We start from the raw sequence: 113,932 nt of genomic DNA, 5'->3' as shown, positions 1-113,932 counted from the left end.
CTGGCTATCGGCAGCGTGATCGTCATTGCCACCTGCATGTGGCTGCGCTATGCGGTACAGAACTACTGGATAATGGGCAAAATGCCAGCGGCGGTCCGCCAGGAGTTTCTGACGCTCAGCCAGAACCCGCAGGCTAATCCGGCCCGCTTCCACTCGATTGTGGACACCTGGTGGGGCCTGAGCTATTCCACGCCGTCTATCGCCTCAGCCGACTGGGCCACGGTGGCCCTGCTGGTGCTGGTGATGATCCCGTTTATCGTGGTGATGGGGCTCAAACACGCCCGGCCGCTGGCGCTGCAGTTCAGCCGCCTTCGCGATGCGGCAAAGGATGTCGCCGACGGGCAGTTTGGCCGCCAGGCGGAACTTATCAAGGATGCGCCGGCGGAAATGGTCAGCTTTGCGACCGACTTTAACTCCATGACGGGGCAACTCGCCCGCTATGAAAAAGAGCTCCGCGCCTCGCACGTTGCGATGGCGCACGAGCTGCGCTCGCCCCTGACGGCCGCCATTGGGCGTCTGCAGGGCATGTTAGACGGCGTGTTTGACGCCAGCCCGGCGCAGCTCGGCATGGTGATGAAACAGCTCCAGCACCTCAACCGCCTCACCGATGAGCTTCACCTTCTCTCGCTCGCCGACGCGGGTAACCTCGTGCTGGAGGACCAGCCGTTTTGTCTGGATGAGCTGATTCAGGAGCGGGCTGCCTGGATCATGCCCCAGGCTGACGCGCATCATTTCCGGATAACGCTTCGCAACCCGCGCACCAGCCCCTTCAGAGGCGATGCGTTCCGTCTTGGACAGGTCGTTACCATCCTCATGGAAAATGCGCTACGTTACGGACGCGAGGGCGGCCACCTTGAGGTGGCGCTGCACTACGCCAGCGGGCACTACACCCTCGAATTTACCGATGACGGGCCGGGCGTGTCGCCCCAGTTCTTACCGGAAATGTTTAAACGCTTTAGCCGCGAGGAGCAGTCCCGCGCGCGGCATTCCGGCGGCAGCGGCCTCGGTTTGTCCATCGCCCGGGCGATTTGCGAGGCGCATGGGGGTGAAATTAGCGCGTCATTGCCGGAAACCGGCGGCCTCGCCGTGCGCATTTTGTTGCCCTGGCACCCGTCCGGTAATGAAAATATCCACTCTTGATAAAGCCTTGACAGAACGTCGAATCTTTCTCGACGTAGCGCGCATTTAATAACGCCATTCCCTTTATGGAGCGGCGTTATGTCAGACGAATTTTTTCTCTCCCTCCGCCACTGCCTGCATCATTTGTACGGCGTGGCGCGCACCCTTTCCTGGCTGCATTTTCTTCCCCTGGCCCTGCTTGCGCTGGCGATTTTTCCGCTGACCGGCTGCGGTGATAAACACGAAAATAAGCCCGATCCTGCGCGAGCGGTACGCTACGTCGTCGTTGGCACCGCCCAAACCCTTCCCGCGCTGGAAAGAACCGGTGAGATCCATGCCCGCGATGAAACGACCCTGAGCTTTCGGACCGGGGGCCGGATACTGACGCGCAGCGTTGATATTGGCGACCGGGTCACTGCCGGACAGCTGCTGGCCACGCTTGACAACACGACCGGGCAAAACCAGCTAGACGGCGCGGCGGCCGACTATGAAGGTGCCAAAGCCTCGGCGCAGGTCGCCGCGCTTAACGTCAGTCGAATGCAAAAGCTCATGCCAACGGGCGCGATAGCCCGCACGCAGCTCGACAGCGCCCGTGCGGACTGGCTTGTCGCCCGCGCGCGCTTAAAAAGCAGCGAGGCCGCATGGCGAAATGCCCGCGAAAGCCTCGGCTGGACGCGCCTGATCGCGCCGCAGGCGGGCGTCATCACCGCCGTGAACGCTTCTGCCGGACAGGTTGTCAGCGACGGTCAGTCCGTGCTGACGCTGGCAACGGGTGAAGCCCGCGACGTGGCGTTTGATATTGCCACTCCGGATGCGATCCCGCCTCTGGATAAGGCGGTTTTGCAGGTTTCACTCCTCAGCGACCCGTCGGTACAGGCGTCTGCCGCGCTGCGGGACATCACCCCGCAGGCCGATCCTCAGACCCGCACCTGGCGCGTCAGAGCCACCCTGCAAAACCCGCCGGCGGCCATGGCGCTGGGCGCCAGCGTTACCGTCACGTTGCCATCGTCTGCCCCGCGCGGCTACACCCTTCCCGCCTCGGCGCTGACCCGCATCGGCGACAAACCGGCCGTTTTTGTGATTACACCGCAGTCGCGGGCGCAGCTGCGCGCGGTGGTGCCCGCGAGCTATACGGCCTCCTCCGTCATTATTGCCTCCGGCCTTGAGCCGGGCGACAGGGTGATTACGGCGGGCGTGAGCACATTACGATCCGGCGAGCCGGTGGTTGCCGGAGAGGTTCAGCCATGAACACAGGACCGGAAGCTAAATTTAACCTCTCCGCCTGGGCGCTGAAGAACCAGCAGATGGTCAGCTTTTTCATGCTGCTGGTGATTGCGATGGGCGTGTTCTGCTATGAGAAGCTGCCGCGTAACGAAGATCCGGCTTTCACCATTAAAACGGCCGTCGTCTCCGCGCAGTGGCCGGGAGCCTCCGTGGCTGATACCACCCGTCTGCTGACCGATACGCTTGAAAAAAAGCTGCAGGAAACGCCCTGGCTGGACTATCTCGAAAGTGAAACCCGGGCCGGACGTACCGTTATCCACGTCAACCTCCGTGACGATACGCCCCCGCAACGCGTGCCGGATATCTGGTATCAGGTTCGCAAAAAAATGCAGGACATCGCGCCGTCCCTGCCCGAAGGGGTGCAGGGCCCTGCCGTGGACGACGAGTTTGACGACACGTTCGGCACAATTTACGCCTTTATTCCCGAAGGTTTCACCCTGCGGGAAGTGCGGGATCGCGCAGAGACAATCCGGCGCGAGCTGATGTCCCTGCCGGATATAGGCAAAATCACCCTGCTGGGTGAACAGCAGGAGCAGTGGGTTCTCGCCTTTTCTCCCGCGCGCCTGGCCGGGATGGGGCTCGATATTCAGGAGGTTGCGGACGCCCTCCGGTCGCAAAACGCCGTTGTCCCGGCAGGAACGATGCGTACCGAAAAAGAGAACATGGCGATCAAGGTCAGCGGGGCGCTCACGACCGAAGAGAGCTTACGCGCCGTCACGCTGCACGTGAACAATCGCTATATTCCGCTGACCGACATTGCCACCGTCACCCGGGAAATCGCCGAGCCACCGGCCCCGGCCTATCGGGTGAACGGCAAGCCGGCTATCGGGCTGGCGGTGTCGATGGCGCCAACGGGCAACATGCTGCGTTTCGGCGCTGCGCTGAATGCCAGAATGGCGGCCCTCAGCGCCGGGCTGCCGCACGGTATCGAGATGGTGAAAGTTGCCGATCAGTCAGCGGTGGTCAGTGACGCGGTAAGCGGATTTATCCGGGTGCTTATCGAAGCCGTTGTTATCGTGCTGGCGGTTTCATTTGTCTCGCTGGGGTTACGGGCCGGACTGGTGGTGGCGACGGCCATTCCGCTGGTGCTCGCCATGACGTTTGCCGGCATGATGCTCGCAGGTATTGGCCTTCAGCGTATCTCGCTCGGGGCGCTGATCATTGCCCTGGGCCTGCTGGTGGATGACGCCATGATCGCCGTCGAAACGATGGTCTCCCGGCTGGAAGCGGGGGATTCCCGTCGGCACGCGGCCACCCATGCATTCAAAACGACGGCCTTCCCGATGCTCACCGGTACTCTGGTGATGATTGCCGGCTTTATTCCCGTTGGCTTTGCGGCCTCCAGCGCCGGTGAATACTGTTTTTCCCTGTTTGCGGTGGTGCTCATTGCCCTGCTCTGCTCCTGGGCCGTCGCGATCCTGTTTTCGCCGCTGACGGGCACGTGGCTGCTGCCGGAAAAAGTCAGACATCACGCGGCGGGACCCGGCAGGATCGCGCGCGGGTACGGACGCCTTTTACGCCTGGCGCTGCGTCACCGAGTCGCTACCGTGCTGCTCGCCCTTTCCGCGCTGGGGCTGTCAGCGTACGGCACGACGTTTATGCAGGGCGAGTTTTTCCCCGCCTCGGATCGGCCAGAGCTGCTGGTCAGCCTGACGCTTCCGGCCAACGCGTCGCAGCCGGAAACGCTAAGAGAGGTGGAAAAGCTGGAAAAGGCGCTGGCAGGCAACGGCAACATCGATCGCTATTCGACGTACGTCGGGTCGGGAGCCATCCGTTTTTACCTGCCGATGGACGTGCTGCTGGAAAATGAAAATATCGCCCAGATGGTCGTGGTGGCTAAAGATCTTGAAGCGCGGGATCGTCTGCATGCTCAGCTGAACAGGATCCTGGCGACGCAGTTTAGCGACATCATCACGCGCGTGTCGCCCCTTGAGCTGGGGCCGCCCGTCGGCTGGCCCATCAAATACCGGGTGAGCGGGCCTGACTATCTGCAGGTTCGGGCGTTGGCGAACCGTCTCACGGACGCGATTGGCCGGTCTCCGTTCTCACGCGACGTTAACCAGACGGCCGGAGAGCCGGAGAGGGTCATCACCCTTAAGGTGAATCAGACGGCGGCCAGAGCGGCGGGAGTATCGTCAGAAAGCCTCGCCCGCACGCTGAACACCGTCTGGTCCGGCAGCGTTGTTACCTCCATCAGGGATAACGACCGCCTTGTCGACGTGGTGCTGCGGGCCACCGACGATGCGCGTCACAGCACCGCCACCCTCTCCTCGCTCACGATTCAGGGGAATGAGGGTAAAAAAATTCCGCTCAGCGCCGTCGCGACGCCGGTCTGGGGCGTGGACGATCCGGTCGTCTGGCGTCGGCAGCGCGTGCCCTTTATCACAGTGCAAACGGATCTTGCCCCGGGGCTGAAGGCTGAAGCGGTATCCGCGGCGCTGCGTCCGGCGGTCGACAAGCTGCGCGCGAGCCTGCCCGCAGGTTACAGCATTGAAGAAGGCGGCGCGGTTGCCGAATCGGACAAGGGGAACAGCTCCGTCTTTACCGTTCTTCCGGTAACGCTGGTCATCATGCTGTTGCTGCTGATGCTTCAGCTGCGGCGTTATTCCCGGATGCTGCTGGCCCTCCTGATGGCCCCGTTTGGCTTGCCGGGGATCGTGCTGGCTATGCTGCCCGGCGGCACGCCGATGGGGTTTGTCGCGCTGCTGGGCGTCATCGCTCTGGCGGGGATGATCGTGCGCAACGCAGTGATACTGATTAGCGAGGTTGACAGCAATCTTGCTCAGGGGATGGCAAACGATGCCGCCATTATGGCGGCCGCGGAGCACCGGGCCAGACCCATCTGCCTGACCGCCTGCGCCGCCATCCTGGGCATGATCCCGATCTCTCATCAGGTCTTCTGGGGGCCAATGGCCTATGCGATTATCGGCGGGCTGCTGGTCGCGACGCTGGTGACGCTGACCGTGTTACCCGCGTCGTTTAGCCTGCTGTTACAGTGGGGAGCTCAGCGCAACGCCGCAGAAGACGGACTGCGCTGAGGCCCCCTCGTTCCCCGACAGATTACGCGGCGGTCAGCGCAAAACGATCCTTCAGGACATGGCGGATTTCCTCCTCCGCCAGCTGCCGCGTTTCAGTGCCGTTCGCCGTGATGGTTTTCAGCATATCGCCCAGTAAAATCTGGCGTCCTTCCGGGCTGTGCTGCACCACCACGCGCTTCTGCACAAAGATGGCATCCGGGTGCGTGGAGTTAAGGTAGTTGGCCGGAACGAAGTCAATCCATTCCTGAGGGGTGAGATCAAAGCCGTACTGCCGGGCCCACTCTCCCTCAACCTTCGCCTCAAGCAGATACTCACCCTCCGCGCTGCGGCTCAGTCGGAACGTATCGAAATCCTGCGTGATATCCACATCAAGCGTATCCAGCGCCATCGGCGCACGAATGCCGTAGCTGCCGAAACCGAGGTCGCAAAGCCACTGTCGGCTATCTACCTCAGCGACGATCGCCATGTGGGTTTTCGGCCGCCGCGCGGGGTAGAACATCGGGCGCGCCGCCACGAAGCGGTAAGGGATCCCTAACGCCGCCAGCGCCATGGCAAAAAGCCCGTTTACCTCATAGCAGTAGCCGCCGCGCCCCTGCGTTAACACCTTATCGGCGATATCGTCTGGCGCCAGCGAGACAACTTTGCCCGCCTGCACGTCCAGATTCTCAAAGGGGACTGAAAAGAGCTGATGGCGCATCAGCGCATGCAGGGTGGCCGTATCGGCAGCCGCCGGTCCGGTGTAGTTTATGCGGTTGAAATAGGTGGAAATGTTGAAGTTATCGCTGTGCATAATGCCTCCTTGTCCTGAACATGCCGGACACTATAGATGGCGCGCATCATTGGCTGTATAGTCAGTTTTATCGAAAATTAGCCTGAACAGTTACCCATGTCTGCCCCGTCCCAGTCCTCTCCTCACTATCGCCGTATTGCGGATATGCTGCGTCTTACCATTACGTCCGGCGCGCTGCGCGCCGGTGACAGGATGATCTCCGCGCGCAAACTGGCCGAACGCGAGCGCGTTAGCCTTCCGACGGCGCTGGAGGCCCTTCGCTGCCTTGAGGCTGAAGGGCTGATCGTTGCGCGCCCGCGTTCAGGCTATTACATCCGCCAGACCAGCCAGCCTGCGCGCGCGGAGCCCGTGCGCTCCACGCCGGGCCCGGTCCCCGTCACCCTGTCCGCCGTGGCCCGGTCGCTGTTCAGCAGTGCAGAAGCCCGGCTGATCCCGCTGGGCGCCGCCCTGCCCGATCCCGCGTGGCTGCCGGGAGATGCCCTGCAGCGGGCGTTGCACTCTGCGGGCCGTCGTCTGGACGCGCATGGACAGAGCTACAGCCTGCCTCCGGGAAGGCGGGATTTGCGAAGCAAGATTGCCGCGCGCTCTGCCCAGTGGGGAGCCCGGTTCGGCGCGGACGATCTCATTATTACCGCAGGCGCGACGCAGGCGCTGCGCCTGGCCCTTCGGGCCGTGTGCCAGCCGGGTGATGTCGTGGCGATTGAGCAGCCAGCCTACTTTGGCACGCTCCTGCTGCTGGAGGATTTAGGCCTGAAGGCTTTAGCGATCCCCACCGACCCTGTGGAAGGCCTGCTGCTGGAACCGCTCGCGGACGCCATTCGCCGCCACCGTCCTGTTGCCGTTCTGGCCTCGCCCACGGTACAAAATCCTTTGGGTGCCAGCATGCCCGTCCCGCGCAAGCAGGAACTGGTTGCCCTGCTTGAAGAGGCTGAAATTCCTTTAATTGAGGACGATGTTTACGGTGACCTGGTCGGCGAGGGGCAACGCCCTCCGGCCTGCAAGGCGTTCGACCAGAGCGGGAATGTGATTTACTGCAGCTCCCTGTCTAAAACGCTTGCACCCGGATGGCGAATCGGCTGGATCGCCGCCGGACGCTACTCCCCGCAGGTCTTACAGGCCCGCATGGCCGGAGAATGGGCTGGCGCCCCGCTGCTGGAAGCGGCGACGAGCGACGTTCTGGCGAGCGGCGTCTACGATCGCCATCTGCGGCGGCTGAAGCGTCGGATCGCAGAGGGCGTTCGCGCCGTCGTGGCGCAGGTCAAGGCGAGCTTTCCGCCCGGTACGCGCGTTAACGTGCCCGCTGCCGGTTTCCTGCTGTGGGTTGAACTGCCTCAGCGGGTCAACGCGCTGGAGGTGCACCGTCGCGCGCTGGCGCTGGGCATTGGCGTCAGCCCTGGCCCCCTGTTTTCACCTGCCGCAGAGTTAACGCACTTTCTGCGGCTGAACTGCGCAAACGAACCCACGCCCCGCCTGCTGAACGCCGTGGAACAGATTGGCGCGCTGTGTCACGAGCTGGCCGCTTTCACACCAGACTCTCCAGCCACTCGGTAAAGACCCGCACCTTGCGGGAGAGGTGGCGGTGTGGATAGAGCAGTGACAGCTTGCGGTCCGGCGAGCGATAGTCCGGCAGGACTTCAACCATAAGACCGCGGTCAATGTAAGGCTGGAGAAAGAGATTCATCCCCTGCATTAACCCCAGCCCGGCAAGGCCTGCCGCGATGTAGGCCTCGGAGTTATCCACGACAAGCTTACCGGGCAGGGTAATCTCCGCGATGCCTTCTGGCGTGGTAAACGTCCACGGATGAATTTGTCTGCTGCGGTTATTAATCCAGTTGATGGCCTGATGCTTGCGTAAATCATCCGGCGTTTCTGGCATACCGTGTTTTGCCAGCCAGGCCGGGCTGGCACAGGTCGTGATTTTGATGTTCCCGATTTTACGCGCGATGTAGTCACCGTCCTCCAGCTCTCCCACGCGCAGCACGCAGTCCAGGCCATCCCGCAGCATATCCCGACGGCGGTCAGAGCTGCTCAGAATGATGTCGATCTCAGGATGCTGACGATAAAAATCAGGCAGATTGGGTATCACCCGCAGCGTGGCAAAAGAGACCGGCATATCCACACGCAGCTGGCCGCGTATTGCCCGGTCCGTACCAAACGACTCCAGCAATTCGTCCGCCTGCGCCAGCAGGGGTTTACTCCGGCGATAAAACGCTTCCCCATCCGGGGTCAGGCTAATCTGACGCGTTGTGCGCTGCAGTAGGCGCGTGCCGCTGTGCTGCTCCAGAAGCTGTAACGCTTTGGTGACTGCCGGACGATGGATCTGCAGATTCTCCGCCGCCTGGCTAAGACTGCCTGACTCGACAATTTCAATAAAAATTCGAAGAGCTTCAAAGAGGTTTATTTGCATAAGGGACGTTTTTGTCGCGAGCAGAATAATATTATTGTTATTAATTTTATAACAGTGATGAATCTTTTTGGCTATTTTTCCTAACAATCCTCCGCCCTACACTCTTCCCCATTCAAACGTGAGGGAGAGTCTGCTATGAAAAATAACCGTATTTGTCAGATCCTGGGCATCGAAAAACCTGTTATTCAGGGGCCGTTATCCTGGCTCACCGATGCCCGCTTGGTCGCAGCGGTCAGCAATGCCGGAGGGCTCGGCGTGCTGGGGCCCAATGCCGGTTTAACCGCCGACACCGCGGTCTCCACGCCGGAAGAAACCGCCGAAAAAATGCGCGAAGAAATTCGTAAAACCAAACGGCTGACCGAGAAACCCTTTGGCGTGAACCTGATCCCCACGGCCGTTAATGACGTCTGGACTGGGCCTATTCTTCAGGTGGTGAAAGACGAAGGCGTCAGGGCCGTGGTGTATACGGGCTACGGGGAAGGCAGCATTATTCCCTCCCTGTTCAGCGAGTTAAAAGAGGCGGGTATCGCCATTATCTACCGCGACATCAACCCAACGCCTGAGAACACCCGCCTCGCAGAAGAAATGGGGGCTGACATTATCGTCGCCACCGGTTTTGATGAGGGCGGGACGTTACCCGCAACGGTGCTTGGCACCTTTTCCATCGTGCCGCTGATTGCCGATGCCGTGAAGCACATTCCGGTGATGGCCGCGGGCGGCATTACCGACAATCGCACCGCCAGAGCGGCCCATGCATTGGGTGCGGAAGGCGTTTTTGCCGGGTCGGTCTTTATCAGCACGGAAGAAAGCCGCGTGCCGCAGGGGGTCAAAGAGAAAATCGTTGCCGCCAACGGTCTCGATTTGCTGCTTTTCCGCACCGTGCCCCATTATTACCGCGCTCTTCCCGGCAAGCTGGCGGAAAAACTGGCGGCGATGGATAAAGCTGGCGCAAGCAACGACGCGCTGGGCAAGGCGATGGGAGGATTACGGGGCCTGCGCCTGGGCATGCTGGAAGATAATACCGATGAAGGCTACATCGCGCTCGGCACGGGGATTGGGAACATCCGCAGCGTGAAAAGCGTGGCCGAAGTTGTGAATGCGTTAACGGTTGAGTAAGCACCCGGCGTCCTGGCCTGCCCCAGGACGCCCAGGGTTCATCAGGGAATAATCCGCGCGGCTCTCAGCTGCGCGAACAGGCTGAAAAACATCTCATCGGTCGCCTGCATTTGCGTAAAGCCCGCCCTGCGCAGCTTGCTCCCGTCACCAAACATGTCGTAATTCCAGCCAAAGACAAAATCGGCAAAATGGCCGTCGCTCAGCTGCAAAATATCCGCTTCTACCAGCCCTTCCCCGGCAAGCTCGCGCCATACGCCGCGATAGTCGTTAAACAGCTGATGAAATGACAGCCTCACCGGCGGCGCAGGGTCCAGTTCAAACCAGCGTGCGATGCGCGGCCACAGCTCGCTCCAGCGCCAGATATCGCCATTGTTCACGTTGAACGCCTGATTCTGTGCCGCAGGTGACGCGGCGGCCCACAGCGTTGCCTCGGCCAGCAGCCCGGCGTCGGTATGGTCAACGATGCTGTGCCAGGCCTGTTCCGAACCGGGAAAACGCAGCGGTAAACCCTGCGCCCTGCACAGGGAGGCGTACAGGGCGATGCTCAGCGCAAGGTTCATGGCATTGCCCGGTACCGGGCTCCCCACCACGCCCGGCCTGATGGCATTCCAGTGCCAGCGTTTCCCCCGCTGAAACTGGCTGAGCCACGCAAGCTGCGCGGCGTTAAATTCGGCACCCGGCACGCCGGGATCGCTTTCCCGCGCCGGGGTTTTAAACGGCCCCAGATGCGCACCATAGACTTTGTACCCCTGCATCAGGCTTACCGTCTGCAAAGGCGCCGTTTTTTCGAGGGTGCTGACCAGATTACGCAGCATGGTGACGTTCGGCTCAACCATGTCCGTCCAGTTCGCCGCATTCGCCCAGGCGCTGTAAAAGATGTGGGTGACACCGTTCAGGGCGTGCAGCGCCCGCGCGGTGTCCTGCGCATCCAGTAAATCGACGTTCACCATGGGAATGCCGTCCGGGTGGGTTACCTCGCGGCGACTGAGGCCAATCACCTCCCACTGATGGTGCAGGAGCGTATTGACCAGCTGTCTGCCGACAATGCCGCTGGCGCCCGCGACCAGGGCGACGTTGTGTTGCTGCATCTTATTCATGGTGTTTCTCCGGAAAGGGTGACAGACGCAGTGTGATCTATTATTTTTTCTGGAGATATCCCCTGAAACCGATGGCACTTATAAGCAGAATCATTAAATGAATAATAAGCTCACCGCCATTTCTACCTTTCTACGCGTCGCTGAAGCGGGCTCGTTTTCGGCGGCCGCCCGTCAGACCGGCATTAAGCAGTCCGCCGTCAGTCAATAGATCGCGGCGCTTGAGGATGAGCTTGGCGTGGTGCTGCTGCACCGTACGACGCGTACGATGAAGCTGACCGAACAGGGTGAACGTTACCGGCGTGATATGCAGCTTGTGCTGGACGCCATGGGTGAAGCGGAAAGGCGTTTACATCCTGCCGACCATCGCGTTCAGGGACGCGTCCATGTCCAGCTACCGAGCGGCCTGGGGCAGATCGTTTTGCCGCATCTGCTGGCGCTGCAGCGCCTGCATCCCGAACTGCAGCTGATGATTTCCCTGGATGACCGCCTTGCCGATCTGGTGACGGAGGGCGTGGATGTCGCGATACGGCTGGGCAGTGAGCCTCCGCAAGCGCACGCGGCTCGCGTGCTGGCGCGTATTGAAGCCGCGCTGTTCGCCGCTCCCGGTTTTCAGGCGGTACACGCCGTCAGCGAGCTGGCGACGCTGCCACACGTACGGTTCAGCGGTATTCCGCTGGATGCCCCTCTGCGCCTGATTTCTGACGAGGAAACGGTCGAGGTCAACGTGAATACCGTTTTCCGTGCCAACACCAGCGACGCGCTGCTGCAGGCGCTGGAGTCAGGCATCGGAATCGGCGGCCTGCAGCGACCGCTCGTGGCCGGGGCGCTGCAGGCGGGCACGCTGGTACCGGTGCTGCCCGACTGGCGGTTACCCGATCGCTTCCTCTATGCCGTCTATCCCGACGCCCGCTTTATTCCGCAGCGCGTCAGAAAGGTCGTCAGCGTGATCGAACAGTTACTGCCTGAAATACTCAAGAAAAACTGATTGTTCCCCCATAAATCACGTGCATTTTTTAACCGCCAGGAATAGAGTGTTTTTACCGTATCCTCCTCTTTCTGGAGCACTTATGCCGGATTACTGTTTTTTCCAAAAAGGCCCGAACCTCATTGCGATCGAAAGCGCAAACACCGATGCGGCCGCTCAGCTCATCGCTCAGGGGTTTGAAAAACAGTTTGAGGAGATCGGCGCCGCGGATGAAAAAGAGGCGCTTACCCGCCTTGCCGATATCCGTAAAAATAACGAGATCGATCGCCATAACTTCCTGGCCGGAGCGGGCGAAATGCCGCTGATCGGCGTGCTGACGGCTGCGGCAACCTGGTTGACGCAAAAGAAATAACGCAACGATCGTCTACCTCGCCACCGGCAAATCGGCGTACCGCGTCGTATAGGCCGGTGACAGCATCTCACGCTTCATCGCCCAGGATTTCTCAATCCCCTGCCCGGCAAACCATATCTTCCCTTTGCCGGAATGATTCAGGCTGTCCATCATCTCCATCAGCGCCGCGCTGTTGGCGCGCAGGCGATTATCGTCAAACAAATTCAGCTGGGCGACGCCGCTGCTGAAAAAGTCCGCCAGCATGACCCCGGCTTTCATATAGCGATAGCCGTCGAGCCATATACGCCCCAGCGCCTCCGTGGCGGCGCGGATGATATCCCGTGAGTCATTGGTGGGCGTCATCAGGGTGACGGAAGCCTGATTGCCGTAATAAATTTCGTTATCCGCGTGCGGGCTGGTGCGCACAAATACGCTGATAAAACGACAGTATTGATGCTCGCCGCGCAGTTTTTCCGCAGCGCGTTCCGCGTAGGCGCAAATGGCCTGGTGCATCTCCTCGTACTGCGTAATACGGTGTCCAAACGAACGGCTACAGATGATTTGCTGCTTGGTGGGGGTGAACTCCTCCAGATCAAGACAGGGCTCACCGCGCAGCTCGCGGGCCGTCCGCTCCAGTACCACGTTGAAATGTTTGCGGATGACCCAGGATGACGCTTCCGCCAGCTCCAGCGCCGTGGTGATGCCCATAGCGTTGAGCTTTTTCGTGATGCGCCGCCCTACGCCCCACACCTCCTCTACCGGAACCTTTGCCAGCAGCTTACGCTGCCGCTCGCGGCCTGAGAGATCGACCACGCCGCCCGTGCTGGCCCAGCGTTTCGCCGCATAGTTGGCCAGCTTCGCCAGCGTTTTGGTCGGGGCAATACCGACGCCAACGTTTAGGCCCGTATTTTTTAAGACCTCTGTGCGCATCTGGTGACCGAACGCTTCCAGCGACAGGCAGTGGCTGACCCCTGAAACGTTCACGAACGCCTCATCGATGGAGTAAATCTCTATTGCCGGGGCGAGATCGGTCAGCGTCTGCATGACCCGACTGCTGAGATCGGCATACAGCGCATAGTTCGAGCTAAAGACGTAAACTTTTGACGGGTATAGCTTTTCTTTGAATTTAAAATACGGCTCACCCATTTTTATGCCGAACTGCTTTGCCTCCCGCGACAGCGAAATAATGCAGCCGTCGTTATTGGAAACCACCACGATGGGTTTCCCCTGCAGATCGGGGCGGAAGACCCGCTCGCAGGAGGCGTAAAAGCTATTCACATCAACCAGCGCGAACATGTTTATGCGTTTTGAGCGTGTGGGTGACGACGCCGAAGATCTGCAGCTCCTCTTCGGACTGAAAGGTAATCGGCTGATAGCGGGCATTATGCGGCAGAAGTCTCAGAACCGGACGGGTCTGTAGCTCTTTCACCGTAAACTCACCGGCGACCGACGCCACGACGATATCCCCGTGTTCGGCATTTAACGAACGATCGACCACCAGCAGATCGCCATCGCCGATCCCCGCCCCAATCATGGAGTCTCCGCTCACCTTGATAAAATAGGTCGCACTGGGGTGTCTGACTGCCAGCCGGTTAAGATCGAGACGATCCTCCACATAATCCTGCGCCGGGCTGGGGAAACCACAGGCAACGCGTTCTAAAAACAAAGGTAATTCAATGTCTTGTTTTGGGTGATAAGAAAAGAGAGTGTCCATAATGCCTTTCTCGCCAGATACTGTATATAAATACAGTATTACGGATTATGGACAAGGATCAAGGTCATTTCCAAAGGCGAACCCAAACGCGTTGAAGTTTGAGCGGTTTTAATTTAGCAACGTTGCCCGCCGTTAACAGGCCTGACAGCACAAGTCATATAAAAGTCATCTGGTTTATGACTTATAAAAAATAACATCACTATGAAATAACTACACATTGACTTTTAAGTCAGATAAAAGCATATTTTACCGAACGAATTAACAAGACTTACTGGAGAATATTTTCCATGCCCGCCCGTGACTATCCAGACAAGCGTGTTGCACGCGGTCTGGCAAAGGAGGCCGATCTCAGGATGTTGAGCGCCCGCATCGATCCCGATCTGATGGAGTACATCAGAACCACCGCCTTTGAGACGCGTAAGAGCAAGCAGGAGATTGTGGCGGAAGCGTTAGCGCTTCACAGGCAGAAAAGTCAGACAGGAGCCTAAGCGCGCAAAGCCGGAAGCACCCTCCAGGCTTTGCGCGTGTCACTTTTAATCCCTCAGCGAATTCAGCGTTTCCAGTGCTTCAGGCGGCAAACGCAGCTCCCCCGCCGCGAGGTTTTGCCGCAGATGCGCCACGGAAGAGGTACCAGGGATCAGCAGAATATTCGGGGAACGCTGCAGCAGCCATGCCAGCGCAACCTGCATTGGCGTTGCGCCCAGTGAATCCGCGACGGCCTTCAGCCCGGAAGATTGCAGTGGCGTAAAGCCTCCCAATGGGAAGAACGGCACATACGCGATCCCCTGCTGCGCCAGCAGATCCACCAGCGCGTCGTCACCCCGGTTCACAATGTTGTACATGTTCTGCACGCACACCACCGGAACCATTTTCTGGGCTTCCGCAACCTGGGTGGCCGTGACGTTGCTCAGGCCAATATGACGCACCAGACCCTGCTGCTGTAATTCGGCCAGGGTGGAGAGCGGTTCAGCAATCGACCCTTCCGCCGGCCCGTGTGCGCTAAACATGATCCGCAGATTCACCACGTCCAGCACGTCCAGCTGCAGATTACGCAGGTTGTCATGCACCGCCTGAGTCAGTTCCTGCGCGGAAAAGGCCGGCAGCCAGGCACCTTTGTCGTTGCGACGGGCGCCAATCTTGGTGACGAGCGTCAGATCGTCCCGATAAGGGTGAAGCGCCTCGCGGATCAGCTGGTTAGTGACATGGGGACCATAAAAATCACTGGTATCAATGTGGTTCACCCCCGCCGCCACCGCTTCGCGCAGCACGTCCAGCGCGGCCTGCTTATCCTTCGGTGGACCAAAGACGCCCGGCCCGGCGAGCTGCATCGCACCGTAGCCCAGTCGTTTTACCGTCCGCGTCCCGAGCGCGTACGTCCCGCTTTTATCAATGCTGCTCATGTTAACCTTCCTCATAAAAATGATCCGGATTTACAACAGGTTCCTCACCGGAGCCCTTAGTTAAGCGCGAGTTAAATTAAAGTTTAAATTCTATACGACGATAGTATTGGTGTACCTCTGCATCCTTTCTAACGGACGACCGCTATGCTGAAAAATTTGCACGTGATTACCGGTATTATCTTTGCCCTCACCATATTCTGTCTGCTGCAAGTTGTCACGGGAGGGTTGTTCTACTCTGCCGTCAGCAACGATCGCCATAACTTCCAGAATTCCGGCGTGCTCAATGCCCAGCAGGAAAGCCTGAGCGACAGCGTGAACACGCTGGTGAAAACGCGCGTCACCGTCACCCGCGTGGCGATCCGCTACCTGAAAAACCAGCGCGACCCGGCTTCCCTTGCGGCGATCAATAAGCTGCTTGGCACCGCAGCCGACTCGCTGGCAAAAGCCGAAGCCTATAACAAAGAGTGGCAGAAGCTGCCGCAGGTTAACGGCCAGGAGGCGGCATTAACCGACGAGATGCAGAAGTCCTGGAACCAGATGCACGAAGTGATGCGCTTATCGATTGAGTATCTGCGTGCCGACAACTATCAGGCCTATGGCGATCTGGACGCCCAGCAGGCGCAGGACGAGATGGAAGCGGTCTATAACCGCTGGCGCGCCGAAAACAACACCCTGCTGCAGGCCGCAACCGAAGAGAACCAGAGCAGCTTCACGCAGATGCAGTGGACGCTGGCGGCTATTCTGCTGGCCGTTATCGCGGTTCTGGTGGTCATCTGGCAGGGTTTACAGCACCTGCTGTTAAAACCCCTCCACTCCATTATGAACCATATTCGCGCCATTGCAGGGGGCGACCTGACGCAGGAGATCGCTATCTCTGGTCGCAATGAGATGGGCCAGCTGGCCGCGGGCCTGCATGAGATGCAGCAGTCGCTGGTGACCACCGTCAGCGCCGTACGGGGAAGTACGGACTCCATCTACACCGGCGCAGGCGAAATTGCCGCAGGGAGCAACGATCTTTCCGCCCGCACCGAGCAGCAGGCCGCCTCGCTCGAAGAGACCGCCGCCAGCATGGAAGAGCTGACCGCGACGGTTAAGCAGAACTCCGATAACGCCCGTCAGGCCACGCTGCTGGCGAAAAACGCCTCTGAAACGGCCGCGCGCGGCGGTCACGTCGTGGACAACGTGGTTCGCACCATGAACGAAATCGCCGACAGTTCGCAGCAAATTGCGCATATTACCGGCGTGATCGACAGCATCGCGTTCCAGACCAACATTCTGGCGCTTAACGCAGCGGTGGAAGCTGCACGCGCCGGGGAACAGGGCCGTGGTTTTGCGGTTGTTGCAGGTGAAGTCCGTACGCTGGCGAGCCGCAGCGCGCAGGCGGCGAAAGAGATCAAAGGGCTTATCGAGAACTCCGTCAGCCAGGTGAATACCGGTTCTGAGCAGGTCAGCGAGGCTGGCACCACCATGAAGGAAATTGTCGCCGCAGTCACCCGCGTGACCGATATCATGGGTGAGATTTCATCAGCCTCTGACGAGCAGAGCCGCGGTATTGAGCAGGTGAGCCTGGCCGTTTCGCAGATGGACAGCGTGACGCAGCAAAACGCCGCGCTGGTACAGGAGTCCGCCACGGCGGCTGCGGCGCTGGAAGATCAGTCCGAGCAGCTGCGCCAGGCGGTAGCGGCGTTTCGTCTGAACGGCAAAGAAAAAGCGGTCGCCCCGCGCCCCGCCAGTCTGAAAACGCCACAGCTGCTGCGCCCGGCGACGACAACCGCCTCCACCGACAGCAACTGGGAAACGTTCTGAGTCACCGGCGGGCGAGGAGATCGCCCGCTAGCGGCTGCGCTTGGCGTGCCGCTCCCAGTTTTCCCGTTTTGCCTCATCTGATTTTCGCAGTGAAACATAACATGCCCCGCTGCCGCCGTGATGCGGCAGCGCCACGCAGAAGGCCTGCACTTCCTCGAACTCGGTTAACCAGCGCGCCAGATAGCTGCGCACCACGTTGGGATGCGAGTTCTGCTCGCGCCCTTTCCCGTGAATGATAATCAGATTGCGTAACCCGTCGCGTCTGGCCTGGCGAATAAAAGAATAGAGCATCTGACGGCAACGTTCGGCGGGCTGGCGCAGGAGGTTTAAGCTGGCCTGGCGGGCATATTTCCCCGAGCGCAGCTTATCAATAACGCCCTGCTGTACCCCTTCGCGCTGGAACGCCAGCGGTTCTTCCAGGGGAAGCATGTCAAGAAAATCCAGCGTCAGGAAGTTATCCAGCTGTTCGCTATCCACCTCCTCGCGCGTCCGCGTATTGCGGCTGGGCTGCCAGTGAATATCCGCGCAGCGCTTCAGGGGCTGGACATCTTCCATGGCGTCAAGAAAAAATGATTTGTCGTCAGGGTTCATGGACATCCTCCGGCTACATCTGAGGACTGTACTATACCTGCGCCAGAGACCGGCCTCAATCACCGTTACGGGGCAATGCGCGGCAATAATATTAACCTGATGAATATATATAGTAATTATTAAATAGATTTAAATCATACTTAACTAAAATTTCAGCAAAGGTAAAATACGTGATTTATGTTAAAATTTCGTGAAATCAATCACTCGCCCGCCTTTCATTTTTCAGAAAAGGTGTTATACCTAAATATACCTGCCTCATGGAAATAATACCCAGGATTGGCGAAAGGACGCACTGCTGTGTGTACTATAGGGTCTGTCTGATGTCGGGCAGATCCTGTTTTTTTTAATCTGCATTTCACGCGACGATTATTTTTCTCGCTTCCCTTCTGAACTGCGTAATTAATGACTCAGCAAGGGGAGTCTGACGTGAATCACGGCGCTGAATTAAATAATATGTTGCTTTAGGAAGCGATTCGACAACCGGCAGCATGACCAGACGGTGCGCCAGCAGCGGGTCACAGCCCAGCTCCTGCGGCAATATGCTTAAAAAATCACTTTGCGCGACCAGGCTAATACAGGAAGAAAATGTTTCGCAAACCACACCAATTCGCGGTATTTGCGAACGATGACTAAATACCTCCTCTAATTGCTTATAATAACTTCCCCGCGGCGTCGGCATTGTCCAGTTATAATTCAGGAGTTCATTAATTGACGTTGCCCCCATTGCCGGATGCCCCTCCCGACAAAATACCGCAAACGGTTTTTCGAAGAGCTTTTCAAACGTAAATTCCTGGTCGTAAGGCCCCTGATAATAGGTGTTGATGGTGAAGTCCAGCTCGCCCTGGCGTAATTCATTGATCATCGACACCAGCTGCCCTTCCATAATCCGCACCTTGACCTGCGGATGCTGCGCATGAAAGCGGGTGATAACGGCGGGCATCAGCGTGCGTGAAACGCTGGCCCCCATTCCGATGTTGATCTGCCCGGCCAGTTCCCCCTGCCGCTGACGGATGTCATCCTGCGCCGCGCGCAGCTCTTCCAGAATCAACCTGGCGCGCTGGTAAAAACCCTCACCGCATTCGGTCAACGCGACGCCTTTACTCCTGCGCACGAAAAGCTGCGCCGCCATGCCCTCCTCCAGCTCTTTGATGGATTTGGTCAGCGCCGGCTGGGAAAGATTCAGCGTCCTGCTGGCACCGCGAATGCTGCCCTGACGCGCAACCTCAACAAACGCCCGGATTTGATGAAATTTAATCTGGAATGTCATAGCCCGACCGATAACCGTTGTTTATCAGAGTAAAGAAACTGTCATCTACTTTAATGGAAAGGGATGTGCGAGGGTAATTCCTGAACGGTTAAAACTGTGGAAAATCGGTTAGTGATAAGTAAAAACTATCACAGCGTGAAGCAGTTCACATATTTTAATGATGACAGGAACAGATATGGACACACTGGCGCAGTACATCCAGACATTATCCCCGCAGCTGAGCGCATGGCGTCGCGATTTTCACCATTTTGCGGAATCCGGCTGGGTAGAGTTTCGAACGGCCGCGAAAGTCGCGGAAATCCTCGACTCGCTGGGTTACGAACTGGCGATGGGCCGCGACGTCGTCGATGCCGAAAGCCGGATGGGGCTGCCCGATGCCGCTACCCTGGCGCAGGAGTTTGCCCGCGCGCGGGCGCAGGGCGCGCCTGAGAAATGGCTGGCGCCGTTCGAAGGCGGGTTTACCGGCATTGTGGCGACCCTCAATACCGGGCGTCCTGGACCGACCCTGGCGTTTCGCGTCGACATGGATGCCCTTGACTTAAGCGAAGCGCTGGATGAAAGCCATCGCCCGTTCCGCGACGGGTTTGCCTCCTGCAACGCGGGCATGATGCACGCCTGCGCGCACGACGGCCACACCGCTATTGGTCTGGGGCTGGCGCAGGTGCTTAAGCAGAATGACGCGCAGCTCAACGGCACCATCAAGCTGATCTTCCAACCAGCCGAAGAAGGCACCCGCGGGGCGCGCGCCATGGTTGCCGCCGGGGCGCTGGATGACGTGGACTATTTCACGGCCATCCATATCGGTACCGGCGTGCCAGCCGGAACGGTGATTTGCGGCAGCGATAACTTTATGGCGACCACCAAGTTCGACGTGAACTTTACCGGCGTTGCCGCACACGCAGGCGGTAAGCCGGAGGACGGACGTAACGCCCTGCTCGCCGCCGCGCAGGCCGCCCTCGCCCTGCACAGCATCGCCCCGCACAGCGACGGCGCCTCCCGGGTGAACGTCGGGGTGATGCAGGCGGGCAGCGGACGCAACGTGGTGCCCGCCAATGCCCTGATAAAGGTTGAAACGCGCGGCGAAACCGAAGCCATTAATCAGTACGTCTTTGAACGCGCGCAGGCGGTCATTACCGGCGCAGCGGCGCTCTACGGCGTGCGCGCCGAGATGCGCCTGATGGGCGCCGCGACGTCCAGCGCGCCGACACCGGCGTGGGTGGATTACCTGCGCGAACAGGCGAGCCAGGTTTCCGGGGTTATTCACGCCATCGATAAGGTGAAAGCGCCAGCGGGTTCCGAAGACGCCACGCTGATGATGGCCCGCGTGCAGGAGAACGGCGGCATGGCGTCCTATATGGTGTTCGGCACGGATTTGAGCGCCGGACATCACAACGAAAAATTCGACTTCGATGAGCAGGTCATGGCGATTGCCATTGAAACGCTGGCGCGAACTGCACTCAATTTCCCGTGGACGCGAGGTGTGTAATGCAGGAGAACTACGCTTTTATTGCCGATGCGATCGACACGCGATGTCGGACGTTAACCGATATTGCCGACGCGATCTGGGATCGTCCTGAAACCCGCTTTGAAGAGTTCTGGTCCGCCGAACGGCTGGCCAGCGAGCTGGAGGCCGAGGGCTTCACGCTGACGCGCGAGGCCGGCGGTATTCCAAATGCCTTTATCGCCAGCTTCGGCAGCGGGAAACCGGTCATCGCCCTGCTGGGCGAATACGACGCGCTGGCCGGGCTAAGCCAGCAGGCGCACTGCGCGACGGCGCAATCCGCCACGCCGGGAGCCAACGGCCACGGCTGCGGGCATAACCTCTTAGGCACCGCAGCGCTTGCGGGCGCGTTGGCGGTGAAAAGCTGGCTGGAGCAGCACGGCGGCAGCGGAACGGTGCGTTTTTATGGCTGTCCCGGCGAGGAAGGTGGCTCCGGGAAAACCTTTATGGTGCGCGAAGGCCTGTTTGATGACGTTGATGCCGCCGTCACCTGGCACCCGGAAGCCTTCGCCGGGATGTTTAACGTCAGCACGCTGGCGAATATTCAGGCAGCCTGGCGTTTTCACGGCGTGGCGGCACACGCGGCCAACTCCCCCCATCTGGGACGCAGCGCGCTCGACGCCGTGACGCTGATGACCACCGGCACCAACTTCCTTAACGAACACATCATTGAGAAAGCGCGCGTCCATTACGCCATCACCGACACCGGCGGGATTTCGCCCAACGTGGTGCAGGCGCAGGCGGAGGTGCTGTACCTGATCCGCGCCCCGGAGATGGCCGATGCGCAGCAGATCTACGAACGCATCGAGAAAATCGCCCAGGGCGCAGCGATGATGACCGAAACCACCGTCGAGTGCCGCTTTGATAAAGCCTGCTCCAGCTACCTGCCGAACCGCACGCTTGAAGCGGCGATGTATCGCGCGTTGCAGCACTACGGCACGCCAGAATGGACCGCCGAAGAACGCGACTTTGCCCGCGAGATCCGCGCCACCCTGACGCCCAACGATCTGCAAAACAGCCTGAAAAATATTGCCGCAACGGGTGGTGACGCGGGTAAAGCCTTTGCCCGTCGTCATCAGGAGACGCTGCTGGTGGATGAAGTCGCGCCTTACGCCACCACCGACAACGTGCTGGCGGGTTCAACCGACGTGGGCGACGTCAGCTGGAAAATGCCGGTCGCCCAGTGCTTCAGCCCTTGCTTTACCGTCGGCACGCCGCTGCACACCTGGCAGCTGGTAGCGCAGGGGCGTACCTCCATTGCCCACAAAGGCATGCTGCTGGCCGGAAAAGTGATGGGGGCAACCGCGCTCAATCTGCTGCAGGACGCGGCGCTGCTGAAAAAATGCCGTGAAGAGTTCGAACAACAAATACAAGAAAAACCGTACGTGTGTCCGATCCCACAGGGCGTGACACCGTCACCTTTAAAATAAAAAAACACGACACAACAACACAACACTCCCGAGGAACGCCCATGAGTATGTCATCCATACCTTCGCATTCCCCATCCGGTAAGCTCTATGGCTGGGTTGAAAGGATCGGCAATAAAGTACCGCACCCTTTCCTGCTGTTTATCTATCTGATTGTGATTTTAATGGTCGCCACCGCCGTGCTCTCCGCCTTTGACGTGAGCGTGCGCAGCCCGGCCGACGGCAGCCTGGTGGCGGTAAAAAACCTGCTCAGCGTTGACGGGCTGCACTGGTTTTTACCCAACGTCATCAAAAACTTCAGCGGCTTCGCCCCGCTGGGCGCCATTCTGGCGCTGGTGCTGGGCGCCGGGCTGGCGGAACGCGTGGGCTTGCTGCCCGCATTAATGGTGAAGATGGCTTCTCACGTCAGCGCGCGTTACGCCAGCTATATGGTGCTGTTTATCGCCTTCTTCAGCCATATCTCCTCAGACGCCGCGCTGGTGATCATGCCGCCGATGGGCGCGCTGATTTTCCTCGCCGTCGGGCGTCATCCCGTGGCGGGCCTGCTGTCGGCGATTGCGGGCGTGGGCTGCGGATTTACCGCTAACCTGCTGATCGTCACCACCGACGTGCTGCTCTCTGGCATCAGCACGGAGGCGGCGAAGACCATTGATACGGCAATGCACGTCAGCGTGATCGACAACTGGTACTTTATGGCGAGCTCAGTGATTGTCCTGACGATTGTCGGCGGGCTGATTACCGATAAAATCATCGAGCCGCGGCTGGGTAAATGGGAAGGCCGTAGCGATGAAAAGCTGGAAACCCTGAGCAAAGAGCAGCGCTTCGGCCTGCGCGTGGCGGGCGTTGTCTCGCTGGCCTTTATCGCGCTGGTGGCGCTGATGGTGGTGCCAGAAAACGGCATCTTGCGCGATCCGGTTAAACATACCGTCCTGCCGTCGCCGTTTATTCAGGGCATCGTGCCGCTGATTATCCTCTTCTTCTTTGTCGTTTCGCTCGCCTACGGTATCGCGACCGGTAAGATCCGCCGTCAGGGCGATCTGCCGCAGCTGATGATCGAGCCGATGAAAGAGATGGCGGGATTTATCGTGATGGTGTTCCCGCTGGCGCAGTTTGTGGCGATGTTTAACTGGAGCAACATGGGCAAGTTTATGGCCGTGGGCCTGACCGACGCGCTGGAGGCGGCCGGGCTAAGCGGCGTACCGGCGTTTGTCGGCCTGGCGCTGCTGTCATCCCTGCTGTGCATGTTTATCGCCAGCGGCTCCGCCATCTGGTCGATTCTGGCCCCGATCTTCGTGCCGATGTTTATGATGCTGGGGTTCCACCCGGCTTTCGCGCAGATCCTGTTCCGCATCGCGGACTCCTCGGTGATACCGCTGGCGCCGGTTTCGCCGTTTGTTCCGCTGTTTTTAGGCTTCCTGCAGCGCTATAAACCCGAGGCCAAACTGGGTACCTACTATTCGCTGGTTTTACCCTACCCGCTTATCTTTTTAGGGGTATGGCTGGTGATGCTGGTGGCATGGTATCTTGTCGGCCTGCCGATTGGGCCGGGGATTTACCCGAGGCTGAACTAAAGGAATGAGGATGCTGAGATTACTCGAAGATAAGATTGCGACGCCGCTCGGGCCGCTGTGGGTGATCGCGGACGAGCAGTTCTGCCTGCGCGCCGTCGAATGGGAAGAGCACAGCGACCGGATGGAAGAACTGCTCAATGTTCACTACCGCTCGCAGGGGTATGAACGTATCCGCGCCACCAACCCGGGCGGGCTGAGCGACAAGCTTGCCGCCTACTTCGAAGGCGATCTCAGCATCATTGATACTCTGCCAACCGCCACGGCAGGCACGCCTTTTCAGCGCGAAGTGTGGCAGGCGCTGCGGTCCATTCCCTGCGGGCAGGTCATGCATTACGGCCAGCTCGCGGAACAGCTAGGCCGCGCAGGCGCCGCACGCGCGGTGGGTGCCGCCAACGGCTCTAACCCGGTCAGCATCGTGGTGCCGTGCCATCGCGTCATTGGCCGCAACGGCACCATGACAGGCTATGCCGGCGGCGTGCAGCGAAAAGAGTGGTTGCTGCGTCACGAAGGGTATCTCCTGCTCTAGCTGCCAGGCTTTTTGTGCTTAATTTTCTTCCGGTTAGGCTAAAAATCCATAATCAAGCTGTGGAATTTCAAGAAGATGGCGACACGTTGCCGTCTCTTGTCCTTATTGAGGGTTTGTCAGGCTTACGTACTTACCAAAAAGATGTTAAAATTGACCAATATCAATTAAGGCTTGAGCAAACCTATGATCCCGGAAAAGCGAATTATACGACGCATTCAGTCTGGCGGTTGTGCTATCCATTGCCAGGATTGCAGCATCAGCCAGCTCTGTATCCCGTTTACCCTGAATGAGCATGAACTCGATCAGCTTGATAATATCATCGAGCGCAAAAAGCCTATTCAGAAAGGGCAGACGCTGTTTAAAGCGGGAGACGAACTGAAATCGCTCTATGCTATCCGTTCTGGCACCATCAAGAGCTACACCATCACCGAACAGGGTGATGAGCAGATCACCGGCTTCCATCTGGCGGGCGACCTGGTGGGCTTTGATGCCATCGGCACGGGCCATCACCCGAGCTTTGCTCAGGCACTCGAAACCTCAATGGTTTGCGAAATCCCGTTTGAAACCCTGGACGATCTGTCCGGTAAGATGCCTAACCTGCGTCAGCAGATGATGCGTCTGATGAGCGGTGAGATCAAAGGCGATCAGGACATGATTCTGCTGCTTTCTAAAAAGAACGCTGAAGAGCGCCTGGCCGCGTTTATCTACAACCTCTCCCGCCGCTTCGCCGAGCGTGGCTTCTCGCCGCGTGAATTCCGTCTGACGATGACGCGTGGCGATATCGGCAACTACCTGGGTCTGACCGTGGAAACCATCAGCCGTCTGCTGGGCCGTTTCCAGAAAAGCGGGATGCTGGCCGTTAAAGGTAAATACATCACTATCGAAAACGGTGAAGCGCTTGCCGTTCTTGCCGGGCACGCCCGCAACGTGGCGTAACTCTCCGCATGTTGATGACCAGACCATAAATTCTAGTGATTTATTGGTCTGGTGTAATCACTTCCGTTTCAAGATATTTTCACCGTAGCACGTCCCCACACAGCGCCCGAAAGGTTCTCGTTGAGGTTATGAATTGAGAGAAAGTTTGTTTTTCGTTTCAGTCGTGATTGCCTCTGTGACCTTTATCTTCATCTGGATCATGCTTGTCGGCCCGATGAAGGGGGAAGAAAAAACCTACGTCCAGGATTCCACGACCTTTGCGATAGCGGTGATGGTGCTGCTGTTTATTGCGTTTATCGCGGTGACGACGACGGTACTTTTCCTCTGATAAATTTTCATGAATTATTGATCTGGCAAAACCTCCCCTCTGTTTCATTCAGGATATATAGGTTACTCTTTTAATTACAGACTGTGGTGACAGTAGTAAGGAGACCTGTATGGCCAAGTATCAAAACATGCTGGTAGCTATCGATCCGAATCAGGACGATCAGCCGGCATTACGACGTGCTGTGTATTTACATCAACGGATTGGTGGCAAAATCAAAGCGTTTTTGCCGATCTATGACTTCTCGTATGAGATGACCACCCTTCTGTCGCCTGACGAGCGCACCGCTATGCGTCAGGGCGTCATCAGCCAGCGTACCGCGTGGATCCGTGAACAGGCGAAGTATTACCTGGAAGCGGGCGTGCCCATTGATATTAAAGTGGTTTGGCATAACCGACCTTTCGAAGCCATCATCCAGGAAATTGTCGCCGGCGGGCACGACCTGCTGCTGAAGATGGCTCACCAGCACGACAAGCTGGAATCCGTGATTTTCACCCCGACCGACTGGCACTTGCTGCGCAAATGCCCTTGCCCGGTCTGGATGGTGAAAGACCAGCCGTGGCCTGAAGGCGGGAAAGCCGTTGTGGCGGTAAACCTCGCGAGCGAAGAGGATTACCACAATTCGCTGAACGAGAAGCTGGTGAAGGAGACCATCCAGCTTGCTGACCAGGTGAATCATACCGAAGTGCATCTGGTAGGCGCCTATCCGGTCACCCCGATTAACATTGCCATTGAGCTGCCTGAATTTGACCCGAGCGTGTACAACGACGCGATCCGCGGTCAGCACCTGCTGGCCATGAAAGCGCTGCGCCAGAAATTCAGCATCGATGAGAAAATGACTCACGTGGAAAAAGGCCTGCCTGAAGAGGTGATCCCGGACCTGGCGGAACACCTGCAGGCGGGGATTGTGGTGCTGGGCACCATTGGCCGAACCGGTATTTCTGCCGCCTTCCTCGGCAATACCGCCGAACAGGTGATCGACCATCTGCGCTGCGACCTGCTGGTCATTAAGCCGGATGAGTATCAGACGCCGGTTGAGCTGGACGATCCTGAAGACGATTAACGCCTGACGCCCGGCGGCGCAGGCTTGCCGGGCCTACAAAACCGTAGGCCGGGTAAGCGTCAGCGCCACCGGCAATAAAAAAACCGCCGAATTCGGCGGTTTTTTCGTTTCAGCGCAACTTACAGCGCTTTCAGAATCGCATCCACGCTGGCTTTGGCATCGCCAAACAGCATGTGGGTGTTCTCTTTGAAGAACAGCGGGTTCTGAACCCCGGCATAGCCGGTATTCATGGAGCGTTTGAAGACGATCACGTTCTGCGCCTTCCACACTTCGAGAACAGGCATACCTGCGATTGGACTACCCGGGTCGTCCTGTGCAGCAGGGTTAACGGTATCGTTGGCGCCAATGACCAGCACGGTGTCGGTGTCGGCGAAATCATCGTTGATCTCATCCATTTCCAGCACGATGTCGTAAGGCACTTTCGCTTCCGCCAGCAGCACGTTCATGTGGCCTGGCAGACGCCCTGCCACCGGGTGAATACCAAAGCGAACCTTGATGCCCCGCGCTCGCAGCTTCTCGGTGATTTCCGCAACCGGATACTGCGCCTGCGCCACCGCCATGCCGTAGCCCGGAGTGATGATCACGGAGTGCGAGTTTTTCAGCATGTCTGCGGTATCTTCCGCAGAAATTTCACGGTGCTCACCCACTTCTTCATCCGCACTGGAAGAAGACCCATCGGTCCCGAAACCACCGGCGATAACGCTGATGAACGAGCGGTTCATCGCCTTACACATGATGTAAGACAGGATCGCACCGGAAGAGCCCACCAGCGCACCGGTGACGATCAGCAGGTCGTTGCTCAGCATAAAGCCTGCCGCCGCTGCCGCCCAACCGGAGTAGGAGTTCAGCATCGAGACAACCACCGGCATATCCGCACCGCCGATGGACGCCACAAGGTGCCAGCCGAACGCCAGCGCGATGATGGTCATTACCAGCAACGCCAGTACCTGCAGGCCGACACTTTCGGTACGCACGAAGACCACCAGCAGTACAAACGACACCACCAGCGCCGCGAGGTTCAGCTTGTGACGGTTTGGCAGCATCAGCGGTTTAGAGGAGATCTTCCCGCGCAGCTTGCCGAACGCCACAATAGAGCCGGTGAAGGTCACCGCACCGATGAAGATACCGAGGAACACTTCCGTCAGGTGGATGTTCACCAGAATCGGTTCCAGACCCGGCTCGTGATACAGGTAGCTGTTGAAGCCCACCAGCACCGCCGCCAGACCGACGAAGCTGTGCAGAATGGCAACCAGCTCCGGCATCTCGGTCATTTCAACGCGTTTTGCCAGGCGAATACCAATCGCGCCGCCGATGATCATCGCCACCAGGATCCACGCCACGTTGCCGGTATCCGGCCCGAAGATGGTGGCAATCAGCGCAATCGCCATCCCGGCGATACCAAAGTTATTCCCCTGCTGAGACGTTTCGTGTTTGGAAAGCCCCGCCAGACTGAAAATAAACAGGATTGCAGCAACAATATATGCAGCTGTCACTAATCCTCCAGACATATGCTACCCCTTAGCCTTTACGAAACATTTTCAGCATGCGCTGAGTCACGGTGAAACCACCGAAAATATTGATACTGGCGATCAGCACCGCGATAAAGCTCAGGAAGCTGATCCAGCCGCCGTGACCAATCTGCAGTAACGCCCCCACCACGATGATCCCGGAGATGGCGTTGGTTACCGACATCAGCGGCGTATGCAGCGCATGGGAGACGTTCCACACCACGTAGTAGCCCACGACGCAGGAGAGCGCGAAGACGGTAAAGTGGCCGAGGAACTCTTTTGGCGCAACGTCAGCCAGCCAGCCGAACAGAATAATCACCAGCGCCATGATCGCGTATTTGCGCCATGGAGAAGCGGGTTTGGCAGGTTCTTTTGGCTCAGGTGCCGCTTTCGTTGCCGCCTGAGGCTGAGCAGAAACCTGAATAGGCGGCGCAGGCCAGGTAATTTCACCTTCACGGACCACCGTGACGCCGCGCACAACAACATCGTCGAAATCAACGGTGACGTTGCCGTCTTTCTCTTTGCAAAGCAGCTTCAGCAGGTTGACGAGGTTGGTGCCGTAGAGCTGAGAAGACTGCGTTGGCAGGCGGCCCGGCAGATCGGTATAGCCGATCACCTTCACGCCGTTAGCGGTCGTGGTTACCTGATTTGGAACGGTATATTCACAGTTACCGCCGTTTTGGGCGGCCAGGTCGACAATCACGCTGCCCGGCTTCATGGAGTCAACCATCTCACGGGTGATCAGCTTCGGCGCCGGTTTACCCGGGATAAGCGCGGTGGTGACAATAATGTCGACATCTTTCGCCTGGGCGGCGAAGAGTTCCATTTCGGCTTTGATAAAGGCTTCGGACATTACCTTCGCGTAACCATCGCCGCTGCCTGCTTCTTCCTTAAAGTCCAGCTCAAGGAATTCGGCGCCCATACTCTGGACCTGTTCTTTTACTTCAGGACGGGTGTCAAAGGCGCGTACGATAGCGCCCAGGCTGTTTGCCGCACCGATTGCGGCAAGGCCCGCCACGCCCGCGCCAATCACCATCACTTTCGCCGGAGGCACTTTACCCGCGGCGGTGATTTGACCGGTAAAGAAGCGACCAAACTCGTGGGCCGCTTCAACAATAGCGCGGTAGCCGGCAATGTTTGCCATGGAGCTCAAGGCATCCAGCGACTGCGCGCGCGAAATGCGCGGCACGGAGTCCATTGCCATCACGGTCACGCCGCGGGCCGCCAGCTTCTCCATCAGCTCCGGGTTTTGCGCAGGCCAGATGAAGCTCACCAGGGTCGTTCCCGGATTCAGCAGCGCAATCTCATTCTCTTCCGGTGCGTTGACCTTCAGAATCACCGGCGACTGCCAGACGTCAGCACCGTCGACCACTTCCGCGCCGGCCTGGATAAAGGCCTCGTCATCGAAACTCGCCAGTTTGCCCGCGCCGCTTTCAACCGCGACCGTAAAACCCAGTTTAAGCAGTTGCTCCACCGTTTTCGGTGTTGCCGCTACGCGGGTTTCATTGGCTAACCGTTCTTTTGGTACCCCAATACGCATAGTTTTCCCTTCCATCGGTTTTTGATGATGGTTTATCGATAAATGCCCGCGGTTTGTATCAATTTTCGCCATCGCGCGAGCGACGAGAGATGATTAACCCCGGAAAATAAAACAGTAACAAACTGTCTATAACCTACTGAAAATAGCGCCCGTGATCTACCGCCAGAAAACACTATTTCTTACTTTATCTGTGAAAAATAAGCGATCGACGTCACTGACAGTGATATTTACCTTAAATTCACTGCCAGAACCGATAAATCGCGCAAGCGAAGCGGTAAAAACATGATATAGCGCCATAACAGAACAACTTGTTAACATTAAATTAACTTGTAAAAGTCATATGCTTTATCAGTTTTACTTGTCAAACGCGTGTTTTTTCAACATATCACTAAATGTTATCGAATTCGGTGATTCAGTAAGCACAGGCAGTGAAAAATGGCGCAGACAGCGACGGGTTTTAAATGCAATAATCGGGACCGTCTCAAATTAACAACAATACCAGTACATGGTTTGCGCAAGGCGAAGGATCATTTTTATGAAGCTTAAGAACACACTCCTGGCGTCCGCACTTCTTTCCGCGACCGCCCTGTCTGCGAATGCCGCAACAGAGTTAACGCCGGAGCAAGCGGCAGCGTTAAAACCTTTTGACCATACGGTCATTGTGGGTCGTTATAATTCTATTGGCGACGCCGTCGCCGCTGCATCAAAAGCCGCTGACAAAAACGGGGCGGCCTCGTTTTATGTCGTTGACCAGTCCGATTACGGCAACAGCGGTAACCTGCGCGTGACCATCGCGCTGTTCAAAGACAATGCGCCAAAAGCTGACGCACCGAAAAACCGCGTGATCAACGGTGTTGTTGAACTGCCGAAAGATCAGGCGATTGAGCTGGAACCATACGACACCGTCACCGTTCAGGGCTTCTATCGCAGCCAGCCTGAAGTGAACGATGCCATCACCAAAGCCGCGAAAGAGAAAGGGGCCTACTCTTTCTTCATCGTGCGTCAGGTCGATGCTAACCAGGGTGGCAACCAGCGTATTACCGCGTTCATCTATAAAAAAGATGCGAAAAAACGTGTTCTGCAGAGCCCGGATGCCATCCCGGCGAATTCAGAAGCAGGTCGCGCGGCGATAGCGAAAGGCGGCGAAGCAGCGAAGAAAGTTGAAATTCCAGGCGTAGCAACGACGGCTGCCCCAAGCGCTGAAGTGGGCCGTTTCTTCGAAACGCAGTCCACGAAAGGTGGTCGTTACTCCGTTACGCTGCCTGACGGTACCAAAATTGAAGAGCTGAACAACGCCACTGCAGCGCAGATGGTGCCGTTCGACAGCATCAAGTTTACCGGCAACTACGGCAACATGACGGAAGTCTCTTACCAGGTCGCGAAGCGTGCGGCGAAGAAAGGGGCGAAGTACTACCACATCACCCGCCAGTGGCAGGAACGTGGTAACAACGTGACCATCAGCGCCGATCTGTACAAGTAACAAAATCGTTGACGAAAGGCGGCGCAATGCCGCCTTTTTTTGTTACTTTTTTTGAATTTCTGCCTCACGTCATTGCATGCATTCGTTACACTCCGTAAAATCCCGCGCCTTAGTGTGATCCACCATTTTTATGCGCCTGAGCGAAATAATTATTCTGGATTTTGACCTTTCATAACAGGAAGCCAATGGAAAAGAAACTTGGCCTGAGTGCTCTGACTGCACTCGTTTTAAGCTCAATGCTGGGTGCAGGCGTATTCAGTTTGCCGCAAAATATGGCAGCCGTTGCCAGTCCATCCGCGCTCATCATTGGCTGGGGCATTACGGGTGTCGGCATATTGCTGCTGGCCTTCGCCATGCTGCTGCTCACCCGCATTCGCCCGGATCTTGACGGCGGCATTTTCACCTATGCGCGTGAGGGTTTTGGCGAGCTGATTGGCTTCTGTTCCGCGTGGGGATACTGGCTGTGTGCCGTTATCGCCAACGTCTCCTACCTGGTGATCGTCTTCTCGGCACTCAGTTTCTTTACCGATACGCCTGAGCTGCGCCTCTTTGGCGACGGGAATACCTGGCAGTCTATTGTGGGCGCCTCGGTGTTGCTGTGGTTCGTCCACTGGCTGGTGTTACGTGGCGTACAAACGGCCGCCAGCATCAACCTGGTGGCGACGCTGGCGAAACTGGTTCCGCTCGGCCTGTTTATCGTTCTGGCCTTTATTGCGTTCCGTATGGACATCTTTAAGCTCGATTTCACCGGTATCGCGCTGGGCGTGCCCGTCTGGGAGCAGGTGAAAAACACGATGCTGATTACCCTGTGGGTGTTCATCGGCGTTGAAGGTGCGGTCGTGGTTTCTGCCCGGGCCAGGAATAAACGCGATGTGGGCCGCGCCACGCTGCTGGCAGTTCTGGCCGCGCTGGGGGTCTATCTGCTGGTGACGCTGCTGTCGCTGGGCGTGGTGGCGCGTCCTGAGCTGGCTGAAATGCGTAACCCGTCAATGGCGGGCCTGATGGTGAAAATGCTCGGCCCCTGGGGCGACGTGGTGATTGCCGCGGGGCTGATCGTCTCCGTCTGCGGCGCTTACCTGAGCTGGACCATCATGGCGGCTGAAGTGCCGTTCCTGGCCGCGACGCACAAGGCGTTTCCACGTCTGTTCGCCCGTCAAAACAAAAACAGCGCGCCGTCGGCATCGCTCTGGCTGACCAACATCAGCGTTCAGGTCTGTCTGGTGCTGATCTGGCTCACAGGTTCAGACTATAACACCCTGCTGACCATCGCCTCGGAGATGATTCTGGTACCCTATTTCCTAGTAGGTGCGTATCTGTTAAAAATTGCCACACGCCCGGCGCATTATGTCGTGGGTGTCGGAGCCTGTATTTACGGCCTGTGGTTGTTGTATGCTTCCGGGCCGATGCATCTGCTGCTGTCGGTAGTGCTGTACGCACCGGGTCTGCTGGTGTTTATCTACGCCCGCCGCACGCATCAGCTGGAGAACGCGCTGAAGCGCCGTGAGATGGCATTAATTGGACTGTTATTGGTTGCTGCCCTACCGGCAACCTGGATGTTAATGGGATAGCATCGCCTTTCCCATTGTTGAACTGTAAAGGAGAATACGATGGGAAATGCACCGCTTCGCCCAATACTGATTACCGGTGGAGGCCGCCGTATCGGCCTCGCTCTCGCCCATCACTTTCTCAACCTTCGCCATCCGGTCATTGTCAGCTACCGTACGGAATACCCGTCGATTGAAGGGTTACGCAAAGCCGGGGCGGTCTGCATTCAGGCTGATTTTTCGACCGATGAAGGTATTCTGGCTTTCGCGGAAAAGGTAAAAGCCGCCACGACGGGACTGCGCGCCGTGATCCATAACGCCAGCGCATGGCGTGCCGAAAAAACCGGTACGTCACTCAGCGAAACGCTCTCCGCCATGCTGCAGATCCACGTCAATGCCCCTTATCTGCTTAACCACGCTCTGCAGGATCTGCTGCGCGGCCATGGGCACGCGGCCGGCGATATTATTCACTTCACCGATTATGTAGTTGAGCGCGGCAGCGACAAGCACATCGCCTACGCGGCCAGTAAAGCCGCACTGGATAATATGACGCGCTCGTTTGCCCGCAAGCTCGCGCCCGAGGTGAAGGTAAACGCCATCGCCCCGGCGATGATTTTGTTTAACGAAAACGATGATGCGGAGTATCGCCAGCAGGCGCTGAATAAGTCGCTCATGAAAATCGCGCCGGGCGAGAAAGAGGTCATCGACCTCGTGGATTACCTGCTCACCAGCTGCTACGTCACGGGCAGAACCTTTGCCGTGGACGGCGGGCGCCCGCTGCGCTAGTGAAAGCGGCTCCAGAAGAAAATTAACACCCAGGCGCTGAGTCCCCAGCAGACCACCGCCCCGCTCAGCGCCAGGGGAAGACGCAGAAAACCGGTGAAATACCACAGCGAAAGCAGGTAGAGAAAATACGGAATGATAGACCACATGCCAAACACGATGGTCGTGCGTAACGCTTCCGTACCCCGCTCAGAAGCCACAATATAGTGAGCAATTAGCGCAAAGGTCGGGAACAGCGGGATTAGCCCGGCAATGTAGTAGTTTTTCGTTTTTGCCAGAATGCCAATCAGTAACACCACCAGCGCGCCCAGTGCGGCTTTGATCACCAGCCCCATACTTTTCCCTATAACAATCAAATAACAATATGAGCCAGAATAACGGAACCGGCGTTAATTTTGAAAGATTAATGGAAGGTTAAGGTTCCGCGGTGTATGTTGGCTTTTTTCACGAAAACAGACGCTGTATGAATAAGATTGTTTATGTTGAAGACGAACCCGAGGTCGGACAACTGATCGCCGCCTATCTGGGTAAACATGATATGGACGTCATTGTTGAACCTCGCGGCGATCGTGCCGAAGAGGTGGTCGTCCGTGAAAACCCGGATCTGGTACTGCTGGATATTATGTTGCCAGGCAAAGACGGCATGACGCTCTGCCGTGACCTGCGCGCCCGGTGGGAGGGCCCTATCGTCCTGCTCACCTCACTGGACAGCGATATGAACCACATTTTGTCGCTGGAGATGGGCGCCAATGACTACATTCTGAAAACCACACCGCCTGCCGTCCTGCTTGCCCGCCTGCGCCTTCATTTGCGCCAGCACGCCAGCATCGAACGCGAAGCGCCCGCGCCGTCTCTGACGCCGCACAAAGCGATGCGCTTTGGTACGCTGTCTATTGACCCCATTAACCGCCAGGTGCTGCTCTCCGGCGAGCTTATCGCCCTCTCCACCGCAGACTTTGACCTGCTGTGGGAGCTGGCAACGCACGCCGGGCAAATCATGGACCGCGACGCGCTGCTGAAAAACCTGCGTGGCGTGAGCTATGACGGAATGGACCGCAGCGTTGACGTGGCGATTTCGCGTCTGCGCAAAAAGCTGCAGGATAACGCTACCGAGCCCTACCGCATTAAAACCGTGCGTAACAAGGGTTATCTGTTTGCCCCACATGCGTGGGAAACCTGATTCCGTTATCTGGCTAGCATAACGTGCGCGAAATGAAGGCATTACACCGCGATGTCCTCCCTTTCGCGCGTTTATTTTTACGTTTGCGCAACAATTAACTTGCTAAGCACGCGAACTATCCCATAATTAAATCTTCAGCCATCCTTTCTACAGCCAGCACTGCCCCGGCGACATGCAGACTCTTTTTCACCGTGAAGCTCTCACGATACCTCTCCCATAAAATCTTGAAATGAGGATTTAAGCCCATGAAATATGTATAGCTACAGTCAGGTAGAGGCCATCAAAACCAATCTTGAATGGATTGTTAATCAGGCTGCGCTTAGCCATTCCTCCCCCTCACGCGCCGATCAAAAAGCGCTCTTTGATCTCCTTGAGCTCATCCAGACTTACGAAATACTTCTGGATTTGATTAACGAATTCGGTACCGATGTGATTGATATGCACATTGCGGAAGGACTGGCCGTAACGGAAAGACTCATCGCCAAGGTAAAAAACAGCGCAATTGCCATGTAACGCGCTCCACAGACATGAAAATATCGACGGGTTTTCATGTATATTCTGCACAAAGCGTTTCTTCGGTGAGATCCAATGAAAAAGCTGTTTGTGCAGTTTTATCTTTTGCTGTTTGTCTGTTTCCTGGTCATGACCATGCTGGTCGGGCTGGTCTATAAATTCACCGCCGAACGTGCGGGCAGGCAGTCGCTGGACGATCTGATGAAAAGCTCGCTCTATCTGATGCGCAGCGAGCTGAGAGAGATCCCGCCGCACGACTGGGCGAAAACCCTCAAAGAGCTGGATCTGAACCTGTCATTCGATTTACGCATCGAGCCGTTAAAAGATTTTGAGCTGGATCCGCCCGCCATGCAGCGTCTGCGCGACGGGGACATCGTCGCGCTGGACGAGAAATACACCTTTATCCAGCGTATTCCGCGCAGCCATTACGTGCTGGCCGTCGGGCCGGTGCCCTATCTCTATTATCTGCACCAGATGCGTCTGCTGGACATGGCGCTGATGGCCTTTATCGCCATTTCGCTCGCGTTTCCGGTCTTTATCTGGATGCGCCCGCACTGGCAGGACATGCTGAAGCTGGAATCTGCCGCGCAGCGTTTTGGCGAAGGGCATTTTACCGAACGCATTCACTTCGACAGCGGTTCCAGCTTTGAACGTCTGGGCGTGGCCTTTAACCAGATGGCCGATAACATCAATGCACTGATCGCCAGTAAAAAGCAGCTGATCGACGGGATTGCGCACGAGCTGCGCACGCCGCTGGTTCGCCTGCGCTATCGTCTGGAGATGAGCGAGAATCTGACGGAAGCGGAGTCTCAGGCGCTTAACCGCGATATCGGCCAGCTTGAGGCGCTGATTGAGGAGCTGCTGACCTACGCACGACTTGATCGTCCGCAAAACGAACTGAACCTCAGCACGCCGGACCTGCCTGCCTGGCTGCAAACCCACATCGATGACGTTCAGAGCGTGAACCCGCAGCGCACGCTGTTAACGCGCGTCACGCCGGGTGATTACGGCGCGCTCGATATGCGCCTGATGGAGCGCGTGCTGGACAATCTGATGAACAACGCCATGCGCTACAGCGAAAGCACGCTACAGATTGGGCTGGATTTGCAGGGCAATCAGGCCAGTCTGACGGTGGAGGATGACGGTCCGGGGATTGCCCCGGAAGCGCGAGAAACCGTGTTTGAACCGTTTGTCCGCCTCGACCCCAGCCGCGATCGCGCCACTGGCGGATGCGGCCTGGGGCTGGCGATTGTCTACTCTATCGCGCAGGCGATGGGCGGCACGGTGCATTGCGAAGAGAGCGAGCTCGGCGGCGCGCGCTTCTGCTTTAGCTGGCCGGTATACCATAACATCGCCCTTCCCGTCCCTGCCTGACTTCAACCGCACGCTGGCCTGACCCGGCGTGCTGTGCTATATGATAAGTATGTTGTAACTAACGAGAGTGCTTATGGCGACCTACGATCTCCTCGAACGGCTGAACAGCACGTTTCGGGAGATAGAACACGAGCTCCTGACCCTGACCGAACGTTTGCAGAGCTGCCGTCTGCTGGCCGCGCGCGTCTTTACCCTGCCCGAGGTGGCTAAAGGTGCCGAGCACGACCCGCTGGACACCATCGCTGTTGAACAGCACATCGGCAGCGCCGCCCTTGAGCTGGCGCTGAAGCACTATCGTCGCCTGTTTATCCAGCAGCAGTCAGAAAACCGCAGCAGTAAGGCCGCCGTGCGTCTGCCCGGCGTGATCTGCCTGCAAACCGATGCGACGACTCGCGAAGCGCTGGAAAGCCAGATTACCCATATCAACACCCTGAAAGCGGCCTTTGAAAAGATCGTTACCGAAGAGTCCGGCCTCGCCCCTGCCGCCCGGTTTGAATGGGTGCACAGACAGCTTCCGGGGCTGATTACCCTTAACGCCTATCGCACGCTGACGGTACTGCATCACCCCGCCACGCTGCGCTTCGGCTGGGCGAATAAGCACATCATTAAAAACTTCACCCGGGATGAAATTCTGGCGCAGCTGGAAAAAAGCCTGAAGACGCCGCGCACCGTCGCACCGTGGTCTCGTGAGCAGTGGATTGAGCGCCTGGAGCAGGAGTACCACAGCATCGCCTCGCTTCCGGCGGACACGCGCCTCAAGATAAAGCGCCCGGTGAAGGTACAGCCTATCGCCCGCGTCTGGTATTCCGGCCAGCAAAAACAGGTTCAGTATGCCTGCCCTACGCCGCTGATTGCGCTTTATGATGCCGATCGGGGGGCCATCGTGCCGGATATTGGTGAGCTTTTGAATTACGATGCGGACAATGTCCAGCACCGTTACCGACCTCAGGCGCAGCCGCTGCAGCTGATTATTCCGCGGCTGCACCTGTACGTGGCGGGATGACTATTTCAGGCTGCCGACCATCGCTTCCGGGCGAACCCAGGCGTCGAACTCTGCCTCCGTGAGATAGCCCAGCGCCAGGGCGGAGGCTTTCAGCGTCAGCCCCTCTTTGTGCGCTTTTTTAGCGATCTCGGCGGCCTTGTCGTAGCCGATATGGGTATTCAGCGCCGTCACCAGCATCAGGGATTCATTGAGCAACTGGCTGATACGTTCGCGATTCGGCTCAATCCCTACCGCACAGTGCTCGTTAAAGCTCTCCATCCCGTCCGCCAGCAGACGAATCGATTGCAGTACGTTATGGATCACCATCGGGCGATAGACGTTCAGCTCGAAGTTGCCGGACGCACCGCCCAGGTTGACGGCCACGTCGTTGCCCAACACCTGGCAGCAGAGCATGGTCATGGCTTCGCACTGGGTCGGATTCACTTTACCCGGCATGATGGAGCTGCCCGGCTCGTTTTCCGGAATGCTGATTTCACCGATGCCGCAGCGCGGACCCGAGGCCAGCCAGCGCACGTCGTTAGCGATTTTCATCAGCGAGGCCGCCAGCCCTTTCAGCGCGCCGTGGGTGTGGACCAGCGCATCGCAGGTCGCCAGCGCTTCGAACTTGTTGGGCGCCGTGACGAACGGCTGCCCGGTGATGTTTGCCAGCTCCTCCGCCACGCGCACCGCGTATTCTGGATGGGTGTTTAACCCGGTCCCGACCGCCGTCCCGCCGAGCGCCAACTCCGCCAGGTGCGGCAGGCTGTACTCAATATGCTTCAGGTTATGTTCCAGCATCGCCACCCAGCCGGAAATCTCCTGGCCGAGCGTCAGCGGCGTGGCGTCCTGCAGGTGCGTACGGCCAATTTTGACGATGTCGCGGAAGGCCTGCGCTTTCTCGTTGAGCGTGGCTTTCAGGACGTTAAGCTGCGGGATAAGCTGCTCGCGGATAGCGATGACCGCCGCCACGTGCATCGCGGTCGGGAAGACGTCGTTGGAACTCTGGCTTTTGTTGACGTCATCGTTCGGATGGACCTTACGCTCCATGCCGCGCACGCCGCCCAGCAGTTCGCTGGCCCGGTTTGCCAGCACTTCATTCATGTTCATGTTGCTCTGGGTGCCGGAACCGGTCTGCCAGATGGCGAGGGGGAATTCATCGGGATGCTTGCCCGCCAGCACTTCGTCGGCGGCGTTGATGATGGCGGTCGCTTTGTCTGCCGTCAGCAGGCCTAAATCCTGGTTCACTTTCGCGGCAGCGCGTTTGGTGAGCGCCAGCGCCTGAATCAGCGAGACGGGCATTTTTTCGGTCGAAATACGGAAGTGCTCCAGCGAACGCTGGGTTTGCGCGCCCCATAGCTTGTCGGCCGGGACGTCGATGGCGCCCATCGAATCTTTCTCATGGCGTACCGTGGTCATTACTTTCTCCTTGATAACAAAAGAGGGATTGCTCACATGCTTAAGGGGTAAGTATTGATGACTTCTGAGAAACGATATGGCGCTTTGTGCGCTCTTTTTGGTGTCGGGTTGCGCTGACGCTTACCCGACCTACCAGACTCGTAGGCCGGGTAAGGCGCAGCCGCCACCCGTCAATTTACAGAATTACTTCACGCACGCCGAACACTGGGACGACTGGATCTGCTTAAAGAAGTCGTTGCCTTTGTCATCCACGAGGATAAACGCCGGGAAATCTTCCACTTCAATTTTCCAGATCGCTTCCATACCCAGTTCCGGGTATTCCACGCACTCCAGGCTCTTGATGCTGCCCTGCGCCAGAACCGCAGCCGGGCCGCCGATGCTGCCGAGGTAGAAGCCGCCGTGCTTGTGGCAGGCGTCCGTCACCTGCTGGCTGCGGTTGCCTTTCGCCAGCATGATCATGCTGCCGCCGTTGGCCTGCAGCTGGTCAACGTACGAGTCCATACGCCCTGCCGTGGTTGGGCCTAACGAGCCGGAGGCATAGCCTTCAGGCGTTTTCGCCGGGCCAGCGTAGTAGATCGGGTGATCTTTAATGTACTGCGGCAGCCCTTCGCCGTTGTCCAGACGCTCTTTCAGCTTCGCGTGCGCGATGTCGCGACCCACGATGATCGTGCCGTTCAGCGAGAGACGGGTCGAGACCGGATACTGCGAAAGCTGCGCCAGAATCTCTTTCATCGGACGGTTCAGGTCGACGCGAACCGCTTCACCCTCACCCGCTTTGCGCAGCTCTTCCGGAATGTATTTGCCCGGGTTGTTTTCCAGTTTTTCGATCCACACGCCTTCGCGGTTGATCTTCGCCTTGATGTTGCGATCCGCAGAGCAGGACACGCCCATCCCGACCGGACAGGATGCACCGTGACGCGGCAGACGGATCACGCGCACGTCGTGGGCAAAGTATTTGCCGCCAAACTGCGCCCCGAGGCCCAGATTGCGCGCTTCTTCCAGCAGTTCCTGCTCAAGCTGCACGTCGCGGAACGCCTGGCCGTGCTCGTTACCTTCGGTAGGCAGGCCGTCATAATATTTGGTTGAGGCCAGCTTGACGGTTTTCAGCGTGCTTTCAGCCGACGTACCGCCAATCACAAACGCGATATGGTACGGCGGGCACGCCGCGGTGCCGAGGGTGCGCATCTTCTCAACCAGGTAGTTCTTCAGCTTGCCCGGGGTGAGCAGCGCCTTGGTTTCCTGGTAAAGGTAGGTTTTGTTGGCTGAACCGCCGCCTTTGGCGATACAGAGGAATTTGTACTCGTCACCGTCGACGCTGTAGAGATCGATCTGTGCCGGCAGGTTGGTGCCGGTGTTGACCTCTTTGTACATATCCAGCGCCGCGTTTTGCGAGTAGCGCAGGTTATCTTCGGTATAGGTGTTGTAGACGCCGTGCGCCAGGGCCGCTTCGTCACCGCCGCCGGTCCAGACGCGCTGGCCTTTTTTACCGACGATGATCGCCGTGCCGGTGTCCTGACAGGTAGGCAGAACACCTTTCGCGGCGATGTCTGAGTTACGCAGGAACTGCAGGGCAACGTATTTATCGTTTTCGCTGGCCTGCGGGTCGCTCAGGATATCGGCAACCTGCTGCTGGTGCGCGGGGCGGAGCATAAACGAGGCGTCGTGGAAAGCGTGCTGCGCCAGCAGCGTCAGCGCCTGCGGATCCACCTTGAGGATCTCTTGTCCTTCAAACTCAGAGACGGAGACGTGATCGCGGGTTAACAGGTAATACTCGGTCCGATCCTTACTGAGGGGGAAAGGATCCTGATAATGGAAGGGTTTATTCGACATTGGTCTCTCACTTACTGCTTCGGTCTGTTTATTCAGGGCAGATGTTCCGCTGCCCGGCTTAAAAGCGAGTCAGCTTATCCTACACAATTTTTTAACAAAAACTGAGACTAGTACGACTTTTTACATCCACAGGTTACTTCCATGAGGTTTATTGCTTTAATACCTGGAGTTAATTCCACAATTGAATCAGGGCTTGATAATGCAAAAACTCATTAACTCAGTGCAAAACTACGCCTGGGGAAGTAAAACTGCGTTAACGGATCTCTACGGTATCGCGAACCCGAACAACCTGCCGATGGCAGAACTGTGGATGGGGGCGCACCCGAAGAGCAGCTCAAAAATTGAAGACGCCAGCGGCCAGGTTCGCAGCCTGCGTGACGTGATTGACGCCGATAAAGCCGCGCTGCTGGGCGACAAGGTGGCTCAGCGCTTCGGCGAACTGCCGTTCCTGTTCAAGGTGCTGTGCGCCGACCAGCCGCTCTCCATCCAGGTTCACCCGAACAAGAAAGCCTCTGAAATCGGCTTTGCCAAAGAGAACGCGGCGGGAATTCCTTTAGACGCCGCCGAGCGTAACTACAAAGATCCTAACCACAAGCCGGAGCTGGTCTTTGCGCTGACCCCGTTCCTGGCGATGAACGCGTTCCGCGAGTTTTCAGAGATAGTTTCCCTGCTGCAACCGGTCGCGGGTGCCCACAAGGCTATCGCCCACTTCCTTGAAAACCCGAACGCGGACGCGCTGAGCCAGCTATTTGCCAGCCTGCTGAATATGCAGGGTGAAGAGAAATCTCACGCGCTGGCGGTGCTGAAAGCGGCTCTGGGCAGCCAGCAGGGTGAACCCTGGGAGACTATCCGCCTGATCTCCGAATTCTACCCGGACGACAGCGGTCTGTTCTCCCCTCTGCTGCTGAACGTGGTGAAGCTCAACCCGGGCGAAGCGATGTTCCTGTTCGCTGAAACCCCGCACGCCTACCTTCAGGGCGTTGCGCTGGAGGTAATGGCTAACTCCGATAACGTGCTGCGCGCAGGCCTGACGCCGAAATACATCGATATTCCTGAACTGGTTGCCAACGTGAAGTTTGTGGCGAAACCTGCCGCGGAGCTGCTGACTCAGCCGGTGAAAAACGGCGCAGAGCTGGACTTCCCAATTCCGGTTGAGGATTTTGCTTTTTCCCTGCACGACCTGAGCCAGGCCGAAACCGCCATCGCGCAGGAAAGCGCGGCGATTCTGTTCTGCGCCGAGGGCGAAGCGACGCTGCGCAAAGGCGAACAGCGTCTGGTGCTTAAGCCCGGTGAGTCAGCATTCGTTGCAGCCAATGAATCTCCGGTCAGCGTAAGCGGCGCCGGTCGCCTGGCGCGCGTTTTCAATAAGCTATACCCTAAATAATTCGAGTTGCATGAAGGCGGCGACGCAGCGAATCCCCAGGAGCGTACATAAGTACGTGACTGGGGTGAGCGAGGAAAGCCAACGCACAGGCAACTTGAAGTATGACGGGTATTAGGGACTTACTGATTTTTTTAACAACTCTTGCTAAGCTAGTTGCAGGCTTAATATCTCCAGGCGGTTTTTACCGCCTGGTTTCATTTTAGGGATAGTCGCAATGAAAAAATCGGTCGTAGCGGTTGGAGTGATTGTAGCGTTAGGCGTGGTCTGGACGGGGGCCTCCTGGTTTACCGGGAAACAGCTGGAAGGCCGTCTGGCTGAGATGGTGGCGCAGGCTAACGGAGAGATTAAGCGCAGCGCGCCGGAGGCGGGCCTGGAGCTGAGCTACCAGAATTATCATCGCGGCGTGTTTACCAGCCGTATGCAGCTGGTGGTAAAGCCAGTGGCCGGTGCTGAAAACGGCTGGCTGAAACCGGGTCAGAGCGTGGTGCTGGACGAGGTGGTGAGCCACGGTCCGCTGCCGCTGGCGCAGCTGAAGTCCTTTAACCTGATCCCGTCGATGGCGTCCGTTCATACCGTGCTGGTGAATAACGACGTCACCAAACCGCTGTTTGACCTGGCAAAGAATGAATCGCCATTCGACATTAATACCCGCATCAGCTATGCCGGTGACACGAGCTCCGATATTGCTCTGAAAGCGCTGAACTACGAGAAAGAGAATGAGAAAGTCGCCTTCAGCGGCGGTCACTTCAAACTTGACGCTGACCGCGACGGAAACGTGTTCTCCCTGACGGGTGAAGCGGAAAGCGGCCTGGTCAATGCCGTGAACGAATATAACCAAAAGGTTCAGCTCACCTTCAGCAACCTGAAAGCCGACGGCAACAGCCGAATGACCGATTTCCAGGAGCGTATCGGCGATCAAAAACTGTCTCTCGACAAGGTTGCCATTGCGGTTGAAGGAAAAGAGATGGCCGTGCTGGAAGGTATGGACGTCAACGGCAAATCCGACGTTTCCAAAGACGGTAAAAGCATCAACACGCAGCTGGATTACACGCTGAAGAGCCTGAAAGTGCAGAATCAGGATCTGGGCACCGGCAAGCTGTCGCTGAAGATCGGCAATATCGACGGCCAGGCGTGGCACGAGTTTAGCCAGAAATACAGCAAAGAGAGCCAGGCGCTGCTGACCGATGCCGCACTCCAGCAGAACCCTGAAGTGTACCAGCAGCAGGCGATGGCGGTGCTGTTCAACAACCTGCCTGTCCTGCTGAAAGGCGAGCCGGTGATCACCGTTGCGCCACTGAGCTGGAAAAACAGCAAAGGCGAAACCAGCTTTAACCTGTCTCTGTTCCTGAAAGATCCGGCAACCGCAACGGGCGAGCCGCAGACGCTGGCCCAGGAAGTGGATCGCAGCGTGAAGTCGCTCGACAGCAAGCTGACCATCCCGATGGATATGGCGACCGAGTTTATGACCCAGATTGCGAAGCTGGAAGGCTACGGCGATGAAGACGCTGGCAAGCTGGCGAACCAGCAGGTGAAAGGTCTGGCGGCCATGGGCCAGATGTTCCGCATCACCAAAGTGGAAAACAACACGATTTCCACCAGCCTGCAGTATGCCAACGGCCAGGTAACGCTCAACGGCGACAAGATGCCGCTGGAAGACTTCGTCGGCATGTTTGGTATGCCGACGCTGGGGATGCCGGAACCGGCTGAACCCGCAGCGCCAGCCGAACCGGCGGCACCGCAGCAGTAAACGTCAAAACCCCTCGCATGAGGGGTTTTTTATTGCCGGGTGGCGCTGACGCTTACCCGGCCTACGATCCCGAGCCGTTGTTGGCCCGTGCAAGCGCAGCGCCGCCGGGCGATGTGCAGCGGAGATTATTTCACCGTCACCAGCCGCGCCGCCACAATCTGGTGTCCGGCCTGAACGTCCGTGTTGTCGATGCGCTGCATGATCCTGTCCGCCAGCGTGTAGCCCATCTCCCGCGCAGGGGTGGTAGCCCAGACGATCGGCAGATCGTCGAGCGCGTTTTCACCGACGTCGGCGAACGCCCCCAGCGCCACCTGATGGCCGAAGAAAGTTTCCACCCCGCCCTCGCCGCTCTGACGCCCGGCGCGGATCAGGCCAAACCAGGCGCCCATGGCAATCACATCGTTGTAGCAAATCACGGCGCTGATCGTCGGACTGCTGCGCAGCAGCGCGCCTATCGCTTCCGCCGCTTTCTTCTGGCTGGATTCACACTCCACGACCCATTCGCTGTGGAACGGCAGGCCGTATTTAATCAGCGTCGCGCAGTAGCCGCCGACCCGCTCGGCGCGGGTCAGGGACGAGCTTTTCCCACCCAGCCAGGCAATGCGCTGGTGTCCGCGACGAATAAGATGTTCGGTCAGCATTTGCGCGGCCTGCATGTTATCCGGTCGCAGCGTATCGGCCTCGTCCAGATAGCTGGCACGCGAAGCAAACACCAGCGGCACGCCTTTTTCGGCGGCGCGCTCGCACAGCTCGCTGCCCACGCCCGACGCCCCGGCGACGATCACCCCGTCCACCCCCTGATTCAGCAGCATATCGAGCCGGGAGAGAAGCTGATCGGGCTCGCGACCGCCGTGCAGAAGAAAGACCATCTGCCCCTGCGCTTCAAGCGCTTCGGTTAACCCGGCGGTCAGCTCCGCATAGAAAGGTGACGTCAGGTCGCGGACAATCAGGCCAATCACCCCGCTTTGCCCGCCGCGCAGGGCCGACGCCTGACGGTTACGCACAAAACCCAGCTGCTCAACCGCCTCGTTAACCCGCTGACCGGTCGCAGGAGAGATGCGCCCTTTTCCGCTTAGCACCAGAGAAACGGTGCTGACGGAAACGCCCGCCGCCAGCGCGACATCGTTGATGGTGATTTTTTTCGCTACAGCCATGTGTTGGCGTGACTCCCTGAAATGAGATCAGTAAAACGTTTTATCAATACGTTATCTTTATACTACCAGTCAAAGCCTGAGAATGTGATTTAGCGCGCACTAAACTTTGATAAAACGTTTTATCTTCTCGCAGCATTGAAGCAGGCAAACTGATTTTAACAATAAAGGAGTCGTTTTATGACGGCGAAAGCAGCACAAAAAATATCGCTGTGGGAATTTTTCCAGCAACTGGGTAAAACCTTTATGCTGCCCGTGGCACTCCTCTCGTTCTGCGGGATCATGCTCGGGATCGGCAGCTCGCTGAGCAGTAAAGACGTCATCACGCTGATCCCGTTCCTCGGTACCCCGGTGCTGCAGGCGATCTTCATCTGGATGAGTAAAGTCGGCTCCTTTGCGTTTAGCTTCCTGCCCGTGATGTTCTGTATTGCTATCCCGCTGGGTCTGGCGCGCGAGAACAAAGGCGTCGCGGCGTTTGCCGGCTTTGTGGGCTACGCCGTGATGAACCTGGCGGTTAACTTCTGGCTGACCGCGAAAGGCATTCTGCCGACCACCGACGCCGCCGTGCTGAAAGCCAACAACATTCAGAGCGTGATCGGTATCCAGTCTATTGATACCGGGATACTCGGGGCAGTGATCGCAGGGGTCATTATCTGGATGCTGCACGAGCGCTTCCACAATATCCGGCTGCCGGATGCCCTGGCCTTCTTCGGCGGTACCCGCTTTGTGCCGATTGTTACCCTGGTCGTGATGGGTCTGTTCGGTTTAATCATTCCGCTGATCTGGCCGGTCTTTGCGATGGGCATTAACGGTATTGGCCGCATCATCAACGGCGCGGGAGATTTCGGTCCGATGATCTTCGGCACCGGCGAGCGTCTGCTGCTGCCGTTTGGCCTGCAGCATATCCTGGTGGCCCTGATTCGCTTCACCGAAGCGGGCGGCACCATGGAGGTGTGCGGTCACGACGTGAGCGGCGCGCTGACCATCTTCCAGGCGCAGCTGAGCTGCCCGACCACACACGGCTTCTCCGAAAGCGCCACCCGCTTCCTGTCTCAGGGTAAAATGCCTGCCTTCCTCGGCGGCCTGCCGGGTGCCGCGCTGGCGATGTACCACTGCGCGCGCCCGGAAAACCGTCATAAAATTAAAGGTCTGCTGATTTCCGGCGTGATCGCCTGCGTCGTGGGCGGTACCACCGAGCCAATCGAATTCCTGTTCCTGTTCGTCGCACCGGTGCTGTACCTCATCCACGCGGTGCTGACCGGTCTGGGCTTTACCGTGATGGCGGTGCTGGGCGTGACCATCGGCAACACTAATGTAAAATACACCTCATTAATATTGGGGGCGTGAAACCCGCATACATATCGCCTCAATGGAGCATTCAAGAGGTGATGATCAATGTCTGCATATGTTAGAATCCCCAGAAACGCACTCAATCACATGAAACTCAATGTTATGAATCGTCTACGCTTATACTCTTACATCCGCTATTCCAGCGAACGGCAAGGGAAAGGTAACTCGATTGAGCGCCAAAAGAGTTACATTGCTGATATGGCGAAACAAATCGCTGCTGAATATGACCTAGATATTTTCGAGGAATACCAAGATTTAGGTGTATCCGCATACAAAGGTAAAAATGTTCAGGAAGGCGCGTTATCCGATTTCATAGACCAAGTTGAATCCGGAGTGATCCCCAAAGGGTCTTTCCTCTTGATTGAATCCCTTGACCGTTTCTCACGTCAGAATGCTATGCAAGCTGTAAACCTATTCACCAGCTTATTACTGAATGGCATCACTGTCATCACCGGGATTGATAAACAGGTTTACAGGCAGACTGAAGTAAACACCGAGACATTGCAGCAACTGATGTTTAGCGTGATGTTGTTCAGCCGTGCTAACGAAGAAAGTTCAACCAAATCACACCGCACGATTGCAAGTGCTCTGTCCAAGATCAGACGTCACCAGGAACGGAAACTTGGTGATCCTGTAGTCGCAATAAAAGAGTTAGGGTCGGATAAATGGTGGACAGATTCGAGTACTGGGTATGTCAATCCGCATCCAGTCTTGTTCCCCATAGCAAAAAAAATTATTCAGTTAAAACAATACGGTTGGTCAAATCGGATGATCCTTCAGCACCTGAAAAACAACTACGATGGACCGGTTATAGGCAACAAAAAATCAAAAGGCATATGGAATATGCAACATTGTTCCAGAATCCTTGAACCTGCCATTTATGGAAGAAAAGTGATTACTGTAAACAATGCAGAATACATTCTGGATGATTATTACCCTGCGATCATCAGCAAAGATGAATATGAAGCGTTAAAGCTCCAAGTTGGAAATAAAGGATTTGCCCCGAATCGCGAAAGTAACCCAGAAATACCATTACTTTCCGGTATTGGTATTTTGCACTGTGCGCATTGCTCATGTTACATGGTTAAGGCAAAATCAACCCTTAAGAACCATCCACATGCTTACCGTTATCAATGTGCATCCAGAGATTTACACCAAGATTGTAATAAGTGGGGATTCAGGGCAAGCACCCTTGAAAGGACGATTTTACAACTGATAGCCGATAGAATTTTCTTGCAGAAAAAATATCAACCATCTGGTTTAGAAGGAAAAATCGCGGACATACAAGCGCAAATTGAGAACTATGTATTGGCTATTGGTTCAGCTAAAAATCCGGCAATCATAAATAACCTCACTTCACAAATTGATCAACTGGAACAAGAAAAACAAAGTCTGATAGTGGAAAAAAGACTATACGATGAATCAATCGTGCAAATGAACACTGAGGGGTGGGACAAGTTCAGGGAGTTTGACATTAATGACGCACTTAACCCTTTACGTACAAAAATAAGGGCAAACATTAAGACCGTTATTATGCGCGTGGATTGCTTCAGAATAGATAAGAAACACAACTTGTTTACCATCACATACCGAGATCAGCATAAACAGCGTATCGTTATCGAAAACAACTCAGGCTGGAAGAAAGGTAAGATTTATGTTGAAGCGCAGACTATCAACGATATTCAAATTCTTGAATCTGAAGGTTTGGTACTGCATGACCATATTGACATAATGATCAACAGAGACAAGTTCATGACCGAAGCGAAAAAACGACTAGATCATCCCCGAACACTGATCGATGAACTGACGGAATAAAGGTAAGTGTTAGTGCCATTGTAAAATTGCCCCACAGAAATGTTAGCGTCATCCATCGCTATATAGCCATGAATCGCTCTGTATCTTGTCAGAGCGATTAAAGCAGACTTCAGACATCGTTCAATACAAAACCCCCGTAAAACTTGATACAGCGCGTTTTAGAGCAAGGGTTCAAATTACATCGTATTCATTATGTCTACGAACTGTACTTATTGCACCGCTCCTTATCGAAACACCTCTATGGTTGCAGGAAAGCCCGTACAGTCGAAGGGAATCCCTTCCAATCGCAGTATTCAAGACTAACCGCTGCCCCCCGCCCGACGTTAACACCAAGCATATGAACCATTTTAAAACCCTTTAAAAACAATACCCTTCGCATCTTCCCCCTCTTCTCCCCATGCCAATCGATCGTTTTTACAGATCAATTACACGATATTGATAGATTTCATAGATCAATGTAAGATCATGATTCTTCGGTTAGTGTTTCTCGTAAACAAGACTCATGGAATGAATGCTCTGTCCACGATGGAGTGCGAACGATAGAAGGTATCCAGAATGACCATCCTTATAAAAACCTTGAAAATCATGGCGTCAGGTGTAGTTTTCGTTTCAGGTTTAACCACCGCCTCCAGTACCGTCTATTTCTTGCCAGAGGCAAAATCAGCAGGTGTCGCAAGCAGCGACAAAAACGCCCTGATGTTTCTCGGGATGGACAGGGATGTAAATCTGAAGGGGATATGCTTCGCGATGACAAAGCAATCATCATCAATCGTTCCGCTGGTAGATATCACTGCTACAACTGATAACGGCAGATTCACGATGCACGGGTTACGCCCTAATGTCAGTGATACTAAAGAAGTCGCTTGTTCCTTCGGGTCCGAAGCTGGTGATTTCTTGACTGCCATTTCGAAGTCAACAGCCGTTAACATGAAGCTGGACTTCAATGGCGAGATCCGCAATTACAGTTTCGACACTACAGAGTTCGGAAAAATGTTGACTGCCAATGGGAAAGGCGTGTGGGAAAAAGCAGCTAAAGACTACGCTCAGGGAGTACGGGCACCCGTTTTGTATGATACCAATCACGAAGCCCCTAAAAACAATGCAGAAAAATCAAAGGACGATACACATAGTTTTAAAGCAAGCGATGATAAACTTAATTCAGTCTGGAAAAATCTTAGCTCTGATACACGTAAACGCTTGCTCCCTGCGCAAAGAGAATGGATAAGGAAAAAATCCCAATGCAATAATGAAGAGGCATGTCTTACCCATATGACGGAAAATCGAATTCGTGAACTGGAATCTGAAAATGGAAAATAATCCATCAACATTACCCTTAAACACCAGCTCACTTCATTCTGTGGCTAAAGAGGATACAAAGGACAGTATTCGACCATTGTACTTCGCAGATAATGCAATCATCGAATAATGGAAAGAAAAACGCACCCACGTCATAAATGATGTACAACAAAACCAAAGTCAATTCGATTTACCCACTTTGCATTATGATAATAGTATCAACGTCCCAGAAGACATCTTTGATGCTTCTGGGTGCATCAAACATAAATGTTAAACCTACTAAAGGGAAGTAGATCATGAAATTATCGGAAACAGCACGTTGGTCAATATTCGGAGTGATAGCCGCAGTAGTATTAATATCCGCGTGGCTATCAAGAGATCCGAATAAGGTAATCAAGCAAGCAGCGGAACAAGCCGCAATACAAGCCGCAGAAGACCAACACGAAAAAATGCTACAGGATCGTCGTGAAATTGGATTCGTTGAAAAGGTCGACCACACAAACGCATTTGGTGATGTCACCACGCGTTCTGTAAGCGTGTTGGGACGCACGAAAGGGACAATGCTCACAATCAGACGTGAAGGAACAGGAAAGCTGTTAGACGTGTGTTTCAGTGCGATTACTAACGATAAAAAGCGTGAACTTTTCGCCCCATACTTTTCTACCACCGTTTATGCGAAATTCGATGGTGGAGAAACAAAGGAGTTTAGCGCAAGCAGAGGAATCACCGAAGATTTTCTGTGTATATCCTCTCCTCAGAAGTTTCTTTTTGAAATGAGCCACGCCAATCTAATGCAAGTCCAGTTAATCTTTCTGGATCACTATTCCAAAGTTCCAGAAGTCCATGAATGGAACCTGAAACAATATAATGCGATATTCAAAGAACAAACAACTAAATAACATTAAAGCTGTAATGCGCTTGAATTTTTTGGGTTTTAATTAACACATCGACGGGAGCAAAGCTTCATGCACATTACAAATGATTCTTGATGCGAGTGTTAAAACTTCATATGTAAGTCATGACAACGAATAGGCGTATACCTTTAGCGGATGATGATAACATGCAAAATAATCAAACCAGTTTAGTTTTCAGAAATGAGTGGGAAGCTTCCACATCTGACCTTATGTTTAAGGGGAAACTTACAGTCGGACGATTTCACTTGACAGATTACTTCATCGTTCAATATATGAAGCTGTTACATGGAATCGAAATACCCGATTCGTGGGTCAGTAGCTGTTTCACTAACATATCATGTACCGATACCCGTAAGGTTATGTATATGGAAGGTTGCGACATATTATCTAAAGACACAATGAATGAGATCCGTAAAGCAGTGAAATCCCCCCCTGAGGAGGTTAAAATATATCGCAATGGAGAGCGTATTGTTAAGATAGAATTTAGGGAGAAACAAAATAACCTCACACATTAAACGCCAGTTTGAAAAGCCAACTGCAATTATTGCAGATATTATAGAAGTGATGGTGGGGATATCGAAGTAAGGGAAAGGCTGGAAGAAACCAGCCTTTGGTGGTCATCGCATTTTCTTGAAGATAAGAATGATAAGTACTGTAGAAATGATGTAACCAAACAGAGAAACATTTACCAACCAAGAATAGTACTGATCGAAATCAGAAACCACAGCATTACAACGTTCAACTGTGATCGTTTTATCGTTGAGAATATCGGTGTATTTTTTTGTTATCCCGTAATCTAAGACGCTGATAAGTACTGTGGCGATGTATATGAAGGAGATCGAGAGTATGCTCCCCCATCGGATTATACATTTTGATCTACTCGTTAATATCATATGAGCCGCCCAAGAAACCGCCAACAGTACCGCCCGAATAACCAGACGCTGAACCTAATGTAGAAGCGCCTTGAGCCAGCTTTTTCTCCATAGCGTTTTCTTCCCCTGCGGTATAGTTGTCAACGTTCGGATACTGTTCTCGAAACTGGTTCGTAACTTCAAAAACCTGCATTGCATTCAGAGAACTGCTTTTTTCCACTAAGTACTTTTGCAGGGATAGAGGGACGGCAAAATCCTGTTCTCCTTCAATAGGGAGCTGTGTTGTTGTTGATGTGTAGACAGTATCGAAGACTTTAGAGCCAGCTTCACCAATAGCCTGAACTGTATGTGTTGTGCAGTTGCTGCCAGTAAGGTCATAAACGTCAATTACTCTTCCACGACGCTTTGTTCTTTCACCCATTTTATCTGTTACTACAGGCTCTGCCCCTGAGAGCCATAGATTTTCAAAGAATGAACGAGTTGCAACTATAGAAGCATCATCAATCCTGAACACCCGTGCATTAACTTTATACAATTCTTCACGGTAGTAGCCGCGAGCATCTTCCCCAGTAAAGTATATTAATATCCCATCACCAGTTAAGTTCGCTGGCCCTCTTCGACCAAAACGCCCGTATGTGTAAACGTATATCGAATTGTCTTGATGAACTGATACGAAAGCGTGTCCTGCATCCGTGATTTCAGTCCAGATGTAAACACCATTCAATAGCGGATTATCTTCTGGCTTGCAGGTGTCAGCAAAGCTATTTTGCTTCTTTGCAACCTGGGCGTGTTGTTGTGGCTCTTGTACAGGCTCAGATACTGCTTTCGTTTCCACGGATGCAGATGTCGCTTTTACTGGTTCCTGGTAAGGGCCGTGTTTCATAAAAGTATGGGTGGCAATGAAAAATGACTTACACGGACAGGTAGAGCGGCTGTAGATCGTACTGGCGGCTAACTGCCCATGAATATATTCTCCGGGGTATCCACCAGCCACGCTGTATATGCCAGGATGTTTACCACAGGATACCTGGCAACCTACTGTTGCTTGTCTGTTTAGATTAGGGCCAATCTGCTTCCCTTTCGGATGTCCGGTCAGTACCGATCCCCCGCATGTTGTTTTATCGCCTTTCACAACCCAAAAGCCTATAGACATTTTCTGAACTCCTTTTTAGAGCGACGCTGGAGCGAGAAAATCGGCTGGCATTGCGGGGCTATTATCTAACTGGCACAGAAGAGCATAGTCTTGTGGGGTACTAACAATCACATCACCGTTATCAAGCTGGCTACCTACGAGTGCATAAGAAACGCCACTCCCGTTAGTATTGACGGATCCAGATCCGTTGATGATCCTTGCGCGCGTTCCGTCAGGATAGACCACATAATCACCAACCATTGCCCGATTAACTTCACTCCCATCCTCCAGTGTAAACGAATCGTTGGCGCTGGCTTTCTCAATCTTCCCGCCGTTTTGGGTAAGTGATCCTTCAGTGGCAAAACGCCAAATAGCCACTAAAGAGCGATCTTTCATTTCCTCAACATGAGATTTGAAAATCTGGCGTTGTTCGTCGTCTGCATTTGCCAGTTGCTCTGCGCTGAATGGGTTCTTGAATGTTGTGATCACAGATGGGGTAAGTTCGTTGGTGTATTGCTTCATAAGTCCCTCTACTTGTTATGAAAAAATTGCAGCGGTCATTTTACAAGCAATATCCACACGCGCAACACCAATTTGACTTAAGGCGCAAATAACCCAATATGCTCAAATTACATATAAAGTCCATATCTGGCATCAACAATCGAACGTTTTACGACACCAGTAAATCATATGCAAAATAGGGGTCAAAAAATTAGCATATTGATTTTATGATACCATTATGGCATTATGATACCGTTTTTGATACCAATCGAGGGAATGTTATGAGTCGTGTTTTTGCCTACTGTCGTGTTTCGACCAGCGAACAAACAACAGATAATCAGATTCTGGCAATTCGTCAGGCCGGGTATGAGGTCACTGATAATCGTGTAATCTCTGAAATCGTTTCTGGTGGAGTTCAGGCTATGCAGCGCCAGGCCTTCGCTGATATGGTTAATCATAAGCTCGAAGCTGGTGATCAACTGGTTGTGCTGAAACTGGACCGTCTGGGACGCGACAACATCGATGTACAGCAAACCATCTCAATGCTGGTTGAAAAAGGGATTGACGTAGTATCGCTCGATCTTCCCGTCCGTAATCTTGCAAACGCTGAAGGGAAGCTAATGTTGCAAATGTTTTCCGCTTTCGCTGAGTTTGAAAAATCACGCATTACCGAGAGAACTAAAGAAGGACTTGAACGAGCAAGGAAGGAAGGTAAAAAGTTAGGTCGTCCGGTTGCAACAGATACTCGTAAGCGAGTTCAGGAAGCGAGGAGCAGAGGTCTTAGCCAGTCAAAAGCGGCTGCTGAATTAGGGTTGAGTCTTCCAACCATCAAACGGAACTGGAACCTACAGCAAGCCTGATGCAGCCACTCCCAGCGACCTCGCCAACATAGGAGGTCGCTATGTGTTATACTGAAAAATAATGTGACACAACCCACAAATCAGAAACGCATTCATGAAAAACCAAAATCAATCAGTGATAATGGAAGGATTATCAAACAAATATTGAAAGCTGTTCTAAAACAGCCTGTATGAAGCTGTAAGCGGTTTAAATCACGCAGGTAATGCGAACGTACTGCCACAGCCTTAGAAAGGCTTAGAATGCGTTACAGGAAGGATTTGTATTTTCTGTTCAAACTGACCTACACGAAAGATTTTGCCACCTGCGTTATTTACTCTCTTTCATTCTGAGCTTAGACGTTGAAAAGATCCTGTGCCCTTCCCCAGATGAAAACTTACCGCTGTTTTTCGCAAGGTACGATATACGCTCAACAAAATCCACAAGACTATCGTGATCACCCCTTACAATAGAGTATCGACTATTCTCGGCTAAATGCACGCGACTGATATTGTCTGTCAATTCATCCCAAAGCTCACTAATCAACCCAATCATGCCTGTGTTACCAAAGCCAGCAGTTTGAACCTGGAAGTAAGGTAATGCAATCCAGCAGTGGTAATGAACCTGGTTAGCCACTTTCTTTTCTCGAACCCAGCCATAAGCAAACTTTTTGATCGGCTGTTCATTCCACGCCTTCTTTTTGAAACGACCTCTCAGTCGCTCGAAAAGATTACTCACTAAGACATTACTTTCCGCAACGGACATTCCTTCCGGCACCGATAAGTCGAATCGGAAAGCAAAAATCTTACTGTAGTGGGATTGCATAGCCTGTAACTGCTTAATGAATGCATCGATTATTTCTTTTCTGATCGGATGGTAGCCATCTTTCAAAGGGTCATAATTCAAACGATACACAAGCCCGTCAAGGACGTACTCAGATGTATGGATGAGACTATAACGTCCACCATCACGATGATTGGTTATTTTTTGAGCAAAAAGGCAGGGGAGATCAGAAGACATAAAACTAACGCCATACAATAGATACTAATATTTACCAGTAAGCACAGACAAAGACACGCGCGAAGCTAAGCCGCACCGTTACCAGAGCGAACAAGGGATATGTTCACCCGCGCAAACTCCGAAAAGTTTCCGCAGCAATTCTTTAAAATAATACACCACAAAAACACGCATGGCAATGTTTTTCTTTATGGTGAAGGCTGTAGCCGTCGCTGTAATTTTCAGCATTACAGTAGGCTGACTGCTCCACGGGCACATCGAAAATTTCAATTATACCTATTACACTTTAGTTAACACCGACGGCAACGTGATCGACTTCGTGGTGTTCGGGATCCTGCACGGCCTGTCCACCAAGTGGTACCTGGTGCCAGTTGTGGCGGCTATCTGGTTTGCGGTTTACTACGGCATCTTCCGCTTCGCCATCACCCGCTTTAACCTGAAAACGCCCGGCCGCGATACCGATACGGCGAGCAGCGTTGAACAGGCGGTTGCCGGGACCGTGGGCAAATCCGGCTATAACACACCGGCCATTCTGGCGGCGCTGGGCGGCGCGGATAACATCACCTCGCTGGATAACTGCATCACCCGCCTGCGTCTGTCGGTGGCGGATATGTCAAAAGTGGATACCAACGCCCTGAAAGCCAACCGGGCCATCGGCGTGGTACAGTTAAATCAGCACAATTTGCAGGTGGTTATCGGCCCGCAGGTCCAGTCGGTGAAGGATGAGCTGGCTACCCTGATGCGAACAGTTGAAGCCTGATGCCTCAGCCCCCTCTCATGAGGGGGTTTTACTTTAAGGACTCACGTCATGTTTGATTTTTCTACCGTCGTGGATCGACACGGCACCTGGTGTACGCAGTGGGACTACGTCGCCGACCGCTTTGGCGCGGCCGATCTGCTGCCCTTCACCATCTCGGATATGGATTTCGCCACCGCGCCCTGCATTACCGACGCGCTGCATCAGCGCATCAATCACGGCGTGCTGGGCTACAGCCGCTGGAAGAACGATGAGTTTCTCGCCGCCGTCGCGCACTGGTTCCAGCAGCGCTTTAACAGCACGATTGATACGGAAACCGTCGTTTATGGTCCTTCCGTTATCTACATGGTGTCAGAGCTGATTCGTCTCTGGTCACACCCCGGCGACGGCGTGGTGGTGCACACCCCGGCATACGACGCGTTTTATAAAGCTATTGAAGGGAATGCGCGTCATGTGGTGCCCGTGGAGATGGAAAAGCACGCCGCAGGCTGGCAGGGAAATATGGTGGCGCTGGAAGCGGCCCTGGCGAAACCTGAAAACAAAATTTTACTGCTTTGCAGCCCGCAAAACCCAACCGGCAAGGTCTGGACGCGGGACGAGCTGACGCACATGGCTAAACTGTGCGCACGCTATGACGTGGCGGTTATCAGCGATGAAATTCATATGGATATGGTGTGGGGAGAGCATTGTCACACGCCGTGGAGCGCGGTGGCGCGCGGCAAATGGGCGCTTCTCACCTCCGGCTCGAAAAGCTTTAATATTCCAGCGCTGACGGGCGCTTACGGCCTGATTGGCGATGAACAGAGCCGTAACGGTTATCTCTACGCACTAAAAGGCCGGGACGGACTCGCTTCCCCTTCCGTGCTGGCGCTGACGGCGCATATCGCCGCCTATCAGCAGGGTGCGCCGTGGCTGGATGCCCTGCGGGGCTATCTGGAAGAGAATCTGTTGTATATCGCGCAGGAAGTAAACCGCGCCTTTCCGAAACTGAACTGGCAGCCGCCCGAAGCGACCTACCTGGCCTGGATTGACCTGCGCCCCCTGAACATTGACGATCGGGCGCTGCAAAAAGTGCTGATCGAGCAGCAAAAAGTCGCCATCATGCCGGGATATACCTACGGCAAAGAGGGAAACGGCTTTGTTCGCCTGAACGCCGGCTGTCCGCGCAGCAAGCTTGAACAAGGGGTGCAACGCCTCATTGCCGGGATTAACACGCTCCTGTAATCAATTTGCGCAACGGAATATTCCCTTGCGCAAATAGCTTTTTACCCCGTTTTGTTTTTATAATATGGCGCACTTTAACCAGAAAAGAGTGCGACCATGATTGATACACGCCTGCCTTTAACTGATATTCATCGTCACCTTGACGGTAACATTCGTGCCCAAACCATCCTCGATCTTGGCCGCCAGTTCAATTTAACGCTTCCTGCTCAGACGCTTGAGTCGCTGATCCCTCACGTACAGGTAACCTCCAATGAACCGGACCTGGTCAGCTTCCTGAGCAAACTCGACTGGGGCGTGAAGATGCTGGCCTCGCTGGATGCCTGCCGCCGCGTGGCGTTTGAGAACATTGAAGATGCGGCCCGTAATGGCCTGCATTACGTCGAGCTGCGCTTCTCGCCGGGCTATATGTCGATGACCCACAGCCTGCCCGTTGCAGGCGTGGTGGAAGCCGTGATTGAAGGCGTGCGCGAAGGGTGTAAAACCTTCGACGTTCAGGCCCGTCTGATTGGCATTATGAGCCGTACGTTCGGCGAAGCCGCCTGCCTGCAGGAGCTTGAAGCGCTGCTGGCCCATCGCGATGCCATCACCGCCGTCGATCTGGCCGGTGACGAGTTGGGCTTCCCGGGCAGTCTGTTCCTCTCCCACTTCAACCGCGCGCGCGATGCCGGCTGGCACATTACCGTGCATGCGGGTGAAGCGGCTGGCCCGGAAAGCATCTGGCAGGCCATCCGCGAGCTGGGCGCCGAGCGTATCGGTCACGGCGTGAAGGCGGTAGAAGATCGCGCCCTGATGGATTTCCTGGCGGAGCAGCGTATCGGGATTGAGTCTTGCCTGACGTCTAACATTCAGACCAGCACCGTGGCAACGCTGGCGCATCATCCGTTGAAAACGTTCCTCGAGCACGGCGTGCTGGCCTCGCTGAACACTGACGACCCGGCGGTTCAGGGCGTGGATATCATCCACGAATACAACATCGCCGCACCGCAGGCGGGTCTGAGCCGCGAACAGATCCGTCAGGCGCAGATCAACGGGCTGGAGATCGCCTTCCTGACGCCTGAAGAGAAGCAGGCGCTTAAAGATAAAGTGGCTCGCGGTTGAGCATTTGCCGGGTAGCGGCTACGCCTTACCCGGCCTACAACAGCCCTTATTGCTTATGCCAGACAGAGCGTGGCGCGATGTTTGGCAGATTCAATACCCAGCTCAATCAGTTCCATAATCTGAATCGCCTGGCTGGCCGGAACCGGATTTTCGCCCGTGCCGTTCAGCGCATCGCGAATGCCCGCATAATAGGCCGGATAGTTGCCCGGGATCGTCAGCAAGGTCTCCTCTACCAGTTCCTCACCTTCCACCCGCGTGACCACGCCGTCGCGCATATCATAGCCCCAGTCTTCCTGCGGCAAACGTTCACCGCTTTTCAGCCGGTCCTCCTGCGGATCGAGGCCAAACTTCACGTAGCTCCCGCGCGTGCCGTGAATGATGTAGCGGGCAGATTCCGCGGCCGCGACCATCGTGCCGTGCAGCACAATCCGCCGCTGCGGGTAGCTGAGCACCGCGTGGAAGTAATCGGTCGTCTGCGCTCCGGGCCGGAGCTGGGCCAGATCGACCGTCATGCTCACCGGCAGACCAAAAAGATTGACGGCCTGATCCAGCAGATGCGGGGCTAAATCATACCAGATGCCGCTGCCCGGACCGGCCTGCTCGCGCCAGCGGTTTCGTACCTGCGGACGGAAGCGGTCAAAGTGCGATTCAAAAAAGAGGATCTCCCCTAGCGTGCCTTCACTGAGAAGCCTTTTTACCGTCAGAAAGTCGCTGTCCCAGCGGCGGTTATGGAATACCGACAGCAGCCTGCCCAGACTTTTTGCCAGCGCATCCAGCTCGCGAGCCTGAGACAACGTGACGGTAAAGGGCTTATCGACTACCACGTGCTTACCGGCTTCAAGCGCGGCCTTTGCCAGCGGGAAGTGGGTGTCGTTCGGGGTGGGGATAACGATTAAATCAATATTTGGATCGTTGAAAAGGTGTTTTGGCTCAGAGACAACCGGCACGGAAGGCCAGTCGGCATGGACTTTAGCGGCATCGCTGCTGGATACCGCAGCCAGGGTCATCCCCGGCGTCCCGGCTATCAGAGGCGCATGAAACGTTTTGCTCGCGTACCCATAGCCGATAAGCCCAACGCGGATATTATCACTCATAGTGCCGTCCTCTTTTATGACGTTCTTATTTCACACTGGCTAGCCTGGCATTACCACAGATTAATAATGTGCCATATGACTTAAAATAGCAGGTTGTAGGGGTTGTTTTTGTTACATAGTATTAACCCACTGATTTTGTTTAAGGGAACCGTTCCCAAAGCGCTTGCCGTCGGGGAAACGTCGCTGTAACATTTGCGACCTGTATTTATGGATAAAGTACAACTACGAATCATGACGTCAATTATTAATCGAATCATTGAATTAGCGGGATGGATTGTCCTTGGGGTTTCGGTCATTTTGCTGGGCGTTGCCAGCCATATCGATAACTACCAGCCGCCGGAGCCTGTCGCAGTCGCCCAACCTAAGTAACCGGTTACTGCAATAAAGAGTGACATAATATGTCAGTTACTTATTGCCAGCCCTGGTGAACACGGTTAACCTTCTCTTCCAGGCATCGTCTGATGCCTGAATTTCAGCAAAGAAAACTCCTAATTTCGTCGCGTTACCTGAGTGGGCTGTTTACGTCTTTATTAATCCGTTTATTATTCGAACGAATTACCTTAACTGGTATTACTCACTTTTATATGGAAACTTATTAATATGACAGTTCAGGACTATTTATTAAAATTTCGCAAGATCAATTCGCTTGAGAGCCTGGAAAAACTGTTTGACCATCTGAACTACACCCTGTCGGATAATCAGGACATCATTAATATGTATCGCGCCGCTGACCATCGCCGTGCGGAGCTGGTTTCCGGAGGTCGTTTGTTCAACGTGGGTGAAGTGCCTAAGTCCATATGGCGTTACGTTTTATAAGAAAGTAGCCATCCGCGCGAAATGTTATATACTCTCCGCCCTGCAAACTGGCTGTACAACATTTCGCGCAGATTATGGGAGAGTTCATGACCGCAACGCCTGGAGAACGCATTGGAGGCTGGTTAATCGCCCCACTGGCATGGCTGCTGGTTGCCTTATTAAGCGCATCACTTGCGCTGCTGCTGTATACCACCGCACTGATTACTCCTCACGCCATCCAGACCCTGATGTCGCAAAGCGTGCTGAGTATTGCGATGTGGTTTGTGTCGTTCGTTTTCGCGATTGGTATGTGGTACTACACCCTGTGGTTGACCATCGCCTTCTTTAAGCGCCGCAAAAGTGTACCTAAACACTACATTATCTGGCTGCTGATTTCGGTTCTGCTGGCGGTTAAAGCCTTTGCTTTTTCGCCCGTATCAGACGCTCTGGCCGTTCGTCAGCTGCTTTTCCCGTTACTGGCGGCCGCGCTGCTGGTTCCCTATTTCAAGCGTTCGACGCGGGTAAAAAACACCTTCGTGAACCCGTAATAACCTTACAGATAACCTGTTGTCGCCTGCGTGAGTTTGTCCGATAATAGGCGGCTTTTTTATTTCAGGCTAAATAATGACCGATTACTTACTGCTCTTTGTCGGCACCGTGCTGGTTAACAACTTCGTTCTGGTGAAGTTCCTTGGCCTGTGCCCGTTTATGGGCGTGTCCAAAAAGCTGGAAACGGCGATGGGCATGGGGCTAGCGACAACCTTCGTCATGACGATGGCGTCCATCTGCGCGTGGTTGATTGATACCTGGATCCTCATCCCGCTGGGGTTAATCTATCTTCGTACGCTGGCTTTTATTCTGGTCATTGCGGTTGTTGTGCAATTTACTGAAATGGTGGTGCGTAAAACCAGCCCGGCCCTCTATCGCCTGCTGGGTATCTTCCTGCCGCTGATCACCACCAACTGCGCCGTTCTCGGCGTTGCGCTGCTGAACATCAACCTTGGCCATAACTTTATGCAGTCGGCGCTGTACGGTTTTTCCGCCGCCGTCGGTTTCTCATTTGTTATGGTCCTGTTCGCGTCGATTCGCGAGCGTCTGGCGGCAGCGGATATCCCTGCGCCCTTCCGCGGTAACGCGATTGCGCTGGTGACCGCGGGTTTAATGTCTCTGGCCTTTATGGGCTTTAGTGGTCTGGTGAAGTTGTAATGAATGCTATCTGGATTGCCATCGCCTCTATCAGCGTCCTGGGGTTGGTGTTTGGCCTTATCCTGGGTTACGCCTCCCGCCGTTTCGCGGTAGAGGACGATCCCGTTGTTGAAAAAATTGATGAGCTTTTGCCGCAAAGCCAGTGCGGGCAGTGCGGCTACCCGGGCTGCCGTCCCTACGCTGAAGCGGTAGGCATTCAGGGTGAAAAAATTAACCGCTGCGCCCCCGGCGGCGAAGCGGTGATGCTGAAAATCGCGGACCTGCTTAACGTCGATCCGCAGCCCGTTGATGGCGATGCGGAGGTGCAGGAGCCGGTTCGCGCCCTCGCCGTGATCGACGAAGCCAACTGCATCGGCTGCACCAAATGTATTCAGGCCTGCCCGGTTGACGCCATTGTGGGCGCCACCCGCGCCATGCACACCGTCGTGGCGGACCTCTGCACCGGCTGTAACCTCTGCGTGGCCCCCTGCCCGACGCAATGTATTGAGCTGCGCCCGGTTGAAACGACTACCGAAAGCTGGAAGTGGGATCTTCAAACCATTCCGGTTCGCATCATTCCTGTGGAACAACATGCTTAAGTTATTTTCTGCTTTCAGAAAAGAGAAGATTTGGGACTTTGACGGCGGTATCCATCCGCCAGAGATGAAAACCCAGTCCAACGGCACGCCGCTGCGTCAAATTCCGCTGGCGACGCGTTACGTCATGCCGCTCAAACAGCATATTGGTGCTGAGGGCGAGCTGTGCGTGAAAGAAGGCGATACGGTTCTTCGCGGTCAGCCGCTGACCTTTGGCCGTGGGCGAATGCTGCCGATACACGCCCCCACCTCCGGTAAAGTGGTGGCGATTGCCCCTCATACGGTGGCTCATCCGTCCGCGCTGTCGGAGCTGAGCGTGATCATTGAAGCCGACGGCGAAGACCGATGGATCGATCGTGACGGCTGGAGCGACTACCGCTCCCACAGCCGCGAAGCCCTTATCGAGCGAATTCATCAGTTCGGCGTCGCCGGGCTGGGCGGCGCGGGCTTCCCGACTGGCGTTAAGCTGCGCGGCGGTGGCGATAACATTCAGACGTTGATTATCAACGCCGCCGAGTGCGAGCCGTATATCACCGCCGACGATCGTCTGATGCAGGATTGCGCCGCTCAGGTAGTGGAAGGCATCCGCATCCTGGCGCACATTCTGAAGCCGCGGGAAGTGCTGATTGGTATCGAAGACAATAAACCACAGGCCATCTCGATGCTGCGCGCCGTGCTGGCGGGCAGTCATGATATTAGCCTGCGCGTTATCCCGACCAAGTACCCTTCTGGCGGCGCAAAACAGCTGACGCAAATTCTGACCGGCAAGCAGGTCCCGCACGGCGGACGCTCTTCGGATATCGGCGTGCTGATGCAAAACGTCGGCACCGCCTATGCGGTGAAACGCGCGGTGATTGACGGCGAGCCGTTGACCGAGCGCGTGGTGACGCTGACCGGCGAGTCGGTTTCCCGTCCGGGCAACGTCTGGGCGCGTCTGGGTACGCCGGTGCGCCATCTGCTGGAACAGGCTGAATTTTGCCCGGCCAGCGACCAGATGGTGATCATGGGCGGCCCGCTGATGGGCTTTACGCTGCCGTGGCTGGACGTTCCGGTAGTGAAAATCACGAACTGTCTGCTCGCTCCTTCCCCAACCGAAATGGGTGAAGAGCAGGAAGAGAAAGGTTGCATCCGCTGCAGCGCCTGTGCCGATGCCTGCCCGGCGGATCTGCTCCCGCAACAGCTGTACTGGTACAGCAAAGGTCAGCTGCACGACAAGGCAAAATCCCATAATCTGGCCGACTGCATTGAATGCGGCGCCTGCGCCTGGGTCTGCCCAAGCAACATTCCGCTGGTGCAATACTTCCGTCAGGAGAAGGCCGAGATTTATGCCATTTCCATGGAAGAAAAACGCGCCGCGGAAGCCAAGGCACGTTTCGAAGCGCGTCAGGCGCGACTGGAGCGCGAAAAAATCGCCCGTCAGGAACGCCATAAGCAGGCCGCCGTTCAGCCTGCCGGGAAAGATCAGGATGCGATCAACGCCGCACTGGCGCGAGTTCGCGAGAAAAAAGCCGATGCCGCCCAGACGGTGGTGATCCAGGCCGGGGAAAAACCGGATAACAGCGAAGCGATTACCGCCCGCGAAGCGCGAAAGGCTGCGGCTCGCGCGCGTCAGGCGGAAAAAGCGCAAACGGTTCAGGCAGATACTGAGATCGACCCGCGTAAAGCGGCCGTTGAAGCGGCGATAGCCCGGGCCAAGGCCCGCAAAGCTGGAGAGCAGCAGGTAGTCGTCGAGCAAGAAGCGGTCGACCCACGCAAAGCCGCCGTTGAAGCGGCGATTGCCCGCGCCAAAGCCCGTAAGGCTGCGCAGCAGGCGCCAGAGGCAGAAGCAGAAGCACCACCGGTCGACCCGCGTAAAGCCGCCGTCGAAGCAGCGATTGCTCGCGCCAAAGCCCGCAAGGCTGCGCAGCAGGCGCCAGAGGCAGTATCAGAAGCACCACCGGTCGACCCGCGTAAAGCCGCCGTCGAAGCAGCGATTGCCCGCGCCAAAGCCCGTAAGGCTGCGCAGCAGGAAGAGCAGCCGCAGGCCGCCAACGATGACCCGCGCAAGGCCGCCGTCGCCGCCGCCATTGCGCGCGTTCAGGCGAAGAAAGCCGCACAGCAAGCCGTAAACGAGGATTAAATGGTTTTCAGAATCGCAAGTTCCCCCTACACCCACAACCAGCGTCAGACATCGCGCATTATGATGCTGGTCTGCCTGGCCGCGCTGCCGGGCATTGCCGTTCAGTGCTGGTTTTTCGGCTGGGGAACCCTGTTCCAGATAGCCCTGGGCTGCGCCAGCGCCGTCGCGGCGGAAGCACTCGTCCTGAAGCTGCGTAAGATGGCGGTGTCACGCATTCTGGCTGACAACTCCGCGCTGCTGACCGGCCTGCTGCTCGCCATCAGTATTCCGCCGTTTGCCCCGTGGTGGATGGTCGTGCTCGGTACCGTGTTTGCTGTGATGATTGCCAAACAGCTGTACGGCGGGCTCGGCCATAACCCGTTTAACCCGGCGATGATTGGCTACGTGGTGCTGCTGATCTCCTTCCCCGTGCAGATGACCAGCTGGCTGCCACCGCACGAGATTGCGGCCACGGTTCCGGGCTTTATGGATGCCCTGCATGTTATCTTTACCGGCCATACGGCGCTCGGCGCTGATATGAACGCCCTGCGCATGGGCGTGGACGGTATCAGCCAGGCGACGCCTCTCGATACCTTTAAAACGTCCCTGCACGCCGGGCAAAGCGTTGAGCAGATCATGAAATCCGCGATTTACAGCGGCATGCTGGCGGGTGCGGGCTGGCAGTGGGTCAACCTGGCGTATCTGCTGGGCGGCCTGTTCCTGCTGCAGCAGAAAGCCATTCGCTGGCATATTCCGGTCAGCTTCCTCGTGACGCTGGCGGTTTGCGCCACGCTGGGTTGGGTATTCTCTCCTGAATCACTCGCCAGCCCGCAGATGCATTTGCTCTCCGGTGCGACCATGCTGGGTGCCTTCTTTATCCTGACGGATCCGGTCACGGCGTCAACGACTAACCGCGGCCGCCTTATCTTCGGCGCGCTGGCGGGCCTGCTGGTATGGCTCATCCGCAGCTTTGGCGGTTACCCGGACGGCGTCGCGTTTGCCGTCCTGCTTGCCAACATTACCGTTCCGCTCATCGACTATTACACGCGTCCGCGCGTGTACGGCCATCGCTAAGGGTTTCGCCATGTTAAAAACGATGCAAAAGCACGGCGTCACGCTGGCTGTCTTCGCCGCGGTCCTGACCGGGCTGACGGCCCTGGTTAACACGTTAACCAAAACGACCATCGAAGAGCAGGCTTCAAAGCAGCAAAAGGCGCTGTTCGATCAGGTGATCCCGTCAGATTTCTACGATAATGATCTGCAAAAAAGCTGCTTTGTGGTAGACGCACCTCAGCTTGGGAAAGGCGCGCACCGCCTCTTTATCGCCCGTAAAGGGAATAGACCGGTAGGCGCGGTGATGGAAGCGACGGCGCCCGACGGCTATTCCGGCGCCATTCAGCTGCTTGTCGGCAGCGATTTCTCCGGCACTATTCTGGGTACTCGCGTGACGGAACATCATGAAACGCCGGGCCTGGGCGATAAAATTGAAACCCGTCTGAGCGACTGGATTTTGCACTTCGCCGGTAAAGTTATCCATGGCGAAGGGGATACCGCGTTTGCGGTGAAGAAAGATGGCGGCGAGTTCGACCAGTTCACCGGCGCGACCATCACGCCGCGCGCCGTGGTGAACGCCGTAAAACGAGCCGGGCTGTATGCTGAAACGCTGCCCGCGCAAATCAACAATCTTCCGGCCTGTGAGGAGTAATCATGAGCCAGGTTAAAGAGGTTATTGTCCAGGGGTTGTGGAAGAACAACTCCGCGCTGGTCCAGCTTCTGGGGATGTGTCCCCTGCTGGCGGTAACGTCCACCGCCACCAACGCGCTCGGTCTGGGTCTGGCAACCACGCTGGTTCTGACCCTGACCAACCTCTCCATCTCCGCCCTGCGACGCTGGACGCCTTCGGAAATTCGTATTCCGATTTATGTCATGATCATTGCGTCGGTGGTCAGTATCGTCCAGATGCTGATTAACGCCTACGCGTTTGGCCTGTACCAGTCGCTCGGGATCTTTATTCCCCTTATCGTCACCAACTGTATCGTCGTTGGCCGTGCGGAAGCGTTCGCGGTGAAAAACAGCCCCGCCATGTCGGCGCTGGATGGTTTTTCCATTGGAATGGGCGCCACCTGCGCCATGTTCGTGCTGGGCTCGCTGCGCGAGATCCTCGGTAACGGTACGCTGTTTGACGGCGCAGATGCGCTGCTGGGCGGCTGGGCCAAAGCGCTGCGCGTTGAAGTGTTCCACACCGATACGCCATTCCTGCTGGCAATGCTGCCCCCTGGCGCGTTTATTGGCCTTGGCATGATGCTGGCGATAAAATACCTGATTGATGAGAAACGTAAGCGCCGCGCGGCTGAGCGTAGCGTTCTGGAAGGGACACCCGAGAAGGCTTCATGAATAAAGAAAAGCGCATTGCGATCCTGACCCGTCTGCGGGACGAGAACCCGCACCCGACGACGGAGCTGAATTTTACCTCCCCGTTTGAGCTGCTGATCGCGGTGTTGCTCTCTGCACAGGCGACCGATGTGAGCGTCAATAAAGCCACTGCCCTGCTCTATCCGGTCGCCAATACGCCAAAAGCCATGCTGGAGCTGGGCGTGGAAGGCGTGAAGTCCTATATCAAAACCATCGGCCTGTTTAACAGCAAAGCCGAGAACGTCATTAAGACCTGCCGGATCCTGCTGGAACAGCACGGAGGCGAAGTACCGGAAGATCGCGCCGCGCTGGAAGCCTTACCGGGCGTGGGGCGTAAGACCGCGAACGTGGTGCTCAACACCGCGTTTGGCTGGCCGACCATCGCCGTGGATACGCATATTTTCCGCGTCTCTAACCGGACTAACTTCGCGCCGGGGAAAAATGTTGAGCAGGTCGAAGAGAAGCTGTTAAAGGTGGTTCCGGCCGAATTTAAGGTTGACTGCCATCACTGGCTGATTCTGCACGGCCGCTATACCTGTATTGCCCGTAAGCCTCGATGCGGCTCGTGCATTATTGAAGATCTCTGCGAATACAAAGAAAAAGTATATCCCTGATCGTCACAATCCCTTACCAAAAGAAGGGCTACCAGGCACCCTTCTTTTGGCCGTTATTTGTCCGTCTTTCATTCCCCCTGACCTGTCACTTGTTCGGTTGTTTAACGCTCAAACAGGTTAATACTTTTTTCATGGCCAAAAATTTCTATACATCTGTGATCGCGATCACCCTGATAACTTCATGTTGAATTTTTGTTGTCATAATCCGCCTAAACCCTTTGTCTGACAAGATACTCTCCTTCCATCACCGAAGATAAGACCAGCTATTTTTCAGAATATGGCCCATATCACTGCATTAAGCGGCAAATAGCAGAACATATCGCCAAAAGCCGGTCAGGGTGGGTTATCGCCAGTCGAAAAAACTACCTTTACTCATCGTATGAAATTTAACGCTGAATAACATTTATATGAACCGACGATTATACCACCTCAGATATATGTAACAGATTATTACAAACGTATTGCCAGATGGGGCAGGATAGTGAACATTACCCGCCGTTTCTCCTCCCAATATAACTATAAGGCGTATGGACTACGGCCATCGCGCTATGAACACCCCCGTTAATATGGGATGTAAAAAAAGAGGTATATGTGTCTACTGCAAACAATAAACCAACAGATGAAAGCGTAAGTCTTAACGCTTTTAAACAGCCTAAAGCGTTCTATCTCATCTTCTCTATCGAGTTATGGGAGCGTTTTGGTTATTACGGCCTGCAAGGGATCATGGCGGTTTACCTGGTAAAACAGCTGGGTATGTCCGAAGCCGATTCCATCACGCTGTTCTCTTCCTTTAGTGCTCTGGTGTACGGTCTGGTCGCTATTGGCGGCTGGCTGGGTGATAAAGTCCTCGGGACTAAACGTGTCATCATGCTGGGCGCCATTGTCCTGGCGATTGGCTATGGTCTGGTTGCATGGTCAGGGCATGATGCCGCTGTCGTGTATATGGGTATGGCGACGATTGCCGTCGGTAACGGTCTGTTCAAAGCGAACCCGTCCTCCCTGCTTTCTACCTGCTATAACAAAGACGATCCGCGCCTGGACGGTGCATTTACCATGTACTACATGTCCATCAACATCGGTTCGTTCTTCTCGATGCTGGCAACCCCATGGCTTGCGGCGAAGTTCGGCTGGAGCGTGGCGTTTGCGCTGAGCTTCGTGGGCATGCTGATCACCGTGGTGAACTTCCTGTTCTGCCGCAGCTGGGTTAAAGACTACGGTTCAAAACCTGACTTCGAGCCTGTGCATATGGGCAAACTGCTGGCCACCATCGTGGGCGTTGTTGTCCTCGCGGCAATCGCCACCTGGCTGCTGCACAACCAGGGTATCGCCCGTGCCGTTCTGGGCGTGGTTGCGCTGGGTATCGTGGTTATCTTTGCGAAAGAAGCGTTCGCCATGCAGGGTGCTGCCCGTCGCAAGATGATTGTGGCGTTCATCCTGATGCTGGAAGCGATTATCTTCTTCGTACTGTACAGCCAGATGCCAACCTCACTGAACTTCTTCGCCATTCGTAACGTTGAGCACTCAATTCTGGGCATCGCGTTCGAGCCGGAACAGTATCAGGCGCTGAACCCGTTCTGGATCATGATTGGTAGCCCGATTCTGGCCGCTATCTATAACAAGATGGGCGACCGTCTGCCAATGCCGCACAAGTTTGCTATCGGTATGGTGCTGTGCTCCGGCGCGTTCCTGGTGCTGCCGCTGGGTACCAAATTTGCCACCGACGCGGGTATCGTGTCCGTTAACTGGCTGATCCTGAGCTACGCGCTGCAGTCTATCGGTGAACTGATGATCTCCGGTCTGGGTCTGGCGATGGTTGCACAGCTGGTGCCGCAGCGTCTGATGGGCTTCATTATGGGTAGCTGGTTCCTGACCACTGCCGGTGCGGCAATCATTGCGGGTAAAATTGCGAACCTGATGGCTGTGCCGGAAAACGTCACTGACCCACTGGTCTCCCTGAACGTCTACGGTACCGTGTTCATGCAGATTGGTATCGCGACTGCGGTTATTGCAGTTCTGATGCTGCTGACAGCGCCGAAACTGAATCGTATGACTCAGGACGACGACAAGACGGCTGAAGCGACCAAAACCGCTACCGCGTAAGATTATTGAGAAACGACAGAACAGAAGCCGCTAATGCATTAGCGGCTTTTTTTTTGTCCGTTGGCGCACTAACATAGCTGAAACCTCAGCAAAAAGGAGTTACCGATGAAACTGTTCTACAAACCGGGCGCGTGCTCTCTTGCTTCCCATATCACCCTGCGCGAGAGCGGCAAAGATTTCACGCTGGATGGCGTTGATCTGATGAAAAAGCGTCTGGAAAATGGCGATGATTTTCTTGCCATTAACCCCAAGGGACAAGTTCCGGCGCTCTTGCTGGATGACGGTACTCTGCTGACCGAAGGCGTCGCGATTATGCAGTTCCTGGCCGATAGCGTACCCGATCGCCAGCTGCTGGCTCCGGTGAGTACCATTTCTCGCTATAAGACGCTGGAATGGCTGAACTACATTGCGACCGAACTGCACAAAGGTTTTACGCCGTTGTTCCGCCCGGATACGCCAGAGGAGTTCAAACCGACCCTGCGTGCGCTTCTTGAGAAAAAGCTGCAGTACGTTAACGAATCGCTGAGAGACGAACAGTGGATTTGTGGTTCGCGCTTCACGATTGCCGATGCGTATCTGTTTACCGTGCTGCGCTGGGCGCGCGCGGTTAAGCTGAACCTGGAAGGGTTAGACCATATCGCATCGTATATGAAACGCGTGGCGGAGCGTCCTGCAGTGGCTGCGGCGCTGAAAGCGGAAGGGTTGAACTAACCGAGCGGCCTGTGTTGCCGGGTGGCGCTAACGCTTACCCGGCCTACACGTTTTGGCCGGCTATAACCGGGTTGCGCTGAAATAGTGCTCCGGCTTCGCGATACGATCCTGTGCCGCAACCACCTGCAGTTCATATTCCTGCATCTCTTTCGTCGCAATCATGATTTCGTACACCGCCGCGGTAACGTGTTCCAGCGCGTCACGTATCGTCGCCCCCTGCAGTAATTTCACCAGCAACAGACCACTCGTAACATCTCCGACCCCAACCGGCTGGCGCAGGCCGAAATCCACCAGCGGACGGCTAATATGCCAGGCGTCATCTTTCGTCACCAGAAGCATCTCAAAACGGTCCTGACTCAGCCCTGCGCGGGCGAGATGTTTTACCAGCACCACCTCAGGCCCCTGAGCGATCAGTTCGCGAGACGCGCTTACCGCCTCTTCTACGCTGTTAACCGGACGCTCGCACAGAATTTCGAGCTCGACCAGGTTTGGCGCAATGATATCGCTGGCGGGCAGCGCGTGGCGGACGTGAAACTCTGCGACGCCTGGCGCCACGATGCAGCCTTTTTCAGGATGGCCCATGACGGGGTCGCAGAAGTATTTTGCCGCCGGGTTTGCGGCTTTCACCTGACGTACGATGCCGAGGATATGCTCCCCCTGCTCCGCTGAGCCGAGGTAGCCGCTCAGCACGGCGTCACAGCGTCTGAGCTGGTCGATATCGGCAATCCCCTGCACAACCTCGGTGAGGTGCGAAGGCGGCATTACGCAGCCGGTCCATTTGCCGTATTGCGTGTGGTTAGAGAACTGCACGGTATTAAGGGGCCAGACGTTGACGCCGAGGCGACGCATCGGGAATTCCGCGGCGCTATTGCCAGCGTGTCCAAAAACAACGTGGGACTGAATGGCGAGGATGTTCTTCATTTTTTTCTTACCAAACCCTGAAAAAACAAAAGGGGCGTGGTTTCCCACGCCCCTGGAGACTGTTAATTATTTCCAGCAGACAAGGCAGTAGTTTTTCTTACCGCGACGCAGCAGCGTGTAGCGACCATACAGACGGTCACCGTCAACGAAGGTGTATTCCGGGTCGGCCTGTTTCTCACCGTTGATGGTGATAGCGTTAGAGGCGATAGTTTTACGCGCCTGACCGCGCGAAGGCTGGAGCTCAGAGTCCACCAGCGCCTGCATCAGGTCAGCCCCTTTTTCCATCTCAACCATTGGCACGCCGTCCTGCGCCAGCTGTTCGAAGTCCGCCTCGCTCAGATCGCTCAGGGTACCGTTGAACAGGCTTGCGGTAATACGTTTTGCCGCGGCCAGACCTTCTTCACCGTGAACCAGTTTGGTCACTTCGTCCGCCAGCACATACTGGGCGCGCGGTGCTTTACCGCTGTTTTTGTCTTCTTCTTCCAGCGCGTTGATGTCTTCGATGTCCATAAAGGTGAAGAACTTCAGGAAGCGATAAACATCGGCATCCGCCGTGTTGATCCAGAACTGGTAGAATTTGTACGGGCTGGTTTTCTTCGGATCGAGCCATACCGCGCCGCCTTCGGTTTTCCCAAATTTGGTGCCGTCTGCCTTGGTGATCAGCGGAACGGTCAGACCGAAGACCTGGTTCTGGTGCAGACGACGGGTCAGGTCGATACCGGAGGTGATGTTACCCCACTGATCGGAACCGCCAATCTGCAGGGAAACGCCGTGCAGCTTGTTCAGGCAGGCAAAGTCATAACCCTGCAGCAGGTTGTAGGAGAACTCGGTAAAGGAGATACCCTGGTCGTCACGGTTCAGACGCTGCTTCACGGCCTCTTTGTTAATCATCTGGTTAACAGAGAAGTGCTTGCCGATGTCGCGCAGGAAGGTCAGCACGTTCATGCTGCCAAACCAGTCGTAGTTGTTCGCGGCAATGGCAGAGTTATCACCACAGTTGAAGTCGAGGAACGGTGCAACCTGTTTGCGGATCTTATCCACCCACTCCTGCACGGTATCTTCGGTATTCAGTTTACGCTCAGCGGCTTTAAAGCTTGGGTCACCAATCAGGCCGGTCGCGCCGCCCACCAGCGCAACAGGCTTATGGCCCGCCATCTGGAAGCGTTTCAGGCATAACAATGGAACAAGATGCCCCAAATGCAAGCTGTCAGCGGTGGGATCGAAGCCGCAATAGAGCGCGATCGGGCCTTGCGCCAGTCGCTCTGCTAACGCTTCCTCGTCCGTCACCTGGGCCACGAGGCCCCGCTCTTGCAATTGTTTAATCAAGTTACTGCTTGCCATCAAATTCTCCATGTATAAACGACTGCACCTTTGCCGGTACACGACTTTTCGCCTGATGCGAAAGGACAATAGAATAAAGCGCAAGCGCGGTGTGCGCTAGCGCTTAAATCAACAAATTTCGGGGATTACGGTGCCAGTCTATCGATTTTCCAGCCACCATTCTCGCGCTGGTATAAAAAGCGGTCGTGCAGGCGATGTTCGCCCCCCTGCCAGAACTCCATCTGCTCAATCGGGATGCGGAAACCGCCCCAGAAGCTTGGCAGAGGAATTTCACCCTGCTGGAACTTCTGTTTCAGCTCCAGGAATTTACTTTCCAGCACGCCGCGGGCAGAAATTCGGCTGGACTGTTTTGATACCCAGGCGCCAATCTGGCTGTCGCGCGGGCGGCTGTGGAAATACTTCACCACTTCCAGCGTCGAGAGACGTTCCGCCTTGCCGGTTACCATTACCTGACGTTCCAGCATGTGCCAGGGGAATAGCAGGCTGATACGCGGATTGTTTTCTAAATGGTGTGCCTTGCGGCTGCCAAGGTTGGTATAGAACACCAGCCCTTTCTCGTCATAATGCTTGAGCAATACGATGCGCTGATACGGTTGGCCGTTTTCATCCACCGTCGCGACAACCATGGCGGTTGGGTCGGCGAGTTTCGCTTCGCAGGCCTGTTTCAGCCAGCGTTCAAAAAGCACGAGGGGTTCAGCGGGAAGATCCTGGCGACGCAGGCCGCCTTTAGTGTATTCACGGCGCAGATGCGCAATTTGCTGCAGTTCGTCGTTATCTGACATGGCGTTAGCTGACATTGAGAGTGGGTGGCGCTATTGTGCGCCGCCCCTGTAAAAATCTCAACGCTTCGGATTTTCGAGCTGACAATTGTTCAGCACAATGCGGTCGCGTTTGTAGACCGCGGCGCTGTCGCCTTTCGACCAGAAGACGTAGATACCGTCAGAATAACGTGCGCCGGAGGCTGACATCCCCTGCTTCAGCGTCAGCAATTTATTGTCATAAACAAAACTGGCTTCCTGGCGTGGGTTATTCAGCTTGACGGTCAGCGGTTTTTCATCGCAGCGATACTCCAGCGTATCGGTCTGCATGCGCTCAAGAAGCTGGTTATAGACGCTGCATCCTGATAGCAATAAAGGCGCGGCAATAAGAAGAAGTTTTTTCATGGGCGTATTCCGAAGACTTTCCTGGTCCTGGAGGGCATGGCTGCCCTCCTGTTTCGTTCCATTCTAACGATGACGCGCCGCGCTGAATTTCAGTTAACTCTGATTATGACGAGGATTTGCCGGGAAAATCGCCCCGAGGACGCTCGCCTCACGCGCGCCGGTCACCGACGGCAAGTTGCCCGGCAGTCCGACAATGGTGCGCCAGGCGAGCCAGGCGAAGGCCAGCGCTTCCATATCATCCCCGCTAATGCCGGCCTCATCGGTCGTGGTCACTTCGGTACCCGACAGTAGCCCTGCAAGACGCGCCATCACCAGCGGGTTGCGGCTTCCTCCGCCGCATACCAGCAGGCGTTCACATCCGCCGCTGAGCAGAACCTGTTCGGAGATCGACACGGCCGTCAGCTCGGCAAGCGTCGCCTGGACATCCTGCGGCGCGAGCGCCGGGAATGGCGCCAGCTGACGCTCAAGCCAGCCCAGATTGAAGTATTCACGCCCCGTACTCTTAGGGGCCGGCAGGGCAAAATAAGGATCGCTCAGCATCGACTGCAGCAGCGGAATAATCACTTTTCCCCCGCTCGCCCACTCCGCGTTTTTATCATACGGTTGTCCGCACTGCCGCCAGATCCAGGCATCCATTAACATATTGCCCGGGCCGGTATCGTAGCCGCGGACGGGCTGCCCCGGGATGAGCATCGACAGGTTGGCAATCCCACCAATATTGAGCACCATGCGCCGTTCTGAAGGGTGCGCCAGTAACGCCTGATGGAACGCAGGTACCAGGGGCGCGCCCTGCCCGCCAAGGGCGATATCGCGACGACGGAAATCGCCAACCACCGTCACGCCCGTTTTCGCCACAATCTGGTTGTTATCGCCGATTTGCAGGGTATGCGGGGCATCTCCGCCGGGCTCATGCCAGACCGTTTGTCCGTGGCACCCGATGGCCACCACATCCTGCGGGCGAAGATGTTCTTTTTGCATCAAAGCCTGCACCGCATCCGCAAACAGCGCCCCCAGGCGTACATCAAGCTGTCCAAGCTGGGAGAGGGTCAGCTGCTGCCCCTGACAGATACTCAAAATATCCTCTTTCAGTGAAATGGGGATTGGCCAGGTCAGGCTCGCCTGCTGCGCCACCATGTTTTCGTCAATGGCGGCCAGAACGACATCTACCCCATCCAGACTGGTGCCTGACATCACACCAATGTAGCGACCCGATTTCATGCGCTTTCCTTACGTTGCGTGGGCTAAGGATATCCACTCAACCATAAACGGCGCAGCTTTGCCATCCGGCGATAATATTTTTTAACAATGTCAGACGGGTAACACGGGCGGATCCTGTTTATGTCTCGTTAAGTCAAATTCAAGTACAATTTTCTTATTGTTAGTGCAAAGATATGAACTATGGCCCCTTATGCCATATAATTTAGCCATAACGGATGCCCCCAATCGGGCGTTTTTGGTGAACAGGAGATTCAAATGATTTTACGTGTACTGGGCGTTTCGCTGATTGGTTTAACTCTGGCTGGCTGTGTGAATGACAGTTCACTTTCTGGCGACGTTTACAGCGCTTCTGAAGCGAAACAGGTTCAGAACGTGACTTACGGTACCGTTGTTAACGCACGCCCTGTACAGATCCAGGGTGGTGATGAAAGCAACGTGATGGGCGCAATCGGCGGTGCCGTGCTGGGTGGTTTCCTCGGTAATACCGTCGGCGGCGGTACAGGTCGCTCGCTGGCAACGGCCGCAGGCGCCGTTGCGGGTGGCGTAGCCGGCCAGGGCGTTCAGGGTGCGATGAACAAAACCCAGGGCGTAGAGCTGGAAATTCGTAAAGACGACGGCAGCACGATCATGGTTGTTCAGAAACAAGGCAGCACTCGCTTCTCTGCAGGCCAGCGCGTTGTTCTGGCAAGCAACGGAAGTCAGGTGACCGTTTCACCACGTTAATTAAAAATGGATGTGGCCATCAGGCCACATCCATTTACATTATTTATCACTCCCACAAATATATTTACAAAATACATTCACTCCACCCATTATTAACCACGCCATATATTGTTTCTGCGCAAAGTATTTAGCGTGCTAATTGATTACACTCTCCGCAATACCCTCCCCTTAATTCATTATAAAGTCATTAAAACCATATATGTTTGCGAATCGCCGTTCTTTAAAGGGCCGTTATATCTCGTTCTGTCTAGGTTGTATTGCTGTTATCGGCATATTACACGCCCTGTTTTCAAAAATTGCCGAATGGGTTCCTACCTTTTCGTCTCACTTGTTCCCTACGCTCACCATTTTTTTACTGGTGTTTGATCTGTTTATTGCCTGTTTTATGGCAATGAAATACTGGTGTGACCGAAAACGGTTGTATCTGGTATCGCTCGCTTTTGCCTTTGCCGGGTCGGCATCGCTGATGGTCGGAACGCTGTGCAGCTTTCCCGCCTGGCTGGACCTCTATCAGTTCAACGCGGTGAACTACAACGATGCGATGATTTTCTATATGTTCCGCCATCTCTTAATGGCGGTGCTAATAATCGTTTCGGCAATACTCTATACCACGCGCAATTGTCCCCTTTCGCGGCTGGCGCATATCGCTATTGTGAGCGGCGAGTTTCTCTTTACCGCTTTTACTGTAGGGTTGGCCTGGATGTATTCCAGTCATTCTTCCTTTTTATCCATTGATCTTGTTGATAATGAAACCCGTGAGTTTATGGTTCTCTGGAGCCACTTTATTAATATTGCATTGATTGCACTCTGGGTGGTCACATTAGCCACGCTGATGTTTATTACGCGCATACGCAACTTATTCTGGGTGGGCGGTAATTTTCTGTGCGTCTGCTATATCGTCACGCTCTCAATGCTGTTAGTGGGTGGACATGTTGAAGATGTCTCCTGGTATCGCGCTCGCTTATTTGAAACCGTCGCCACGCTGATGATCATTTTTGTTCTGCTCTACGATGTTTTCAGGCTGTATCGCGACTCGCACGTTAAGTATCAGCAGTCTTACCAGAACTCCATTCGCGACCCGCTGACGCGCCTGTATAACCGCAGTTATTTTTATGAAACATTAAAGCAGGCGCTGGATATCGCCAAACCCAGCCGTCCGGTTTCCGTCATCGTCAGCGATCTCGATCGCTTCAAGCGTATCAACGACACCTACGGGCATCTTCAGGGCGACAAGGTCCTGCAGTTTGTTGCTAATCTGCTGATGGATTCCGTGCGCCCCCAGGACATCGCGGCCCGTATCGGTGGTGAGGAGTTTGTTCTGATGCTGGCCAATACCTCATCAGACGCGGCGTATCAGGTGGCGGAACGCATACGGTTAAATCTGAGCAGCTTCGATAACGCCAGCAGCGGCGGTCAACTACCGGAGCCAATCACGATTAGCATGGGGGTATATACGGCAACGTCACCCGCAATAGCCGCAGAAACGTGCGTGGAAAATGCTGACAAAGCGATGTATGAAGCGAAGGAGACGGGCCGTAACCGCGTGGTCGTCTTTAAGTAAAAAAAGGCCTTGCTGCTGCAAGGCCTTGTTGTTTGTCAGTCGCGCGACTGTAGCTCATGGATGTTTTGCTCAAGGCGCCCAATGAGGCTGATGAGCATTTCCAGCTCCGCCGGTGAAACGCCTGACAGGATTTCACCACGCGTCTTGGTGATCACGGCTTCCATTTCCGTGATGATAGGCGCCGCTTTCTCGGTGAGTTTAATCCGCTTGGCGCGACGATCGCTGGCGCAGGTTTGCCGCGAGATCAACCCCTTCTCTTCCAGCTGGTCAAGCGTGCGCACCAGCGACGGTTGCTCAATCCCTATCGCTTTTGCCAGTTGAATTTGCGACTGTTCGGGCGGCAGCTGATGAATGTTGTGCAGCGTGACCCAATGCGTCTGTGTGAGTTCCAGAGGTTTCAGGCGATGGTCAATCAGAGCACGCCAGACGCGTACCAACCTTGCCAGATCAGAACCTAATGGCGATTCCAATTTCATCTCCTTATAATTAGCTTGCTAAGTTATTATACTGATTTTAGAATAGTGTGCAGCATTTGTATTGCCAAAACAAATGCAATACTGCATTCATCGAACTTAAAAGTATGACTTACACTGAATTGTGATGCTTCATCATACTAAGACAAGCCAACGCGGCATTCTGTTCACTGCAAAGGATTTCTGCCCGTGACGTTTTTTCATCGCTCAGAGGGTTTACCCCTTCAGGACCTGATCTTCGGTGCGTCAGTCTACTTTCCTCCTCTGTTTAAGGCCGTTCTGGTGGGCTTTATCCTCTGGCTCATCGCGCATCGCCTGCTTCGCGACTGGATGTACTCCGGCGAAATCTGGCATCCCATGCTGATGGATCTTTCCCTGTTTGCCCTTTCCGTATGCCTGGGCCTTGCCGTTTTGACTGTGTGGTGAATATGTCCCTGAAAACGCTAAAGTACTTTTCCACCCTGTTGGTCCTTGCCCTCGCGCTGGTTGCGGGCTGGTGGATGTGGAATTTTTATATGCAGTCGCCCTGGACGCGTGATGGCAAAGTCCGCGCTGAGCAGGTCAGCATTACCCCTCAGGTATCGGGAAGTATTACGACGCTGTTGGTTAAGGATAACCAGTTCGTCAAAAAGGGAGACATTTTATTCCGCATCGACGATACCCCGTACCACATTGCGATCCTGAACGCCCAGGCGCAGCTGGCTAAAGCCCAGTCGGATCTGGCAAAGGCCAACAACGAGGCCAACCGCCGCCGCCACCTGTCGCAAAACTACATCTCAGCGGAAGATTTAGACACCGCCAATATCAACGTTAAGGCGATGCAGGCTAGCGTCAACGTGGCGGAGGCGACGCTGAAGCAGGCGCAGTGGCAACTGACCCAAACCGTGATTACGGCACCTGTTGATGGATGGGTGACCAACCTCTCGGCCCGCGTGGGGAATTATGCCACCACGGGACAACCGATATTCGCCCTCGTCGACAGCCACTCCTTCTACGTCGTGGGCTATTTCGAAGAGACCAAGCTTCGGCATATTCGCGAGGGTTCGCCAGCCGCAATAACGCTTTACAGCGGCTCTCAAAAGTTACAGGGTCACGTGTCCAGCATTGGCCGCGCCATTTACGATCAGAGTGTTGAAACGGATTCAGGCCTGGTGCCGGACATAAAGCCGAACGTTCCCTGGGTGCGTCTGGCCCAGCGCGTTCCGGTTCGCGTGGAGTTTGACCGCTTGCCGGAGGACATTACCCTGGTGTCCGGCACAACCTGCACTGTCTCCATCGGAAACCGGTGATGAAGCTGCAGGGTCTCTCCTGGCAAAACACGCCGTGGATGAAAGCAACGCGTCCCCAGTGGCGCTACGCGCTGCGTAACGGCATTGCCATGTGTCTTGCGCTGACTGTGGCTTATTACCTTAACCTGGATGAGCCCTACTGGGCGATGACGTCTGCGGCGGTAGTCAGTTTTCCGACGGTAGGCGGAGTAATCAGTAAAAGTCTTGGCCGCATCGCAGGCAGCCTGCTCGGCGCCACCGCGGCGCTAATTATCGCTGGCCATACGCTGAACGATCCGTGGCTGTTCCTGCTGAGCATGGCCGCATGGCTGGGGTGCTGTACCTGGGCCTGCGCCCATTTTACCAATAACGTTGCCTACGCGTTTCAGCTGGCGGGCTATACCGCCGCCATTATCGCCTTTCCGGTGGTTAACGTGCTCGACACCACCGAGCTGTGGGATATTGCGCAGGCGCGCGTTTGTGAAGTGATTGTCGGGATCCTCAGCGGAGGCTTCATGATGATGATCCTCCCCAGCACATCCGACGGCACCGCGCTTATCACCGCGCTCAAAACCATGCATACCCGATTACTGGAACACGCGAGCCTGCTGTGGCAACCGGATACCAGCGACGATATCCGCCTCGCGCATGAAAAGGTGATCGGGCAGATCCTGACGATGAATCTGCTGCGCATTCAGGCGTTCTGGAGCCACTACCGCTTTCGCCGCCAGAACACCCTGCTTAACTATCTGCTGCACCAGCAGCTGCGCATGACCAGCGCCATCTCCAGCCTGCGCCGGATGCTGCTCAACTGGCCGACGCCGCCTGAAAACACCCGTGCCGTGATTGAAACGCTGCTCGCGGCCCTTGCGCGCCCGGATGCGGACATTTACACCGTAGCGCGGATTATCGCCCCGCTTGCCCCGGTTGATGAGTACGACTACCGCCATCGCGCCTTCTGGCAGCGCCTGAATTACTTTTGCCGTCTGTACCTGCGCAGCAGCCGCTGGATTACGGCCGTCGAAAACGCGACCCCATTGACGGAGTTTAACGTCCCCGGCAGCCCGGCACTCGCGCGCCATACCGACTATCTGGAAGCTCTGTGGAGCGGTTTTCGCACCTTCTGCGCGCTGATGCTGGTGGGGGCGTGGAGCATTACCACGCAGTGGGAGTCCGGTACAGCAGCCCTGACACTTGCCGCCATCAGCTGCGTGCTTTATTCCGTCGCGGCCTCGCCGTTCAACTCGCTTACGCTCCTGCTGCGCACGCTGGTGCTGCTGTCGCTGTTCAGCTTTGTGGTGAAGTTTGGCCTGATGGTGCAGATAAGCGATCTGTGGCAGTTCCTGCTTTTCCTGTTTCCCCTGTTGACCACCATGCAGCTTCTGAAGCTGCAAATGCCTAAGCTGGCGGGCCTCTGGGGACAGCTGATTGTCTTTATGGGCTCGTTTATCTCCGTGACGAATCCACCGGTTTATGATTACGCCGATTTTCTCAATGATAACCTGGCGAAGATCCTCGGCGTGGGGCTGGCGTGGCTGGCTTTCGCGGTGTTACGTCCCGGCTCCGATGCACGCAAGAGTCGCAGGCATATTCGGGAGTTACGCAGAGGGTTTGTCGACCAGCTCAGCCGTAAACCGCATCTGGGTGAAAACGAGTATGAGTCGCTGGTCTATCATCACGTCAGCCAGCTGAATAACAGCCAGGACGCGCTGTCCCGGCGCTGGCTTCTGCGCTGGGGCGTGGTGCTGTTGAACTGCTCGCACGTGGTCTGGCAGCTTCGCGCGTGGGAAACGCGCTCCGATCCGCTGTCGCAGGTTCGTGATGTTTGCATCTCCCTGCTGCGCGATGTAATGAGCGAGCGCGGTGTCCAGCAGCGGCCGCTCGAAGCCACGCTGAAGGAACTGCAGCGGATCTGCGATACGCTTGCACAGCATCATCTGCCCGCAGCCCGTGATTTGGCCTCGATAATCTGGCGCCTGCACTGCTCGCTCTCGCAGCTGGAACAGGCACCGCCACCGGGAACGATTGGGGATCAGATCACGCCGCACGCATAGCGTGCCCCGCCGCCGCCAAGCGGTTTAGGCCGATCGGACATATTGTCGCCGCCGACATGGATCATCAGCGCCTTGCCTTTCACCTCATCCAGCTTTTTCAGTCGCGGCGCGACGACGGGATCGGTGGCTTTACCGTCGTTATTCACCACCAGCACTGGCAGATCGCCTAAATGCCCCATTCCATCCGGGCCTTCATGCTTGCCGGAATGCTGCGGATCGAGGTGCCCTCCTGCCGCTTCCGCCGCAGACGGTTTACCTTCTTTTAAAGCGGGCTGACAGCTGCCTTTGGCATGAACATGGAAACCATGTTCACCGGGAGGGAGAGCTTTGAGGTTGGGGGCAAACTCCAGTCCTTTATCGGTTTCAGTGATTTTCACCGTTCCGATGGACTGACCCACACCCTGTGGGGTGACGAGATTCATTTCCACTTCGTCACTGGCTGCCTGCGCCCCTGCGCAAACAACCAGCGTGACCAGTGCCAGAGCAAAACGCTTCATATGACCTCCGCGGGTTATTTTTTGCCCCTTAAGTGTATACCAGGGGCAAAGATTTCACCGGAAAGTCACCTTCAGGCGGTTTATGGTACGTCGTAACCCAGCGCGGCTTTACGGATGCGGAACCACTGCTGACGGGTCATCTGCAGCTCTTCAGCGGCCAGCGCAGAACGCACGCGTTCTATTTTGCCGGAGCCGATAATAGGCAGCGGTTTTGACGGCAGGCGCAGGATCCATGCGTAAACCACCTGTTCGATGCTCTCCGCGTTCAGTTCGCGGGCGATGGTTTCAAGCTCGTTGCGCAGCGGCTGGAATTCATCATCATTAAACAAACGTCCGCCCCCCAGGCAGGACCACGCCATCGGGCGAATGCGCAGCTGCTGCAGCTGATCGAGCGTGCCATCCAGCAGCAGCGGCTGGTGTACCGGAGAGATCTCAACCTGGTTGGTGGCGAGGGTGAACGGCAGACGAGACTGAAGCAGCGCAAACTGTGCCGGGGTAAAGTTAGACACGCCGAAGTGACGCACTTTTCCACTCTGATGCAGGTTCAGGAAGGCTTCCGCTACCTCATCGGCATCCATCAGCGGGTCGGGGCGGTGGATTAACAGCAGGTCGATACGATCGGTCGCCAGATTGACCAGCGACTGCTCGGCGCTCTTGATGATATGCGCGCTGTCGGTGATGTAATGACCGAGGGCATGTTCAGGTTTTGCCGTGGTGGCAATCCCACACTTCGTGACGATCTCCATGCGGTCGCGCAGGGCCGGAACCAGCTTAAGCGCCTCACCGAACGCGGCCTCGCACTGGTAGCCACCGTAAATATCCGCATGATCAACCGTGGTGATGCCTAAATCGAGGTGCTCTTCAATAAAGCTCGCCAGCTGGAGGGGGGACATATTCCAGTCCATCAGGCGCCAGTAGCCCATCACAAAACGGGAGAATTCTGGCCCCTGGGGGGCAAGGGTAATTCGCTGAACCATAACATTTTCCTCAAGGACGTAATGTCATGAGTATACGCAATTACCGTGTTAAAAAAGTGAAGGTTGCTGGGGTTCTTCGGTCTCACCCGCTTTGTTTGCGCGTATTTTGCGCAGAAGACGCTGTCGGCAGAGGCGTAACACCTCCTGCTTTTGCGTGTCGCTAAAGTTTTGCCAGTTAAAACGCTCATCGCGGGTACGCATGCACCCGCGGCAATATCCGCGTTCATCGACCTGACAAATACCCCGGCACGGGCTCTGGATGGGGAAAAACTCCAGCTGCTCTGCCACACTCACCTCCCGATAGCTACTCTCACCTACAGTGAAGACGTTAATCGCGCCGCGTGCAAGGCCGTATCACAGATTTGTGGCATTAAGGTTTCACTAATCTTCCCTCTCTATACTCGGCCCATCATGACAATAACGGGTTTACCGATCGATGTGGTTAATCAGAAAGTTACAATGTAACGACATTAAATTTACTCTGGGCTGTGCACTCTTTTTTACTCTGCTGAACGGGCTGTTTATCCAGCGCAGCTGGGCCATTATCGGCCCAGTGCATCTGCACGACTTCCTCTTTGCCGCCTCCGTCCCGCTGGTGCTGTTTTGCGGCTGGGTGATTGTTTTTAGCCTGCTTAATATCCCGTATCTCCGCAAGCCGCTGCTGATTGTATTGACGATCGGATGCGCCGCGGCAACCTACTTTATGTACACCTACGGCGCGGTGATCGATCAGAACATGATTGTGAACGTGTTCGAAACCAACTCTCAGGAAGCGACTGCCCTGGTGACCCCGCAGATGATTCTGTGGATTGTCATTGCCGGCCTCGTGCCTTCCTTGGTGCTGGCCTTGACCCGGATTCGTACCGGAAAATGGTGGTACGCGCTGCTGACGCGCGTTGCCGCGATGCTCGGCGCTCTGCTGGTGATTATCCTGATTGCCGCGCTGTTTTATAAAGATTACGCGTCGCTGTTCCGCAATAACAAAAGCATCGTCAAAATGGTCACCCCGGCGAATTATGTCAGCGCCGTGGTGAAGTACAGCAAGATGCGCTGGTTTGCCGGCGATCAAACGCTGGTGCGCATTGGTGAAGATGCCCATAAAGGGTCACTGATTACCGGTCAACAAAAGAAAACCGTTCTGGTGCTTGTCGTCGGCGAAGCCTCTCGCGCGGCAAATTACTCCCTGAACGGTTACGAACGCGAAACCAACCCGGAGCTGAAAAAGCAGGACGTGATTAACTTCCCGCAGGCCTCCTCGTGTGGTACCGAAACCGCGGTTTCCGTTCCCTGCATGTTCTCCGGCATGACGCGCAGCAAATACGATGCCGACCTGGCTCACCATCGCGAGGGACTGCTCGACGTGCTTAAGCATGCGGGTATCAACCTGCTGTGGCGCGACAACGACGGCGGCTGTAAAGGTGCCTGCGATCGCGTGCCCCATACCGACATGACGCAGTGGCAGCTGGATCAGTTCTGCAAAGACAAATCCTGTATTGACGATGTGAACTTCTATCGTCTGGACAACGTGCTGGATGGCGTGAAGCAAGATACGGTGCTGGTTATCCACCTGATGGGGAGCCACGGTCCGGCATACTATCGCCGTTACCCGGACAACTTCCGTAAATTCACCCCAACCTGCGACACCAATGAAATTCAGGATTGCGATCATCAGGCGCTGATCAATACCTATGACAACACTATCCTCTATACCGACAGCATGGTCAGTAAAACCATTGATGCGCTGAAAGCGCGCCAGTCGAGCATGAACACCGCGCTGATTTATCTCTCAGATCACGGTGAATCGCTGGGCGAAAGCGGTATTTATCTGCACGGTACGCCGTACATGCTGGCGCCGGAGCAACAAACGCATATTCCGTTTATGTTCTGGCTGTCACCGGATTACGCGAAAAACTTTGGCGTAAACGAGCAGTGTTTGCGCGACCATGCAGCAAAAAATGCGGTTTCCCAGGACAATTTATTCTCAACCGTACTGGGTATGATGGACGTGAAATCAACGGTTTATCAACCACAGCTGGATATCCTGAGCGCATGTCGCCAGTAAACTCGCTTGCATTAGACCGAACGGTCTATTAGAGTGCGGCCATGAGCAGAAATACTGAACACGATACCCGCGAACATTTACTGGCAACCGGCGAGCGGCTTTGCATGCATCGCGGGTTTACCGGTATGGGGTTGAGCGAGCTATTAAAAACCGCTGAGGTACCGAAGGGGTCGTTTTATCACTACTTCCGGTCCAAAGAGGCTTTTGGCGTAGCGATGCTGGAGCGTCACTATGCTGACTACCACCAGCGTCTGGCGAACCACTTTGCGTCGGGTGAAGGTAACTACCGGGATCGTGTTCTGAACTACTATCAGGAAACGCTGAACCAGTTCTGTCAGCAGGGCATTATCAGCGGTTGCCTGACCGTTAAGCTGTCTGCAGAAGTGTGCGATCTTTCTGAAGATATGCGCGCGGCGATGGATAAAGGTGCCCGCGGCGTTATCGCCCTGCTGGCCCAGGCGCTGGAGAAAGGTCGCGATGAAAAAACGCTGGCCTTTTCCGGCGAGCCGTTAACCCAGGCGCAGGTGTTATATGCGCTCTGGCTAGGCGCTAACCTGCAGGCAAAAATTTCGCGCAGTGCCGTGCCGCTGGAAAGCGCCCTGGCACATGTGAAAAACAGCATTACTGCGCCTGGCATTTAACAGGCGTTTTTATTTACCCAACTACTAGTCGACTGGTCTACTCAGGAGTCTTTATGTCAGCTGAAAAATTATTTACCCCACTGAAAGTGGGTGCCGTCACTGCGCCAAACCGCGTGTTTATGGCTCCGCTTACCCGCCTGCGCAGCATTGAGCCGGGCGACATCCCAACCCCACTGATGGGTGAATACTATCGTCAGCGCGCAAGCTCTGGCCTGATCATCACGGAAGCCACGCAGATTTCCGCTCAGGCTAAAGGCTATGCGGGTGCGCCAGGTCTTCACAGCCCGGAACAGATCGCCGCATGGCAGAAAATCACCGCGGGCGTTCACGCTGAAGAGGGTCGCATTGCGGTCCAGCTGTGGCACACCGGTCGTATCTCTCACAGCAGCATTCAGCCTGGCGGCCAGGCTCCGGTCTCCGCTTCGGCCCTGAGCGCAAATACCCGTACTTCCCTGCGTGATGAAAACGGCAATGCGATCCGCGTCGATACCTCTATGCCGCGCGCGCTTGAGCTGGATGAAATTCCGGGTATCGTGAACGACTTCCGCCAGCCCGTGGCCAACGCCCGTGAAGCCGGTTTTGACCTGATTGAGCTGCACTCCGCGCATGGCTACCTGCTGCACCAGTTCCTGTCACCGTCGTCCAACCACCGCACCGACCAGTACGGCGGCAGCGTCGAAAACCGCGCCCGACTGGTGCTGGAAGTGGTTGATGCCGTATGCCAGGAGTGGAGCCCGGATCGTATCGGGATCCGCGTCTCCCCAATCGGTTCTTTCCAGAACGTCGACAACGGTCCGAACGAAGAAGCCGATGCTCTTTACCTGATCGAAGAACTGGCTAAGCGTGGCATCGCTTATCTGCACATGTCCGAGCCGGACTGGGCTGGCGGTAAGCCTTACACGGACGCATTTCGTCAGAAAGTGCGCGAGCGTTTCCACGGGGTGATCATCGGTGCGGGGGCTTATACTCCGGAGAAAGCCGAAGACCTGATCGGCAAAGGGCTAATCGATGCCGTCGCGTTTGGCCGCGACTACATCGCCAACCCGGATCTGGTTGCCCGTCTGCAGAAAAAAGCGGCCCTGAACCCGCAGCGCCCGGAAAGCTTCTACGGCGGCGGCGCGGAAGGCTACACCGACTACCCTTCTCTGTAATCTCGCCGTTGTTCATTGATAGCGGCGATACTTCGCCGCTATACTAAAACATCGTTTCTGTTCAAAAAGACAGTCTATTCCATTGGTTAATGAGGAAATTATGCGCCTACTTCACACCATGCTGCGCGTTGGCGACCTGCAACGTTCCATTGATTTCTACACTAACGTCCTGGGCATGAAGCTGCTGCGCACCAGCGAAAACCCGGAATACAAATACTCGCTGGCGTTCGTGGGTTACGGCCCGGAAACGGATGAAGCGGTGATCGAGCTGACCTACAACTGGGGCGTGGACAGCTATGAGCTGGGCACCGCCTACGGCCACATCGCGCTGGAAGTGGACAACGCGGCCGAAGCGTGTGAGCGCATTCGCAGCAACGGCGGTAACGTTACGCGCGAAGCGGGCCCGGTAAAAGGTGGCACCACCGTGATTGCGTTCGTGGAAGATCCGGACGGTTACAAAATCGAGCTGATTGAAGCCAAAGACGCGGGTCGCGGTCTGGGCAACTGATCCCTCAGGGCGCAACATGCGCCCGTAGTTTTACTGCATCACCCTGCAAAATTTGCCATAATGCGCTCTGCTTTTTCCCCTTGTAAGAGACCCTGATGTCCGATAACGCTCAATTTAGCGGTCTGTGCGACCGTTTTCGTGGTTTTTATCCCGTTGTCATTGATGTAGAAACAGCCGGATTTAACGCTAAAACCGATGCGCTGCTCGAAATTGCCGCCATCACGCTGAAGATGGATGAACAGGGCTGGCTTACACCGGACACCACGCTGCATTTCCATGTTGAACCTTTCGAAGGGGCAAACTTACAGCCGGAAGCGCTGGCGTTTAACGGTATCGACCCGCACAACCCGCTGCGTGGTGCAGTCAGTGAATATGATGCGCTGCACGCCATTTTTAAAATGGTGCGTAAAGGCATGAAAGAGAGTAACTGCAGCCGCGCCATCATGGTGGCCCATAACGCCACCTTCGATCACAGCTTTACCATGGCCGCCGCCGAGCGCGCCGCGCTCAAACGCAACCCCTTCCATCCTTTTGTGACCTTCGACACCGCCGCGCTGAGCGGCCTGGCTCTGGGGCAAACGGTGTTATCTAAAGCCTGCATCACGGCGGGTATACCTTTTGACGGTACGCAGGCGCATTCCGCTTTATACGACACGGAGCGCACCGCTGAGCTGTTCTGTGAGATCGTCAACCGCTGGAAGCGTCTGGGCGGCTGGCCGCTGCCGATGGGCGACAGCGAAGAATAAAAAAAAGCGACCTTATCAGGTCGCTTTTTTATTTGCGCAGAAAATTACTCTGCGTCCGGCTCTTCGGTTTTGTACTTCGCCGCCGTCTCTTTGATCAGCTGCTGCAGTTCGCCGCGCTGATACATTTCAATCAGGATATCGCAGCCGCCAACCAGCTCACCGTCAACCCACAGCTGTGGGAAAGTCGGCCAGTTAGCGTACTTAGGCAGCTCAGCGCGGATGTCCGGGTTCTGCAGGATATCAACGTAAGCAAAACGCTCACCACAGGCTGACAGCGCCTGAACCGCTTGTGCGGAGAAGCCGCAGCTTGGCAGCTTCGGAGAACCTTTCATATACAGCAGAATCGGGTTTTCAGCGATCTGACGCTGGATTTTTTCAATAGTGGTGCTCATGTCTTGCTTCCTTTAACTTCTGTTACGGCATTCGTCTGACATTGTAGCGGTTCAGACTGGCATCGGAAAATAACATTTTTGTCACGTTTATACATTCTACCCCGAGTCACGAAAAGTTGCATTGCAAATGGTGTTTACCCCTGCTGCGGTCAGGGTTTTGCTTAAGGAGTGGGCAAATGTGCGACAGAACGATGAATTTTTTTGCACTTGCTAACGAAACAGGATTGTAGATTGAAAAATGCTATTAACTTTCTGGGTTTTTATAGATTAGAATCGACGGGCTTTGTAAATCACACGCGGGTATTATTGATGACCTGCATTTATCAGGGGACTGCCCAGTGGCGCGGATAAATAAAATCTCGATCACGCTCTGTGCTTTACTGTTTACTTCACTCACTTTCACGCCAGTGGCAAACGCCTCTCAGCAGGCGCGGCATTCTGCTGTACAAAAAAACCATCTGGTGAAAGCCACAGAACGTAAGAAAAAAACCACCGCTAAGAACGACAAGAAAAAAACACCGGCTCAGACGAAACAGACCGCTTCCAGCAAGACGAAAACAAAACCTTCCCGCACTGCCCACTCCGCTAAAAGTAAAGCTTCGCAAACCGCCGCTAACCTCGTTACTGAAAAATGCATCACGCGTAAAGGCCACAAGGCGAAATGCACGAAGGTCACGAAAATAGCGGAAGTGCATAAAGTGCGCGTACAAAAAGCGCAAAAAACCGCGATGAACAAACTGATGGGGCAGATTGGCAAACCTTATCACTGGGGTGGCAGCTCGCCGCGTACCGGGTTTGACTGCAGCGGCCTCGTCTATTACGCCTATAAAGATCTGGTCAAATTCCGCATTCCTCGTACCGCCAATGAGATGTACCACCTGCGCGATGCCTCTCCGGTTGACCGCGGTGAGCTGGAAAACGGCGATCTGGTGTTCTTCCGCACCCAGGGTCGCGGCACGGCTGACCACGTCGGCGTGTATGTCGGCAACGGGAAATTCATCCAGTCTCCACGTAGCGGACAGGATATTCAGATCACCTCTCTCAGTGAAGACTACTGGGTACGCCACTACGTCGGCGCGCGTCGCGTGATGACGCCAAAAACCATTCGCTAACCCCTGCCCTGCCGCATCCGTGGCAGGGTAAGTTCCTCTTTTGCATACCCTTTCAATTTGCTATCCTGTCCATGTTGTCTGTGTGGTTATTGGCAACACAAAATACAATAAGGAGAGAAGCAATGTCGTTCGAATTACCTGCACTACCGTATGCAAAAGACGCCCTGGCACCGCACATTTCTGCGGAAACCCTGGAATATCATTACGGCAAGCATCACCAGACGTACGTCACCAACCTGAATAATCTGATCAAGGGCACCGATTTTGAAGGCAAAACGCTGGAAGAGATCGTCCGCAGCTCAGAGGGTGGCGTCTTTAACAACGCGGCTCAGGTGTGGAACCACACCTTCTACTGGCACTGCCTGGCGCCGAATGCCGGCGGTGAACCTGTCGGTGAACTGGCTACCGCTATCAATGCCGCATTTGGCAGCTTCGCGGATTTCAAAGCGAAATTTACCGATGCAGCCATCAAGAACTTCGGTTCTGGCTGGACGTGGCTGGTTAAAGAGGCGGATGGCAAACTGGCTATCGTGTCCACCTCTAACGCGGGTACCCCGCTGACCACCAGCGCGAAGCCGCTGATGACCGTGGACGTGTGGGAACACGCTTACTACATTGACTACCGCAACGCGCGCCCGAACTACCTGGAGCACTTCTGGGCACTGGTTAACTGGGACTTTGTCGCGAAGAACTTCGCCGCGTAAGAGACACGCAGAAGGGTTCGCCCTTCTGCGTTTTTTGGTTTATTCCGCAGCGCAGGCTGCTTCAGGCTGTTTACGACCCGACATCATCACCAGCAGCAGGCCGAGCGCGGCAATAATCGCCCCCATCACCGGCACAAAGCTGTACCCCAGACCACCTGAAATCACGGCCCCACCGGCCGCCGCGCCCAGGGCATTACCCAGGTTAAACGCACCGATATTCACGGAAGATGAAAGTCCCGGCGCCTCGTGCGCGACACGCATCACGCGCATCTGCAGCGGCGGCACCACGGCGAAAGTGGCGACTCCCCAGACGACCATCGCAATCGCGGCCCCGAACTCATTACGCGCCAGCCACGGAATGGCAACCATGATGACAATCAGCAGGGTTAAGAAGCCCTTCAGCGTCCCGCTCACGGAACGGTCGGCAAATTTCCCGCCCAGATAGTTGCCAATCGAGAAGCCCACGCCAATCAGCACCAGCATCGCGGTAACGAAGAGAGGCGTTGCGTGGGTGATGTCATGCAGTACCGGTGAAATATAGGTGTAGAGGGTAAACATCGCCCCTGCCCCCAGCACGGTGGTGAGCAGCGCGGAGAGCACCTGCGGGCGCATCAGCACCGCCAGCTCTTTACGCACTTCCGGACGTTCTCCGGCATTGCCTTTCGGCAGGGAGAAGAACAGCGCCACCATCGCAACCACGCCCAGCCCGGCCGTTGCCAGGAAAGACATACGCCAGCCGATCGCTTCGCCCAGCCAGGTTGCCGCAGGCACCCCGCCGATGTTGGCAATCGTCAGCCCCATAAACATGGTTGCCACGGCGCTCGCCTGCTTGTGTTTTGGCACCACGCTGGCAGCCACAACCGATCCCAGCCCAAAGAATGCGCCGTGGTTAAGGCTGGTCAGAATGCGCGACAGCATCAATGTGGTGTAGTCCGGCGAAATGGCCGAAAGCACGTTGCCCAGGGTGAAAATCGCCATCAGGAAAATCAGCGCATTGCGGCGCGCGCGGTGTGAAAGAAGAAGCGTCATCAGCGGCGCCCCTACCATCACGCCGATAGCGTAGGCGCTGATTAACATCCCTGCCGCAGGGATAGAGACATCTACGCCCCGGGCAATAACAGGCAGTAACCCCATTGGGGAGAATTCAGTGGTGCCAATCCCAAAAGCGCCAATCGCCAGGGCCAGCAGGGGAAAATTGATTTTCATGCGTCAACTCTGGATGCCGTGTCATGTGGTGACACAGAACAAAGAAGCGGAAAGCATGACATCAATCACAAAAAATGAGAAGTTAACAAAATGGCAAAAGATTTTTGCCAGAGAAGTAACAATCCGGGGAGTCGGGAGGGAGAAGGCTCTCCCTCCGCGTAAATCAGTGCAGCGCAGCCGTCAGACCGGCCGCAACAATCAGAGCCAGCACAACAATGGTGGTGAACAGCGAAAACTTAAGATCGGAACTCATCAATTTTTCTCCTTTTAATCCCCACACGAAAAGTGAGCTTGCTCATTTTTGCACAGATTACGTCAAAAATCTTCCTGGATTTATACTGATAACCACTTTACCTCTTCCCCTTTTCATCAAGATAGGACAAAATTCCACGCTAAATTTATTAGCGTACCGGCCATTGACCCCCTCCTGACGTCCCGTGTCGTTTTCCCGGCGTGCCGCAATTCAAGATTGCGAGATAAGGGTGAGAGAAGGCAAACGTTTACCTTCAAGTTTTTCAGGAGCTTAGGATATGGTCTGGAGTGACATTTAATGGCAACAATTAAAGACGTAGCAAAACGCGCAAACGTTTCCACTACAACCGTATCACATGTAATTAACAAAACCCGCTTTGTGGCGGAAGAGACGCGCAACGCCGTCTGGGCAGCGATCAAAGAGCTGCACTATTCGCCAAGTGCGGTTGCGCGTAGCCTCAAGGTTAATCACACCAAGTCCATTGGATTGCTGGCGACCAGCAGTGAAGCGGCCTATTTTGCCGAGATCATTGAAGCGGTCGAAAAGAACTGCTTCCAGAAAGGCTATACCCTGATTCTGGGCAACGCGTGGAACAGCATTGAAAAACAGCGCGCCTACCTGTCAATGATGGCGCAAAAGCGCGTTGATGGCCTGCTGGTGATGTGTTCCGAGTACCCCGAATCCGTGCTGTCGATGCTGGAAGAGTATCGCCATATTCCGATGGTGGTGATGGACTGGGGCGAAGCGCGCGCAGACTTTACCGATTCCGTTATCGATAACGCCTTTGAAGGCGGCTATATGGCCGGTCGTTATCTGATCGAACGCGGTCACCGCGAGATTGGCGTGATCCCCGGCCCGCTGGAGCGCAACACCGGCGCGGGCCGTCTGGCCGGTTTTATGAAAGCGATGGAAGAAGCGTTGATCAACGTGCCGGAAAACTGGATTGTGCAGGGCGACTTTGAGCCGGAATCGGGCTACCGCGCGATGCAGCAGATCGTCTCCCAGCCGCACCGTCCGACCGCCGTGTTCTGCGGGGGCGACATCATGGCCATGGGCGCGCTCTGCGCTGCCGACGAGCTGGGCCTGCGCGTCCCGCAGGATATTTCCGTGATCGGGTATGACAACGTGCGTAACGCGCGCTTCTTCACCCCGGCGCTGACCACCATTCACCAGCCGAAAGATTCGCTGGGCGAAACGGCCTTCAACATGCTGATGGACAGGATCGTCAACAAGCGCGAAGAGTCGCAGTCTATTGAAGTTCACCCGCGTCTTATCGAACGCCGTTCCGTTGCGGATGGTCCGTTCCGCGACTACCGTCGTTAATCGCTTTACGGGGCCAGCTATGCTGGCTCCCGTAACCATTCCCGATTCAGCGTTTCGCTGTCTCCCAGATAATCCAGCAGCCAGGCCATCGCAGGCGAGACGTCATTTTGCTGCCATGTGAGGCAGCAGGCCGCATCCGGGAACGGATTCTCCAGCGTCAGCTCAACCCACTCTCCGGTATCGATGCGCGGACGCGCAAAATGAACGGGCACCATCGCGACGCACAGCCCGGCGCTGAGGCACGTCGCCGACGATTCCCAGTCCGGAGCCACCACCCGCCGCTGGTTGTCGAGAAGCCAGGTAATACGCTTGGGCAATGAACGGGACGTATCCTCCAGCACCAGCGACGGCCAGTTGCGCAGTGTGTCATCGCTGAGCGGCCCTTCCATCGCAGCCAGCGGATGGTCGCTTGCCACCACGCATTTCCAGCTCAGCATCCCCATATCGCGAAAGGCGTAACGTCCCCCGACCGGGATCGCCTGCGTAGCCCCAATCGCCATCTCTGCCCTGCCGTCCGCCAGCGCATCCCAGACGCCGTTGAACACCTCCTGCGAGACCCGCAGCTCGACGTCAGAGAAATGACGGTAGAAATCGACGATCATCTGCCGGGTGCGTTCCGGCTTAACGATGTTATCCACCGCGATGGAAAGATGCCCCCGCCAGCCGTTAGCGATCTGCTGACACTGTTCGCGGGTGATCTGCATTTTTTTGATAACAGAACGCCCTTCCTTCAAAAACCACGCGCCTGCGGGCGTTAATTCCACATCACGATGCCGCCGTTCAAACAGCGGAACCGCCAGCCACTCCTCCAGCTGGCGCACCGTGTAGCTGATTGCCGAAGGGACGCGGTGCAGCTCCTGCGCCGCACCGCTAAAGCTGCCGTTACGCGCAACAGCATCGACCACTTCAAGAGAATAATCTGACCACATTTTCTGCCTGCAAAATTTTTGAATGCACCAGCCAAATATTAGCGTTTCACAAGCAGCTTTGCACTCCCTACACTCAGCGCCAATGTATACCTGCCTCCTCAGGAGAATAAAATAATGCAACCCAGGAACGGTTTTTTAGTCTGGCTCGGCGGCTTAAGCGTGCTGGGCTTTTTGGCCACCGATATGTACCTGCCGGCGTTTGCCGCCATGCAGGAAGATTTACAAACGCCGGCTGCCGCCATCAGCGCCAGCCTGAGCTTATTCCTCGCCGGCTTTGCCTTCGCACAGCTGCTCTGGGGACCGCTCTCGGATCGCTTTGGTCGTAAACCGGTGCTGCTGCTGGGCCTGGCCATTTTTGCCGTGGGCTGCCTGGGAATGTTATGGGTTCGCGATGCCACCTGGCTGCTGGTGCTGCGTTTTATTCAGGCCGTGGGCGTCTGTGCCGCGGCCGTGACCTGGCAGGCGCTGGTCACCGACTATTACCCTGCTAACCGCACAAACCGTATCTTCGCCACCATTATGCCGCTGGTGGGCCTCTCACCTGCCCTCGCTCCCCTGCTGGGCAGCTGGATCCTCGCGCATTTCGACTGGCAGGCCATTTTCGCCACGCTGTTTGCCATTACCCTGGTATTGATGCTGCCGGCGTTCGCCCTTAAGCCAGCGCATAAAAAAGAAGCGCATGCAGACGCGAAGCCGATTACCTTCACTTCCCTGCTCAGCGCCAAAGCGTATCGCGGGAATGTCCTGATCTATGCCGCCTGCTCGGCAAGCTTCTTCGCGTGGCTCACCGGCTCGCCGTTCATTCTGCACGATATGGGCTACAGCCCGGCAGCCATCGGCCTGAGCTATGTTCCGCAGACCATCGCATTCCTGGTGGGCGGGTACGGCTGTCGAGCGGCGCTGCAAAAGTGGGAAGGTCAGCAGATGCTGCCGTGGCTGCTGGTGCTGTATGCGCTGAGCGTCATCGGGACCTGGGCCGTTGGCTTTATTCCTGGCGCCGGTCTGGCCGAAATTTTGATCCCCTTCTGCGTGATGGCCGTCGCGAACGGGGCAATTTACCCTATCGTTGTAGCGCAGGCGCTGCGTCCCTTCCCGCAGGCGACAGGCCGCGCCGCCGCGCTGCAGAACACCCTGCAGCTGGGGCTGTGCTTCCTGGCAAGCCTGGTGGTCTCCGCGCTGATTGCCACGCCGCTCCTGACCACTACCAGCGTGATGCTGGTGACCGTTGCGCTGGCGGTGTTGGGCTATCGCATGCAGGCCTCCGCGCAGCGTGAGCAGGAAAAGAGTGCTCAGGTTGAAACGTCACATGCCTGATTGCGCCAGAAATCATGTTAATTTTCAGTGATTAGGTTGCTAAGAATTTTCTATTGAATCACCAAATTTTGAGGCCTATACTAAATTTGGTTCGATTAAATACGATAAATATTAAGTGTTAACGGGAGCCGGAGTGCTCCCGTTTTACCATGGAAGGCATTTCGGCAAGGGTTATCTCCCTTCCTCTGTTCTACGTCGGATATTAGCCTCGCGGTATTTACCGTGAGATTTCTCACAAACCAAAAAAAGCGTCTACGCTGTTTTAAGGTTCTGATCACAGTAGGGTGATGGAGAAGCTATGAGTTCATCGTGTATAGAAGAAGTCAGCGTTCCGGACGATAACTGGTCCCGGATCGTCAGTGAACTGTTAGGTCGAGCAGGCATCACTATCAATGGATCATCGCCATCCGATCCTCAGGTTAAACATCCCGACTTTTTTAAACGCGTGCTGCGAGAGGGATCGTTAGGCCTGGGAGAAAGCTACATGGACGGCTGGTGGGAGTGCGAACGTCTGGATACCTTTTTCGCCAGCGTGCTGCGTGCCGGTCTTGAAAATCAACTCCCTCGCAATCTGAAAGACACCCTGCGCGTCGCCTCTGCCCGACTGTTCAATCTGCAAAGTAAAAAACGCGCGTGGATCGTTGGTAAAGAACACTACGATCTTGGCAACGACCTGTTCAGCCGTATGCTGGACCCTTTCATGCAGTACTCCTGCGCCTACTGGAAAGAGGCGTCGACGCTTGAAGAGGCCCAGCAGGCCAAGCTGCGTCTTATTAGCGAGAAGCTGCAGCTCCAGCCGGGTATGCGCGTGCTGGATATCGGCTGCGGCTGGGGCGGGCTGGCGTATTTTATGGCGAAACACTATGGCGTCAGCGTCGTCGGCGTCACGATTTCAGCGGAACAGCAAAAAATGGCGCGGGAACGCTGCCAGGGCCTCGATGTGGATATCCGACTGCAGGATTACCGTGACCTGAACGAACAGTTTGACCGGATCGTTTCCGTCGGCATGTTCGAGCACGTCGGGCCGAAAAACTACGCTACCTATTTTGAGGTGGTGGATCGGAATCTGAAGCCGGACGGTATCTTCCTGCTGCACACCATCGGCTCTAAGCGGACCGACAATAACGTCGACCCGTGGATCAACAAATACATCTTTCCGAATGGCTGTTTACCGTCAGTCCGCCAGATTGCCAACGCCAGTGAACCCCATTTTGTAATGGAAGACTGGCACAACTTTGGCGCGGATTACGACACCACGTTGATGGCCTGGCATGCGCGTTTTCAGGAAACCTGGCCTGAGATTGCGGACAACTATTCTGAACGATTCAGGCGGATGTTTAGCTATTATCTGAATGCCTGCGCGGGGGCGTTTCGCGCACGGGATATTCAGCTCTGGCAGGTGGTATTCAGCCGTGGGATTGAACACGGATTACGTGTCGCACGCTAAAAAATAACCCCGGATGCCCGGGGTTATTTTTTATTCTTCTTCTGCGGCGGTCTTTATTATTGCCGCTTCTTTTGCTGCCAGCACGCGCTCAACCGTATCCACCACCGCCTGGGTTTGCGGATCGATTTCAATATTCACGCGATGCCCCAGTTTTTTGGCGCCCAGCGTGGTGCGCTGCAGCGTTTCAGGAATTAAATGCACGCAAAAACGCGTTGGCGTTACTTCACCCACCGTCAGGCTAATCCCGTCAATGCCAATAAATCCTTTATAGAGGATGTATTTCATTAATGAAGGATCCTGCATTTTAAACCAGATTTGACGGTTATTTTCCGAGGTCACGATTTTTGCCACTTCAGCGGTGGTCATGATGTGCCCGGACATCAGGTGGCCGCCAATCTCATCGCTAAACTTCGCTGCCCGCTCAACGTTGACGGTATCTCCCACCGCCAGCTCGCCAAGGTTGGTGATGCGCAGCGTCTCTTTCATTAAATCAAAGCTAATCTGGTTGCCGTTAATTTCGGTAACGGTCAGGCAGCAGCCGTTATGAGCAATCGACGCGCCTGTTTCAATGCCCTCAAGCATATATTCCGGCAGCTCAACAACATGAGTACGGAAATTAGGTTTTTCATCAATGGACACCACTTTGGCGGTGCCCTGCACAATACCAGTAAACATGCTTACAACTCCTGTTTTTTCCGGACGGTGGTGACACCGTTTAATCCCACCACAATAACAGTTGGAAAAAGAGGTTGCCAGCGGAGCGCATTTTCTGGCGATTTTTTCACTAGATAAATAGCTAAAGCCCGCTACAATAGCTGGCACCCCCCTGCATTTTCTTCTTGCTGCCCGTTTCGGCGGCTTTTTTAGTCTCTCAAATAACAACAAAATAAAGGTGTTCACGTGCAGAAGTACATGAATGAAGCGCGCCAGCTATTGGCACTGGCTATACCAGTGATCGTCGCGCAAGTGGCCCAGACCGCAATGGGATTTGTGGATACGGTAATGGCAGGTGGCTATAGCGCCACCGATATGGCGGCCGTTGCTATCGGCACGTCAATCTGGCTTCCGGCCATCCTGTTCGGCCACGGTCTGCTGCTCGCGCTCACGCCGGTTATCGCTCAGCTCAATGGCTCGGGTCGTCGCGAGCGCATTGCCCATCAGGTTCGTCAGGGTTTCTGGCTGGCAGGGTTTGTTTCCGTGCTGATCATGGTCGTGCTCTGGAACGCGGGCCACATCATTCGCGCTATGCATAACATTGACCCGGCACTGGCTGATAAAGCCGTGGGCTATCTGCGCGCCCTGCTCTGGGGTGCGCCTGGCTACCTCTTTTTCCAGGTGGCGCGTAACCAGTGTGAGGGCCTGGCGAAAACCAAGCCCGGGATGGTGATGGGCTTTATCGGCCTGCTGGTCAACATTCCGGTGAACTATATCTTTATTTACGGTCACTTCGGGATGCCGGAGCTGGGCGGCGTCGGCTGCGGCGTGGCGACGGCAGCCGTTTACTGGGTGATGTTTTTCGCGATGATCACCTATGTAAAACGCGCCCGTTCCATGCGCGATATTCGCAACGAGAACAGATTTAGCACGCCGGACTGGAACATCATGACGCGTCTGGTGCAGTTAGGTTTGCCGATTGCCCTCGCGCTGTTCTTTGAGGTGACCCTGTTTGCCGTGGTCGCCCTGCTGGTCTCCCCGCTGGGCATTGTGAACGTGGCCGGACACCAGATTGCGCTGAACTTCAGCTCCCTGATGTTCGTCCTGCCGATGTCGCTGGCGGCGGCGGTGACGATCCGCGTCGGCTTCCGCCTGGGCCAGGGCTCAACGCTTGATGCGCAAACGGCCGCCCGGACCGGGCTGGGCGTCGGCGTCTGCATGGCTGTCTGTACGGCGCTCTTTACCGTTGCATTACGCGAGCAGATTGCCCTGCTCTATAACGACAGTCCGGAAGTGGTCACGCTGGCATCGCACCTGATGCTGCTGGCCGCGATTTACCAGATCTCTGACTCCATCCAGGTGATTGGCAGCGGCGTGCTGCGCGGATATAAAGACACGCGCTCAATCTTCTTTATCACCTTCATCGCCTACTGGGTGCTGGGTCTGCCGTGTGGCTATATTCTGGCCCTCACGGACTTAGTGGTTGAGCGCATGGGGCCCGCAGGGTTCTGGATGGGCTTTATCATCGGCCTGACGTCGGCGGCGATTATGATGATGATGCGAATGCGCTTCCTGCAGCGCCAGCCATCAACGGTCATTTTGCAACGCGCTGCACGTTAACGACGCGGTAGCCGCCGCCCGGCGGCTACTTTCTCTTCACTTTGCGCGGTAATGAAGCAATCGCGTGAAATCAGAGAGAAAAATGCATTTTCCCTCTTGCCACCTCGATGCTGTGCCGCTAATATTCGTCCCCGTTGTCAGCGACAACACGTTGCGTTCATAGCTCAGTTGGTTAGAGCACCACCTTGACATGGTGGGGGTCGTTGGTTCGAGTCCAATTGAACGCACCATTCTGCGTCCGTAGCTCAGTTGGTTAGAGCACCACCTTGACATGGTGGGGGTCGGTGGTTCGAGTCCACTCGGACGCACCATTTCAGTCCTGAAATGGTGCAAATCCTCTTCTGATATCCTGAATTTTCCTAATCCCTTATTTTCATCATTGTTCTCCTGCTACGCTTTTCTTATGGAAAAAAACAGGAAGACCGTCGATGAAGAAAATCGCGATTATCGGCTCCGGCCCCACAGGGATTTACACCTTTTATCACCTGCTTAAGAACAGCACGCCGCTCTCCGTTTCCGTTTTCGAACAGGCCGATGAAGCTGGCGTGGGTATGCCCTATAACGACGACGATAATTCCCGGCTGATGCTGGCGAACATTGCGAGCATTGAAATCCCGCCCATTTTTATGACCTACCTCGACTGGCTAAAGGATCAGAGCGAAGCTCATCTGGCGCGCTTTAAGGTCGATAAAACCCGCCTGCATGACCGGCAGTTCCTGCCCCGGCTTCTGCTTGGCGAGTATTTTCGCGACAGCTTTCGTTCAATCGTGAAAGAGGCCAGAAAGCTGGGGTTTCAGGTTGATGTCCATGAATCCGCCCAGGTCACCGATATCGTGCCCACGAAAGAAGGTGTCACGCTTTCCGTCAACGACAGCGCCTTTCCTGAACGCTTCGACCTTGCGGTTATCGCCACCGGCCACGTCTGGCCAGACGAGGACGTATCCACGCGCACGTTCTTCCCAAGCCCCTGGTCCGGTCTGATGGACGCCAGTATCCCTCCCTGCCGCGTCGGTATTATGGGGACATCGTTAAGCGGTCTCGACGCGGCCATGGCGGTGGTGATGCAGCACGGTGAATTTCGTGATGATAAATTCGTGCTGGATAAAGGCAGCGACGCGTTGAATATTGTCCTGATGTCCCGAACGGGTATTCTGCCGGAAGCCGATTTTTACTGCCCTATTCCTTATGAACCGCTGTCGGTCTTAACCGAATTTGTGGTTGAAAACGAGATCGCCAAAGGATCGAATGGCCTGCTCGACCGCATATTTACCCTGATGGTGAAAGAGCTTCAGCTCGCTGACCCGACGTGGTGTGAGAAAATATCCCTGCATAAGCAGAATGCGGACAGCATTCGTGAGGCCTGGTTTGAGGATCGTAAACGGCATGGCCCGTTTACCTGGGCGGAAGAGAATCTCAACGAGGTGGAGCGGAACAAACGCGAGCGGCGCACCGTAGCCTGGCGCTATACCGTGCTTCGGCTGCATGAGGTGGTTCAGGAGATTGTTCCCCACCTCAACGAACGGGACAGAGAGCGCTTTAAGCAAGGCCTCGCCCGCGTATTTATCGACAACTATGCGGCCATTCCTCCGCAGTCTATCCGCAGGCTGCTCGCGCTTCGCGAAGCCGGCATCATCAGCGTGGCGACGCTCGGTGACGATTACACGCTGGACGTTGGCAGCGATCGAACGGTAATCACCACACAAGAGACCGTTTACCGTTTCGACGTGTTTATTGATGCGCGCGGGCAAAAGCCGCTCAAAACGAAAGATCTGCCCTTTCCGACGCTGCGCAAACAGCTGGAAGCCACGGGTGAAGAGATACCGGACGTCGGTGAGGATTACACCTTAAATGCGCCTGACGCCGTTCGCGGGCGCATTGCCTTCGGCGCGATACCGTGGCTGATGCACGATCGTCCCTTCGTTCAGGGGCTGGCGGAGTGTGCAGAGATTGCACAAGCAATGGCGAAGGCGGCGGAAAAACCCGCGTCGGGATCGCGGCGCAGACTACCGTATATCGAGAACTGACAGGGCTTCCATGCCCTGCTGTCGCGGATTACTCGAAGAAGACTTCCGGGTTTTCAGACAGCGAAACGAAGGTTTTCGTCGCTTTATCCAGGGCAAGAATTTTGCCGCTTTCAATGTCGTACACCCAGCCGTGCAGTCGGATGGAGTTATTACGCAGGCCCACCGCGACGGACGGGTGGGTCTTAATGTTGCTCAGCTGCGCAAACACGTTCTCCTGCACCATCGCATTGACTTTATCGATCGGCTTATCCCAGGTTTTCTTCTCAACCACGGCTTTCGCCGCGTCAGAATAGCGCAGCCAGTGTGACACAGCAGGCATCGGCTCCAGGTTCGCGTTATCGGCAATCGCCTTCATCGCGCCACAGTTGGAGTGACCGCAAATCACGATATCCGTGACGCCCAGCGCCACCACGGCGTATTCGATGGTTGCAGACACGCCGCCAGGCTCCGGCCCGAACGGCGGCACGATGTTGCCAGCATTACGAATGACAAAGAGTTGTCCTGGCTCTTGCTGGGTGACCAGTTCCGGGACCAGACGGCTGTCGGAGCATGAGATGAACAGCGCTTTGGGATTCTGGCTGGACGCTAAACTGCGGAAGAGTTCTTTACGTTGCGGGAAAATCTCTTTTTGAAAGCTGAGAAAACCTTCAATGATATGTTGCATAGCAATGTCTCTTTTATCTGTTTTAGTTTAGGCATGATCGCGATCACACTCGTAAAGTTTACCCATCGTGGTTTACTTCAGACAAGCAATATATTTCTGGCCCGACCGCTGAACAATCTCGTCCGCGAAGGCCGGGATGTTCTGCCCTTCAAACGCGCCGTAAAGACGTTCGAAGGTTTTGCCTTCGAGATGATTCACCACCGACGCCACGGCGCGGGCCGGCAGCGGAAGATAATTCGGGTAGCTCCACATAAACGAGACGGCGTCTTTACCCGGCGTGACCTGCAGAATATCGCCCACCAGCAATACCCCATCCCCCTCCTGCCAGTGCAGCACCGTTCCACCGGCAAAATGCCCGCCCAGACGCAGCAAGGTGACCGACGGGAAAATCTCCAGCGCATCCCCCTCCCAGAAATGAATGGCCGGGCTGTCGCGCATGACCCACTCTCTGTCGCTGGCGTGCAGGTAAACCGGCGCATCAAACGCCGCAGCCCACTCCTGCATCGTGGTGTAATAGTGCGGATGTGAAATAGCAATCGCGCTGATGCCGCCGAGGGCGGTAACGAGCGCTTTGGTTGCGGGGTCGAGGTTGGCGATGCAGTCCCAGAGGATATTGCCGTGGGGCGTGTGCAGGAGCAGCGCCCGCTGGTTTATCGCAAACGCGGGCACCGTTTTGATCCCAAACAGCCGCGGCTCCAGCAGCTGCCATTTGTTGGTATGGGTGGCGGTGACGGTGTCGAAATCGGTCCACGCCTGGCCCGTGGCGGGCACGTACTGGCGTTCATCCTCGCAAATCGGGCATCTGTCCGGCCGGGCATCGTAGGCGGTTCCACAGGTTTTACAGAGTGTAATCATGTGCTCTCCTCAGCGATAAAGCACTGAGTATGGCAGGGATTATCCTTATGTGCTGCGAGGTACATTGCTGGCTTTTTTTGCCCTATACTGTGCCAGTATCAAAAACTGAACAGAGCAGGTGCCACATGGAAATTGATCTCGATAACTTAGTCTTTAACGGTCTGGATGAAGCCGAAGAGCGTAATGCCGAACGTCTGGACGATGCAGACAAAAAAGCGCAGGCGATTGTCGCCGACGACGACTGCGGCGACGCCTGCAAAATCTAATAAAAAAGCACCGGGAAACCGGTGCTTTTTTATTTCACTCGTTAAACGTCACGCACACCTCGTTCCAGTACGTTTCGCGCGTGCGGCGCAGTTCAGCGTGACGTTTTATCATGGAACCACTCCGGGTCAATGTTGGCAACGTCGACGCCATACAGGCTGGCGACAGGCAGGATTGACTCAAGAACACGTTGCGCGCTGTTCTCCGCATTCACTGGTCGGGTCGCAAAAAACCGCCGTAACGTGCTGATCCATTTTTTCATCATCTTACCCTCTCTCGCCGTGTCTGATCTCAGTTAAGCACTCAAATGCCGCGCGGGGGAAATACCAAAATCCACTGTTGATGTGCAGGATCTGCAAATAGCATCCCGCTCTTTTCACTCTTCATTAACACGTTGTTCACTAATGCTTTTTTGCTCATAGCAAAGAACGATTTCTTATTTGGCGATAGCTTTCGCTTATGGGAGCGTAGCGGGGTAAAACAAAAACAACGGGATGGCGAATGACTATGGCAGCAAATATGAAAGGGTTTACCAAACGGACACTGGTTCTGGGATTACTGGCGGCGGGGAGCCTGCTTTCAGCGCAGGCACAGGCCGATCAGCTGGCGGATATTAAGGCCGCAGGGGTGGTGAAAGTGGCCACGTTTGACGCCAACCCGCCGTTTGGCTCTATTGATGCCAAGACGCACGAGATCGTGGGTTACGACGTGGACTTCGCCAAAGCGCTGGCAAAATCGCTCGGCGTGAAGCTTGAACTGGTTGCCACCAATCCGGCTAACCGTATTCCGCTGCTGCAGTCCGGAAAAGCAGATCTGATCGTGGCGGATATAACCATCACCCCGGAACGCGCGCAGGTGATTGATTTCTCAACGCCTTACTTTGTCACCGGCCAGCAGTTCCTGGTGCCGGCTAAATCACCGGACAAGCTTGATGACTACAGCCGGGCGCGTATTGGCGCGGTCAAAGGAACGACGGGCGAGCAGGCGCTGCACCAGCGTTTCCCGCAGTCACGCGTGCTCTCGTATGACGATATTCCGCTGGCGCTGACGGCGCTGCGCAACGGTAACGTACAGGCCATCACCCAGGACAGCACCATTCTGGCCGGTCTGCTGGCGCAGGCGCCGGATAAAGCGAACTTTAAAATCCTGCCCGATCTGCTCAGCAAAGAAGAGATTGGCGTTGGGGTGAAGAAAGGTGAAACGGCGCTGCTGAAGGCCGTTAACGACGAGCTGGTTAATCTCGAGAAGAACGGTCAGGCAGCAAAAATCTACGATGTCTGGTTTGGCCCAAACACGCCTTCCCCACAGCCTCGCGCCTTTAAAATAGAAGCCAGATAATTATGCTCTCAGGTTTATTTTCACACTCCGCGGCCGGTGCCGCGGATTTTTCACATCTGGAACAGGCCAGCGTCGAGTTTCGTCATGTGGACAAACGCTACGGTGACCATCAGGTTTTAAACGACATTAACCTCACCATCACGCCCGGTGAAGTGGTCGCCATCCTCGGCCCTTCGGGTTCCGGTAAATCCACCCTGATTCGTCTCATCAACCAGCTTGAAACCCTGAGCGGCGGGGAGATTCTGGTCGACAACAAGCCTACCGCAAAGCTCTCCGGTATCGGGCTGCGCCAGCTGCGCAGCCGCGTGGGGTTTGTGTTCCAGCAGTTCAATCTTTACGCCCACCTCACCGCCAGCCAGAACATCACCCTGGCGCTGGAGCACGTTCACGGCTGGAAGCCGCAGCCCGCACGGGAGCGCGCGCTGGCCCTGCTGGAGAAGGTCGGGATGCTGGAAAAAGCCCACCATTTACCGGCAGAGCTTTCCGGTGGACAGCAGCAGCGCGTCGCGATTGCCCGCGCCCTGGCCTCTTCACCGCAAATCATTCTGTTCGATGAACCCACCTCCGCGCTGGATCCGGAGATGATTGGTGAAGTACTGTACGTGATGAAAGCCCTCGCCCACAGCGGGATCACGATGATCGTGGTGACCCACGAGATGCAGTTTGCCCGGGAAATAGCCGACCGGATTGTCTTTATCGACGACGGGCAAATTCTGGAAACCGCGCCGCCGGCACAGTTTTTCAGCCAGCCGTCGCATCCGCGCGCGCAGCGGTTCCTGCAAAAGGTGCTCAACCCGCTGCATCAGGAGCATCTGTAATGCCCGCGCTCGACTGGCAGGGGGTACTGACCGGACAGCCTCTGCAGTGGATACTCTCCGGATTTCTCACCACCCTGTGGGTCACGCTTGCCGGGATGCTGCTGGCCAGCCTGCTCGCACTGCTCTTTATGCTCCTGCGCCTTTCCGGCGGACGCCCCGGGAATGCGGTCGTCAGCAGCTGGGTGTCGCTGTTTCGCAATACGCCGCTGCTGGTGCAGCTGCTGTTCTGGTATTTTGCCGCCTGGAACGGGCTACCGCAGGCGTTCCGCGACGCGGTGAACGCGGATCACAGCTGGTCAATTCTGCCCGGCGACGTCTGGTGGTTTACGCCCGAATTTTTATGTTCTGCCTGGGGGTTGGGCGTCTTTACCTCGGCGTTTTTAATCGAAGAGGTGGAGTCGGGCTTACGTTCAGTGCCTGCCGGACAGCGGGAGGCGGCGCTCGCGCAGGGATTCTCCGCGTGGCGTCTGTTTCGTTACATCCTTCTGCCGCAGGGGCTGGCCAACGCCTGGCAGCCGGTTGTGGGCCAGTATCTTAATCTGATGAAGCTCTCCTCGCTCGCGAGCGGGATTGGCTTTGCCGAGCTGACCTATCAGGTCAGACAGATCGAGAGCTATAACGCGCACGCGCTGGAGGCATTTACCCTCGGAACCGCACTCTATCTGCTGACCGGCCTGGTCATGGGGATGGTGCTGGTTCGCATCGGACCTGACGCGAAACGTAAACGCCCAGGCGTCGCCACCTCAGGGAGTGAAAAACATGATTGCCGGACTTAACGTCATCACCGATAACCTCGACTATCTGCTGTGGGGACGCGCGGCAACGGGTGAACCGGGGGGCGTATTGCTGTCGTTGATGATGGCTGCCGGGGCCGCCGTCATCGCTCTGCCCGGAGGGATAGTGCTCGCCTGTCTGGCCTGGCGCTTTACCGGGCTCGTGCGAAAGGTCCTCTTTTTATGGGCAGAGCTGATTCGCGGTATCCCGCTCATCTTCGTAATTTTCTGGATGTGGTATCTCCTGCCGCTTATGACCGGAGGCGATCTGCCGGGAGCGCTGACCGTCACGCTGGCTCTGGCCTGGTTTACCGCGGCAACGGTGATGCACTCGGTGCTGGCCGGGCTTAACGCGCTACCGTCCGGACAATATGAGGCCGCACTGTCACAGGGCTTCAGCACGCAGCAAACCCTCCTGCGCGTGCTGCTGCCGCAGGCGCTGAGGAATATTCTGCCGTCGCTGGTGGGGATTTTTATCAGCCTGCTGAAGGATACGTCGCTGGCGTTTATCGTGAACGTACCGGAGCTGACCACGGTGGCGGGACAGGTCAACAACCGGGTGCAAATCTACCCGGCGGCCATTTTTATCTTTACGGGCGTGGTCTACTACCTGCTCTGCTGCTCGCTCGAACAGCTTGCGAAACGCTGGCGCATTACCCGGCCAGCGCTTTAACCACCGTTTCCATCGCTTCGGTTGTCAGTTCACTGCGTTTCACGCGCTGGTTCGCCAGCGCGGTACGCAGGACTCCGGCAATGACAATATGCTTTGGCTCCTGCCCTAAATCACGCATCTCAAGCACCACCTTCCCGACCACCCGGCACATCTCCTGATACAGCGCTTCATCTTTGGTCACGTTACCCATCGTCATCACTCCATTGCCTGTTAAACGTTGAGCTTAAATGATTCTCCTGCCGGATACAAAAAAGAAGCCCGGCGAGAGACTCGCCGGGCTTCATCTGTAAAATCAGTAAATTAGTTGTTTACTGGGATGACCGCGCCTTTGTACTTGGTGCGGATCCAGTCCTGAATCTCTTTCGAGTGCAGGACGTTCACCAGCGCAACGATATCTTTCTTCTTCTCGTCACCGCGATGCACGGTAATGATGTTGGCGTACGGGTTGTTTTCACCGCTCTCTACCGCAATCGGGTCGTGAACCGGATCCAGACCGGCGTCAATCGCGTAGTTGGCGTTAATCACCACCGCATCGCCTTCGTTGTTGTTGTACATCTGCGGCAGCAGAGAGGCTTCCACGTTCGGCGTGAACTTCAGCTTTTTCGGGTTCTCAACGATGTCGCTGATGCGCGCGGTCACTTTGTCGATGCCCGGCTTCAGCTTGATCACGCCCTCTTTCTCAAAGATGGAGAGAATGCGCCCCTCTTCAGAAACCGCGTCACGCATGATGATCTTGCCGCCTTCCGGCAGGTCTTTCAGCGACTTGTATTTTTTGGAGTAGATGCCGATTGGCTCAATGTGGATCGCGCCCGCACTGACGAAATCGTAGTCTTTATCGCCCGCATGATCCTTCAGCACGCTGTTCAGGTAAGGAATGTGCTGGAAATAGTTCGCGTCGATGTCATGACCCGCCAGCGCGGTGTTCGGCAGAATGTAGTCCTGGAACGGTTTAATCTCCAGGTCGATACCCTGCTTCGCCAGAATCGGCTTAGCCTGCTCCAGAATTTCGGCGTGCGGCGTATTGGATGCGCCTACGGTCAGGGTGTCAGCCCAGGAAGCGAAGCTCAGGGCGCTCAGGGTTGCGGCGGCGATCAGTGTCAGTGTTTTTTTCATGATGTGGTTCCTGTGTGTATTTATTAGCGTTTATCTAACAGTGAAGTAATGACATCGCCGCAGAACTGGATAATGAAAACGATGATCAGAATGGTCACCGTTGCCACCAGCGTGACGTCACCATGGTTGCGCTGGAATCCTTCCAGATAAGCCAGATTTCCCAAACCGCCGGCGCCAATCACCCCCGCCATTGCGCTGTAGCTCACCAGCGCAATGAGCGTCACCGTAATACCCGATACCAGTGCGGGTGATGATTCCGGCAGTAAAACCCGAAACACTAACGTGCTCAGTCGTGCGCCCATCGAGCGCGTTGCTTCGATGACGCCCTTATCCACTTCACGCAGGGCGATCTCCACCAGGCGTGCGTAGAACGGTGCGGCGCCCACAATCAGCGCCGGCAGCGCCGCGTTGGCGCCAAGAATGGTGCCGACGACGGTCTTGGTGAACGGGATCAGCAGGACAATCAAAATGATGAACGGAATAGAGCGGAACACGTTCACCACAATCGAAATCACGCTGTAGACCGTGCGGTTGTGGAACAACCCGCCGCGCGCGGTTAAAAACAGCGCCAGCCCCAGCACGATGCCCAGCACAAACGTCGCTACGCCGGACAGCGCGGTCATGTACAGCGTCTCCAGCGTCGCCGCCCAGAGCTGATCCCACTTGAGATGCGGAAAGAGATTCTCAGCCATGTTTAATCACCTCGCCTTCAATATCGCTGTGCTGCAGGTCGGCGAGGATATTGTTCAGTTGTTCATCGGATGCCACGACATGCACCCAGAGCTGACCAAACACTCCGTGGGCGGTTTGCGTCATTTTCCCGTGCAGGATGTTAAACGGCAGGCCGTAGCGCAGGGTCAGTTCACCCACGATCGGCTTATGGGTGCTGTGCCCGGTAAAGGTCAGCCTGATGACCGTGCCTTCCAGATCCTTTGCCAGTTCGGTATTGAAAGTTTCCTCTTCAGCGTACTGGCTCACCTGTCGGACAAACTGCTGCGTAATCGGCTGCTGCGGATGGGTAAAGACGCTCAGCACGTCGCCTTCTTCAACCACTTTACCGTTCTCCATCACCGCCACGCGGTCGCAGATTTTGCGCACCACGTGCATCTCGTGGGTGATCAGCACGATGGTCAGCCTGAAGCGGCGGTTAATATCCAGCAGCAGATCGAGGATCTGATCGGTGGTCTGCGGGTCGAGCGCGGAGGTGGCTTCATCGCAGAGCAGCACGTCAGGGCTGTTAGCCAAAGCGCGCGCAATACCCACGCGCTGCTTTTGCCCGCCGCTCAGCTGGGACGGGTAGGCATTCTCGCGCCCCTTCAGGCCGACCAGATCCACCAGCTCGGCGACGCGCGCCTTGATGCTGGCTTTTGGCACACCGGCGATTTGCATCGAGAAAGCGATATTCTCGCTCACCGTGCGCGACCACAGCAGGTTGAAGTGCTGGAACACCATGCTGATTTTCAGGCGCGCCTGGCGCAACGCTTCACCCTTTGCCGCAGAGATATCCTGTCCGTTAATGGTCACGCTTCCGGCGCTGGGTTTTTCCAGACCGTTCAGCAGACGAATCAGCGTGCTTTTCCCGGCTCCGCTGTAGCCGATAATTCCGTAAATCTGTCCCTGCTCTATCGTCAAATTGACGTTATCAACGGCAGTCAGCGCGACCTTTCCGTTGTCAAAAACCTTCGAAATATTCCTGAGTACGATCATTCTTATTCTTTATCCGTTTCGCGCATGGCTGTTTAGCAGTATGGATGTCCAAACGATAGTAAACAGGCGTTATCAGCTTTCAAATGAACAAAAAAGAATTTGTTATAACTTTGGGAAATAAACAGCGGATTTACAGGGTGGGAAGCATTTAGATCAATTTCAGCAATGATTATCTGCCGGATGCATATCTGCTGGTAGATGCCCGCTAAAAACGGTCATTTTTTCAGCATTTCATGCCGATATAGCCATCCTCACATCCAGACAACTTTACGTCTTGCTGTCCTGACATCCAAAAATGGCATTTATATTCTTTTCTGTTCTAAAGAGCAGTGAATGGTTCTTTATTGCGAAAATTTCGCCGCTCTATCATCCCGTCATGACATCCAGAAAGGAAAACATCATGACGATTTATCACTCCGTCACTGAACTGATTGGTCGTACCCCGCTTATCCAGCTGCACAAGCTTGATACCGGTCCCTGCTCGCTGTTCCTGAAGCTGGAAAACCAGAATCCGGGCGGCTCTATTAAGGATCGCGTTGCGCTGTCGATGATTAACGAAGCGGAGCGTACCGGCCAGCTGCAGCCGGGCGGCACGATTATTGAGGCGACGGCGGGGAATACCGGTCTCGGCCTGGCCCTGATTGCCGCCCAGAAAGGCTACTCGCTGATCCTGGTGGTGCCGGACAAAATGAGCCGCGAGAAGATTTTCCACCTGCGCGCGCTGGGTGCCCAGGTGGTGCTGACCCGCTCCGACGTTAACAAGGGCCACCCCGCCTATTACCAGGATTACGCCCAGCGCCTGGCCAACGAGCTGCCCGGCGCGTTTTACATCGACCAGTTCAATAATGAGGCCAACCCGCTGGCGCACCGCACCACCACGGCACCGGAACTGTACGAGCAGCTTGACGGGCGGATCGACGCCATCGTGGTGGGCGTCGGCTCAGGCGGTACGCTGGGCGGCCTGCAGGCGTGGTTCGCTGAGCACTCTCCGCACACGGAGTTTGTCCTGGCAGATCCGGCCGGATCGGTTCTCGCCGACCAGGTGGAAACCGGACGCTATCACGACGCGGGCTCCTGGCTGGTTGAAGGTATTGGCGAAGACTTTATTCCGCCGCTGGCCCACATTGAAGGGGTGAATCGCGCCTGGCGCATTACCGACCGCGAGGCCTTCACCACCGCGCGCGATCTGCTGAAAACGGAAGGCATTCTGGCGGGCTCCTCCAGCGGCACGCTGCTGGCGGCCGCGCTGAAGTATTGCCAGGCGCAGACCGCGCCGAAGCGCGTGGTGACCTTCGCCTGCGACAGCGGCAATAAGTATCTCTCGAAGATGTTCAACGATGACTGGATGCGTCAACAAGGGCTCATCACGCGCCCTCAGGCCGGCGATCTCTCCGACTATATCGCCCTGCGCCACGATGAAGGCGCCACCGTTACCGCCGCCCCGGACGACACGCTTTCCACCGTACTGGCACGCATGCGCCTGTATGACATCTCCCAGCTGCCGGTGCTGGAGAACGGCAAGGTGGTGGGCATTATCGACGAGTGGGATCTCCTGCGGCACATCGGCGGCGACGGCGACCGCTTCGCGCTTCCGGTGACGGCAGCCATGACGCGTCAGGTGGAGTTTCTTGATAAACACGCCCCGGAAAGCGCCCTGAACGCCATCTTCGACCGCGGTCTGGTGGCCGTGATTAATGACAACGACCGTTTTCTCGGTCTGATTACGCGCAGCGACGTTCTGACCGCCTGGCGCAACCGTCTTCAGCAATAAAGGAATCGATGATGAAAAACCTGGCTACCCTGAGCGTACACAGCGGCGAGTTCAACGACCAGCACGGCGCCGTCATGCCGCCGATTTACGCCACCTCAACGTTTGCGCAACCGTCACCCGGCGAGCATACCGGCTATGAATATTCCCGCAGCGGCAATCCTACACGCCATGCGCTGGAAACCGCCATCGCCGAACTGGAAGGCGGCACGCGCGGCTACGCCTTCGCCTCCGGTCTGGCGGCCATCTCCACGGTGCTCGAACTGCTGGATAAAGACAGCCATATTGTCGCCATTGATGACGTTTACGGCGGGACATACCGCCTGATTGAAAACGTGCGCAAGCGCAGCACCGGCCTGCAGGTCAGCTGGGTTAAACCGGACGACTTAGCCGGTCTCGAGGCCGCCATTCGCCCGGATACCCGCATGGTCTGGGTCGAAACGCCAACCAACCCGCTGCTGAAGCTGGCGGATCTGGCGGCCATTGCGGCGATCGCCCGACGTCATAACGTCATCAGCGTGGCGGATAACACCTTCGCGTCGCCGGTGATCCACCGTCCGCTGGAGTCGGGTTTCGATATCGTGGTGCACTCCGCCACCAAATACCTGAACGGCCACTCTGACGTGGTGGCCGGGCTGGCGATTGTCGGGGACAACAGGGAACTGGCGGATAAGCTGGGTTATCTGCAAAACGCGGTGGGCGGCGTACTGGATCCGTTCAGCAGCTTCCTGACGCTGCGCGGTATTCGCACGCTTGCGTTGAGGGTAGAAAAGCACAGCACCAACGCGCTGGCGATTGCGCAATGGCTGGAGCAGCATCCTCTGGTCGAAAAGGTGTTCTATCCCGGCCTGGAATCGCATCCGCAATATCATCTTGCCCGCACGCAGATGGCCCTGCCCGGTGGGATGATTTCCGTCGTGGTAAAAGGGGATGCGCAACGCGCCACCGAGGTGATTCGCAACCTGAAGCTGTTCACCCTCGCGGAAAGCCTCGGCGGTGTGGAAAGTCTGGTGAGCCAGCCTTACAGCATGACGCACGCCTCGATTCCGCTGGAGCAACGCCTGGCAAACGGCATTGTGCCGCAGCTTATCCGTCTGTCAGTCGGGATTGAAGATCCGAAAGACCTGATTGCCGACCTCAGCCAGGCGCTGCAAAAATAAGCAAAACGCGGCAGGTCAATCACCTGCCGCCATAAGTTGTCATCATGGCTTAACGCCTTGATAACAATATTATGTGAAACTGCACAGAATATTTCTGAAACACCGTTTCCATTTTCCTTTTATCTTAAAATCAGCGTATAATGCGCGCCTAATCCCTGGTGAATGGTTTCAGCGCTTGGAATACAAAAAACAACGTACAACTTCTCCTCTCCTTCGTTGGGCTGTCACTCAGGCACACTTTCTTCTGCACGCTCATTTGATGTCTCCTATCCTTAGTGCGTGTCATATACTCTTTTGCAACACAGGTTTGACTCCGCGGCGGTGCGCCCCCGGAGCGAGATTTCCATATCCTTCCCAACTTAAAGACTAAGACTGTCATGAAAAAGACGAAAATTGTTTGTACTATCGGCCCGAAAACCGAATCTGAAGAGATGCTGACCAAAATGCTGGACGCCGGCATGAACGTGATGCGTCTGAACTTCTCCCACGGTGATTACGCAGAACACGGTCAGCGTATCCAGAACTTGCGCAACGTAATGAGCAAGACCGGTAAAAAAGCTGCGATCCTGCTGGATACCAAAGGTCCAGAAATCCGTACCATCAAACTGGAAGGCGGTAACGACGTCTCTCTGAAAGCGGGCCAGACCTTCACCTTCACCACCGACAAATCCGTTGTCGGCAACAGCGAAATCGTTGCAGTGACCTATGAAGGCTTCACCAACGACCTGTCCGTCGGTAACACCGTGCTGGTAGACGATGGTCTGATCGGTATGGAAGTCACCGCCATCGAAGGCAACAAGGTTATCTGTAAGGTGCTGAACAACGGCGACCTGGGCGAAAACAAAGGCGTTAACCTGCCGGGCGTCTCTATCGCACTGCCAGCACTGGCCGAAAAAGACAAACAGGACCTGATCTTCGGTTGCGAACAAGGCGTTGACTTTGTTGCGGCCTCCTTCATCCGTAAGCGTTCTGACGTGGTTGAAATTCGTGAGCACCTGAAAGCGCACGGCGGCGAGAAGATCCAGATCATCTCCAAAATTGAAAACCAGGAAGGCCTGAACAACTTCGACGAAATCCTCGAAGCGTCTGACGGCATCATGGTTGCACGTGGCGACCTGGGCGTAGAAATCCCGGTTGAAGAAGTGATCTTCGCGCAGAAGATGATGATCGAGAAATGCGTTCGCGCGCGCAAAGTGGTTATCACCGCCACGCAGATGCTGGACTCCATGATCAAAAACCCACGCCCAACCCGCGCAGAAGCAGGCGACGTGGCTAACGCCATCCTGGACGGTACTGATGCCGTTATGCTGTCCGGCGAATCCGCAAAAGGTAAATATCCGCTGGAAGCGGTGTCCATCATGGCCACCATCTGCGAACGTACCGACCGCGTAATGAAAAGCCGTCTGGACTACAACAACGACAGCCGCAAGCTGCGCATCACCGAAGCGGTATGCCGCGGTGCAGTAGAAACGGCTGAGAAGCTGGAAGCGCCGCTGATCGTGGTTGCGACCCAGGGCGGTAAATCAGCTCGCGCAGTGCGTAAATACTTCCCGGATGCGACTATCCTGGCGCTGACCACCAACGAAACCACGGCTCGTCAGCTGGTGCTGAGCAAAGGCGTGATCCCTCACCTGGTGAAAGAGATCGCGTCTACGGATGATTTCTACCGTCTGGGTAAAGAAGTGGCGCTGGAGCTGGTTGATCGTGGTCTGGCACAGAAAGGTGACGTTGTGGTCATGGTTTCGGGCGCGCTGGTACCAAGCGGAACCACCAATACCGCATCTGTTCACGTGCTGTAATAATTCCCGAACGAATTAATTTTGATAAAAAGCGCCCTCCGGGCGCTTTTTTTATTCCTGGCATTAGCTAAAGTCATTCAAATTGCAAATCGGGTTTTTCTATTTAATTGCGAATTATCTAAGATGAATCCGATGATAAATGCCTTTTTTTACATAGATTTTTGCTCAAAAAGGGCCGATTCGATGCTTCTTTGAGCGAACGATCAAAAATAGGTGTATTCCCATCAAAAAAATATTCTCAACCCAAAAAACTTTGTGTAATACTTGTAACGCTACATGGAGATTAACTCAATCTAGAGGGTATTAATAATGAATCGTACTAAACTGGTACTGGGCGCGGTAATCCTGGGTTCTACTCTGCTGGCTGGTTGCTCCAGCAACGCTAAAATCGATCAGCTGTCTTCTGACGTTCAGACTCTGAACGCTAAAGTTGACCAGCTGAGCAACGACGTGAACGCAATCCGTTCCGACGTTCAGGCTGCTAAAGACGACGCAGCTCGCGCTAACCAGCGTCTGGACAACCAGGCTACTAAATACCGTAAGTAATAGTACCTGTTAATAAAATGGCGCACATTGTGCGCCATTTTTTTTGCCTGCGTCAAACGGCTACTGCGTCACCTTCTCCCCTTCATCTTCCGCTACCGCAGCGGACACCCGGCTGTTCTGCACCGACAATACGCTATTGCTGGCCGACGGGCCGCTTCCTGACGACACGATAACCGGGATCCCGGCGCGGCGCGACAGGGCTTTCTCGATCAGCGCCTTATCGCTTCCCGCCTGAGAAACAAAGGTCGCAAAGTCGGCGGAGTGGGTAATGGGCGAGACCTGCGGGTTTTCTCCCTCAGCCTGCGCCAGCGGGCGATGGACTTCAATATAGCGTTTACCATCCGGCTCCACGGAGAACTTCACGGGTTCATTGATAATCTGTACCCGCGTGCCAACCCGCACCTGTTCAAACAGGGCTTTAATGTCCGGGGCATTCATCCGCATACAGCCGGAGCTGACGCGCAGACCAACGCTGTCCGGCGCGCTGGAGCCGTGGATGAGATATTCCCCGTTGCCCACGCCTAAACGCAGTGCAAAGCGTCCCAGCGGGTTATTTGGCCCGGCAGGTACTACCGGAGGTAATTTAATTCCCTGCTCCAGAGAGCGTGCTCTGATGCCCGGCGTGGGTGTCCAGGTGGGATTCGGGATTTTCTGGCTTACGCGCGTGGTCGTGACCGGCGTTTCCAGCCCCAGCTGTCCGATGCCGAGCGGGAAGACCTGAACGATATTTTCTCCCGGCGGGAAGTAGTAGAGCCGCAGCTCTGCGAGGTTCACCACAATTCCCTCGCGCGGCGTGTCCGGCAGCAGCATCTGCGACGGGATGGTAATGACGGTTCCCGGCGCAGGGTTTACCGGCGCAATGGTATTGTTCGTTTCCAGAATCACCTGCGCCGCGGTATTAAACCGGCGGGCGATGGTCTGCAGCTTATTATCCCCTTCCTGTATCGTGTAGGTTTGATTTTGCCCAATCAGGCGACTGCCTGCGGGCGGCAACGGATAGTCCATCGCGCGGGCCGAATTAAGTGCGC

At 55.6% G+C, this 113,932-nt stretch carries 108 protein-coding genes, 2 tRNA genes and 3 pseudogenes (2 of these 113 running past the window's edge); 73 read left to right on the top strand and 40 right to left on the bottom strand.

The window, feature by feature from the left end:
* The 3 genes from ACERY3_RS06535 to ACERY3_RS06525 form a co-directional block, all read left to right on the top strand.
* Positions 1-1,140, top strand: partial view of a sensor histidine kinase gene (locus ACERY3_RS06535; RefSeq protein WP_373225305.1) — the 3' portion only. 57 nt of this gene lie to the left of the window's left edge; 1,140 of the gene's 1,197 nt are visible here — the last part of the coding sequence; the start codon falls outside the window, past its left edge; the stop codon is at positions 1,138-1,140.
* A 78-nt stretch (positions 1,141-1,218) separates the two neighbouring features.
* Positions 1,219-2,367 (top strand): efflux RND transporter periplasmic adaptor subunit, encoded by a 1,149-nt coding sequence (locus ACERY3_RS06530; protein WP_373225303.1) that lies wholly within the window; start codon positions 1,219-1,221, stop codon positions 2,365-2,367.
* The gene (locus ACERY3_RS06525) at positions 2,364-5,441 is read left to right on the top strand and encodes an efflux RND transporter permease subunit (RefSeq protein WP_373225302.1); all 3,078 of its coding nucleotides are present in this window, start codon (positions 2,364-2,366) and stop codon (positions 5,439-5,441) included. The genes ACERY3_RS06530 and ACERY3_RS06525 overlap by 4 nt, the downstream gene beginning before the upstream one ends.
* 22 nt (positions 5,442-5,463) lie before the next feature.
* On the opposite strand, the gene ACERY3_RS06520 is transcribed toward ACERY3_RS06525, so the two are convergent.
* Entirely contained in the window at positions 5,464-6,231 is a 768-nt protein-coding gene (locus ACERY3_RS06520) for an arylamine N-acetyltransferase (RefSeq protein ID WP_373225301.1), read from the bottom strand.
* A 96-nt stretch (positions 6,232-6,327) separates the two neighbouring features.
* On the opposite strand from ACERY3_RS06520, the gene ACERY3_RS06515 reads away from it, so the two are divergent.
* On the top strand, positions 6,328-7,782 hold the full coding sequence (locus ACERY3_RS06515) for a PLP-dependent aminotransferase family protein (RefSeq protein ID WP_373225300.1): 1,455 nt from the start codon (positions 6,328-6,330) through the stop codon (positions 7,780-7,782).
* Here the strand turns inward: ACERY3_RS06515 and ACERY3_RS06510 are convergent.
* The gene (locus tag ACERY3_RS06510; protein WP_373225299.1) at positions 7,754-8,638 is read right to left on the bottom strand and encodes a LysR family transcriptional regulator; all 885 of its coding nucleotides are present in this window, start codon (positions 8,636-8,638) and stop codon (positions 7,754-7,756) included. The two genes, ACERY3_RS06515 and ACERY3_RS06510, sit on opposite strands and share 29 nt — an antisense overlap.
* A gap of 135 nt (positions 8,639-8,773) precedes the next feature.
* Here ACERY3_RS06510 and ACERY3_RS06505 point away from each other — a divergent pair, with 135 nt between their 5' ends.
* On the top strand, positions 8,774-9,754 hold the full coding sequence (locus ACERY3_RS06505; protein ID WP_039262705.1) for a nitronate monooxygenase family protein: 981 nt from the start codon (positions 8,774-8,776) through the stop codon (positions 9,752-9,754).
* 41 nt (positions 9,755-9,795) lie between these two features.
* On the opposite strand, the gene ACERY3_RS06500 is transcribed toward ACERY3_RS06505, so the two are convergent.
* Positions 9,796-10,851, bottom strand: a complete 1,056-nt coding sequence (locus tag ACERY3_RS06500) for an SDR family oxidoreductase (RefSeq protein ID WP_373225298.1) — start codon at positions 10,849-10,851, stop codon at positions 9,796-9,798.
* 97 nt (positions 10,852-10,948) lie between these two features.
* Between ACERY3_RS06500 and ACERY3_RS06495 the strand changes: the two are divergent.
* Positions 10,949-11,836: pseudogene (locus ACERY3_RS06495) on the top strand (LysR family transcriptional regulator).
* Positions 11,837-11,918: 82 nt separating this feature from the next.
* A complete protein-coding gene (locus ACERY3_RS06490) occupies positions 11,919-12,188 on the top strand; it encodes a hypothetical protein (RefSeq protein ID WP_373225297.1) in 270 nt (89 codons plus the stop codon).
* A 12-nt stretch (positions 12,189-12,200) separates the two neighbouring features.
* Here the strand turns inward: ACERY3_RS06490 and umuC are convergent, their stop codons facing one another.
* Together umuC and umuD are read right to left on the bottom strand one after the other, a co-directional pair.
* Positions 12,201-13,463, bottom strand: a complete 1,263-nt coding sequence (gene umuC / locus ACERY3_RS06485; protein ID WP_373225296.1) for a translesion error-prone DNA polymerase V subunit UmuC — start codon at positions 13,461-13,463, stop codon at positions 12,201-12,203.
* Positions 13,447-13,881: a translesion error-prone DNA polymerase V autoproteolytic subunit gene (umuD, locus tag ACERY3_RS06480; protein ID WP_029740280.1), complete on the bottom strand. Its 435-nt coding sequence runs from the start codon at positions 13,879-13,881 to the stop codon at positions 13,447-13,449. The genes umuC and umuD overlap by 17 nt, the downstream gene beginning before the upstream one ends.
* Positions 13,882-14,168: 287 nt before the next feature.
* Here umuD and ACERY3_RS06475 point away from each other — a divergent pair, with 287 nt between their 5' ends.
* Positions 14,169-14,369 carry a hypothetical protein gene (locus tag ACERY3_RS06475; RefSeq protein WP_023311485.1) on the top strand — a complete coding sequence of 67 codons (201 nt, stop codon included), beginning with the start codon at positions 14,169-14,171 and terminating at the stop codon, positions 14,367-14,369.
* A gap of 45 nt (positions 14,370-14,414) precedes the next feature.
* On the opposite strand, the gene ACERY3_RS06470 is transcribed toward ACERY3_RS06475, so the two are convergent.
* Positions 14,415-15,281, bottom strand: coding sequence for an aldo/keto reductase family oxidoreductase (locus ACERY3_RS06470; RefSeq protein WP_048976938.1), 867 nt, complete (start codon positions 15,279-15,281; stop codon positions 14,415-14,417).
* A 144-nt stretch (positions 15,282-15,425) separates the two neighbouring features.
* Between ACERY3_RS06470 and ACERY3_RS06465 the strand changes: the two genes are divergently transcribed.
* Entirely contained in the window at positions 15,426-17,087 is a 1,662-nt protein-coding gene (locus ACERY3_RS06465; protein WP_373225295.1) for a methyl-accepting chemotaxis protein, read from the top strand.
* 27 nt (positions 17,088-17,114) lie between these two features.
* On the opposite strand, the gene smrA is transcribed toward ACERY3_RS06465, so the two are convergent.
* Both smrA and ACERY3_RS06455 read right to left on the bottom strand, forming a co-directional pair.
* Positions 17,115-17,678, bottom strand: a complete 564-nt coding sequence (gene smrA / locus ACERY3_RS06460; RefSeq protein WP_373225294.1) for a DNA endonuclease SmrA — start codon at positions 17,676-17,678, stop codon at positions 17,115-17,117.
* A gap of 355 nt (positions 17,679-18,033) precedes the next feature.
* Positions 18,034-18,945, bottom strand: a complete 912-nt coding sequence (locus ACERY3_RS06455) for a LysR family transcriptional regulator (protein WP_373225293.1) — start codon at positions 18,943-18,945, stop codon at positions 18,034-18,036.
* 175 nt (positions 18,946-19,120) lie between these two features.
* Here ACERY3_RS06455 and ACERY3_RS06450 point away from each other — a divergent pair, with 175 nt between their 5' ends.
* The 7 genes from ACERY3_RS06450 to uspE all read left to right on the top strand — a co-directional run bounded on the left by ACERY3_RS06450 (position 19,121) and on the right by uspE (position 26,294).
* Positions 19,121-20,431: a M20 family metallo-hydrolase gene (locus ACERY3_RS06450; RefSeq protein WP_240608409.1), complete on the top strand. Its 1,311-nt coding sequence runs from the start codon at positions 19,121-19,123 to the stop codon at positions 20,429-20,431.
* Positions 20,431-21,876, top strand: a complete 1,446-nt coding sequence (locus ACERY3_RS06445; protein WP_058840738.1) for a M20 family metallopeptidase — start codon at positions 20,431-20,433, stop codon at positions 21,874-21,876. Before ACERY3_RS06450 ends, ACERY3_RS06445 begins: the two co-directional genes overlap by 1 nt.
* A 41-nt stretch (positions 21,877-21,917) precedes the next feature.
* A complete protein-coding gene (gene abgT / locus ACERY3_RS06440) occupies positions 21,918-23,444 on the top strand; it encodes a p-aminobenzoyl-glutamate transporter (protein ID WP_048980415.1) in 1,527 nt (508 codons plus the stop codon).
* 10 nt (positions 23,445-23,454) lie between these two features.
* Positions 23,455-23,970, top strand: coding sequence for a methylated-DNA--[protein]-cysteine S-methyltransferase (ogt, locus tag ACERY3_RS06435; RefSeq protein WP_039262722.1), 516 nt, complete (start codon positions 23,455-23,457; stop codon positions 23,968-23,970).
* Positions 23,971-24,153: 183 nt separating this feature from the next.
* Positions 24,154-24,906 carry a fumarate/nitrate reduction transcriptional regulator Fnr gene (gene fnr, locus ACERY3_RS06430; protein WP_006174991.1) on the top strand — a complete coding sequence of 251 codons (753 nt, stop codon included), beginning with the start codon at positions 24,154-24,156 and terminating at the stop codon, positions 24,904-24,906.
* Positions 24,907-25,051: 145 nt separating this feature from the next.
* Positions 25,052-25,234, top strand: coding sequence for a hypothetical protein (locus tag ACERY3_RS06425; protein WP_014883604.1), 183 nt, complete (start codon positions 25,052-25,054; stop codon positions 25,232-25,234).
* Between the two features lie 109 nt (positions 25,235-25,343).
* Positions 25,344-26,294, top strand: coding sequence for a universal stress protein UspE (gene uspE / locus ACERY3_RS06420; protein WP_023335478.1), 951 nt, complete (start codon positions 25,344-25,346; stop codon positions 26,292-26,294).
* A 119-nt stretch (positions 26,295-26,413) separates the two neighbouring features.
* Here uspE and pntB read toward each other — a convergent pair whose 3' ends face one another.
* Together pntB and pntA are read right to left on the bottom strand one after the other, a co-directional pair.
* Positions 26,414-27,802 (bottom strand): Re/Si-specific NAD(P)(+) transhydrogenase subunit beta, encoded by a 1,389-nt coding sequence (pntB, locus tag ACERY3_RS06415; protein WP_032668239.1) that lies wholly within the window; start codon positions 27,800-27,802, stop codon positions 26,414-26,416.
* A 10-nt stretch (positions 27,803-27,812) separates the two neighbouring features.
* Positions 27,813-29,342: a Re/Si-specific NAD(P)(+) transhydrogenase subunit alpha gene (gene pntA / locus ACERY3_RS06410; RefSeq protein WP_121931364.1), complete on the bottom strand. Its 1,530-nt coding sequence runs from the start codon at positions 29,340-29,342 to the stop codon at positions 27,813-27,815.
* Positions 29,343-29,877: 535 nt separating this feature from the next.
* Between pntA and ydgH the strand changes: the two genes are divergently transcribed.
* From ydgH to folM, 3 genes are all read left to right on the top strand, one after another.
* Complete coding sequence (ydgH, locus tag ACERY3_RS06405; protein WP_033145347.1) at positions 29,878-30,822, top strand: DUF1471 family protein YdgH; 945 nt, start codon at positions 29,878-29,880, stop codon at positions 30,820-30,822.
* Between the two features lie 185 nt (positions 30,823-31,007).
* Positions 31,008-32,390, top strand: coding sequence for an amino acid permease (locus ACERY3_RS06400; protein WP_039262724.1), 1,383 nt, complete (start codon positions 31,008-31,010; stop codon positions 32,388-32,390).
* Between the two features lie 39 nt (positions 32,391-32,429).
* A complete protein-coding gene (gene folM, locus ACERY3_RS06395) occupies positions 32,430-33,152 on the top strand; it encodes a dihydromonapterin reductase (RefSeq protein WP_262770280.1) in 723 nt (240 codons plus the stop codon).
* On the opposite strand, the gene ACERY3_RS06390 is transcribed toward folM, so the two are convergent.
* Entirely contained in the window at positions 33,149-33,484 is a 336-nt protein-coding gene (locus tag ACERY3_RS06390) for a GlpM family protein (protein ID WP_028017326.1), read from the bottom strand. The genes folM and ACERY3_RS06390 overlap by 4 nt on opposite strands.
* A 128-nt stretch (positions 33,485-33,612) precedes the next feature.
* On the opposite strand from ACERY3_RS06390, the gene rstA reads away from it, so the two are divergent.
* The 4 genes from rstA to tus all read left to right on the top strand — a co-directional run bounded on the left by rstA (position 33,613) and on the right by tus (position 37,219).
* Positions 33,613-34,329 carry a two-component system response regulator RstA gene (gene rstA / locus ACERY3_RS06385; protein ID WP_021241154.1) on the top strand — a complete coding sequence of 239 codons (717 nt, stop codon included), beginning with the start codon at positions 33,613-33,615 and terminating at the stop codon, positions 34,327-34,329.
* 252 nt (positions 34,330-34,581) lie between these two features.
* A complete protein-coding gene (locus ACERY3_RS06380) occupies positions 34,582-34,842 on the top strand; it encodes a hypothetical protein (protein WP_182383421.1) in 261 nt (86 codons plus the stop codon).
* A gap of 75 nt (positions 34,843-34,917) precedes the next feature.
* Complete coding sequence (rstB, locus tag ACERY3_RS06375; protein ID WP_033145344.1) at positions 34,918-36,216, top strand: two-component system sensor histidine kinase RstB; 1,299 nt, start codon at positions 34,918-34,920, stop codon at positions 36,214-36,216.
* A 73-nt stretch (positions 36,217-36,289) separates the two neighbouring features.
* Complete coding sequence (gene tus, locus ACERY3_RS06370; protein WP_373225292.1) at positions 36,290-37,219, top strand: DNA replication terminus site-binding protein; 930 nt, start codon at positions 36,290-36,292, stop codon at positions 37,217-37,219.
* Here tus and fumC read toward each other — a convergent pair whose 3' ends face one another.
* Together fumC and fumA are read right to left on the bottom strand one after the other, a co-directional pair.
* Entirely contained in the window at positions 37,220-38,614 is a 1,395-nt protein-coding gene (fumC, locus tag ACERY3_RS06365; protein WP_048976948.1) for a class II fumarate hydratase, read from the bottom strand.
* Positions 38,615-38,797: 183 nt separating this feature from the next.
* Entirely contained in the window at positions 38,798-40,444 is a 1,647-nt protein-coding gene (gene fumA / locus ACERY3_RS06360) for a class I fumarate hydratase FumA (protein ID WP_029740299.1), read from the bottom strand.
* Between the two features lie 199 nt (positions 40,445-40,643).
* On the opposite strand from fumA, the gene manA reads away from it, so the two are divergent.
* Positions 40,644-41,828 (top strand): mannose-6-phosphate isomerase, encoded by a 1,185-nt coding sequence (manA, locus tag ACERY3_RS06355; RefSeq protein ID WP_058840741.1) that lies wholly within the window; start codon positions 40,644-40,646, stop codon positions 41,826-41,828.
* A 214-nt stretch (positions 41,829-42,042) separates the two neighbouring features.
* Positions 42,043-43,575 (top strand): YdgA family protein, encoded by a 1,533-nt coding sequence (locus tag ACERY3_RS06350; protein ID WP_058840742.1) that lies wholly within the window; start codon positions 42,043-42,045, stop codon positions 43,573-43,575.
* 125 nt (positions 43,576-43,700) lie between these two features.
* Here the strand turns inward: ACERY3_RS06350 and ACERY3_RS06345 are convergent, their stop codons facing one another.
* The gene (locus ACERY3_RS06345; protein WP_373225290.1) at positions 43,701-44,729 is read right to left on the bottom strand and encodes a Mal regulon transcriptional regulator MalI; all 1,029 of its coding nucleotides are present in this window, start codon (positions 44,727-44,729) and stop codon (positions 43,701-43,703) included.
* Positions 44,730-44,906: 177 nt separating this feature from the next.
* Here ACERY3_RS06345 and malX point away from each other — a divergent pair.
* From malX to ACERY3_RS06325, 4 genes and pseudogenes are all read left to right on the top strand, one after another.
* Positions 44,907-46,040, top strand: a pseudogene (gene malX / locus ACERY3_RS06340) (PTS maltose transporter subunit IICB); the annotation flags it as partial.
* An 81-nt stretch (positions 46,041-46,121) separates the two neighbouring features.
* Entirely contained in the window at positions 46,122-47,891 is a 1,770-nt protein-coding gene (locus ACERY3_RS06335) for a recombinase family protein (protein WP_373225288.1), read from the top strand.
* Between the two features lie 555 nt (positions 47,892-48,446).
* Entirely contained in the window at positions 48,447-49,208 is a 762-nt protein-coding gene (locus ACERY3_RS06330) for a lysozyme inhibitor LprI family protein (RefSeq protein ID WP_373225286.1), read from the top strand.
* Positions 49,209-49,483: 275 nt separating this feature from the next.
* Positions 49,484-50,086, top strand: coding sequence for a hypothetical protein (locus tag ACERY3_RS06325; protein WP_373225285.1), 603 nt, complete (start codon positions 49,484-49,486; stop codon positions 50,084-50,086).
* A gap of 891 nt (positions 50,087-50,977) precedes the next feature.
* Here ACERY3_RS06325 and ACERY3_RS06320 read toward each other — a convergent pair.
* Positions 50,978-52,126 carry a PAAR domain-containing protein gene (locus ACERY3_RS06320; protein WP_373225284.1) on the bottom strand — a complete coding sequence of 383 codons (1,149 nt, stop codon included), beginning with the start codon at positions 52,124-52,126 and terminating at the stop codon, positions 50,978-50,980.
* 15 nt (positions 52,127-52,141) lie between these two features.
* A complete protein-coding gene (locus ACERY3_RS06315; protein WP_373225283.1) occupies positions 52,142-52,627 on the bottom strand; it encodes a PAAR domain-containing protein in 486 nt (161 codons plus the stop codon).
* Between the two features lie 260 nt (positions 52,628-52,887).
* Here ACERY3_RS06315 and ACERY3_RS06310 point away from each other — a divergent pair, with 260 nt between their 5' ends.
* Positions 52,888-53,466 carry a recombinase family protein gene (locus ACERY3_RS06310; RefSeq protein WP_373225282.1) on the top strand — a complete coding sequence of 193 codons (579 nt, stop codon included), beginning with the start codon at positions 52,888-52,890 and terminating at the stop codon, positions 53,464-53,466.
* Between the two features lie 307 nt (positions 53,467-53,773).
* On the opposite strand, the gene ACERY3_RS06305 is transcribed toward ACERY3_RS06310, so the two are convergent.
* A complete protein-coding gene (locus ACERY3_RS06305) occupies positions 53,774-54,463 on the bottom strand; it encodes an inovirus-type Gp2 protein (RefSeq protein ID WP_373225281.1) in 690 nt (229 codons plus the stop codon).
* Between the two features lie 280 nt (positions 54,464-54,743).
* Between ACERY3_RS06305 and ACERY3_RS06300 the strand changes: the two are divergent.
* The 3 genes and pseudogenes from ACERY3_RS06300 to add form a co-directional block, all read left to right on the top strand.
* A pseudogene (locus ACERY3_RS06300) lies at positions 54,744-55,220 on the top strand (glucose PTS transporter subunit EIIB); the annotation flags it as partial.
* A gap of 48 nt (positions 55,221-55,268) precedes the next feature.
* Positions 55,269-56,441: a MalY/PatB family protein gene (locus tag ACERY3_RS06295; RefSeq protein WP_373225280.1), complete on the top strand. Its 1,173-nt coding sequence runs from the start codon at positions 55,269-55,271 to the stop codon at positions 56,439-56,441.
* A 96-nt stretch (positions 56,442-56,537) separates the two neighbouring features.
* On the top strand, positions 56,538-57,539 hold the full coding sequence (gene add / locus ACERY3_RS06290) for an adenosine deaminase (protein WP_058840744.1): 1,002 nt from the start codon (positions 56,538-56,540) through the stop codon (positions 57,537-57,539).
* Between the two features lie 53 nt (positions 57,540-57,592).
* Here the strand turns inward: add and ACERY3_RS06285 are convergent, their stop codons facing one another.
* Positions 57,593-58,633, bottom strand: coding sequence for an oxidoreductase (locus tag ACERY3_RS06285; RefSeq protein ID WP_032657704.1), 1,041 nt, complete (start codon positions 58,631-58,633; stop codon positions 57,593-57,595).
* A 243-nt stretch (positions 58,634-58,876) separates the two neighbouring features.
* Here ACERY3_RS06285 and blr point away from each other — a divergent pair, with 243 nt between their 5' ends.
* From blr to gstA, 12 genes are all read left to right on the top strand, one after another.
* Positions 58,877-59,002: a division septum protein Blr gene (gene blr / locus ACERY3_RS06280; protein ID WP_170864498.1), complete on the top strand. Its 126-nt coding sequence runs from the start codon at positions 58,877-58,879 to the stop codon at positions 59,000-59,002.
* Positions 59,003-59,233: 231 nt separating this feature from the next.
* The gene (gene ydgT, locus ACERY3_RS06275) at positions 59,234-59,449 is read left to right on the top strand and encodes a transcription modulator YdgT (protein WP_058840745.1); all 216 of its coding nucleotides are present in this window, start codon (positions 59,234-59,236) and stop codon (positions 59,447-59,449) included.
* Positions 59,450-59,535: 86 nt separating this feature from the next.
* Positions 59,536-59,976: a DUF2569 domain-containing protein gene (locus ACERY3_RS06270; RefSeq protein ID WP_048977467.1), complete on the top strand. Its 441-nt coding sequence runs from the start codon at positions 59,536-59,538 to the stop codon at positions 59,974-59,976.
* Positions 59,977-60,052: 76 nt separating this feature from the next.
* A complete protein-coding gene (gene rsxA / locus ACERY3_RS06265) occupies positions 60,053-60,634 on the top strand; it encodes an electron transport complex subunit RsxA (protein ID WP_014883581.1) in 582 nt (193 codons plus the stop codon).
* Entirely contained in the window at positions 60,634-61,212 is a 579-nt protein-coding gene (gene rsxB / locus ACERY3_RS06260; protein WP_182383412.1) for an electron transport complex subunit RsxB, read from the top strand. The genes rsxA and rsxB overlap by 1 nt, the downstream gene beginning before the upstream one ends.
* Positions 61,205-63,328, top strand: coding sequence for an electron transport complex subunit RsxC (rsxC, locus tag ACERY3_RS06255; protein ID WP_373225279.1), 2,124 nt, complete (start codon positions 61,205-61,207; stop codon positions 63,326-63,328). Before rsxB ends, rsxC begins: the two co-directional genes overlap by 8 nt.
* Positions 63,329-64,381, top strand: coding sequence for an electron transport complex subunit RsxD (gene rsxD / locus ACERY3_RS06250; RefSeq protein ID WP_058840747.1), 1,053 nt, complete (start codon positions 63,329-63,331; stop codon positions 64,379-64,381). It begins immediately after the preceding gene.
* Between the two features lie 10 nt (positions 64,382-64,391).
* On the top strand, positions 64,392-65,012 hold the full coding sequence (gene rsxG, locus ACERY3_RS06245; protein WP_048977465.1) for an electron transport complex subunit RsxG: 621 nt from the start codon (positions 64,392-64,394) through the stop codon (positions 65,010-65,012).
* A gap of 2 nt (positions 65,013-65,014) precedes the next feature.
* Positions 65,015-65,701: an electron transport complex subunit E gene (locus ACERY3_RS06240; protein WP_023617347.1), complete on the top strand. Its 687-nt coding sequence runs from the start codon at positions 65,015-65,017 to the stop codon at positions 65,699-65,701.
* On the top strand, positions 65,698-66,333 hold the full coding sequence (gene nth, locus ACERY3_RS06235; RefSeq protein ID WP_008500570.1) for an endonuclease III: 636 nt from the start codon (positions 65,698-65,700) through the stop codon (positions 66,331-66,333). Before ACERY3_RS06240 ends, nth begins: the two co-directional genes overlap by 4 nt.
* Positions 66,334-66,924: 591 nt before the next feature.
* A complete protein-coding gene (gene dtpA, locus ACERY3_RS06230; RefSeq protein ID WP_033145330.1) occupies positions 66,925-68,433 on the top strand; it encodes a dipeptide/tripeptide permease DtpA in 1,509 nt (502 codons plus the stop codon).
* A gap of 105 nt (positions 68,434-68,538) precedes the next feature.
* Positions 68,539-69,144, top strand: coding sequence for a glutathione transferase GstA (gene gstA / locus ACERY3_RS06225; RefSeq protein WP_048979515.1), 606 nt, complete (start codon positions 68,539-68,541; stop codon positions 69,142-69,144).
* A 60-nt stretch (positions 69,145-69,204) separates the two neighbouring features.
* On the opposite strand, the gene pdxY is transcribed toward gstA, so the two are convergent.
* From pdxY to anmK, 5 genes are all read right to left on the bottom strand, one after another.
* Positions 69,205-70,065, bottom strand: coding sequence for a pyridoxal kinase PdxY (pdxY, locus tag ACERY3_RS06220; RefSeq protein WP_039262324.1), 861 nt, complete (start codon positions 70,063-70,065; stop codon positions 69,205-69,207).
* Between the two features lie 66 nt (positions 70,066-70,131).
* A complete protein-coding gene (gene tyrS, locus ACERY3_RS06215) occupies positions 70,132-71,406 on the bottom strand; it encodes a tyrosine--tRNA ligase (protein WP_048977462.1) in 1,275 nt (424 codons plus the stop codon).
* 125 nt (positions 71,407-71,531) lie between these two features.
* Positions 71,532-72,188, bottom strand: a complete 657-nt coding sequence (gene pdxH / locus ACERY3_RS06210) for a pyridoxamine 5'-phosphate oxidase (RefSeq protein WP_024909355.1) — start codon at positions 72,186-72,188, stop codon at positions 71,532-71,534.
* 57 nt (positions 72,189-72,245) lie between these two features.
* Positions 72,246-72,569 (bottom strand): C-type lysozyme inhibitor, encoded by a 324-nt coding sequence (mliC, locus tag ACERY3_RS06205; protein WP_058840748.1) that lies wholly within the window; start codon positions 72,567-72,569, stop codon positions 72,246-72,248.
* A 93-nt stretch (positions 72,570-72,662) separates the two neighbouring features.
* Positions 72,663-73,787 carry an anhydro-N-acetylmuramic acid kinase gene (gene anmK, locus ACERY3_RS06200; RefSeq protein ID WP_373225278.1) on the bottom strand — a complete coding sequence of 375 codons (1,125 nt, stop codon included), beginning with the start codon at positions 73,785-73,787 and terminating at the stop codon, positions 72,663-72,665.
* Positions 73,788-74,042: 255 nt separating this feature from the next.
* Between anmK and slyB the strand changes: the two genes are divergently transcribed.
* Positions 74,043-74,510 carry an outer membrane lipoprotein SlyB gene (gene slyB, locus ACERY3_RS06195; RefSeq protein WP_023311367.1) on the top strand — a complete coding sequence of 156 codons (468 nt, stop codon included), beginning with the start codon at positions 74,043-74,045 and terminating at the stop codon, positions 74,508-74,510.
* Positions 74,511-74,709: 199 nt separating this feature from the next.
* Complete coding sequence (locus ACERY3_RS06190) at positions 74,710-76,071, top strand: GGDEF domain-containing protein (RefSeq protein ID WP_214586447.1); 1,362 nt, start codon at positions 74,710-74,712, stop codon at positions 76,069-76,071.
* A 35-nt stretch (positions 76,072-76,106) separates the two neighbouring features.
* Here the strand turns inward: ACERY3_RS06190 and slyA are convergent, their stop codons facing one another.
* Positions 76,107-76,547: a transcriptional regulator SlyA gene (slyA, locus tag ACERY3_RS06185; RefSeq protein ID WP_033145325.1), complete on the bottom strand. Its 441-nt coding sequence runs from the start codon at positions 76,545-76,547 to the stop codon at positions 76,107-76,109.
* A 186-nt stretch (positions 76,548-76,733) separates the two neighbouring features.
* Between slyA and ACERY3_RS06180 the strand changes: the two genes are divergently transcribed.
* From ACERY3_RS06180 to ACERY3_RS06170, 3 genes are read left to right on the top strand one after another with little or no spacing between them, the layout of a single operon-like run.
* Positions 76,734-76,970 carry a DUF1656 domain-containing protein gene (locus tag ACERY3_RS06180; protein WP_032657739.1) on the top strand — a complete coding sequence of 79 codons (237 nt, stop codon included), beginning with the start codon at positions 76,734-76,736 and terminating at the stop codon, positions 76,968-76,970.
* A 2-nt stretch (positions 76,971-76,972) separates the two neighbouring features.
* Entirely contained in the window at positions 76,973-77,833 is an 861-nt protein-coding gene (locus ACERY3_RS06175; protein ID WP_058840751.1) for an HlyD family secretion protein, read from the top strand.
* Positions 77,833-79,866, top strand: a complete 2,034-nt coding sequence (locus tag ACERY3_RS06170) for an FUSC family protein (protein ID WP_058840752.1) — start codon at positions 77,833-77,835, stop codon at positions 79,864-79,866. Before ACERY3_RS06175 ends, ACERY3_RS06170 begins: the two co-directional genes overlap by 1 nt.
* Here ACERY3_RS06170 and sodC read toward each other — a convergent pair.
* The 3 genes from sodC to ACERY3_RS06155 form a co-directional block, all read right to left on the bottom strand.
* Positions 79,845-80,363 carry a superoxide dismutase [Cu-Zn] SodC gene (gene sodC / locus ACERY3_RS06165; protein WP_045887807.1) on the bottom strand — a complete coding sequence of 173 codons (519 nt, stop codon included), beginning with the start codon at positions 80,361-80,363 and terminating at the stop codon, positions 79,845-79,847. The two genes, ACERY3_RS06170 and sodC, sit on opposite strands and share 22 nt — an antisense overlap.
* 80 nt (positions 80,364-80,443) lie before the next feature.
* Positions 80,444-81,340: an aldo/keto reductase family oxidoreductase gene (locus ACERY3_RS06160; protein WP_032638255.1), complete on the bottom strand. Its 897-nt coding sequence runs from the start codon at positions 81,338-81,340 to the stop codon at positions 80,444-80,446.
* A gap of 48 nt (positions 81,341-81,388) precedes the next feature.
* Positions 81,389-81,628 (bottom strand): DUF1289 domain-containing protein, encoded by a 240-nt coding sequence (locus ACERY3_RS06155; protein ID WP_008500587.1) that lies wholly within the window; start codon positions 81,626-81,628, stop codon positions 81,389-81,391.
* Between the two features lie 148 nt (positions 81,629-81,776).
* Here ACERY3_RS06155 and eptA point away from each other — a divergent pair, with 148 nt between their 5' ends.
* The 5 genes from eptA to rnt all read left to right on the top strand — a co-directional run bounded on the left by eptA (position 81,777) and on the right by rnt (position 86,448).
* Positions 81,777-83,402 carry a phosphoethanolamine transferase EptA gene (eptA, locus tag ACERY3_RS06150; protein ID WP_058840753.1) on the top strand — a complete coding sequence of 542 codons (1,626 nt, stop codon included), beginning with the start codon at positions 81,777-81,779 and terminating at the stop codon, positions 83,400-83,402.
* A gap of 41 nt (positions 83,403-83,443) precedes the next feature.
* The gene (locus ACERY3_RS06145) at positions 83,444-84,043 is read left to right on the top strand and encodes a TetR/AcrR family transcriptional regulator (protein ID WP_058840754.1); all 600 of its coding nucleotides are present in this window, start codon (positions 83,444-83,446) and stop codon (positions 84,041-84,043) included.
* 53 nt (positions 84,044-84,096) lie between these two features.
* Positions 84,097-85,194, top strand: coding sequence for an alkene reductase (locus ACERY3_RS06140; protein WP_373225276.1), 1,098 nt, complete (start codon positions 84,097-84,099; stop codon positions 85,192-85,194).
* Positions 85,195-85,294: 100 nt separating this feature from the next.
* Complete coding sequence (gene gloA / locus ACERY3_RS06135; RefSeq protein WP_013096923.1) at positions 85,295-85,702, top strand: lactoylglutathione lyase; 408 nt, start codon at positions 85,295-85,297, stop codon at positions 85,700-85,702.
* A 95-nt stretch (positions 85,703-85,797) separates the two neighbouring features.
* Entirely contained in the window at positions 85,798-86,448 is a 651-nt protein-coding gene (gene rnt / locus ACERY3_RS06130) for a ribonuclease T (protein ID WP_023311355.1), read from the top strand.
* Between the two features lie 44 nt (positions 86,449-86,492).
* Here the strand turns inward: rnt and grxD are convergent, their stop codons facing one another.
* Positions 86,493-86,840 (bottom strand): monothiol glutaredoxin 4, encoded by a 348-nt coding sequence (gene grxD, locus ACERY3_RS06125; RefSeq protein ID WP_003832760.1) that lies wholly within the window; start codon positions 86,838-86,840, stop codon positions 86,493-86,495.
* 338 nt (positions 86,841-87,178) lie between these two features.
* Between grxD and ACERY3_RS06120 the strand changes: the two genes are divergently transcribed.
* Entirely contained in the window at positions 87,179-87,952 is a 774-nt protein-coding gene (locus tag ACERY3_RS06120) for a C40 family peptidase (protein ID WP_023311354.1), read from the top strand.
* Positions 87,953-88,074: 122 nt separating this feature from the next.
* Complete coding sequence (sodB, locus tag ACERY3_RS06115; protein ID WP_029739795.1) at positions 88,075-88,656, top strand: superoxide dismutase [Fe]; 582 nt, start codon at positions 88,075-88,077, stop codon at positions 88,654-88,656.
* 39 nt (positions 88,657-88,695) lie between these two features.
* Here sodB and ACERY3_RS06110 read toward each other — a convergent pair whose 3' ends face one another.
* Complete coding sequence (locus ACERY3_RS06110) at positions 88,696-89,862, bottom strand: MFS transporter (protein ID WP_058840755.1); 1,167 nt, start codon at positions 89,860-89,862, stop codon at positions 88,696-88,698.
* Between the two features lie 163 nt (positions 89,863-90,025).
* The gene (locus ACERY3_RS06105; RefSeq protein WP_014883553.1) at positions 90,026-90,115 is read right to left on the bottom strand and encodes a YnhF family membrane protein; all 90 of its coding nucleotides are present in this window, start codon (positions 90,113-90,115) and stop codon (positions 90,026-90,028) included.
* 297 nt (positions 90,116-90,412) lie between these two features.
* On the opposite strand from ACERY3_RS06105, the gene purR reads away from it, so the two are divergent.
* The gene (purR, locus tag ACERY3_RS06100) at positions 90,413-91,438 is read left to right on the top strand and encodes an HTH-type transcriptional repressor PurR (RefSeq protein WP_023335431.1); all 1,026 of its coding nucleotides are present in this window, start codon (positions 90,413-90,415) and stop codon (positions 91,436-91,438) included.
* 17 nt (positions 91,439-91,455) lie between these two features.
* On the opposite strand, the gene punR is transcribed toward purR, so the two are convergent.
* Positions 91,456-92,367 (bottom strand): DNA-binding transcriptional activator PunR, encoded by a 912-nt coding sequence (gene punR / locus ACERY3_RS06095; protein ID WP_023311350.1) that lies wholly within the window; start codon positions 92,365-92,367, stop codon positions 91,456-91,458.
* Positions 92,368-92,481: 114 nt separating this feature from the next.
* On the opposite strand from punR, the gene punC reads away from it, so the two are divergent.
* Together punC and cfa are read left to right on the top strand one after the other, a co-directional pair.
* Entirely contained in the window at positions 92,482-93,681 is a 1,200-nt protein-coding gene (punC, locus tag ACERY3_RS06090; protein WP_048979492.1) for a purine nucleoside transporter PunC, read from the top strand.
* A gap of 298 nt (positions 93,682-93,979) precedes the next feature.
* On the top strand, positions 93,980-95,128 hold the full coding sequence (cfa, locus tag ACERY3_RS06085) for a cyclopropane fatty acyl phospholipid synthase (RefSeq protein ID WP_023335428.1): 1,149 nt from the start codon (positions 93,980-93,982) through the stop codon (positions 95,126-95,128).
* A 30-nt stretch (positions 95,129-95,158) separates the two neighbouring features.
* Here cfa and ACERY3_RS06080 read toward each other — a convergent pair whose 3' ends face one another.
* Positions 95,159-95,803 (bottom strand): riboflavin synthase, encoded by a 645-nt coding sequence (locus ACERY3_RS06080; RefSeq protein ID WP_023311347.1) that lies wholly within the window; start codon positions 95,801-95,803, stop codon positions 95,159-95,161.
* Between the two features lie 225 nt (positions 95,804-96,028).
* On the opposite strand from ACERY3_RS06080, the gene mdtK reads away from it, so the two are divergent.
* The 4 genes from mdtK (at position 96,029) to ACERY3_RS06060 (ending at position 99,426) form a co-directional block, all read left to right on the top strand.
* Entirely contained in the window at positions 96,029-97,402 is a 1,374-nt protein-coding gene (gene mdtK / locus ACERY3_RS06075) for an MdtK family multidrug efflux MATE transporter (RefSeq protein ID WP_058840756.1), read from the top strand.
* A 153-nt stretch (positions 97,403-97,555) separates the two neighbouring features.
* Positions 97,556-97,632, top strand: a tRNA-Val gene (locus ACERY3_RS06070).
* A 4-nt stretch (positions 97,633-97,636) separates the two neighbouring features.
* Positions 97,637-97,713: transfer RNA gene (locus tag ACERY3_RS06065), tRNA-Val, on the top strand.
* A gap of 117 nt (positions 97,714-97,830) precedes the next feature.
* On the top strand, positions 97,831-99,426 hold the full coding sequence (locus ACERY3_RS06060; protein ID WP_058840757.1) for an FAD-NAD(P)-binding protein: 1,596 nt from the start codon (positions 97,831-97,833) through the stop codon (positions 99,424-99,426).
* Positions 99,427-99,454: 28 nt separating this feature from the next.
* Here ACERY3_RS06060 and ACERY3_RS06055 read toward each other — a convergent pair whose 3' ends face one another.
* Together ACERY3_RS06055 and ACERY3_RS06050 are read right to left on the bottom strand one after the other, a co-directional pair.
* The gene (locus ACERY3_RS06055; protein ID WP_023311344.1) at positions 99,455-100,090 is read right to left on the bottom strand and encodes a carbonic anhydrase; all 636 of its coding nucleotides are present in this window, start codon (positions 100,088-100,090) and stop codon (positions 99,455-99,457) included.
* Between the two features lie 72 nt (positions 100,091-100,162).
* Entirely contained in the window at positions 100,163-100,945 is a 783-nt protein-coding gene (locus tag ACERY3_RS06050; RefSeq protein WP_058840758.1) for a hypothetical protein, read from the bottom strand.
* A gap of 125 nt (positions 100,946-101,070) precedes the next feature.
* Between ACERY3_RS06050 and ACERY3_RS06045 the strand changes: the two genes are divergently transcribed.
* Positions 101,071-101,211: a hypothetical protein gene (locus tag ACERY3_RS06045; protein ID WP_003857665.1), complete on the top strand. Its 141-nt coding sequence runs from the start codon at positions 101,071-101,073 to the stop codon at positions 101,209-101,211.
* 92 nt (positions 101,212-101,303) lie between these two features.
* Here ACERY3_RS06045 and ACERY3_RS06040 read toward each other — a convergent pair whose 3' ends face one another.
* Positions 101,304-101,474, bottom strand: a complete 171-nt coding sequence (locus ACERY3_RS06040; RefSeq protein ID WP_157843316.1) for a hypothetical protein — start codon at positions 101,472-101,474, stop codon at positions 101,304-101,306.
* Positions 101,475-101,716: 242 nt separating this feature from the next.
* On the opposite strand from ACERY3_RS06040, the gene ACERY3_RS06035 reads away from it, so the two are divergent.
* From ACERY3_RS06035 to ACERY3_RS06020, 4 genes are read left to right on the top strand one after another with little or no spacing between them, the layout of a single operon-like run.
* Entirely contained in the window at positions 101,717-102,547 is an 831-nt protein-coding gene (locus tag ACERY3_RS06035; protein WP_161798672.1) for an ABC transporter substrate-binding protein, read from the top strand.
* A 2-nt stretch (positions 102,548-102,549) separates the two neighbouring features.
* A complete protein-coding gene (locus tag ACERY3_RS06030) occupies positions 102,550-103,365 on the top strand; it encodes an amino acid ABC transporter ATP-binding protein (protein WP_058840759.1) in 816 nt (271 codons plus the stop codon).
* Entirely contained in the window at positions 103,365-104,141 is a 777-nt protein-coding gene (locus ACERY3_RS06025; RefSeq protein ID WP_058840760.1) for an amino acid ABC transporter permease, read from the top strand. Before ACERY3_RS06030 ends, ACERY3_RS06025 begins: the two co-directional genes overlap by 1 nt.
* Complete coding sequence (locus tag ACERY3_RS06020; protein ID WP_045401407.1) at positions 104,125-104,811, top strand: amino acid ABC transporter permease; 687 nt, start codon at positions 104,125-104,127, stop codon at positions 104,809-104,811. Before ACERY3_RS06025 ends, ACERY3_RS06020 begins: the two co-directional genes overlap by 17 nt.
* Here the strand turns inward: ACERY3_RS06020 and fumD are convergent.
* The 4 genes from fumD to ACERY3_RS06000 all read right to left on the bottom strand — a co-directional run bounded on the left by fumD (position 104,792) and on the right by ACERY3_RS06000 (position 107,631).
* Positions 104,792-105,001, bottom strand: a complete 210-nt coding sequence (gene fumD / locus ACERY3_RS06015; RefSeq protein WP_008500615.1) for a fumarate hydratase FumD — start codon at positions 104,999-105,001, stop codon at positions 104,792-104,794. The two genes, ACERY3_RS06020 and fumD, sit on opposite strands and share 20 nt — an antisense overlap.
* A 110-nt stretch (positions 105,002-105,111) precedes the next feature.
* The gene (locus tag ACERY3_RS06010; protein ID WP_008500616.1) at positions 105,112-105,924 is read right to left on the bottom strand and encodes a MetQ/NlpA family ABC transporter substrate-binding protein; all 813 of its coding nucleotides are present in this window, start codon (positions 105,922-105,924) and stop codon (positions 105,112-105,114) included.
* Positions 105,925-105,947: 23 nt separating this feature from the next.
* Positions 105,948-106,616, bottom strand: a complete 669-nt coding sequence (locus ACERY3_RS06005) for a methionine ABC transporter permease (RefSeq protein ID WP_008500617.1) — start codon at positions 106,614-106,616, stop codon at positions 105,948-105,950.
* Positions 106,609-107,631, bottom strand: coding sequence for a methionine ABC transporter ATP-binding protein (locus ACERY3_RS06000; protein ID WP_058840761.1), 1,023 nt, complete (start codon positions 107,629-107,631; stop codon positions 106,609-106,611). The genes ACERY3_RS06005 and ACERY3_RS06000 overlap by 8 nt, the downstream gene beginning before the upstream one ends.
* A gap of 400 nt (positions 107,632-108,031) precedes the next feature.
* Between ACERY3_RS06000 and ACERY3_RS05995 the strand changes: the two genes are divergently transcribed.
* The 4 genes from ACERY3_RS05995 (at position 108,032) to lpp (ending at position 112,904) form a co-directional block, all read left to right on the top strand.
* Complete coding sequence (locus ACERY3_RS05995) at positions 108,032-109,402, top strand: cystathionine beta-synthase (RefSeq protein WP_032657782.1); 1,371 nt, start codon at positions 108,032-108,034, stop codon at positions 109,400-109,402.
* An 11-nt stretch (positions 109,403-109,413) separates the two neighbouring features.
* Entirely contained in the window at positions 109,414-110,559 is a 1,146-nt protein-coding gene (locus ACERY3_RS05990) for a PLP-dependent aspartate aminotransferase family protein (protein ID WP_058840763.1), read from the top strand.
* A 377-nt stretch (positions 110,560-110,936) separates the two neighbouring features.
* The gene (gene pykF / locus ACERY3_RS05985) at positions 110,937-112,358 is read left to right on the top strand and encodes a pyruvate kinase PykF (RefSeq protein ID WP_029739779.1); all 1,422 of its coding nucleotides are present in this window, start codon (positions 110,937-110,939) and stop codon (positions 112,356-112,358) included.
* A gap of 309 nt (positions 112,359-112,667) precedes the next feature.
* A complete protein-coding gene (gene lpp / locus ACERY3_RS05980) occupies positions 112,668-112,904 on the top strand; it encodes a murein lipoprotein Lpp (protein ID WP_010430241.1) in 237 nt (78 codons plus the stop codon).
* 60 nt (positions 112,905-112,964) lie between these two features.
* Here the strand turns inward: lpp and ACERY3_RS05975 are convergent, their stop codons facing one another.
* On the bottom strand, positions 112,965-113,932 hold the 3' portion of the coding sequence (locus tag ACERY3_RS05975; protein ID WP_373225275.1) for a L,D-transpeptidase family protein. The gene runs 46 nt beyond the window's last position; only the last 968 of its 1,014 coding nucleotides appear in the window; its start codon lies off the right edge, out of view; its stop codon occupies positions 112,965-112,967.

Origin of the sequence: Enterobacter cloacae complex sp. ESBL7 (assembly GCF_041679625.1) — a bacterium.
GTDB classification, from domain to species: Bacteria; Pseudomonadota; Gammaproteobacteria; order Enterobacterales; family Enterobacteriaceae; genus Enterobacter; species Enterobacter asburiae_B.
This window is presented reverse-complemented; position numbering and strand designations above follow the sequence as displayed.

Bases quoted from the DNA above. Each gene is read 5' to 3' on its own strand.
- ACERY3_RS06530 (WP_373225303.1), top strand. From the start codon at position 1,219: ATGTCAGACGAATTTTTTCTCTCCCTCCGCCACTGCCTGCATCATTTG.
- ACERY3_RS06525 (WP_373225302.1), top strand. From the start codon at position 2,364: ATGAACACAGGACCGGAAGCTAAATTTAACCTCTCCGCCTGGGCGCTG.
- ACERY3_RS06520 (WP_373225301.1), bottom strand. From the start codon at position 6,231: ATGCACAGCGATAACTTCAACATTTCCACCTATTTCAACCGCATAAAC.
- ACERY3_RS06515 (WP_373225300.1), top strand. From the start codon at position 6,328: ATGTCTGCCCCGTCCCAGTCCTCTCCTCACTATCGCCGTATTGCGGAT.
- ACERY3_RS06510 (WP_373225299.1), bottom strand. From the start codon at position 8,638: ATGCAAATAAACCTCTTTGAAGCTCTTCGAATTTTTATTGAAATTGTC.
- ACERY3_RS06505 (WP_039262705.1), top strand. From the start codon at position 8,774: ATGAAAAATAACCGTATTTGTCAGATCCTGGGCATCGAAAAACCTGTT.
- ACERY3_RS06500 (WP_373225298.1), bottom strand. From the start codon at position 10,851: ATGAATAAGATGCAGCAACACAACGTCGCCCTGGTCGCGGGCGCCAGC.
- ACERY3_RS06490 (WP_373225297.1), top strand. From the start codon at position 11,919: ATGCCGGATTACTGTTTTTTCCAAAAAGGCCCGAACCTCATTGCGATC.
- umuC (WP_373225296.1), bottom strand. From the start codon at position 13,463: ATGTTCGCGCTGGTTGATGTGAATAGCTTTTACGCCTCCTGCGAGCGG.
- umuD (WP_029740280.1), bottom strand. From the start codon at position 13,881: ATGGACACTCTCTTTTCTTATCACCCAAAACAAGACATTGAATTACCT.
- ACERY3_RS06475 (WP_023311485.1), top strand. From the start codon at position 14,169: ATGCCCGCCCGTGACTATCCAGACAAGCGTGTTGCACGCGGTCTGGCA.
- ACERY3_RS06470 (WP_048976938.1), bottom strand. From the start codon at position 15,281: ATGAGCAGCATTGATAAAAGCGGGACGTACGCGCTCGGGACGCGGACG.
- ACERY3_RS06465 (WP_373225295.1), top strand. From the start codon at position 15,426: ATGCTGAAAAATTTGCACGTGATTACCGGTATTATCTTTGCCCTCACC.
- smrA (WP_373225294.1), bottom strand. From the start codon at position 17,678: ATGAACCCTGACGACAAATCATTTTTTCTTGACGCCATGGAAGATGTC.
- ACERY3_RS06455 (WP_373225293.1), bottom strand. From the start codon at position 18,945: ATGACATTCCAGATTAAATTTCATCAAATCCGGGCGTTTGTTGAGGTT.
- ACERY3_RS06450 (WP_240608409.1), top strand. From the start codon at position 19,121: ATGGACACACTGGCGCAGTACATCCAGACATTATCCCCGCAGCTGAGC.
- ACERY3_RS06445 (WP_058840738.1), top strand. From the start codon at position 20,431: ATGCAGGAGAACTACGCTTTTATTGCCGATGCGATCGACACGCGATGT.
- abgT (WP_048980415.1), top strand. From the start codon at position 21,918: ATGAGTATGTCATCCATACCTTCGCATTCCCCATCCGGTAAGCTCTAT.
- ogt (WP_039262722.1), top strand. From the start codon at position 23,455: ATGCTGAGATTACTCGAAGATAAGATTGCGACGCCGCTCGGGCCGCTG.
- fnr (WP_006174991.1), top strand. From the start codon at position 24,154: ATGATCCCGGAAAAGCGAATTATACGACGCATTCAGTCTGGCGGTTGT.
- uspE (WP_023335478.1), top strand. From the start codon at position 25,344: ATGGCCAAGTATCAAAACATGCTGGTAGCTATCGATCCGAATCAGGAC.
- pntB (WP_032668239.1), bottom strand. From the start codon at position 27,802: ATGTCTGGAGGATTAGTGACAGCTGCATATATTGTTGCTGCAATCCTG.
- pntA (WP_121931364.1), bottom strand. From the start codon at position 29,342: ATGCGTATTGGGGTACCAAAAGAACGGTTAGCCAATGAAACCCGCGTA.
- ydgH (WP_033145347.1), top strand. From the start codon at position 29,878: ATGAAGCTTAAGAACACACTCCTGGCGTCCGCACTTCTTTCCGCGACC.
- ACERY3_RS06400 (WP_039262724.1), top strand. From the start codon at position 31,008: ATGGAAAAGAAACTTGGCCTGAGTGCTCTGACTGCACTCGTTTTAAGC.
- folM (WP_262770280.1), top strand. From the start codon at position 32,430: ATGGGAAATGCACCGCTTCGCCCAATACTGATTACCGGTGGAGGCCGC.
- ACERY3_RS06390 (WP_028017326.1), bottom strand. From the start codon at position 33,484: ATGGGGCTGGTGATCAAAGCCGCACTGGGCGCGCTGGTGGTGTTACTG.
- rstA (WP_021241154.1), top strand. From the start codon at position 33,613: ATGAATAAGATTGTTTATGTTGAAGACGAACCCGAGGTCGGACAACTG.
- ACERY3_RS06380 (WP_182383421.1), top strand. From the start codon at position 34,582: ATGTATAGCTACAGTCAGGTAGAGGCCATCAAAACCAATCTTGAATGG.
- rstB (WP_033145344.1), top strand. From the start codon at position 34,918: ATGAAAAAGCTGTTTGTGCAGTTTTATCTTTTGCTGTTTGTCTGTTTC.
- tus (WP_373225292.1), top strand. From the start codon at position 36,290: ATGGCGACCTACGATCTCCTCGAACGGCTGAACAGCACGTTTCGGGAG.
- fumC (WP_048976948.1), bottom strand. From the start codon at position 38,614: ATGACCACGGTACGCCATGAGAAAGATTCGATGGGCGCCATCGACGTC.
- fumA (WP_029740299.1), bottom strand. From the start codon at position 40,444: ATGTCGAATAAACCCTTCCATTATCAGGATCCTTTCCCCCTCAGTAAG.
- manA (WP_058840741.1), top strand. From the start codon at position 40,644: ATGCAAAAACTCATTAACTCAGTGCAAAACTACGCCTGGGGAAGTAAA.
- ACERY3_RS06350 (WP_058840742.1), top strand. From the start codon at position 42,043: ATGAAAAAATCGGTCGTAGCGGTTGGAGTGATTGTAGCGTTAGGCGTG.
- ACERY3_RS06345 (WP_373225290.1), bottom strand. From the start codon at position 44,729: ATGGCTGTAGCGAAAAAAATCACCATCAACGATGTCGCGCTGGCGGCG.
- ACERY3_RS06335 (WP_373225288.1), top strand. From the start codon at position 46,122: ATGTCTGCATATGTTAGAATCCCCAGAAACGCACTCAATCACATGAAA.
- ACERY3_RS06330 (WP_373225286.1), top strand. From the start codon at position 48,447: ATGACCATCCTTATAAAAACCTTGAAAATCATGGCGTCAGGTGTAGTT.
- ACERY3_RS06325 (WP_373225285.1), top strand. From the start codon at position 49,484: ATGAAATTATCGGAAACAGCACGTTGGTCAATATTCGGAGTGATAGCC.
- ACERY3_RS06320 (WP_373225284.1), bottom strand. From the start codon at position 52,126: ATGTCTATAGGCTTTTGGGTTGTGAAAGGCGATAAAACAACATGCGGG.
- ACERY3_RS06315 (WP_373225283.1), bottom strand. From the start codon at position 52,627: ATGAAGCAATACACCAACGAACTTACCCCATCTGTGATCACAACATTC.
- ACERY3_RS06310 (WP_373225282.1), top strand. From the start codon at position 52,888: ATGAGTCGTGTTTTTGCCTACTGTCGTGTTTCGACCAGCGAACAAACA.
- ACERY3_RS06305 (WP_373225281.1), bottom strand. From the start codon at position 54,463: ATGTCTTCTGATCTCCCCTGCCTTTTTGCTCAAAAAATAACCAATCAT.
- ACERY3_RS06295 (WP_373225280.1), top strand. From the start codon at position 55,269: ATGTTTGATTTTTCTACCGTCGTGGATCGACACGGCACCTGGTGTACG.
- add (WP_058840744.1), top strand. From the start codon at position 56,538: ATGATTGATACACGCCTGCCTTTAACTGATATTCATCGTCACCTTGAC.
- ACERY3_RS06285 (WP_032657704.1), bottom strand. From the start codon at position 58,633: ATGAGTGATAATATCCGCGTTGGGCTTATCGGCTATGGGTACGCGAGC.
- ydgT (WP_058840745.1), top strand. From the start codon at position 59,234: ATGACAGTTCAGGACTATTTATTAAAATTTCGCAAGATCAATTCGCTT.
- ACERY3_RS06270 (WP_048977467.1), top strand. From the start codon at position 59,536: ATGACCGCAACGCCTGGAGAACGCATTGGAGGCTGGTTAATCGCCCCA.
- rsxA (WP_014883581.1), top strand. From the start codon at position 60,053: ATGACCGATTACTTACTGCTCTTTGTCGGCACCGTGCTGGTTAACAAC.
- rsxB (WP_182383412.1), top strand. From the start codon at position 60,634: ATGAATGCTATCTGGATTGCCATCGCCTCTATCAGCGTCCTGGGGTTG.
- rsxC (WP_373225279.1), top strand. From the start codon at position 61,205: ATGCTTAAGTTATTTTCTGCTTTCAGAAAAGAGAAGATTTGGGACTTT.
- rsxD (WP_058840747.1), top strand. From the start codon at position 63,329: ATGGTTTTCAGAATCGCAAGTTCCCCCTACACCCACAACCAGCGTCAG.
- rsxG (WP_048977465.1), top strand. From the start codon at position 64,392: ATGTTAAAAACGATGCAAAAGCACGGCGTCACGCTGGCTGTCTTCGCC.
- ACERY3_RS06240 (WP_023617347.1), top strand. From the start codon at position 65,015: ATGAGCCAGGTTAAAGAGGTTATTGTCCAGGGGTTGTGGAAGAACAAC.
- nth (WP_008500570.1), top strand. From the start codon at position 65,698: ATGAATAAAGAAAAGCGCATTGCGATCCTGACCCGTCTGCGGGACGAG.
- gstA (WP_048979515.1), top strand. From the start codon at position 68,539: ATGAAACTGTTCTACAAACCGGGCGCGTGCTCTCTTGCTTCCCATATC.
- pdxY (WP_039262324.1), bottom strand. From the start codon at position 70,065: ATGAAGAACATCCTCGCCATTCAGTCCCACGTTGTTTTTGGACACGCT.
- tyrS (WP_048977462.1), bottom strand. From the start codon at position 71,406: ATGGCAAGCAGTAACTTGATTAAACAATTGCAAGAGCGGGGCCTCGTG.
- pdxH (WP_024909355.1), bottom strand. From the start codon at position 72,188: ATGTCAGATAACGACGAACTGCAGCAAATTGCGCATCTGCGCCGTGAA.
- mliC (WP_058840748.1), bottom strand. From the start codon at position 72,569: ATGAAAAAACTTCTTCTTATTGCCGCGCCTTTATTGCTATCAGGATGC.
- anmK (WP_373225278.1), bottom strand. From the start codon at position 73,787: ATGAAATCGGGTCGCTACATTGGTGTGATGTCAGGCACCAGTCTGGAT.
- slyB (WP_023311367.1), top strand. From the start codon at position 74,043: ATGATTTTACGTGTACTGGGCGTTTCGCTGATTGGTTTAACTCTGGCT.
- ACERY3_RS06190 (WP_214586447.1), top strand. From the start codon at position 74,710: ATGTTTGCGAATCGCCGTTCTTTAAAGGGCCGTTATATCTCGTTCTGT.
- slyA (WP_033145325.1), bottom strand. From the start codon at position 76,547: ATGAAATTGGAATCGCCATTAGGTTCTGATCTGGCAAGGTTGGTACGC.
- ACERY3_RS06175 (WP_058840751.1), top strand. From the start codon at position 76,973: ATGTCCCTGAAAACGCTAAAGTACTTTTCCACCCTGTTGGTCCTTGCC.
- ACERY3_RS06170 (WP_058840752.1), top strand. From the start codon at position 77,833: ATGAAGCTGCAGGGTCTCTCCTGGCAAAACACGCCGTGGATGAAAGCA.
- sodC (WP_045887807.1), bottom strand. From the start codon at position 80,363: ATGAAGCGTTTTGCTCTGGCACTGGTCACGCTGGTTGTTTGCGCAGGG.
- ACERY3_RS06160 (WP_032638255.1), bottom strand. From the start codon at position 81,340: ATGGTTCAGCGAATTACCCTTGCCCCCCAGGGGCCAGAATTCTCCCGT.
- eptA (WP_058840753.1), top strand. From the start codon at position 81,777: ATGTGGTTAATCAGAAAGTTACAATGTAACGACATTAAATTTACTCTG.
- ACERY3_RS06145 (WP_058840754.1), top strand. From the start codon at position 83,444: ATGAGCAGAAATACTGAACACGATACCCGCGAACATTTACTGGCAACC.
- ACERY3_RS06140 (WP_373225276.1), top strand. From the start codon at position 84,097: ATGTCAGCTGAAAAATTATTTACCCCACTGAAAGTGGGTGCCGTCACT.
- gloA (WP_013096923.1), top strand. From the start codon at position 85,295: ATGCGCCTACTTCACACCATGCTGCGCGTTGGCGACCTGCAACGTTCC.
- rnt (WP_023311355.1), top strand. From the start codon at position 85,798: ATGTCCGATAACGCTCAATTTAGCGGTCTGTGCGACCGTTTTCGTGGT.
- grxD (WP_003832760.1), bottom strand. From the start codon at position 86,840: ATGAGCACCACTATTGAAAAAATCCAGCGTCAGATCGCTGAAAACCCG.
- sodB (WP_029739795.1), top strand. From the start codon at position 88,075: ATGTCGTTCGAATTACCTGCACTACCGTATGCAAAAGACGCCCTGGCA.
- ACERY3_RS06110 (WP_058840755.1), bottom strand. From the start codon at position 89,862: ATGAAAATCAATTTTCCCCTGCTGGCCCTGGCGATTGGCGCTTTTGGG.
- ACERY3_RS06105 (WP_014883553.1), bottom strand. From the start codon at position 90,115: ATGAGTTCCGATCTTAAGTTTTCGCTGTTCACCACCATTGTTGTGCTG.
- purR (WP_023335431.1), top strand. From the start codon at position 90,413: ATGGCAACAATTAAAGACGTAGCAAAACGCGCAAACGTTTCCACTACA.
- punR (WP_023311350.1), bottom strand. From the start codon at position 92,367: ATGTGGTCAGATTATTCTCTTGAAGTGGTCGATGCTGTTGCGCGTAAC.
- punC (WP_048979492.1), top strand. From the start codon at position 92,482: ATGCAACCCAGGAACGGTTTTTTAGTCTGGCTCGGCGGCTTAAGCGTG.
- cfa (WP_023335428.1), top strand. From the start codon at position 93,980: ATGAGTTCATCGTGTATAGAAGAAGTCAGCGTTCCGGACGATAACTGG.
- ACERY3_RS06080 (WP_023311347.1), bottom strand. From the start codon at position 95,803: ATGTTTACTGGTATTGTGCAGGGCACCGCCAAAGTGGTGTCCATTGAT.
- ACERY3_RS06060 (WP_058840757.1), top strand. From the start codon at position 97,831: ATGAAGAAAATCGCGATTATCGGCTCCGGCCCCACAGGGATTTACACC.
- ACERY3_RS06055 (WP_023311344.1), bottom strand. From the start codon at position 100,090: ATGCAACATATCATTGAAGGTTTTCTCAGCTTTCAAAAAGAGATTTTC.
- ACERY3_RS06050 (WP_058840758.1), bottom strand. From the start codon at position 100,945: ATGATTACACTCTGTAAAACCTGTGGAACCGCCTACGATGCCCGGCCG.
- ACERY3_RS06045 (WP_003857665.1), top strand. From the start codon at position 101,071: ATGGAAATTGATCTCGATAACTTAGTCTTTAACGGTCTGGATGAAGCC.
- ACERY3_RS06040 (WP_157843316.1), bottom strand. From the start codon at position 101,474: ATGATGAAAAAATGGATCAGCACGTTACGGCGGTTTTTTGCGACCCGA.
- ACERY3_RS06035 (WP_161798672.1), top strand. From the start codon at position 101,717: ATGGCAGCAAATATGAAAGGGTTTACCAAACGGACACTGGTTCTGGGA.
- ACERY3_RS06030 (WP_058840759.1), top strand. From the start codon at position 102,550: ATGCTCTCAGGTTTATTTTCACACTCCGCGGCCGGTGCCGCGGATTTT.
- ACERY3_RS06025 (WP_058840760.1), top strand. From the start codon at position 103,365: ATGCCCGCGCTCGACTGGCAGGGGGTACTGACCGGACAGCCTCTGCAG.
- ACERY3_RS06020 (WP_045401407.1), top strand. From the start codon at position 104,125: ATGATTGCCGGACTTAACGTCATCACCGATAACCTCGACTATCTGCTG.
- fumD (WP_008500615.1), bottom strand. From the start codon at position 105,001: ATGGGTAACGTGACCAAAGATGAAGCGCTGTATCAGGAGATGTGCCGG.
- ACERY3_RS06010 (WP_008500616.1), bottom strand. From the start codon at position 105,924: ATGAAAAAAACACTGACACTGATCGCCGCCGCAACCCTGAGCGCCCTG.
- ACERY3_RS06005 (WP_008500617.1), bottom strand. From the start codon at position 106,616: ATGGCTGAGAATCTCTTTCCGCATCTCAAGTGGGATCAGCTCTGGGCG.
- ACERY3_RS06000 (WP_058840761.1), bottom strand. From the start codon at position 107,631: ATGATCGTACTCAGGAATATTTCGAAGGTTTTTGACAACGGAAAGGTC.
- ACERY3_RS05995 (WP_032657782.1), top strand. From the start codon at position 108,032: ATGACGATTTATCACTCCGTCACTGAACTGATTGGTCGTACCCCGCTT.
- ACERY3_RS05990 (WP_058840763.1), top strand. From the start codon at position 109,414: ATGAAAAACCTGGCTACCCTGAGCGTACACAGCGGCGAGTTCAACGAC.
- pykF (WP_029739779.1), top strand. From the start codon at position 110,937: ATGAAAAAGACGAAAATTGTTTGTACTATCGGCCCGAAAACCGAATCT.
- lpp (WP_010430241.1), top strand. From the start codon at position 112,668: ATGAATCGTACTAAACTGGTACTGGGCGCGGTAATCCTGGGTTCTACT.